Origin of the sequence: Sodalis sp. dw_96 (genome assembly GCF_018449575.1) — a bacterium.
Taxonomy (GTDB): Bacteria; Pseudomonadota; Gammaproteobacteria; order Enterobacterales; family Enterobacteriaceae; genus Acerihabitans.
On the sequence record NZ_JAAVUT010000017.1, the window covers coordinates 1 to 115,343 of the forward strand.

A 115,343-nucleotide genomic window follows, 5' to 3' on the forward strand; every position below is an offset into this window, starting at 1 on the left:
AGCCGCCGCTATGCGCCCGGCCTGCACAGCCTGTGCGCCGCTCAGTGCCGCCTTGGTGCGCTGCAGTGCAGCCAGGCGTGAATTGTCGGTCTTTTCCGCCTGCTGGGCGCTTTCCACCGCGCTGTTGACGGCGCTGCCCACGGCGCCCGAGAGCGCCAGGGTAAAGCCGCTCTTCTTTTGTTCCATGGTCTGATTTTGAACGATGCTGTTTTCAGCGGCGGTGAGGTCGACATCGGCGCCGCTGAGGGTGATACCGTCGCCGGTTATCAATTCACTGCCATGGACGGTTAACCGCCCTCCCGCGATCAATGTGGCGCTTCCCTCGGCGCTGCCCGCCAGGGTGCCCTTTTGCTGGCGGATGGCGGTATCATCGGTGAGTTTCAGGCTTTCCGAACCCACGGTGAAGCCAATACCGCCGCTGCCCATCAGGCCCGAACTCTGTTCCTGCCTGAAGTGGCTTTCATGGTGGGTCTCAAGGGCGGTGGTCAAGGTCAGGTTGTTGCCGGCCGTTAAGGCAATATCTTGGGTGCCGGCGATGCCGCCGCCGGTAACCGTCAGGTCACGGCCTGCGTTAAGGCCAATTTCATCTCCACTTAGCAAGGTGCCAAGGGCCTGTCGGCTATGGACTTCGTCATGGGTTTCCAGGGACATGGACGAAAGCATGCCGCTGCTGCTTTGTTTCATGTGTTCGACAACCGAGGACGCATTCCTGCCCGCCGATAGGGTGATATCCCGCCCCGCATCCAGATCCAGCCGCCGTGCGGCGTCGATATTGGCCGCGGCGGCGCTGACATCCCGTCCCGCCGACAGAGCAAGGCTGCCGCCGCTGGTGATGCGGCTGCCCACGTCCGTCTGCTGGTTCTCCAGGCGATAATTATCCTGGTCCCAATACGCCTTGTCGGTCTTGGCGGTACGCAGCGTATCCAGTTTCAGATCGTTGCCCGCCGTGATTTCGGTTCGCCCGATCTCGCCCCGGTTGGCGATATCAGCGGCGGTGAGGGTGATATTGTTCAGGGCCTTGAGTTCCAGCGCGCCGCCCGGGTTTTGCACATAGATGCCCGCCGTTCGATCCAGCCAGCGGTTGTCCTGGTCGCCGCGCGCCGTGGACTGGATGCGGATATCCTGTCCGGCCAGCAGCGAGAGTCTGTCGCCGCCGAACAGGCGGCCGCCGGTCTGACTGATATCCTCCTTGGCCTGTACCTCGATGTCTTTGGCCGCCATCTGTCCGCTGTGAGTGACGTTTTTCGCAGACACTTTCAGGGTTTCACGGGCGGTGATGCCGCCGCTGTTGTCCAGGTCGCCGCCGATATCCAGCTTTACGTTTTGGCCCGAGAACAGCGCGCCGTCGCCGGACAGATCGTCTTTGCCCACCCTGGCGTAAACCTGGGGCACCAGCACTCGCTGGGTGCTGCCGTCCCCTAAGGTAACATCCTGATTTATCAGCCACACCATATCGGTGGTGAGCAATGCCATCTGGCTGGGACTGAGCATCACCCCCGGCGTCAGGTTAAAGGCCTTGCCGTATTGCATCCCGGCGTTCATCAGCGCTTTAAACTGTTCATTATCGTTGGTGTGGCCGTCAAGATAGCGCTGTCCGGTGAGGTTAAGGACCTGATCCCGCACCAGACGCTGCTCGTAGAATCCGTCTCCGAGGCGTTTATGGGTATAGTTATGATCAAATTTCATTTTTTGCTGCATATAATCCAGGCCGATCCACTGCTTGTACCGGGTATAACGTGGATTGGTTTCCACCAGATAAGGGTTAGCCTGACCGGGGTGCCGGGTAAACAGGCTGCTGACAGGTAACCGGACTTCCGGCGCCATAACGCGCACCACCGACGTCCAGGCGTTACCGGCTTTTATCACCGGAGGCAACGGATGCTCATAAAACTCACCGGCGGACAAATCCAGCGGGCGGAAAAACAGCCGATCCGGCCCCTCCGGCGGGATGGGCGCCTTAAAGGGGGTATGATTCCAACCCTCGGCAAATGACGCTTCGTCATCATGGCGAACGCGGCTGAACGGGCTGGGACGCGTTTCCGGGGAACGGTGATCCTGCCGGGTGTTTGGCTTCCATAACGCGGTTTTTAAGTCGATGGTTTCCTTGATGGGACTAGGGCGATATCTGCTGTCGTCCTTGCCTTGGGATGTTTTGGTGCCTCTACCTCTTTTCTTGCTTTTCTTGGCATACCAGCGCGTTTGCCTGCCAAGATCTTTGGTGATCCGTTCGCCTTGGGTGGATTCGTTGCGCAGATCGCCGATATGGCTGTCTATCGTACCGCCGGCGATCACCTGGCTATCGCGATTGATAAAGGAATCGGCATCAATGGTGAGGGACTCGCCAGCCAGGATCTTCGCCGGATTGCTTTCCCGCACCGCATCTTCGGTGATGTGGCGGGTATAATGGTATTCATAAAAATGATTATTTTGGCTACCGTCGGGCATATAGGCTTCATGAACCCCGTAGGCTTCTTTTTTGCGTCTGACTTTGTCCCAATTGAAACGGGTGGTTTTACCCTTTAACACCGCCTCATGGCGACCCTCTTTGGTGGTGACCTTGGTCAGTATAAGGCCGCCGTTGCTGTTGGTGATTTCACGGGCGGCGATGGTCATATCGCCGTCGGCGTTTATTTCAGCGTCATGGTTAACCAGACTGTCTGCCCGGCCCGTTGCTTTTCCATGGGCATCCAATCCGCCGCCGATGGACATATCGCCGCAGCTGTGAATCAGCGCCTTATCACGGTTATCGATATGGCCGGCGCCGATATCCAGGCGTTCACGGGCAGCGATAACGCCGGCCCGGCCATCTTTGGCGAAATTTTCCAGACGATCGGTTCGCAGGGCGATGCGATCGCCGAAAATTTGTCCGCTACCGGCGTTGGAAAGCGTTCCAGCCTCAAGGCGAAAGGTATCGGCGTCAATCACGCCGCCGTTATCCAGGCCGCTTTGTAATGTGAGCTGCAGCTCATCGGCTTTGAGGGTCGACCCTGCCGCATTGTTAAAGGAATGGGCATTTAGCTGACCGTTACCCATCTCAATCAGACCGTGATTGCTTAGCGTACCGGGCACGGTAAGTTGCAAATCACAGGCCTTGATGCGCGCCGATGCGGTATTGGTCAGAAGGACGGCGTCCAGGATTGATATCCCGCCAGCGGTTAACAGATGATCATTGCGGATACTGCCCGCCGTATTCAGCGTCAGATTGCCGCCGGCATTCACCTCGCCGGTAAGATGGAAATCCTGTTGCAATTTGATAACCAGATCCCCTGACGAGCTGATTAGGCCACCCCCCGTCAGGCGGCGCAGGAGATAGAAACCCTGTTCTTCGGCAATCATCTCTCCGCCTTCATTGTCCACGTCCAGCCGCTGTCCCAAGACATTATCTTTAAGCTCGATTTTATTAGCGGACAGCCGCCCCTGCCGGTTGTCCAGCGTCTGGGCGAGGGTGACGTTGAGCTGTTCCTCGCCTTTGAGCGCGCCATTGTTGTTATCCAACCGCCGGGCGTTGATGTGCAAACGGGGAGCCTGGATGCCCAGTGTGTCCCGACGCGTATTGCTGTTAATCACCTCATCGGCATGGATGGTCAGCGTATTGTCGCTGTAAATCATTCCCGCGTCGTTATCCAGCCGTTCAGCGATCAGCAGGTTAGCCCTGTCTACCACTGAGACGCGGCCATCCCGGTTATCGAGGGCGGCGGATTTCAATATAAGGGTGTTTAAAGACGATAGCGTACCGTGCCGGTTGTCAAAACCGCTGCCGCCGGTGTTGATATCCAAATGCCAATTGCCCTGGATATGACCGCCGTCATTAATAAAGGCTCCGGCCAGGGTCGGATTGGCGTTGATAAGGTGAGTGTCACCCAGGGAAAAGAGATTTCCGCCGCTGTTATCCAGTGCCTTGGTTTTCAAGGTGAGGTCGGCCTCGGCCCGGATCTTGCCTCGAGTGTTGTCCAGCCGCTGAGCGCTGTTGATGACCGCGTTGCCTGAAGCGAGGATTTTGCCGTCATGGTTAATCACTGTGCCGCTACTCAGCGTAACGCCGGCGGCAGATATCTCACCACCGGTATTATCCAGCCGATCCGCACTGGTTATGGCGACGTTGCCCGGAGTAAGAATTTTGCCGTGATCATTAATCAGCTCGACGGTGTTGAGCGTGACGTCGGCGGCACGTATTTCACCCTGGCTGTTGTCCAGCCGTTCGGCGCTGTTTATTACCGCATTGCCGGAGGAGTGAATCTCACCGGCATAATTGTGCAGTGTGCCGATGCCCAGCTGGAGTCCGGCGGCATGTATCTCACCATGGGTATTGTCCAGCCGCTCCGTGCCGTCCAATACCGCAATGCTCAAGGTATGAATTTTACCGGCATGGTTGCCCAGCGTTCCGGCATGTATTTTCAGATTGCCGGTGACGTCTATCTTGCCCTCGGTATTATCCAGTGTTTGGGCTTTTATCTCGCCATCGCCTTTCGTGACTATCCAGCCGTCGGCGGTGTTGTTTAATGTGTCGGCATTGACCTTGACGCTGCCGGGTGCCTGAATCACACCACCCTGGTTGTCCAGCTTTGCGGCGGCCACCGAGGTGCTCCCTTCTGAAAGCACCTTGCCTTTTTTGTTGTCAACGGACCCGGCCATCACCGACGCGTCGCCCGTCGCATGTATCGTGCCGTCCGTGTTGGCCAGGCAGCCGGTGATTACCGTGACGTTGCCGGCGGTCTGTATCATACCGCCGGCATTATCCAGCGTGACGGCAATATCGGGGGATACGACGCCCTGTGGACTGTCGCCATAAACAACGTGGCCATCCTCAAGACCTCCATTGCGCAATCCGGAACCCGAAGGCTGAGGGGATGAGCTATCGGACGGGGATTGAATCGCCAGGAGCAAGTCTTGGGACCCGGTCTGGTGAATGACGCCCTTTTGGTTGCTCAGGGTGGTAGTGGTGAGGGACATCTTTTGAGCGGTGAGGTTGCCGCCGTCATTATTGATCCCCTGAGGGGAATGGATTGTAAGCTGACCGTGCTGGGCATGGACGACGGCACCGGTCAGACGGGTTTCACCCCGCGACGCGCCGATATTTATCCGTGGCGCCGTCGTCTGGCTGCCGGACAAGTCGAGGGCCGTACCCGCTACCGTCAGGGTCCCGCTGGCCCGATTGTCGCCGCCGAGGGTGATGGCGCCGGAGGCGGTCAACAGCAGATGACCCGGCAGTGTTGCATTGCCCTGCTCATCCCGGCCGGCTTCCCAGAGACTGCCTTTCCCGCTTTGCAGGCTGGCCGAGGTGGCGGCAATAGCGCCGCGAGCCGCTATCGTGCCGCCGCTGTTCAACTCTCCGGCCACCTGCAGAACGACATCACCACCGGATGACATGCGCCCCGGATTATGCACGTCGTCCACCACGGTGATACGCAGATCGGCCGCGCTGGAAATAGTGCCGCTATTTTCCAGCCGGCCTTCCATCGTGAGAGAGACTTCACCGACGTTGGCGCCGATATGGCCGGCATTGCGAACTCCCAGCCCGTGTTCATTGCCCACCAACTGTATTTTACGGGTGTACATACCCCCCAGCGCCGCCACATCCAGGGCATAGCGGGAAGGGGCCTCGTTATCCGCCTTCTTGTGGGTGACGTTTCCCCGGCTGTCGGTAACGTTGCGCCCGGTGGTGATGGTTAGGTTGCCGGCATGGACCTCGGCGTTAACCCGCACGGCGCGGGCGATGAGTAAAGCATGATCGGTTTTCAGGTCGGCGTTGCGACCTTCGAACACAATCTCTCCGCGCTCAACGTCGAAACCCTTCAACCTGCCGTCTTCAATTAGCGCCTGGCCGGCGGCCAGGGTGGCGTTATGGGCGTTGATAAAACCGCAGCCGTCGCAGGTGATACCGGCGGGATTGGCGATGATGACGTCCGCGCGGCCGCCGGCTACTTCAATCCAGCCGTTAAGGTGGCTGCCATGGGGGGAATTCACCTCATTGAGAATCACGCTGGCCTCGCCACGGGCCAGGGATGAATTGCCGTCCACCAGAGCGCCAAGCTGCGTTTGTGTATGTTCCCGGCTGTTATTAAGGATCACCCCGGCCGGATCCACATCGAATTGACTGAAGCTATTATGGGAAAGTCCGTGTTCGTTGGGCGTTTGGATATCGATTTGGGGAATGCCGCTGGCGGTTTGGGTGATGTTGGGCTGTTGATGTCCCGGCGCGTGGGGATCGGCCTCGAAGCCGGCCCGGGCGGTGAATGAAATACCCCCCAAAGCCATCAGCAAACAAAAGTGCAGCGTCGCCAGCCGGCAGGGACGGCCCGCCTTCGGCATTGTCCGCCCGGGTTGGCCCCGCTGCCCTGAGCAAACATGACCGGCACCGGCGATATCCGCCACTACCATCAGCATGCCGCGCGCCCTGTTAAAAATAATTCGATAAAGATGTTTATTCATTGCGCCTTCCTGGTTTCCTTGCCGACAAAACGCCGCGTCCATGTAATGAGGGGAATAGCAATTGATGGTTCAGTGCTGCCAATTCAGGTTGAATCCGAAGGCGAGCCCGTCGGTTCCCAGTCCGTCCGGTTTTGACAGGGGGATGCCGGTGAACACATCGTAAGAAAGCCCGAAGGCGGGCCAGGCGCCGCGCAACCCGGTCACGCCGCCCGCCAAGCGCCGGCCGGGGGACTTCAGATCGATTCTTCCGTGCAATTCGCCGTAGTCGATACCCAGGTAGAGTTCCTGGCTCGGCACCGGGGTGCGCCAGGCGATATCGTTGCGCACAAACCAGCCGTTATCGGCGCTGAGGGTGCGTTCGCCGTCAAAACCGCGCACCGTCCAGCGGTTGCCGATGGCGAATTGATCCGGCGGCGTCAGCAGCCTGTGGCTGAGTTGGTGGCTGTATTGCGCCACATAGCGAAAACGTTCGCTCCCCACGAAGAAAGGCGCATTAAGCAGGGCGGACCAGCGGGTGATTTTTGCCAGCGCGGTGCCGGTACCGGTGATTTCTTCATTGGCGGGTGCAGCGCCGAACCAGCGGGTGCCCTGCTGATAGCTCAACCCCGCGTCGAGGGTTGCGGCGCCGATATGGTGGCGATGGGATACCCCCAGTCGCCAGGCGCTGGTGCGCCGTGTTTGGTTCTCCAGCTTATTGTGATTGCTATAATTTCTACTCTTACGCGCCATAACGTCATAGGACAGCGAGGTTTTGTGACCGGCGCCGCGGTGCACCACCCGCTTTGCCTGCGCCGACAGATTGCCGCTGTTACCCTGATAGAGTTTATAGTGCGGGTCGCGAGTGACGATTTCCGTCACGTTCTGCGTATAGTCATAATGGCCGCCGTTAACGCTGAACAGCCAATAGCCGAACGGCACCGAATAGTGGGCGCTGTAGGTTTTGATATTTTTATGCCCGGCGAAACCCAGATCCCGGCCCAGGGTGACATAAAACAAATCGCTGAATGACAACGGATTATCCAAGGCCAGCATCAGGCCGCTTTGGTAGCGTCCGGTGGCCCGGGTGCCCCCGTCGTCCAGCCAGGTTCCCAGGCGGTAGAAGCGCGATTGGCTGCGTTGGATGCGGATATCGCTTTCGCCGGCAAGCTGTCCGGGGATTAGCTCTACGTCGGCCGTTACCGTGGGCAGCCGTTGCAGGTTTTCCAAGCCTTGTTCGATATCCCGCAGATCCAGCAGATCGCCGTTGCGAGTCGGAACGGTGTTGAACAAGGCGGCGTGACCCGGGGAGTCGGCTGTGAAAAGTACCTGGCCGACACGGCCGGGCAGAATCATCAATCTGAGGGTTCCGCTACGCAGATCCTGCTCTGGCGCCAGCACCCGGGTAGTGATCCAGCCATGATCGGTCAGCCGGTTTTGCAGCGCGCCCATTAACTGATTGATCCCTTGAGCGCCGAGACAATGGCCGGGAGCCTGTTCAGTCAAATCCTTGAGCCGTAGCCAGCGCGGCAGCGCTTCAGTGCCTTCCAGGGTGACGCGATGAATCGTTTGACAGGGGAATTCAACGGGAAAGGCCAGCGTCGAACGCCCTGAGGGTGGCGCGGAAAGGCTGATATCCGGTGCCTTCGGCGTTAATTGCCGCTCAAGGGCCTTTTGCTGCGCCTGCTGATGAATATCTTGTCCTCCGCCCAGGGCGGCACAGGCCTGAAAAGAGGAGAGTGTCCATAACAGCACTGGCCATAACAGCACTGGCCATAACAGCACTGGCCATAACAACATTGGCCGTAACAACATTGGCCGTAACAACATCCTGGCCGACAAAAAATAATGGGCAGGCAAGAAATGATAGTGCCGTCCTAGCATAAAAATATCCTTAAATTCCCTGGAAAGATTACCGTCTCTGTTTACCTGAAATTCGGCATGGCGAGAGAAGATAAACACTGCAAGTGGTTTTATGAAAGTTATGAAATATCCAATATTATTTTTTAAAAAATTTTTCCTAATGTTATTTTTTGACCTATGCAATTTCGGCGTCGAGTGAAAAGTTCATAATGACCTATTCCATTGTTAGCCTCTTATATTGATCACAAACTTAACAACGGCTCTATTTATGGCACATCATAATCAATATCATCAGCATACTTATTTATACTTATGGCAATGTTAACGAATGATTAAAGATGAGTTTCACTTTTCAAGCAGGCAATGCTAACAGATACAATTGATAAATTTCATTTATCTTATTGGCAGTTATAAGAGGTGCATGAAGATGCGCTTCATTTATCTTTCTGGCAATATAAACGACGCATGAAGATGAGCCTCATTTATTTCCTTGGCAAGGATAATTGATACGCGCCGATGCGCTTCATTTATCTTCCAAGCGATCACATGGCCATTTGATGATACCTTATCATATTTATTGGTAAATCATTTTCCTTTAACTTAAAGCACCGGAAATAAATAATAAATCCCCTATAAAATTTGCCTTTTACGCTATTTCCCTCATTGAGAAAAATATCATAATAAGTTAATGCCGGCCGGTCAATTTCTATTATTGGGAAAAGGCAGAGAATGGGTGGCGATTGGGCACATCGCCGTCACCGGACCTAAGGTGGGGCGAGCGGATGGTCCGGCCTTATGATTGCGCCAATCCGGCGGCGGACACGTCTTCAGGAAAAGCATTGCGCCAGGCTTCAAATCCGCCGTCAATACTGTAGGCCGCTTTAAAACCCTGTTGCAGCAGATATTGCGCCGCGCCCTTACTGCTGTTGCCGTGATAGCACATGACCATTACCGGGCGATCGGGATCGGTCTGTTGCAAAAATGCTCCCAGAGTATCGTTGGTAAGATGAAACGCACCCGGCGTATGCCCGGCGGCATAGCTTTGCGGGTCCCGGATATCCACCAGTTCGGCTTCGCCCAGTTGCAAACGTTGATGGGCCTGCTCTACGCTTATCGCTTCAAATTGTTCCATAGTACTTCGCCTCGATTGAAGTCATATATTACCCCAAGGGGTTATTCCAGTTTAGCAACCCCTCCGTGGGCGTCTAGCCTTTTTCCATACGGATTCCTTTTAGCTGAAATTCGGTAGCGCCCTTACTTGGGGCCAAAATCTTCGTTGCCAAATGAAACCCACATCCCTTTGGAACCTTTTTCCCCCATTTGAGGCTCGAATCTGTTAGCTCTATCACGCATAAGCTTAAAATTTCAACAGGGACTTGGCATAGATGTTGGTTTTCGATTACAATAATGAGCGAAAACGAAAATAAATGAACCATTTGCGAACATCTGGAGGAAGCGATCGTGGAAACCAAAGATCTGATTGTGATTGGCGGCGGCATCAACGGTGCCGGCATTGCGGCCGATGCGGCAGGTCGCGGCCTGTCCGTGTTGCTGCTGGAGGCAGATGATCTGGCCTGCGCGACCTCATCAGCCAGTTCCAAACTTATTCACGGCGGTTTGCGCTATCTCGAGCATTACGAGTTCCGTTTGGTCAGCGAAGCCTTGGCTGAACGGGAAGTCTTGCTGAAAATGGCGCCCCATATCGCTTTCCCGATGCGTTTTCGCCTGCCCCATCGCCCCCATCTGCGCCCGGCCTGGATGATTCGCATCGGCCTGTTTATGTATGACCATCTGGGTAAACGCACCAGCCTGCCCGCCAGTAAAGGTATTCGCTTTGGCGCGGATTCCGTCTTAAAACCGTCGATTGTGCGCGGTTTTGAATACTCCGACTGCTGGGTGGACGACGCGCGGCTGGTGGTGGCCAATGCCCAGGAAGTGCTGGCCAAGGGGGGTGAAGTGCGCACCCGAACCAAGGTTACCCGGGCCTGGCGTAAAGAGGGTTTGTGGAATGTGGAGGCGCTGGATGCCTTAACCGGCAAAACCCTGACCTGGCAGGCCAAAGGCTTGGTCAACGCCACCGGTCCCTGGGTGAAGGAATTTATTGACGACAGTCTGAAGCTGCCGTCGCAATACGGCATTCGTCTCATCAAGGGCAGCCATATCGTGGTGCCCCGCGTGCATAACGGTCAGCAGGCCTATATTCTGCAAAACGAAGATCACCGCATCGTCTTTGTCATCCCCTGGATGGATGAGTTTTCCATTATCGGCACCACTGATGTGGAATATCACGGCGACCCGAAGGGGGTTACCATCGACGAAAACGAAATCGATTATTTATTAAATGTTTATAATACCCATTTCAAAAAACCGCTAAGCCGCCAGGACATTGTTTGGAGCTATTCCGGTGTTCGGCCTTTGTGCGATGATGAATCCGATTCTCCCCAGGCGGTGACCCGTGATTATACGCTGTCGGTGACCGACGACCATGGCAAGGCCCCGCTGCTGTCGGTGTTCGGCGGCAAGCTCACCACCTATCGTAAGCTGGCTGAGCATGCCTTGGATAAACTGGCGAAGTATTACCCCTCCGCCTCCAAGGCCTGGACCAAAGGTACGGTATTGCCCGGCGGCGAACTTCATGGCGATCGCGACGATTATGCCGCCGGCCTGCGCCGTAAATTCTCTTTTCTGCCGGAAAGCCTGGCGCGCCGTTATAGTCGCACCTATGGTAGCCAAAGCGAGCAGTTGCTGAAAGGGGCCGTCCGGATAGCGGACTTGGGCGAAGACTTCGGTCACGGACTTTATGAAGTGGAGCTGAATTACCTGGTGGCCCATGAATGGGTGGTGACGCTGGATGATGCTATCTGGCGGCGCACCAAGCTGGGCATGTGGCTTGATGACCAACAAAAACAGCATATCAGCGAGTGGCTGGCGCAACACGCCAGGGCTGGACGGTCGTTGTCGCTGGCGTCATAGCGGAAGGGTTGGGAAAATTTTATTATCGATTAAGGCTCCCGGCGACGAATGGCTCCTAGGCCGCTTATCAGGTGAAACTGAATCTTGGGCCTAGGTCCCTGTTGTGGGGACCTTCGGCATAAAAGACGCTTTCCTCGCCCGTGAGGAGGAATGGTTAATTGTGTAACGCAGCGGGAAGCGCCGCTAATCAGTCCGGCGCTAACGCGGCGTTTTGAACGATATGTTCCCATAGCTCTTCCGCCGTACGGGTCATCGGAGCGGCGTGTCGGAACAGGCGAACTTCAACCGGTATCTTCAACGCTATGTCGATAGGCGTTACCAGCATCAGATTGCCTTGCAGCATCTCTCCTAATGCAATGGAGAACGGCAGCCAGGCAACCCCTTCCCCGCTCACCGCCATCGCCAATAGCGTACTGGCTAAATCGGACGTGAATACCGTCCGCATATGCCTGGTCAATTTCACCACCGCGGGTTGCCCGGATAAAATTCTTCCCAGGCCGGATTCGCCGCTATAGGAAAGGAAGGGAATTGCCTTATCTTCCAGACTCCATTTAGGCTTGCCGCTATCCGGATCGGGGGCGCTGACCAACACCATATTATCCGAACCGACTTTTATGCTTTTGTAATCGCCGGATTCCAGCTTAAGGTTCATTTTAGGAAGATGATGGCAAAGCAGGAATTGAGATTGTCCTTGGGTAAATATCCTTTCACAGGCGCGCATGGTATTCGAAACCAGCTGAAAGGTGTTGAGGAGATTGGCAGTTTTACTTCTCTTTATCCAGGAAGGAAAAAAGGCAAAAGATAAAGAATGGGTAGCAGTAAAGATGACTTCCGCATCATTTAGCTCCGAGGTTTCCAGCGTTTTCCTGCGGGCGTTATAAAGCAGGCTGATGAGCGTCGCCGCCTCGTCGCAAAAGACTTCACCGGCTTTTGTCAGCGTGACGCTGCGTCGTGAACGTTGAAACAGCGTTGCGCCGATCCATCCTTCCAACGACTGAATCCGGCGACTGAACGCCGGCTGGGTGATATTTCTGATTGAAGCAGCCTGTGAAAAATTTAATGTCTGCCTCAAGGCTAAACAGTCTTCGAGCCAAATTAACTCTATTTGAATATTCTGATGCATAGAAACCTACGCCACCCTGTTATCAGGATTTTCAATGTAATCTATTATGCCTCCTTATTGCACAAAAAAACGACTATAGCGATTAAATTAATTTCAACGCCAGAGAGATAGTAAACGGCACGGTGATTACGGCTAAAAGCGTGCTTGCCATAATAGCGCATGCCGCTTTTTCAGGATGGACATTCAGTAAGGTAGCCACGGCGGAAATATTACTGGCTAAGGGATTGCAAGCAATCATAATCACCACAATTTTTTCGGGTTGAGAAAGATTGAAGCACAAAGAGAAAATGACAATCACCGCCACTGCGTAAAGAACATGTTTCCACAGCAATGCCAGACCGATAAATTTCCAATCCAAGATCAGCTTTTCATATTTGGCCAGGGACAAGCCGATTATCATCATGCCTAATACACTGTATCCGCCGACAAAGGTATCCATTCCGGATATAACGATCGGAGAAAGGGAAACGTTGAAATGTTTAAACACCAGGGCCAGGGCCGAAGCATAAAGCGTAGGCATCTTCATTACCAGGATCAGGCTGTCGACTATTGAATTTTTTCCACGGGCGGTGAGATAAAATGCCGTGGTGAACTCATAAATATTTGACGCCACTTTCACAAAAACGACGATGGCAATGGCCACGGCGCCATATTCCGTGCCCTTCAACAGGCCGATGGCCAAAGGCAAGACAAAATAACCGACGTTGCCTGCCCCGCCGATCGCGCCGAATAAATTAGCGCGGCTATCTTTCCAGACCAGTTTACCGATCGCGAAAGCGATCAATGCGGCGATACTCGCTCCGATATAAAAAACAAAGGTATACACAACATATCCCACAGTGGCAGGGGATTCGTAGATAAGAATAAAACAGGCCGCTGGCGTAAAGACATAAATTAATAAGCTGGAAATATCTTTGCTATTTATTTTGAATTTTTTACCGACATACCATCCTAACAATGATACGGCAATTAAAAAAGCAACGCGATATAAAACCTCAATGAACATTTTATGCCTCGTAAATCATAGTGTAGGGGGTAATTTAAAATGACGAATAAACAAATATTATGATGAGTTGAACAGATATTCGTTAAAATTTTTTAAACGACTATTATTAATCAAGGAGATCCATTAGACTGTTATTTTCTGTCGTTTTCGGACCTAGTGTCCGTCATTCAGCTTTATTATATCGTTTCATCTGTCTCTCCCGGCATGCCGCTGGTTATAAAGATGCAATAGGTGGCCGTTGTGAAAAATTTCAGATCGGTTGGCGCATGAGATATATACCTATTTTTGATGCGACTCGAACATAATAACCTGGCACAACGAGCAAACATATTTTATGCCAGGTCATTATATTTTAAATTATTCCGCCAGTTCCCGCATGACGCTGATAAGATCCGATTTTCCCTCGAAGCCAATCCCCGGCAGCTCCGGCATAACGATATGGCCTTCTTCCACCCGGACAGAATCAGGGAAACCGCCGTAAGGCTGGAATAAATCGGGATAACTTTCATTGCCCCCCAAGCCCAGACCGGCGGCGATATTGAGGGACATTTGATGACCGCCGTGGGGGACGCAGCGTGACGGAGACCAGCCAAATTCTGCGAGCACCTCCAGCGTACGCAGATATTCCACACAGCCATAAGACAGGGCGCAGTCGAATTGCAGGTAGTCACGATCGGGTCGCATGCCGCCATAACGCAGCAAATTCCTGGCATCCTGATGTGAGAACAGGTTTTCCCCGGTAGCCATCGGGGCGGGATAAAATTCGGCAATGGCCGCCTGTAGCGCATAATCCAGCGGATCGCCGATTTCTTCATACCAGAATAAGGGATATTCACGCAGCATTTTGGCGTAGGCGATACCGGTTTCGAGATTGAATCGACCGTTGGCATCCACCGCCAACCTGGCTTCATCACCTATTTCGGCCAATACCGCATCAATACGCCGGCGATCTTCGTCAATGGAGGCGCCGCCGATTTTCATTTTGACGACGTTATACCCGCGATTAAGATAACTGCGCATTTCCGTGCCCAGGGCGGTTAAATCTTTACCCGGATAATAATATCCCCCGGCCGCGTAGACAAAAACACGGGGATTGGCTTTACGGCCTTTCATTTCGGCAAGCAGCTGGAACAGGGGCTTGCCGGCAATCTTTGCCGTGGCGTCCCATATCGCCATGTCCAGGGTGCCGACGGCAACCGAGCGTTCCCCGTGGCCGCCGGGTTTTTCATTAGTCATCATGATGTCCCAGATACGGGAAGGATCAAGATTATCCCCTGCCTCATTCAATAACTTTGCCGGCTCTGCTTCCAAAATCCGATTGCGAAAACGCTCCCTTATTAAGCCGCCCTGTCCGTAGCGCCCGTTGGAATTAAAGCCATAACCCACCACGCGACGCCCGTCGCGGACGACATCGGTGACAACGGCAACCAGGCTGGTGGTCATTTTACTAAAATCTATGTATGCATTACGAATAGGAGAGGCGATGGGTTTGGTCTTTTCGACAACATCAATGATATGCATTTTATTTCCCTACGATGTTAACCTTGCTGATCTGTTTTCTTATTCCCATTATATTTTTTGAGTGAGTTCTGACTAATGCCCATTACTATTCTTGTGATGCTTACAGCGCATTACAGAAATCTGAATGACTAAACTGTTTTTTAATGGTTGTAATATAAGGTTTTTTAATTTATACGATTTATTTATTAACTCTTTTTTTACTGTGGTTACATTGATTTTAAATAGCTGATTTGTGATGAACATTACACTTTCATTCCGCGAAATTCGCGCTTAACCTTCGCCAGACTATATTCAAGTCAAGAGTAATTACATAAGAGGGGGGATTATATTTATAGTTAACGCGTAATAAATATCATTTTTTATTGCCTGGCAAAGATTTCCGCCGACGAGGATTCCCCCATCGGCGGCTAAATAAGAGTGCGTGACTCTGCTACAACCGTATCGGCTTCACATGCCAGATCTCGTCGGCATATTCCTGAATGGTGCGGTCGGAGGAAAAATACCCCATGCTGGCAATATTCATCACGGCACGACGCGCCCATTCATCCTGATTGCGATAGAGAACATCCACCTTATCCTGGGTATCCACATAACTGCGATAATCCGCCAGCAATTGGTAATGATCGCCGAAATTTACCAGGGTATCGAACAGGTTGCGATAGCGATTGGGTTCGCCGGGACTGAAGGCGCCGGTGGCGATTTGCGTTAACGCCTGGTTCAATTCGGCATCCTGTTCAAAATACTGGCGCGGGTTGTAGCCTTTACGCCGCAGTTCCTCCACCTGTTCGGCGGTATTGCCGAAAATAAAGATATTTTCATCTCCCATGCGTTCGCCCATTTCGATATTGGCGCCGTCCAGCGTGCCGATAGTCAGCGCGCCGTTGAGGGCAAACTTCATATTACTGGTGCCGGAAGCCTCGGTGCCCGCCAGTGAGATCTGTTCCGACAGATCCGCCGCCGGGATGATCAATTGCGCCAGGCTAACCCCATAATTCGGGATAAAAACCACTTTTAGCCGGTTCTTCACCACCGGATCGCTGTTGATCACCGCGGCAACGTCGTTGATCAAATGGATAATATGTTTTGCCATGTAATAGGCCGACGCGGCTTTACCGGCAAAAATATTGACCCGTGGCACCCAATCCAGGTCCGGATCCTGTTTGATGCGGTTGTACCGGGTAATGATGTGCAGCACGTTCAGCAGCTGTCGTTTATATTCGTGAATACGCTTTATTTGCACATCAAACAGGGCCGCCGGATCGGTGACGACGTTCAGTTCCCGCGCCAAATAGATAGCCAAGGCCCGTTTATTGCTCAGCTTGGCTTTTTGGATGTCCTGGATAAAGGCCGGGAAATCGATTTGGCTTTTTATCTCTTCCAGCTGGCTCAAATCGGTGCGCCAGGTCTGGCCGATGTTCTCATCCAGCACCGCCGACAGAGGACGGTTTGCCAGCGCCAGCCAGCGGCGCGGCGTGACGCCGTTGGTTTTATTGCAAAAGCGATCGGGGAAAATACGGGCAAAATCGGCAAACAGGGATTGTACCATCAGGTCCGAGTGCAACGCGGATACGCCGTTCACTTTATGGCTGGCAATCACCGCCAGCCAGGCCATTCTGACCCGTCGGCCATCGTTCTCATCAATAATCGACACCCGCGACAACAGGGCGGAGTCATCGGGTATCTGTTCCTGCACGCCGTTCAGAAAATGGTCGTTGATTTCAAAGATGATTTGCAAATGCCGGGGCAGGATTTTGCCCATCATCTCCACCGGCCAGGTTTCCAGCGCTTCGCTCATCAAGGTGTGGTTGGTATAGGAGAAGACGGAACAGACCACATCCCAGGCCTGTTGCCAGGTGAATTTATGGTCGTCGATTAACAGGCGCATCAATTCCGGGATAGAGAGCACCGGATGGGTATCATTAAGGTGAATGGCGATTTTATCCGCCAGATTATCGAAGGTCTGATGCATCAGCCAGTGGCGATTCAGGATATCCTGCATGGTGGCGGAAACCAAAAAGTATTCCTGGCGCAGGCGCAATTCGCGGCCTGAATAGGTGGAATCGTCCGGATACAACACCCGCGATACGTTTTCGGAAAAGTTTTTATCTTCTACCGCGGCGAAATAATCTCCCTGGTTGAATTTACCCAAGTTGATTTCGTTACTGGCCTGCGCGCCCCACAGCCGCAGCGTATTGGTGGCATCGGTATCAAAGCCGGGGATGATCTGGTCGAAAGCGCACGCCAGGACTTCTTCCGTTTCCACCCAGCGGGTTTTGGCGCCTTCATGCTGGACCCGGCCGCCGAAACGGACTTTAAAACGGGTGGAGTGGCGGGGAAATTCCCACGGGTTGCCGTATTCCAGCCAATAATCCGGCGATTCGGCCTGCTGTCCGTTGACAATGTTTTGTTTGAACATGCCGTATTCGTAACGAATGCCGTAACCCCGTCCCGGCAGCGCCAGGGTGGCCATGGAATCCAGGAAGCAGGCGGCCAGTCGTCCCAACCCGCCGTTGCCCAGCCCCGGATCGTTTTCCTCTTGCAGCAGGTCGTCCAGCTCAAACCCCATATCCTCCAGGGCCGCTTTAGTATCGTCATAAATGCCCATGGCCAGCAGCGCATTGGACAGGGTCCGTCCGAGCAGGAACTCCATCGAGAGGTAATATACCTGGCGCACATCCTGTGACAGCTGGGCGCGATTGGAACGCAGCCAGCGTTCCACCATGCGATCCCGCACCGCCAGTAACGTCGCGTTCAGCCATTCATGTTTATTGGCGACGGAAGGATCTTTGCCGATGGTAAACATAAGCTTATAGGCTATGGAATGTTTCAGCGCTTCAACGCTGAGCGTGGGTGAGGCATAAATAAACGGTGAGTTCATGACATTCATTCCCCATCAGTGAATATCTACAAGCGTTGATACAGAGACTGATAAGCCCGGGCGGCGACATGCCAGCTAAAATCCAGCCCCATTGCCTGTCGCTGAACATAGCGCCAGAGGGCAGGTCTTGACCATAACACAAAAGCCCGGCGGATTGCCCGCTGTAAAGCGGCCGCTGTAGCATCCTCAAACACAAAACCGCTGGCGATGCCGTCGGAGAGATTTTCCAGCGAGCTGTCGGTCACCGTATCCGCCAGCCCGCCGGTGCGCCGCACCAGGGGTAATGTGCCGTATTTAAGGCCGTATAACTGTGTTAACCCGCAGGGTTCGAAGCGGCTGGGAACCATAATCACGTCCGCGCCGCCGATAATGCGATGGGAGAAGGCTTCATGGTAGCCCAGTTGCACCCCCACCTGACTGGGGTATTCCGCCGCCGCCGCGAGAAAGCCCTGTTGCAGGGTGGCGTCGCCGGCCCCCAGCAGCGTGAGCTGGCCGCCTTGATCCAGTAAATCCGGCAGGACTTCCAGCACCAGATCCAGCCCCTTTTGGCTGGTGAGGCGGCTGACCACGGCAAACAGCGGGACCTTTTCATCCACCGTCAGGCCCATGGCGGTTTGCAAATGACGTTTGTTATGGACCTTGGCTTCCAGCACGTCGCGGTTATAGCGGGTGGAGAGCATGGGATCGTGGGTCGGGTTCCAGATAGCGTCGTCGACACCGTTAAGAATACCCGTAAGACGCCCTTGTGATTGCAGGGACATCAGCAGTCCTTCCATGCCGTAGCCGTATGCCGGTTGGGTGATTTCCTTGGCATAGGTGGGGCTGACGGTGGTGACGTGATCGGCAAAAAACAGCCCGGCTTTTAAATAAGAAATCTGGCCGAAAAACTCCATGCCATAGGTTTGGAAATAGCCCTCGGGCAGACCCAGTTCCGGCAGATGGCGCGCGGAGAACAGCCCCTGATAAGCCAGGTTGTGCACCGTGAACACCGATTTTGCCGGCCGGCCTTTGGCCGCCAGATAGGCACAGGTCAATCCGGCGTGCCAATCGTGGGCCTGGACAATATCCGGCTGCCAGGTCCGGTCCAGCCCGGTGGCCATTTCACTTCCCACCCAGCCCAATAGCGCAAAACGCAGGTAGTTATCCATATAGGCATACTGATCCTGGTCGTGATAGGGGCTGCCCGGACGATCGTAGAGACTGGGGACATCGATAAGATAGATGCCGACCCCGTTAAACCGGCCGTACAATAACGTGACGTGATGATTAAACGCATCGAACTCATTAATGATGCGGGTATCCGGAATGCCCTTACGTAAATCCGGAAATGCGGGCAGCAGTACCCGCACATCATCGCCTTCGATAATTTGAGCGGCGGGCAACGCGCCGACCACATCGGCCAGCCCGCCGGTCTTCAGTAAGGGAAAAAGTTCGGAACATACATGTAAAACCTGCATTATCGCTCCCATCTATATCTTGTTATCTTGTTGCTGTTCAATGACCGCCAACGTGCATACCCGTCATCTTTCACATTGCAGCTGTGTTGACGGCAACGCGAAAGCTATGGGGTAAAGGCTTCCCTAACTGAGGCCTGCCAGCATTTTGCGTGTCACCAGTACGATTCCTTCTTCAGAGCGATAGAATCGTCTTTCGTCTTCTTCGGCGTTCTCACCGATCACCATGCCTTCGGGAATGGAACAGGCGCGATCGATAATGCAGCGCCGTAGCCGGCAGGATCGGCCCACATTGACATCCGGCAATACCACCGCTTCATCCAGGGTGCAAAATGAGTTCACCCTGACCCGAGGAAACAGGACGGAATGCATGACATGGGTGCCGGAAAGGATGCAGCCGCCGGACACCAGAGAATTCAGGGTCACGCCGTGATTACCGGCCCGATCCTGAACAAACTTGGCCGGCGGCAGCGGTTCCATATGGGTGCGGATCGGCCATTGCTGGTCGTACATGTCCAGTTCCGGCGTCACCGACGCCAGGTCGAGATTGGCGCGCCAATAGGCGTCGAGGGTACCGACGTCGCGCCAGTAAGGCGGCGCCGAATTATCCTCGGCGGAGGAGACGCAAGAGAGAGTAAAGGGATGTGCCCAGGCTTCTCCGGCGGCGGTGACTTTCGGGAGGATATCCTTGCCGAAATCATGATTGGAGCTGTCGATGAGCATGTCCTCTTCCAGCAGTTGGAACAGATAATCCGCGTCAAAGACATAGATGCCCATGCTGGCCAACGCCTGATCCGGCGAGCCGGGCATGGCCGGCGGATCCGCCGGTTTTTCCACAAAATCCAGCACCCGGTACTCTTCGTCAACCGCCATGACGCCGAAATCCCTGGCTTCCAGACGCTCCACCGGCAAACAAGCCACCGTGCATTTCGCCCCTTTTTCCACATGATCGATAAGCAGGCGGGAGTAGTCCATTTTATAGATATGATCGCCCGCCAGGATGACGATATATTTGGCGCGGTAACGGCGGATGATATCCAGGTTTTGATACACCGCGTCCGCCGTGCCGCGATACCAGTTTTCGGTGGCGAAGCGCTGCTGTGCCGGCAACAGATCGACGAACTCGTTCATTTCCTCATTGAGAAACGACCAGCCGCGCTGGATGTGTTGCACCAGCGTATGGGACTGGTACTGGGTAATCACGCCGATACGGCGAATACCGGAATTCAGGCAGTTGGATAACGCAAAATCTATGATGCGGAATTTTCCGCCAAAATGTACCGCCGGTTTGGCGCGTTTAGCGGTCAGATCCTTCAGACGGGAACCACGTCCGCCCGCCAGAATCAGCGCAACGGATTGAATGGGTAATTGTCTGGCCAACATTACCGGGTCACTACTTTCAAACCTAACCATGGCCGACTCCTTATTATCGTTTTACCAGCACATAAACCGTACGGGCTTCCACGAATAAGTGGTCGGCCGATCCCGGTTGTTCTGGGCGCTCAAATGGTGCAATTAGCGTCCACTTCCCATCAGGTAAGGTCATTTCACAGGCTTTTGTCGTGGCGTTGATCACAAAGAGATAATCTCGGGAGAGCCGGATTTGCATTCGCCGTTCGCCCCCTTCCCACTCTGTCGCGCTCAATGCCTGCCCGTTTATATTCAACCAAAGCACCGTTTGTTCATCGTTCTCTCGCCACCAGCGGTTTTCCGTAAGGGCGGGTATTTTTTGGCGCAGGCGGATCAGGGCGGCGGTAAAGTCCGCCAGTTCGCGATCTCCCTGCCGCCAGTCCAGCCAGGTCAGTTCGTTGTCTTGGCAATAGGCATTGTTATTGCCCTGCTGGCTGTGACCCAGTTCGTCGCCGGCCAACAGCATCGGCGTGCCCTGGGACAATAACAGCGTTGCCAGCAAGGCCCGCTGGCTGTCACGCCGCGCCTGCCGGATCGACGGTTCCGCGTCGGGGCCCTCATGGCCGTGGTTATTACTGTGGTTATCGCCCGCCCCGTCACGGTTGTTTTCACCGTTGGCCTGATTGTGCTTTTCGTTGTAGCTCACCACATCCTGGAGGGTGAAACCGTCGTGGGCGGTGAGCATATTCACCGAGGCGCAGGGGTCGCGCCCTTCGGCGCCGTACAGATCGCTGGAGGCGGCAAAACGCCGGGCAAAGAGCCCCAGCGGCACATCGCCGTGCAGCCAAAACCGGCGCATATCGTCACGAAAATGGTCGTTCCATTCGCCGAACGGCGGCGGGAATCGCCCTACCTGATACCCGCCGGGCCCGATGTCCCAGGGTTCGGCAATCCACTTGCAGCCCGCCAGGTCGGGATGGTTCCGCAACGCGGCAAACAGCGGCGCGTCGCGCACGAAATCCGGCGTGCGTCCGAGCACGGTGCCCAGGTCAAAACGAAAGCCGTCCACATGGCAGGTCCGGCGCCAAAACAGCAGACAATCCAGCATCCAGGCGGTGACCGCCGGGTTGCTCAGTTGCAGGGTATTGCCGCAACCGGTCCAGTTGCGGTAATCACCACCCTCGTCCAGCCAGTAATATTCGGCGTTATCGATTCCGCGCAGGGAGAGGGTCGGCCCGGGCAGGTCCAGCTCCGCGCTATGATTGAACACCACGTCCAAGATCACTTCGATACCGGCCCGGTGCAGCGCCTTTACCATGTCGCGGAATTCATCCAGGGCGGTTTTCCCGTCAAGGCCGGAAGCGTAACCCGGCTCTACCGCATAAGGCGCCAGAACGTTATAGCCCCAATAATTGCGCAGTCCCTGACGCTGCAGGCGCGGTTCATCGGCATGCAGTTGCACCGGCAACAGCTCCACGGCGGTAACGCCAAGGTGTCGCAGATAAGCAACCATCAGCGGGTGCGCCAGGCCGGCATAACTGCCGCGCAACGCCTCCGGGATATCCGGATGCAGTCGGGTCAGGCCCCGTACATGGGCTTCATAAATCACCGTCTTGCCCCATGGCACGGCGGGAAATTCATCGTCCTGCCAGTCGTAATGCTCATCCACCACCAGGCATTTCGGCATTACCGGCGCGCTATCCGCCGCATCTGGCCGTTCCAGACCGCCGTTCAGGGCCGGATGGTCCGGCACCTTGCCCTCCAGCGCACGTGCGCAGGGATCAATGACCAGCTTGGCCGGATTAAAGCGAAGTCCCTTTGCGGGGTCGAACGGGCCGTGAAGACGATAACCGTAACGCTGGCGGGGTTTCACGCCGGCCAGATAGCCGTGCCGGATATCCCCGGTACGTCCGGGCAAATCCACTTGCCTCTCCCGCCCCTGTTCATCAAACAGGCATAACACCACCCGTTCCGCATGGGCGGAATAGAGGCTGAAGTTGACGCCCGTGCCGTTAAATCTTGACCCCAAGGGCGACGCTGCACCGATTGAGATGTGGTGAATGCCATCCTTACCAGCGTCTATGGATACGGCAGGTCCGACGGACATCGCGTTTTTGCCATTCGCATCGGGCGCGATGGGTTCAACGGACATCGCGTTTCCGCCATTCGCATCGGGCACGATGGGTTTAACGGGCATCGTGTTTCCACCGTCACCGACCGCCATGGGCGCGGCGGAGCCTGTGCGCAGCCCGCCTTCACCCTCAAAGCAGGCTTCCGGTAACGCCGGGGAACCGGTGTGCCGTGGAATCATCACGCCTCCCTGGCCAAGAAAATGGTGGCCAGCGGCGGCACGGTCAGCAGCAGGGAGTGCTCCCGGTGATGGCTGGGGACCTGTTCACTGTGAAGCTCGCCGCTGTTGCCCATATTGCTGCCGTTGTAGTACTGGGAGTCGGTATTGAGCACTTCGCGCCAGCGGCCGGCGGTCGGAATGCCGATGCGGTATCCCAGGCGCGGCACCGGGGTAAAATTACTGACGATGATCATTTCATTGCCCTGGCTGTCCCGGCGCAAAAACGCAAATACCGAATTTTCCGCATCGTCCGCCACCAGCCATTCAAAGCCGTCATAGCGGTAATCAAGTTCGTATAACGGTGAATGCTGCCGGTAGCACTGATTCAAATCGCGCACCAGCCGCTGCACGCCGCTGTGCATATTGTCGGCATCGTCCAATAGGTGCCAATCCAGGCTGACATCGTGATTCCATTCTTTCCATTGGGCGAACTCATTGCCCATAAACAGCAGCTTCTTGCCGGGATGTCCCCACATAAAGCCGTAATACGCGCGCAGGTTGGCGAATTTTTGCCACACATCTCCGGGCATGCGGTTGAGTATGGATTGTTTGCCATGCACCACTTCGTCATGGGACAGCGGCAGGACAAAATTTTCGCTGTACGCATAGACCATGCTGAAGGTCATTTGGTGGTGATGGTATTTGCGATGGACCGGATCCAGCTGCATATAACGCAGCGTATCGTTCATCCAGCCCATGTTCCATTTGTAATGGAACCCCAGCCCACCGGAATCCGGCGGGGCGGTGACGCCGGAAAACGAGGTGGATTCTTCCGCCACGGTGATGGCGCCGTCCCGCTGGGTGCCGACGGTATGATTGGTGTAACGCAGGAAGGCGATTGCCTCGAGATTTTCATTGCCGCCGTAGTGATTGGGCACCCATTGGCCCGCCGGCCGGCTGTAATCGCGATATATCATCGACGCCACGGCGTCCACCCGTAGCCCGTCGATACCGTACCGCTCCAGCCAGAACAGGGCATTGCCCGCCAGATAGTTGCGTACCTCGTTGCGGCCGTAATTATAAATCAGCGTATTCCAGTCCTGGTGCAGCCCTTCGCGGGGATCGGCATATTCATATAAAGAGGTGCCGTCAAATTTCGTCAGGCCGAATTCATCGCCGGGAAAATGGCCGGGTACCCAGTCCAACAGCACATTGATGCCGGCCTGGTGCGCGGCGTCGATAAACAGCCGAAAATCTTCCGGCGTGCCGAAACGACGGGTGGGGGCGTAGATACCCAGCGGCTGATAACCCCAACTGCCGTCGAAAGGATGTTCGTTGATGGGCAGCAGTTCGAGATGGGTAAACCCCATGTATTTGACATAATCCACCAGCTGCCGGGCCAATTCCCCGTAGCTGAGCCAGTAGTTGTTTTCGACGTGGCGTCGCCAGGAGCCCAAATGCACTTCATAGATAGAGATGGGCTGATGGCGCTCATTGGCCGCGTTCCTGCCGGGGTCGGCATCGGCGATGGCCGGGATTCCCCGCGTAACCGAGGCGGTTTCCGGGCGCATCTGGGCTTCAAAGGCATAGGGATCCGCCTTCAGGCGGGTCTCGCCATTGCAGTCGATAATTTCATATTTATACAGCTGACCGACGGTCACCGCCGGCAAAAACAATTCCCAGATGCCGTTTTCGCGCCGCTGGCGCATGGGATGCCGCCGCCCGTCCCAAAAATTGAACTGACCCACCACTGAAACACGCTGGGCGTTGGGCGCCCAGACGGCGAAGCGCATGCCCTCAACCTCGTCCAAAACGTCGGGGTGGGCGCCCAGCCGCTCATAAGGTCTTAAATGGGTGCCTTCGGCCAATAGCCAGCTGTCGATATCCTGCAGTAACGGCCCAAAACGGTATGGATCTTCAATAGTATAAGTATGCTCATGCCAGGTGACGGCTAATTGATATCGAAACGGTTTTTTTCGCCGGCTTAATAGCACCGAAAAAAAACCGCGGGCATCTTCACAGTTTAATTCTGTGATTTTACGCCCAGTTTTACTCTCAATTAATGTCACGGCACTGGCGTCAGGTAATAAAGCCCTGATCACCAATCCTTCGCTGGTGATATGCATCCCCAAAAATGAAAAGGGATCCGCATAACGTCCTGAAACCAAAGCTGTGATGACCTCATGGCCCGGAAATCCCGACATGGTATTCTTCCTTAGATTACTCCATGAAATAAAAGAATATTTCCAAAAAATCAGTTCGTATCCTTTAATCACGTATCCCAGCTTCCCCAAAGCGCAGAAATTCTTGCCGAGAGTAGCGGCAAGAAAAACAGGGGGTGGCAACGTGCTCAGAAATCCCTTCAAAGGAGTATTACACCGCGGGTGTAATCATACCCATTCAATAATAAGCATAGACAAAGGTTTAAAGGAAAGATTAATACTCAACAATGAAAATTTAAATCATTTATTAAACTATTGAAAATACATCATTTCAGCGCAAGATTCCTTTTGAAAATCATTGCAATAAGTCGAGATCGATCACAGATAAGGAGAATAACTGTTAAGTTTTATTAATATATTGACGTGGGATAAAGAAAGGTTAACCTGGCAGTCGTTTACCGGTCCCCTGACGGAGGACCGGCGGAGAGTGGAGGAAGATCAGGCCAATAAGCGCAGCATGCGGCGTAATGGTTCAGCCGCGCCCCATAGCAATTGATCCCCCACGGAAAACGCCGCAAGGTACTCCGGACCCATGTTCAGCTTACGTAAACGACCCACCGGCGTTTTCAGCGTGCCGGTCACCGCCGCCGGGCTCAGTTCACGTATCGACAGCTCGCGGTCGTTAGGCACCACATTGACCCAATCGTTGTGGGTTGCCAGCATCTGTTCTATATCCGGCAATCCGACATCCTGTTTAAGCTTGATGGTGAATGCCTGGCTATGGCAGCGCAATGCGCCGATACGCACGCATAAACCATCAATGGGGATGACATGTGCGGTATTCAGGATCTTGTTGGTTTCCGCCTGCCCTTTCCACTCTTCCTTGCTTTGGCCATTAGGCAACTGCTTATCTATCCAGGGAATCAGGCTGCCCGCCAGCGGCACGCCGAAGTTATCCGTCGCCAGGGTACCGCTACGGGTCAGGGCCGTGACTTTACGTTCAATATCCAGAATCGCTGAAGCCGGATCCTGCAACTCTTTGGCTACCTCGTTATGGAGTTGCCCCATTTGTACCAGCAGTTCGCGCATATGGCGGGCACCGGCACCGGAAGCCGCCTGGTAGGTGGCCACCGAAATCCATTCCACCAGATCCTGGGCAAACAGGCCGCCCAGGGACATCAGCATCAGGCTGACGGTGCAGTTGCCGCCGACAAACGTCTTGATTCCGTCGTTCAGGCCCTGTTGGATAACCGCCTGATTCACCGGATCCAGGATGATGATGGCATCATCGTTCATGCGTAGTGAGGACGCCGCATCAATCCAGTACCCTTGCCAGCCGATTTCCTTCAGCTTTGTATAGATTTCGTTGGTATAATCGCCGCCCTGGCAGGTGACGATAATATCCAGCGCGCTGAGCGCGTCCAGATCATAGGCATCCTGCAACACCCCTTGTTGTCCGTTGATGACCGGCGCAGCCTGGCCATGCTGGGAGGTTGAAAAGAATACCGGACGGATGGCGTCAAAATCGCGTTCTTCGCTCATGCGTTGCATGAGTACCGAACCGACCATACCGCGCCAGCCTATAAAACCAACGTTTTTCATGTTAACTGTCCTGCCTTGGAGGGTGACAAAGAGACTTGATGGTGTCTGGCTGCATGGAACTTGCAGGATACACAAAGACCACCTTACAAAAAGTGGTTGAATTGCTGCAAGTGAAATTATTCGATTAGAGGAAATTTTTCAGCAGCGTCGCTAATAATAGCCTCAAGGAGTGGGATTGACGGGTGAGCATCCTCCCCGTCCTGAAGGACAAGGTTTACGACGCGTGGGATAAAGCTGAAATTCGAGGTAATGATGACTGAAATGATCTCGGCTACCGTTTTATTATTTTTAATCATGGACCCATTGGGAAACCTGCCGATTTTTATGTCGGTATTAAAGCATTTGGAACCTAAACGGCGGCGAATAATTGTCATTCGTGAAATGCTGATTGCGCTGCTGCTTATGCTGCTGTTTCTGTTCGCCGGCGAGCGCATTTTATCTTTTCTCAACCTGAGAACGGAAACCGTCTCGATTTCCGGCGGCATTATCATGTTCCTGATTGCGTTAAAAATGATTTTCCCCACCCCGGATAGCGGCGGCAGCGGGCTGCCGGCCGGGGAAGAACCTTTTCTGGTGCCGCTGGCGATTCCGCTGGTGGCCGGTCCCTCTATCCTGGCGACATTGATGCTGTTGTCCCATCAATATCCGCTGCGGATTCCGCACTTGGTGGTGGCGTTATTAATAGCATGGGGCCTGTCGGTAATTATACTGATGCAATCCACGCTGTTTTTGCGCTTGCTGGGTGATAAAGGGGTCAATGCGTTGGAAAGGCTGATGGGCCTGCTGCTGGTGATGCTCTCCACCCAAATGTTCCTGGATGGCGCGCGGGCCTATTTACGCAGCTGAAGCAGACTATCACCGCGGCATGAATCGAGCCTGTTAAAGGGAGACCGTGGCGATGGGGTCGGAGCGGCCATTGTCGGCCGCGGAGCGCCCCATGCCACGGTATGCCCGCTACCACCGATCGTGCAACAAGCTGGTAATAGGGAGCGCTCCCCACATTCCCTGATCCTATTCCCCCGCCGGGAAGTCCGCCCCTTTGGTTACCTCGGCCCAGCCGTCAAAATCCCGCTGCAGCAGCCAGATCTTTTTATAGGCATTCTCCAGAGCGGCGTTGCCCAACAGCAATCGCAGCGGCGGGTTATCTGCCTCCACCGCCTGGACGATAGCTTTCACGGCACGTTTCGGATCCCCCATCTGCTTTCCGCTATAGCCCCGGCTGACCTGCGTCCGCTTATGGGCGGTCTCGGCATAATCGGCAATGGACTGCGGCGCTTCGGCGGCCGACCGCCCGGCCCAATCGGTCCGGAACGGACCGGGCTCGACAAGCAAAACCTTGATACCCAACGGCGCCACCTCCTGCGACAGCGACTCGGAAAGCGCCTCCACCGCGAATTTGCTGGCATGGTAAAAACTCAGCGCCGGAAAGGTGGTAATGCCGCCGATGGAGGAAATATTCACTATCGTACCGCCGCGCTGTTGGCGCAGGGTCGGCAGCACCGCCCGGGTCATGGCGGTCAGGCCCCAGACATTAATATCGAACATCCGGTGCACATCGCCCATCCGGCTCTCTTCAAACGAACCGAAATAACCGATACCGGCGTTATTCACCAATACGTCAATACGGCCGAAATGTTTGTTCGCGGCGCTGACGGCGTCATCAATCTGATCCTGCTGCGTCACGTCCAGCTTCAGCACCAGGGCATGGTCTTCATGGCCGGCGATGATATCCTTAACCTGATCGGGATTACGCGCCGTCACCACGGTAGGGTAGCCCAACGACAGGGTCAGCCCGGCCAGCTCGCGGCCGAACCCGGTGGAACAGCCGGTAATAAACCACACTGGTTTTTGTTGTGTTTGCATTTTCTTTATCCGCTCGTTCGGTGGTAACTACATCAGGGGTAACAATATTGGGGTAACTACAACCACAGAACATCTGGCCCTAAACCGAGGTCGAGTGAACTGCGTTGCTTAGGATGCGGCCTGCACGTACTGACAATGCTTAAGATGCAGACAGCATGCGTAGTCAAAGTTCAGGATGCAGGCTGCACGCGGCGCCAAAGATCGTTAAACGCGATGCTGTCGTAGAAAGCGGTAGCGTTAACGATCTTTTTATCCTTAAAGGTCAGAAACCAGGCATAGGAGTTACGATAGGGCTGGTGGTCCCGGGCCGTTCCGGCCGCGTCGAAATAGACGATAACCGTATCGCCGTCGGCGTAGATGTTATGGACAGTAGGCACCAGATGCCCCAATAACCTGGCGTTAAAGGGTTTCAACAGATTATCCATCACATCCTGACGGCCGTGATAGGTCCTGGAGGCAAGCGAGCGTCCCACCACTGTCCAGGTCATATTATCGGCAAAGAATTCAAATGGACTGCCGGTGCCTTTTTTCCAAGCGTCAAAACCGGACAGCACCATCGCCTTGTTCTGCTCAGCAGTGCTCCGGCTATTCTCTTGTGCCCATACAACCGGCACGGGCGCCAGGGCTAATAAGAGCAAGGCCAACGCAACGCCGACATAACGATTTCTGACCCTAGTGACAGTAAAATGCTTTACGCTCAACATGGCCGTTCTCCTTATAGGTCGTGGAATCCATCATCCTTTGAGATTTATTCCACACACCTCTTTAGTCGGGAAAGTCCGTGGAGGCTGACAGCGCGGCCCAGGCGTTCATCTCCTGTTCAACCAGGGCATTTTTCTTGGCTATCGCCGCCAGGGTATCCGTCCCCAGCGGCAATCTCAGGGGCGGCGTCCCGGCGTTCACCAGTTGGATTATCGCGGTTGCCAGACGGAGAGGATCGCCGGGCTGGTTGTGATTCAGCGTGGCGGCGACCCGGCGCACCGCGCCGGCGGTCTGATCGTAATCGTCGATGATATGATCGGCTTTGGTCAGGGAAGACGCATCGAGAAAATCGGTGCGGAAATAACCCGGTTCCACCACCGTTACATTGATGCCCAACGGTTTGAGTTCGTCATGCAGTGCCTCGGACAGGCCTTCAACGGCAAATTTTGTGGAGCAGTACACGCCAAATCCGGCGGCGGAACGATAACCGCCGATGGAGGAGAAATTGATGATATGTCCGGCGCGCTGCTGGCGCATCTGCGGCAATACCGCCTGAGTCACACTCAACAGGCCGAACACATTGGTGTCATACATGCGCCGCACATCCGACAGGGCCGATTCTTCAATCGCTCCCAGCAGACCGAATCCGGCGTTATTCACCAGCACATCGATCCGCCCGAAGGTGGCTAACGCCGCTTTTACCGCGGCATGCATTTGTTCCGAGTCGGTCACGTCCATTTTTAGCGGCAATAGCCCTGGGGATAGGCCCAAGCGCTCAACGATGGCGTCGGGGTTGCGGGCGGTGGCGACCACCGCGTCGCCTTCCGCCAACGCGGCCTGGGCGATCAGTGCGCCGAACCCGCGTGCCGCACCGGTTATAAACCAGACGTGTTTGAATTCCGAGGAAGTTTTCATGCTGTTTGTCCCGTTTCTGCGAAAGTAAAGAAAGTATAAGGAGTGGTTTGTAATAAACTAGATGACATTTGCTAGACTGATAATCCGCATTTACTTGCGAATCACGGGACGGCCCATGAATGAAATTCGCGCGATAACCACTTTTATCCGTGCCGCTGCGCTGGGTAATTTACGCAAAGCCGCCATCGATCAGGGAATTTCGCCCCAGGCGGCCAGTCAGGCGGTGATGCAATTGGAAAATAGCCTCGGTATCCGCTTGTTCCATCGCACCACGCGCAAATTAAGCCTGACGCAGGAAGGGCAGCGCTTTCTAGACAGCGTGAAACCAGGCATTGAGCTGGTCTCAGGCGCCTATGCCGCCGCGCGACGTTCCACAGAAGTGATTGAGGGGCCATTGAAGGTCAGCGCCCCGAGGGCGCTGGGACTATCGTTGTTTCATGCCTATTTTATGGCGTTTTGCGATGCTTATCCGGAAGTGCAGTTGGATATCCAGCTCGAAGACCGTTTTACCGACCTTGCGGGGGATCGGGCGGATGTGGGATTCCGCGGCGGCGCTTTGCCATCGGAGGGGGCCATCGCGCGTCATTTGCTGCCGATTCAGATGATCGTTTGCGCAGCGCCGTCTTACATTGAACGGTACGGGGCGCCGGCCTCAATAGAAGAGCTTGCCCGGCACTCCTGTACCGGTTACCGCACGGCGAATACCGGAAAAATCGCTCCCTGGGAGTTTCGCGTGAAGGACGAACTGGTGTATCAGGATGTTACCCCCCGCTTTTGCACCAATGATATCGAAGGGGAGGCCCAGGCGGTACTCGACGGGCTGGGTATCGGCCAGTTGGGTAGCTTCACCGCCGCCGAACCTATCCGCAGCGGCAGGCTGATACCGCTCTTGGTTCAGCATGTCACCGATCATGAAGGCATATACATGTATTACGGCCAGCGAACGGAATTGCCGCTGCGGGTACGCACTTTCATCGATTTTATGGTGAAGCATTTGGCGGGCAATCGCCGTTTTTTTCTGGAGCCGGCTGAGTTAAGGGCACTGGCTTCGCCCCGCACGGCTCCTTAAGTGGGCGCGAACATGGGGACGGTATTTTTACAGGCACCTTAAAAACTCATGGATATCATTGGGCGGCCCAATATAGCAATGGCTTTGCGGGTTGAGAAAAAGCCAGAGGTAATTCATGAACAGGTTGTGCTACATATCAAAATATGTGAAGTAAAATTATTTTTCTCAATAAAATTTATGAATTCAATTTAAAACGAATATTAAATATAAATCAACTTGCTGGACAGATCCTTTATTTCAACACATTCGGTCTTCCTTTCTTAAGTGTTGCCTGTAGGATATGGCGGTCAGTCTATTTACTCGACTCCATTGTCCATTACGCTTCAACATTTCATATTCAGCAAAGGGTGAGATATGTACCCAGAATCCATAACACAGCAACCCCATATGCCTCTGTATATATCCAACAGCGAGGACAATACCCAGACCGGTTCGCCTGACAAAATGACGCTACAGCGGCTGAGCGAATGCATAGAAGGAGGTTGTCCAGATTTTGACCAACTCGACGCCGCGCAGAAAGAGGATTATAGCAACGACCTGCTTAAGTTATACTTATCGTCGATACCGGACCCGGCTGCCGAAGTCGAAAGACTACCTATCCCGCTATCGAATAACCTATTGCTTGATATCGAAAATAGCGGTGATGGCATGGTGCTCGCCATCGGGGATCATCTCGCTATCGTTGAAAACGTCAAGATTCAAGAGATTCCGGAAATAATTCGCCAACATATAATTAAAAACGTCGAAATTTTCAGGCACACTGAACTTTATGCCGCCGTCAGTTCAAAAGACAAAATCCATGACGCTAATAAAAATAATAAAAATAATGAAGGACTGATAATCTATATTAATGACAAGATTGAAGAATTGCAAATTCTGACCGATGCCCACCCAGAAATAAAGCAGGACTGCTTTTTGGTAGCGGAATATCTTAGGAGCAAAGCGACAGATCCTGGAAATTTTAAATTACCAGATTCACTTCAACAAATTGCTGAAATGAACTTGCAGATTGATTTCGGCTGCCTTTTCTCTGGAGTGGAAAAAGAGGTTTCAATAGGTAAAATTGCAGCCCAAACATACGCCAGCGTCAAGAGCAAAACCAGCCTCCTAATAAGAGCTGCGGAAAAAGATCTGAGGGAAAACGTCGATTACCTATGTGATTACCTTAAAAACGCTTATCCCCAGGGTTGCATTTTGAAGGTCGGCGGTAGCGTGGGACATTATAGCTACTATGACGTACAAAGAGATATCCTGTTTTCCGGTGGAAAAAACTCCTACGCTATTGGTATGTCCGGCTTGAGTTTGCAAGAATATTTCGCTAGAAAGTTCAACAGCGATAACATTGATTATAAAGTAACGTTGACGCTGACCGATCATGACGCCGAGGAAATGCTGGACGTCGCCGGCATTGTGTCAGAAGAAACGGGCATACCTCGTGAAGAGTTTTTAAAATAAAATTAAGCCCTGGTGGAAGCATCGGGACTTTTTTAACAGCTCGGCATAAAAGCCTAAACGGATAGATATTATTTCGCGAACCGCTGTAGCGATGACGTTAAAGGTGATGAACTACAGCAAAGATCATTATTGAACAAGCTATGAATAATGTAGTAAACAAAATAATTCTGAATAGAAACAATTTATAAATCGATATCCCGGCTTAATGTGTAATGGTGCTTAAATGTAAGTCATATTTCTGGGCAAACGATAATTTCAGTCTTTAGTCTCGCTTTCTTAAGCATTGTATGTAATATAAGGTAGTTATTATATATGTTCTACCTCACTTTCCATTTCGCTTCAACATATCATATTCTGCAAAGGGGAATTTATGCTCCCAGAGTCCATAACCCATAACCCACATACGCCTTTGTGCGCCATCAACAGCGAGAATATCACCCAAAACGATTCGCCCGAAAAAAGACGCTTCAGCTGCTTAAATTAAGCATTAATGGCGGACGTCCACAAAACAGCACCTTTGAACCTATTGAAGCCGATGAAACTATTATTGTCTTTAACACCCTTAGCGCTGAAAAAAAAGAACTTCATTTTCATGATCTGTATACTTTTTACATATTTTTTTTCTTGGAATCGAATGCCGATATGGGAAGTTTGAAGTTCGAGTTATCCAATAATCGAGTTTTGAGTGTCGCTAACATTGGCGACAATTTAGTGCTAAGCATGGCTGGCATAAAAGATACTCTTGTAAAAATCAAGACTAAAGAGATACCCGACATGCTTGAACGTTTCATATTGAAGTATAACGATTTTTTCAAAAAGAGTGATGTTTATACTGTGGTGATGAAATTTGACACTGCAAAAAAACATCGTGAATTCGATATTCTGACAAATGCCCATCCTCTTTTAAAACAGCCATGTTTTTTGTTGGCGGAGTATGTGAAAAGCAAATCTACCGAGCCCCAAAAATTTCGTTCCCCGGCACTTGATGATCTGAGCAAAACCGGCCTCCCGCTCGATATCGGATGCTTTTTCTGTGGCGATAAAAACAACGAAGCATACCTTAGTCTTGGAGATGATATCAAAGTCGAGGAGTACATCAGCAGAAGCAATAAAATCAGCCTAAAAATCAGGGCGCAGAAACAGCTGCTGAATACATATGCCGATGATATATTGAAAATTATCAAGAATGCCTTTCCCATGGGATGTATTTTGAAATTAGGCGATGGCGAGGGGGACCATGGCTACTACGATGTCCAAAAGGATATCCTGTTTTACGGCGGTACAGCTGCCTACGTTGATAACATGTCCGGCATGGGTCTAAAGGATTTTTTTGCCCAAAAATCTAATAGCGGCAATGCCGGCCGGAAGGAAACGCTAATGCTGACAGATCATAGCGCCCTAGAGTTATTGCAGGAGTCTACGCTTGTAGCAGGGGAGTTGGGCATGAAATATGAAAGGTTTACTTAGGGGCATTGATGGCAAAAACACCGCGAATCGCCTCCAATGGGGTGGGTGCAAAAACCGTACAGGCACATTGCCGGAACATTTGAGTCCCGGCCCTGGGGGCCGGGATTTCTGTTAGGCAATGGCCATATTCAACAGCAGGCAGCCTACCAGGCCGCAGACCGAAATAATGGTTTCCAATACCGACCATGACCGGATGGTTTCCATGATGGTCAGGTTGAAATACTCCTTGAACAGCCAGAAGCCCGGATCGTTCACATGGGAGAAGATAACGCTGCCGGAACCCACGGCAATCACCATCAGCTCGGGGCTGGCGCCGGTGGAAGCGATTAGCGGCGCGGCGATACCGCCGGCGGTGATGGCCGCCACGGTGGCGGACCCCAGGGCAATACGCAGGATGGCGGCAATGGACCAGGCCAGCAGCAAGGGCGAAATCGCACTACCGGTCATCAGGCGGGCGATATAGGTACCGACCCCGCTGTCCACCAGCACCTGTTTAAAGGCGCCGCCACCGCCGATGATCAGCAGGATCATGGCAATGATCTTCACCGCGTCGCTGATGCTTCCCATGACCTGATCCACCGTACGGCCACGGTTGATGCCGAAGGTAAAGATGGCAATCAAGACCGAAATCAGGGTCGCCATAATCGGGTCGCCGAGGAAATCGGCATAGGTCCGGATCGGGTGGCCGGCGGGCAGGGACATTTCCGCCACCGCACGCAGGGCCATCAGTACCACCGGTATCAGCGAGGTCCAGACGCTGACGCCAAAGCTCGGCATTTCCGCTTCGGTGAAGATTTTCGGGTTATACAGTCCTTCCGGCACCGGCTTATCGATATCCTTGAGGAACCGGCTGTAAACCGGGCCGGCCAGAATAACCGTGGGCACGGCTAAAATCGCGCCGAACAGCAGGGTCTTGCCCATATCGGCATGAAATATGGTGGCAATCGCCGTCGGCCCGGGATGGGGCGGCAGGAAACCATGGGTGACGGACAGCGCGGCCGCCATGGGCACCCCGACATACAGCAGCGGTATTCGCGCCGTCGCGGCGATACTAAACACCAGCGGAATCATCAAGACGAAACCGATTTCGTAAAACAGCGCGAAACCGACGGTAAAGCCGGTCAATACCACTGCCCATTGAACGTTTTGCTTACCGAATTTTTCAATCAGGGTGGTGGCGATGCGCTGTGCGCCGCCGCAATCCGCCAGTAGCTTACCCAGCATGGCGCCGAAACCAATAATCAGCGCCAGGCTACCCAATGTCCCGCCGACGCCATTTTTGATGGAATCAAGCACCTTGCTCACCGGCATGCCTTCCAGTACGCCGACAAGGAGCGCCACCACGATTAAGGCAACAAATCCATTCAGTTTAAAACGAATCATCAGGAGCAGCAGTAATGCCACACCGATAGCAACGATAAAGAGCGGCATAAAAAATCCTCAATGGCTTCTTTTCCCGGCAAGGGCTTGATTTTCCCCGGCCTTCGAGTAGTTATGCATTCGGGTTAGTGATGCGCAATAAGGGGTAATCCCCAACCAACCGTTTGAGCATAGTAGTATTCTTGATGTTACCGGTATCATGATACCGGTAACATCCTCAGATAAGGAATCCATCCTGGTGACAAAATTAGCGTTTTGGGATGTGGATCATAAATATGACCCTGGTAAATGACGCTGATATGAATAATGGGGAAAGGGAGAAGGAAATGGACAGGTAAATCAAATACTCTCGCCGGCCAGCAATGTAAAGCCAAGATCCACTTTAACCGGATCGACGACTTCACCCCGTAGGCGGGCCAATAATTTTTCGGCGCTCAGGCGGCCCATCTCCTCGCGGGGGGTGAGCACGCTGGCCAATTTAGGTTGCATCACCTGGCCTATATCATGGCCGTGGAAACCCGCCACCGCGATATCCTGCGGAATACGCAGGCCGAGCCGCTGGCATTCAAACACCGCGCCGATGGCCAGGTCGTCATTGGTGCAGATAATGCCGTCAATGGCCGGATATTCCTCGCGAGCCTGGCGCAATAAATCCACCCCGGTGGAGTAGGACGATGATTCAGTTATCATCACGCTATGGACGGGCAGGCCCCGCTCGCGCATCGCCTGTTCGTAACCCCGCTGTTTGATGATGGTGCGTTCATCCAGGCGGGCGCCGAAATAGACAATATGGCGATGGCCGCGATCCAGCATCAGCAAGGTCATCTGCCGCGCCGCTTCGAAATTATCGAACCCCACCGCGATATCCAGACACGGCGAGACGCTGTCCATGATCTCCACCACCGGGATACCGGCCACTTCGATCATTTTCAGAGTACGCGGCGTGTGCGATCGCTCCGCCAGGATCAAGCCGTCGATATTATAGGACATCAGCGAGGTCAGCCGCAGTTCTTCTGTTTCCGGCTGGTAACCGTAGTGGGCCAGCATGGTTTGATAACCGTTGGCATCGGTGACGGCTTCAATGCCGCGCAACACTTCGGCGAAAACCTGGTTGGTCAATGAGGGCAACAGCACGCCGATGGCCCGGCTGGTGGCGTTGGACAGGATGTCCGGCGCCCGGTTGGGAATATAACCCAGTTCATCCAGCGCGCCGGCGATTTTATATTGCAAAGCCTCTGATACCAAAGCCGGGTTACGCAGATAGCGGCTCACCGTCATTTTAGTGACGCCCACTTTATCGGCAACATCTTGAAGACCCGGTCTTTTTTTCTTCATTTCGTGTTATAGCTGCCCCTGTTCAGAATGGGGTGGAGTTTAGCAAAAAAAACCGATGGCGAGTATGTTTATGCATGGCTCTTTCAGCCCGGGCCGGAAGCCTCGTCAAAAAAACAGGCCTCCGGCATAATACCGAAGGCCTGTCCATTGACTGTTCCCTGTCTTGCTTCTTATAGACAAATCCCGCCCCTTACACCGCCGGCAAATCAAATATCAGAATTTCGCTGTCCTGAGCGGCCCGCAGGGTTAAAGCGCTTTCATCCCATATCGCCAGACCGTCACTGGCGCTTGCCTGCTGACCGTTGATGGACAATTGGCCGCGCACCACCTGGATCCAGGTCCTGCGACCGGGTTCCAGCGTCAGCGTTTCCTGCCGATCGGCCCCCAGCGCCCACCGGGTCAGGGTCATATCCTGGAATACCTTTAAAGAGCCATCTCGAGCATCCGGCGACAGCACCAGTTGCCGTCCCTGGGGCGCATCAAAGCGGCGCTGTTCGTAACGCGGCGCCAGGCCGGCTTTTTGCGGCAGGACCCAAATCTGGTACAAATGCAGCGGCATGTCATCTCGGCCATTATATTCCGAATGGCGTACGCCGGTACCGGCGCTCATGATCTGGAACTCACCGGCATGAATTTGTTCCTTATTGCCCATGCTGTCCTGGTGTTCCACGGTCCCTTCCAATACGTAGGTCAGAATCTCCATATCCTTATGGGGATGGGTACCGAATCCCTTCCCCTCCGCGATTCGGTCTTCGTTAATAACCCTTAATGCGGAAAACCCCATGAAATTGGCATCGTAGTAGTCGGAAAATGAAAACGAATGCCAGCTATCCAGCCAACCGTGATTGGCATGACCTCGATCGTTTGCAGCACGTAAATAAATCATGTTCAAGTCTCCTCAATGTTTTTTCCAGTCTATCCCTGCACTGAGAATAAGAAAGGATAAAAAACTCATCGCTTAAGTCAAAAATTTTGAACGTACCGAGCCGACAGCTTCAGAGGTTTTGCCATCGCAATAAAACGCCATGGTGAGTTTCACTTTTTTTTTCAGATACAGAACCGAAATATAAACGTCGCTTTACAATCATATAACTATAATCGATCAATAAACAAAACATGATAGCCAACGCCTATCATAAAATTATATAAGAAAGATTAAACCGATCAAAATGGTAAAGAAGCGCTCCGCCCATCCGATAAGTATGCTGAGTGCAGGAATAAAGTCTTCATTTTTCCACTTTCGGGAAGCTCATTCCCCCATCTGACGTGACGCATAGGGATCGGGGGTAATGAAATGGCAGTAGTTATTTTAGGAGTGAGTTATGAGGCTTGCGAATATAAAAATTGGCCGCAGATTAACGATAGGTTTTACATTATTATTAGTTTTGATTCTACTATCCGGCGTGATATCCATCTTTAATCTTGCTAAATTTAATAAAAATATCATTCATATCGTTTCAGTGGATTACCCGGTCACCGTCAGCGCAAATAATATCGTCGACGAATTTAATCAAATTATAGCAATGCAGCAATATATGCTGCTGGCTAGCGATAACACCGGCGCCAGCCACCAAATCAATCATATAATAGATATTCGAAAACAGATCGGAGAAGAATACGATTCAATGGCCAGTGCCGTCATAGACCCGCCCTCCGTACAGTTACTGAAAGAACTCGTCACCGTCCGCCAGAATTTTATAGCATCCAATAAGCGTTTCGAGGCCGCTATGCTCAGCGGGGATAAGGCGACGGCAACCCGCGAATTTATGGATACATCCTTACCCATTATCGCCGAATACCGTTCGGGAATTAAAAAATTTATCGCCCTTCAAGATAATAAAATGGTCACCTCCGAATTCCGGGTTTCGGAGGATTTCAAATTAATTCGTTTGGTACTGATAATATTAATTCTTGGCAGCCTCGCCATCGGTATTGTGATTGCCTGGCGCATTACCCTGAGTATTACCCAGCCGCTACAACGGGCGGTAAACGTGGCCAGGAGGGTAGCGGAAGGCGACTTAACCGGTTCGGCAGCCAACGCCGCCCATGATGAGACCGGCTTATTGCTGCAGGCGCTGGATGATATGAACACTAACCTGCATCGTATTGTGCAGCGTGTCCGGGACGGAGCGGAGGCGATTGCCGACGCGACGGCCCAGATCGCCATCGGCAACCAGGACCTCTCGTCACGTACCGAGGAACAGGCGGGTTCCATCGAGGAAACCGCCGCGTCATTGGAACAATTGACCTCCACCATCAAAAACACGGCGGCCAATACCGCCGAGGCAACCGAAGTCTCGGCGCGGGCGTCCGGTATCGTGAAACACAATGGCGAACTGATGGGACATGTCACGGACAAAATGCGCAGCATCCGGAAATCATCGGAGCATATGTCGGAAATTATCGGCGTCATCGACAGCATCGCGTTCCAGACCAATATTCTGGCGCTGAATGCCGCGGTTGAAGCCGCTCGCGCCGGAGAAAACGGCCGCGGTTTTGCCGTGGTGGCCAGCGAAGTCAGAGCTTTGGCCCAGCGCAGCGCAACCGCGGCCAAAGAAATCAAAAACCTGATTGATGAATCGGTCAATCAAATTCATGACGGTATGAAACTTGTTGAGGAAGCGGGGATCTCTATGAAAGACATGGTCGCCAACGTGCATAATGTCACGGATATTATAAAAGAAATTGCCCAGGCCAGTAACGAGCAAAGCGACGGCATACACCAAATCAATCTCGCGGTAGGACAGATAGACAGCTCGACGCAACAAAACGCGGCATTGGTTGAAGAGGCTGCCTCGGCGGCGGTTTCACTTCAGGCCCAGGCGGCGTCCCTGACGCAAATAGTGAGTACCTTTAAACTGACGTCGGCATCGTTGAACGACGCCCTTACATTTCATAAGGCAGGTTCGGACCATGCGCCGGTGGGGAAGGACCCGCGGCCAGCCGCGACTGAGCAATCGGAAAAAGCGGACAAAGGGGAAAGCTGGGCTTCTTTCTAAGGCCTGATATCGGCCAAAAAAAAGCCGGCACCCAAGCCGGCTCAAGTATAACTGGAAGCAATGTGAGCAATGTCGTGCTTTCGCGGCTCCCCCTCATAAGAGCGGAAATCCGGAAAGCATGGAGATAATAATCATTATCATTCGCACTTGTAAAGCATTTTTTTTTAACCGAGATACATTTTCCGTAGCAAATGGGATACGGCTTCTTCCTCGTTGGTGCCAATGACTTCCAGCTCGGGCAGCAACTCTTTCAGGCGCTGATGGGAATTGCCCATGATAAAACCTTTGCCGGCCATAGCCAGCATCTCTTTGTCATTCATACCGTCGCCAAAAGAGACACAATCCGCCAACGAATAACCGATGGTCTTAGCGACCTGATTCAGCGCATGGCCCTTGGATACCCCACCGGCCATGACTTCCAGACAAACCGGCAGCGAAAAGCTGACATTGACCCTATCACCCCAGCGCGCGTTGAGCGCCGCTTCCAGCTCGGTTAACCGGTCATGGTCGTCACTGGTGTAATAAACTTTACAGATGCCGTCGGTTGGCAGCATGCCCGGTTCGAACAACTGATAATTGAAATCGGATTCCCGGAAAAAGTCCTGTTGATCGAGACGGTCACGGTTCATATACCAATCATCGCGACGATATACGTTGGTAAGTATTTTCGCGTCATCATGAACCAGGCCGAACAGTTCGCCGGCAATATCGCCGTCCAGATCGTGGGCGAAGATCAGTTCACCGGCGGGATTGTGCACGCGCGCGCCGTTGGAGGTAATCATAAAGGCGCTGATCCCCAGATTATCGCGGATTTGCGACACATCAATATGGTGCCGGCCGGTGGCGAACACAAAATGAATATCCCGGGCGGTGAGCAGCTGCAAGGTTTCTTTGGTATAAGGCTTGAGGGTGTGGTCCCCTGCAAGCAGGGTACCGTCCAAATCGGATGCGACAACTGGATACATAATTCTGGTTAATCCTCTGGCGTTGGCGACGGCAATCACCGCCGGAATAAAATTAATGATGCCGCGCGAAAAAAGCGGTGATGATGTTCAGCGCCTCGGCGCGTAAAAGATCGCTTTCAAACAGTATCTCATGCCGGGCACCCTCGATCCTGACGGGTTTATTTCCCTCGCAGGGGTGACCGGCGTCGGCCATTGCCCGGCAGAAAGCATCATGGCTGCGGTTATCCACGACTTTTTCCTCATCCGCCTGGAGCAGCAGCAACGGCGTGGTAATGGCGGGGGCCTTGGTCAGGATGTCGTTGCCCGCCAGAATGCCCTCTCTAACCCAATGGTAGGTTGGCCCTCCCACCCGCAATTCCGGATCGTCGGCATAAAATCGTAAACTGCGCCGATAGCGTTGCCAGCTATGGGTCAACAAATTGAGCACAAAAGGCATCGGTCGCCACTGGCCGGTACCGATAGCGTAATAATCACGCATGGCGGGATGCCGCTCGGCCCATTCCAGGATCTTCCAGGCCAGCCAGTGCGGCATAGGCAAACGAATACCGAACATCGGTGCAGATAATACCGCGGCATCGCAAGATTCGGGGTGAGCGGCCAGGAACAGGGCTAATATTGCGCCCCCCATGGAGTGCGCCAGGGCGAAACGGCGTTTATAACCGCCGGTATCAACATACTGTTGCCAGAATTGCGCAAAATCCGCCACATAATCATCGAATTGCAGCACATGCCCGCGATGACTATCCGCCAGCAGACGACCGGATCGCCCTTGGCCGCGATGATCGATGACCATCACATCGTAACCGCAATGGTACAAATCATAAGCGATTTCGGGGTATTTAACGTAGCTTTCGATGCGGCCGGTACTGATAACCACCACTTTATTATGCCGGGGGGAGCGCAAACGGACAAAACGAATGGGCATGCCCTGTGCACCGATAAACTCTCCCTCCTCGCGCCGGCGCCAGAAATCCAACAGCGGACCGGTATAAAAAGCGGCAAATTGTTCTTCGCGAGTCAACCAGCTTTGCTTATGTCCTGATACCAACTCTAATACTCCTGGCATGACAGAGGGCAAAAAGGTCACGTTCCGTCGCACCGATGAAACTTAGCGCTGTCAGGGTGGGCATGTGGCTGGCTACCGGGAAATAATCAGGCTGATACCGAAACCGGCGAAAAACACCCCCGCCACGCCGTCAATCCAGCGCGTCATGCGCTGGTAGCCGCGGCGCATGGCAGGCAGGGCGAACACCACCGCCACCAGGGTGAACCAAAACAGGGTTTCGCCGACGATCATGACAAACAAGCCCCAGCGCGCGCTGGCGGCGACGTTATCGCCGACAAACAGCGAGAAGACGCTGCCGAAATAAATCAGCGCCTTGGGATTGGCCAGATTGGTGAACAGGCCGCGTAAAAAGGTATAGCCCTGATGGGGCAGCGGTGCGCCGGATTGCGCCCCCGGATGACGGGCGGAACACAGCAACTGCCAGCCCAGCCAACAAAGATACAGACCGCCGCCCACCGTGATGATGCTGTGCAGCCACTGCATTTTTGACAGCAGCAGATGCAAACCCATCAATGCCAATGCCGCCCAAACCGCCACCCCCAGGCTGATGCCCAGCACACCCAGCATGGCATCATGCCGGGAACGGCTGACCGCGGTTTGGGAGATAAAGAAAAAATCCGGCCCTGGGCTCATCAGCGCAATCAAATGGACCATGGCCACGGTGGCGAACAGTATTAACATTATCGACTCTCCTCTACCCGACATACTTCAAGATGCAGGTGTGTTGGTAATACTCCACCGCCTTCCTGCAACTCGATTTAATTAGGGCAGGCGGTAACTCTATTCCCGGCGCATCAACGCACCGGCAGCGCGTCGTCGTCAACCAGATGATCGCGAATGATCGTCAGGAAAGGCATACCGAAACGATCGAGTTTACGGTGACCGACGCCGTTTACCCGTAACAAATCATTGGCGGTCACCGGCAATTGTTCCGCCATTTCCAGCAGAGTGGCATCGTTGAACACCACATAGGGCGGCACATTGGCCTCATCCGCCAGCGACTTGCGCAGTTTACGCAGCTTGGCGAACAGCTGCCGGTCATAGTTGCCGCCATAGGTTTTCGGCGCGCTGCGGGATTTGAGGTTCGTCACCCGCGGCTCGGCCAGCATCAGCGGCACTTCGCCCCGCAGCACCGGCCGGGCGGATTCGGTTAGCTGCAACGCCGAGTGCTGGGTAATATTCTGGCTAATCAAACCCAGGTGGATCAACTGGCGCAGCACGCTGACCCAATGTTCACTGGTGCGATCGCGGCCGATGCCGTACACCGGCAGCCGATCGTGGGCATATTCCCGTATACGCTGGCTATTAGCCCCGCGCAGCACCTCGACGATATAGCCCATACCGAAACGCTGTCCCACCCGGTAAACGCAGGAGAGGGCCTTGCGGGCCTCTTCCAGCCCGTCATAGCGCTTCGGCGGATCGAGACAGATGTCGCAGTTGCCGCAGGGTTGCTGGCGGCCTTCGCCGAAATAATTCAGCAACACCAGCCGGCGGCAGGTTTGCGCTTCGGCAAAAGCGCCCATGGCGTTGAGCTTATGGCGCTCGATATCCTGCTGTTCGCCAGGGGGTTTTTCCTCGAGGCAACGGCGCAGCCAGGCCATATCCGCCGGATCGTAAAACAAAATGGCTTCCGCCGGCAGACCATCACGGCCGGCGCGGCCGGTTTCCTGGTAATAGGATTCGATATTGCGCGGAATGTCGTAATGCAGCACAAAACGTACATTGGGTTTGTTTATGCCCATGCCGAATGCCACGGTGGCCACGACAATCTGCAGGTCATCCCGCTGAAAAGCTTCCTGCACCTGCCCGCGTCGATCGTTGCTCAGGCCGGCATGATAGGCGTCGGCACTGATGCCCTTGCTTTGCAAACGCGCGCTGATATCTTCCACGCGGGATCGGCTATTGCAATAAATAATGCCGCATTTGCCCCGCTGGCTCTGCACAAAATGCCACAGCTGGTCGAACGGTTTGTATTTTTCCACCAGCGTATAGCGGATATTGGGGCGATCGAAGCTGCTGATCTGGATCAGCGGATTTTGCAAATCCAGCAGGCGGACAATATCCTGCCGGGTGGTATCGTCCGCGGTGGCGGTGAGGGCAATAAACGGCAACCCGGGGAAATGCCGTTTGATTTGCCCCAGGGCACGGTATTCAGGGCGGAAATCATGGCCCCATTGGGAGATGCAATGGGCCTCGTCCACCGCGATCATGGCCGGTTGCCATTGCAGCAGTTGATCGAGCATGTTGTCCATCATCAGACGCTCGGGGGCGATGTAGAGCAATTTGATGCGGCCTTCACGGCAGCCCGCCATGATCTCGTGCTGCTGTTCACGGGTCTGGCTGGAGTTCAGGCAGGCTGCCGCCACACCGTAGGCCAGCAGTTGATCCACCTGATCCTTCATCAGGGAGATCAACGGCGAGACCACCAGCGTCAGTCCCTCCATCACCAGGGCGGGTATCTGATAGCATAAAGACTTGCCGCCGCCGGTGGGCATGACCGCCAGGCAATCCCTGCCGCCTATGACGGCATTAATCAATGCTTGTTGACCCGGCCTGAATTGCTGATAGCCGAAGGTGTCGTGCAACACCTGTTCAGCCAGCGCTTCCCGATCTATCACCAACGCCGTCGACACATCATCCCCAACTTATTCCCTGCAGAACACCGCCATTTTCGGCGCCCGTCATTAAAACCGCGACATTTTACATCATGTCGTTAAGCATGAAACCCACGCCGATTCGGGTTTGGCGGTGATTATAATCAATTAGCGACTCACCGTAACCACTAAAAAGCTGGGTGTAGAAACGTACATGTTTACTGATGGGGTAGCTCCACCCCAGTTGCCCGCTACCGTAACCGCTGTTCCAGTTATAATGGCTCTCCACCGAGAACACACTGGGACCCCAGGCGTAGCCAATCTTCAGACGATAATACCCCATATACTTGGAGATATCCGGATTATCATCCACGCTGCCGAAGTGCACCCAGGGCTTCAGTTCCACCTGCCAGTCGCCGTTTTGCGCCATCAGGCGGGTATAAACACGGTCCCAGCTGCGGGAGGTGGGATCCGACCTGCCGTTGGACTGATGGTTTACGCCCACTTCCACATCCCGCAGGGTCCAGCCGGCAAATTCATTGTCGGTGGCCCAGCCGAGAAACAGCTGCGGCTCGTAATTGGTTTCACGAAACGGTGAAGATTCCTTGGTATTTGAGGCCTGCCACCAGGAGCCCTGGGTATAGGAGGCCGCCAATAACGAGTTGTCGCCGGCAATACCCCGCCAGAGGGGAAATGCCAGGCTCAGCTGGAAAGCTAGCTCGTCTTTGCGGGCATTATCGGACCAGTCATAGCTCTTGATGGAATCTTTATTGATATCGCTGGTATAGGTGTAAATCACATAATTACTTTCATAAGGATAAAGCAAATAGGGATTATCATGATCCTGCAGCAGATTGGCGATAATACTGCCTCTGACCGGTGGTGCATCCTTAACTGTTTGCTGTGTCGCTTCCTGTGCATATACGGCTGTCGATGATCCTGCCAAAAGTACCGCGGCCCCCAAAAGCTTACGCATATTTTTATCTCCTAAGTGCGCAACCTGAAAAAGTATGCAACGCAATTAGTTTACACACAATTAGCTATTCTAATTAAATAAATGCATTTAATTATCACGATCTGTTAAAACATGACATTCTTAACGAAGCCCTTACAGTCTAAATATGCTTTACCCTAAATACTTCGAGTTGCAGGAAGGCGACGACGCAGCGACTCCCCAGGAGCTTACTCAGGTAAGTGACTGGGGTGAGCGAGGAAAGCCAACACACCTGCAACTTTAAGTATGACGGGTATTTTAATTTTCAGCTTTTATGGAAGATGATTGGCCGATGGGTTTCACCTATACTGGCAGGCTTCTATACTGCCATCGGATTCATTGATGAATAAACAATCCACGCGCCGGGGCATGTTATGCGCCCTCGGCGCTTATCTGATTTGGGGGCTGGCGCCGGCCTATTTCAAACAGATCCAACAGGTGCCGGCCATTGAAATCCTGACCCATCGGATTATCTGGTCGGTATTTTTCATGGCGGCATTATTGACCCTTTTCAGTAAATGGGCGCAGGCCAGGGCGGTATTCCGCCAGGGCAGGACGCTGCTGATGCTGGGCCTGACCTCGCTGCTGGTGGGGGGAAACTGGCTGCTGTATATTTGGGCGGTAAACCATCATCATATGCTGGAAGCCAGCCTCGGCTATTTTATCAACCCACTGGTGAATATCCTGCTGGGTATCCTGTTTCTCGGCGAGCGGTTTCGAAAAATGCAATGGCTGGCAGTACTGCTGGCGGCATGCGGCGTACTGATGCAACTTTGGAAATTCGGTTCATTACCACTGATTGCCCTTGGCCTGGCCTTCAGTTTTGCCTTTTACGGCCTGCTGCGAAAAAAATTGGGTATCGATCCGCAAATCGGCATGCTGATTGAAACGTTATGGCTGCTGCCCGCCGGCGCCTGGTACCTGTTTTGGTTCGCAGACAGCCCCACCAGCCACCTGGGGGCCAACAGCCTGTCGCTTAACCTGCTGTTAATCTCGGCCGGGATCATTACCACGGTGCCGCTGCTAATGTTTGCCGATGCCGCCAATAATCTGCGGCTCTCCACCCTGGGGTTTTTCCAGTATCTCGGCCCGACATTGATGTTCCTGCTGGCGGTCTTCTGCTATGGCGAGGTCATGACCCAAGACAAGCTGTTCGCGTTCAGTTTTATCTGGCTGGCGCTGGCGGTATTTATCTTCGACGCCGTGATGTGGCAAAAAAAATCACGTCAAACGCGGCGCGGCATTGCGTGAGATAAAGCGCGCTATCGTCGGGCCAAGCAGCAGGATGGAAAGCAAGCGCAGGCTTTGCATGGCCATCACAAAGCCCATATCGGCATGGCTGCCGGCGGCAATAATGGCGACGGTGTCCAATCCGCCCGGACTGGTGGCGAGATAGGCGGTAAGTAGACTCACCGGCAACAGAAGAGTCAAAATCCAGGCCATGCCGCTGCACAGCAGGATCAATCCGATAATTGACACCACCATCTGCGGCAGGGTTTTTAATGCCTGCGACACAATGGCCGGCGTGAACCGCAGGCCGACGCTCCAGCCGATAAAGGCATAGGCCAGCGCCAATAACCATTGCGGGACCTGCATGGTGAGGGTACCGGTGATATGCAGCGTGGCGCCCACCAGCATCGGAATCAACAGCGCCCCGGCCGGGATATGCAGCTTTCTGCCCAGCCACGCACCGGCGACGGCAATGATAAGCGTCGCGGCGAAATGATAATCCAGCGGAGGAAACCAGATTATCTCAGCCGGGGCGTTATTCTGCGTCCCAAGGCTGATATGGGCCACCATAGCGGCGGCGGCCGCCACAAACAAGACGCGCAGATACTGCATAAACGCCACCAGCCTGACATCCGCGCCGAACTCCCCCGCCATCGCCACCATGGCCGACGCGCCCCCTGGTGAAGACCCCCAGGCGCCGGTGGGACCGGGCAAACTACTGAATCTTACCAGCAGATAACCCGACAGGCCGCTTGCCGCCAGCGTCATCAGGACCACCACCACCACCAGCCACCAATAGGAAACCAGGATCCCCAGAATCGTCGGGGAAAGCACCAGGGCTATCATGCAGCCTATCACCGCCTGACAGCCGATAAACACTTTCGGCGAGATGTGCAGGGTAGATCCGGACAGGGCCATCACCACGCCCACCAGCATGGGCCCGAGCAATAACGCGGCGGGGAGATGATACAGTTGCAGGGCGGACCCCAGCACCAGCGAGAAAAACAGTAATATCAGCCACTGGAGAGGTAACGATAACTTTTTCATTGTTAATTATCTGTAACGCTAAAACAGTATGTTTTAGCATAAACCAGCAACAAGAGAAGTAATTATCGTACAAATTATCTTCGTATCACCTGCAAAAAGGCCTGTTTGCCCTCTTGATTTAAACAGCGAGATAAAAAGTCAGGCACTCGCGCCCGCTATAAAAGGTGCGGGCCGGAGATATGATGCCGGTTAAGTGGCGCAGAATGATCTTTATAACCAGTTTTTGCGCTTAAAGTACAGGTAGGGAGCCAAACCCGCCAAGATCATCAATGCTATCGCGCCGGGATAACCAAACGACCATTTCAGCTCGGGCATAAACTCGAAGTTCATTCCGTAACTGGACGCCACCAGCGTCGGCGGTAAAAAGACTACCGACACCACCGAGAAAATTTTGATGATGCGGTTTTGCTCGATATTGATAAATCCCATCGCCGCCTGCATCAAGAAATTGACTTTTTGAAACAGCGATTCGTTATGGGGCAGCAGGGATTCGATATCCCGCAGGATTTCACGCGCCTGTTCCAGCTGGCCGGAAGGCAAACGCGCCTTGCGCACCAGGAAATTCAACGCCCGCTGGGTATCCATCAGGCACAGTCTAACCTTCCAGCCCACATCTTCCAACTCCGCCAGGGTGGACAGGGCTTCATCGTATTCATCGCCCTGATGTCCTTCCATAATCACCAGGCTCAGCGCTTCCAGATCGCTGTAAATATTCTCGATCTCGTCCGCCAGTTGTTCGATTTTGGTTTCGAACAGATCCAACAGCAGTTCATAGGCATTGCCGTCGGTAAGGGTCTGGCTGCGGGCGCGCATGCGATACAACCGGAACGCCGGCAGCTCGCGTTCGCGCAGGGTGTAGAGTCGGCCATCGCGGATGGTGAACGCTACCGTGGCGTTACCGGCGTGATCCTCGGCGTCTTCATAAAAAAAGAACGAATGGATATGCAGTCCGTCTTCATCTTCGAAAAAACGGGCGGAGGCTTCGATATCTTCCAGTTCAAGGCGGGTCGCCAGGCTTTGTCCCAGCTCATTCTGAACTTTTTCGCGCTCCTCGTTCTCAGGCTCGATCAAATCCACCCAGACGGAACTGGTTAACGTATCGCTTTCATCCAATTCAAGACGGGATAAGCGATTGTGATCCAATGTAAACGCGTTAAGCATACGCCATGGCTTCCTTAGCGGTATCAAGCGGGAAACGCATTAGAAGTTGAAACCGGGGGTGAGAATGTCACCGGCAAGTTTCAGACCATCAAAGATCTGACTCTGAGCGACACATGCATGCGGGTCGCTGACAACCACCAAGGCCATCAGCAAAGGAGGTAGCCTTAGTTGTACCTGATAAACAGATTATCGAGCCAGTATCTACTGGGGGCGTCCAAGGCGTAATCCTCACACAATCATAGTGCGCGCATGTTACGCCGAGATGAAAAAGACTGTCAATACACAAGGACGACACAATGGCTTATTTTTTGCACGATTAGCTGAACAGGGAATGGCTTGTTAGCAGTCTACTTAATGAATTGTTAGCAACGCCCGCCCCGGCCCCGGAGGCGTGGATTTTTTTATACCGGCCGTCAAGACATTGGCTGCATCAAACCGTCTCCAGCCGGGCATAGGCCGCCACCAGCCATTTGATGCCCTGACCCTGGAAAGCTATCTGCAAGCGGCTGTGCTCGCCGCTGCCTTCCAGATTGATAACGGTTCCTTCACCAAATTTGGGATGGCGCACCCGCTGTCCCAGGGTGAAACCACTGTCGTTTTCGCTCAGCGGCGTGCCCATGCGCTGATAGTTTGCCGGCCGTGACACGCTGGCCCGCAGGCGCACCTCTTCCACGCACTCCTGAGGGAGTTCACCCACAAACCGCGATGGCCGGTGAAAAGCCTCTTTGCCGTAAAGGCGGCGGGTTTCGGCATAGGTGAGGGTCAGTTTTTCCATGGCCCGGGTCACCCCCACATAGGCCAGCCGGCGCTCTTCCTCCAGCCGGCCGCCTTCGTCGAGGGACATTTGGCTGGGAAACATGCCTTCTTCCATGCCGACGATAAACACCTGCCGGAACTCCAGGCCCTTGGCCGAATGCAGCGTCATCAGCTGCACCGCGTCCTGGTACGCATCCGCCTGCCCTTCGCCGGCTTCCAGCGCGGCGTGGGACAGGAACGCCTGCAGGGGCATCAAATCTTCGTCCTCATCCTGGTAGCTGTACTGGCGGGTGGCGGTCACCAGTTCTTCCAGGTTTTCGATGCGCGCCTGGCCTTTTTCGCCTTTTTCCTGCTCATACATCATCCACAAGCCGGAATTTTTTATCACCCGATCGGTCTGCACATGCAGGGGGAGATCGGCGGTCTCTTCCGCCAGGGCCTCCACCAGTTCGATAAAGCGCTGCATAGCCGAGGCGGCGCGGCCGGCCAACACCCGCTCATTTAATAACTCGCGGGTGGACTGCCAGAGGGTGAGCTGGCGATCCCGGGCCGCTTGCCTAACCACGTCCAGGGTGCGATCGCCGATACCGCGGGTGGGGGTATTCACCACCCGCTCAAAGGCCGAATCGTCGTTGCGGTTGGCTACCAGGCGCAAATAAGCCAGTGCGTCCTTGATTTCCTGCCGCTCGAAGAACCGCTGGCCGCCATAGATACGATAAGGCATGGCGCTTTGCAGCAACGCTTCTTCCAATACCCGGGATTGGGCGTTGCTGCGGTAGAGAATAGCGCTGTCGTTAAGCGCGCCGCCGCCCTCTTGCCAGGTTTTGATCCGATTGACCACAAAGCGCGCCTCGTCCAGTTCATTAAAGGCGCAGTAAATGGAAATGGGTTCCCCCGCGGCATCCTCGGTCCAGAGGTTTTTACCCAGCCGGCTGCCGTTATGGGCAATCAGGGCATTGGCCGCCGTCAGGATATTACTGGTGGAGCGGTAGTTCTGTTCCAGGCGCACGGTCTGCGCGTTGGGAAAGTCATCGAGGAAACGCTGGATATTCTCAACCTGCGCGCCGCGCCAGCCGTAAATGGACTGATCGTCATCCCCCACGATCATCACATTGCCCTGGTCGCCGGCCAGCAGGCGTATCCAGGCATATTGAATGCGGTTGGTATCCTGGAATTCATCCACCAGGATATTGCGGAACCGATCGCGGTAATGCTGCAGGATATGCGGTTTGTTCAGCCAGAGCTCATGGGCGCGCAGTAATAATTCGGCGAAATCCACCAGCCCGGCGCGGTCGCAGGCTTCCTGGTAGGCCTGGTAAATACGCAGCCAGGTGGCTTCAACGGGATTACCGTAAGTTTCCACATGCTGCGGGCGCAGCCCTTCGTCTTTTTTGCCGCCGATATACCACATGGCCTGTCGGGGCGGCCACTGCTTTTCGTCGATATTCAGCGCGCGGATAATCCGCTTGAGCAGGCGCAGCTGATCTTCGCTGTCGAGAATCTGGAAATCCTGCGGCAGTCCGGCATCCATATGGTGGGCGCGCAGCAAGCGGTGCGCCAGGCCATGGAATGTGCCGATCCACATCCCGCCCTGACCCGTTCCGAGCAGGTGCTCTATACGATGGCGCATCTCCGCCGCCGCTTTATTGGTGAAGGTCACCGCCATAATGGAATAGGGCGAACTGTTTTCCACCGACAGCAGCCAGGCGATACGGTGCACCAATACCCTGGTTTTGCCGCTGCCCGCCCCGGCCAGCACCAACAGGTTGCCGCGCGGTGCGGCGACGGCTTCGCGTTGTTTGTCATTCAGGCCAGCAAGCAGTTCAGTGACGTCCATAAAAAGCCTTCAATTACTAAAGCGGGGTGTCATCCCAACGGTGACAGGGCAAACATACTGGTTATTTATACAGCAAATACGACGATCATAGCAAGGCTGTCAGGGATTCCAACCGCGAAATTTCCATATGCGGCAACAAGCGCGCGTCGGGGGCCTGGAGGAAATTGCCGCCGCGATCGTTGATCCAGCAGGCCTGCATGCCGCATTGTACGGCGCCGGTAATATCCGCCGCCAGATCGTCTCCGACATGGAGGATGCTTTGCGGAGGCAAGCCGAGCTTTTCCGCCGCCAGATGATACATATCGCGAAAGGGTTTGGCACGCCCGTCGGGACCGGCGCGCAGCACAAACGCGAAATAGCCGCCCAGGCCACAGGCCTCCGGCGAAGCATTGCCGTTGGTGATGGCTACCAGCGGCCAGCGCGCGCCAAGGGCGCGCAGCGTCTGATGAGTGATGTCGGGAACATCAATATTACTGCGCCAGTTGGCGAATTCCGCCATGGCGGCATCCGCGCCGACACCGGCCTCGGCGTCGCTCAGCCCTTGGCGGCGCAAGGCCAGTTCCAGCGCGCGCCGGCGCCATTGCGTCACATCGTGATAAATGTCCGGCTCCCGCTGACGCAGTTCAGCCCGGATGCGTCGGTAATAGGCCGCATCCAGGGTTTTCAGGGCCGGATGATAATTTTGCAAGAACAGCAGCGATTCCCGCTCGGTACGAGCGATCACCGGCCGATTATCATAAAGGGTGTCGTCTAAATCAAAGGTTAATGCGCGCAAGGAGCGCAGCGGACGGTAAAAACGCATCAAGACTTCCCTCGTTTGGCCCGGGGATGCGCGGCATCATAAACCTGGGCCAGATGTTGAAAATCAAGGTGGGTGTAGATTTGCGTGGTGGAGAGATTAGCGTGACCCAGCAGCTCCTGCACCGCCCGTAAATTGCCGCTGGATTCCAGCATATGGGTGGCAAAGGAATGGCGCAGCTTATGGGGATGGACGTGGCTTTCTATACCTTGTTTTATCCCCCATTCGGCAAAACGTTTTTGTACATTGCGCATGGAAATGCGTTTACCGGTTTTCGCCACGAATACCGCATTGTCCTCGGGGGCGAAAAAATCCCGCAGCGCCAGCCAATGCCGCAGCCAGGTCACGGCGGATTTGCCCAGCGGCAGCTTGCGCTCTTTGTTGCCCTTCCCCACCACCCTCACTTCACCGGCGTCCAAATCGATATGGCCGCAATCGAGGTTCACCATTTCCGCCAGGCGCAGGCCGTCGCCGTACATGATTTCCAGCATGGCGCGATCGCGCACCGCCAGGGGATCATTGCTGTCAATGTCCAACAGACGATCGACTTCGTCCACGTCCATGTTTTTCGGCAGATGGCGGCCGGCGCGGGGCGTGGAAACGCCTTTGGCCGGATTGGCCTTCAACAGTCCGCGGCCCACCAGGAAATCAAGGAAACTGCGTAACGCCGACAGCCGTAATGCCAGGCTGGCGGCCTGTAGCCCCTGGCGCTTGCTGCGGGTCGCCATCGACCGGACATGGGACACATCCAGCTGCGGCCATTGGGCGACACCCAGGTCATCGGCAATCTCAAGCAGTGCGGTTAACTGATGGGCATAACTGGCCTGAGTCAGCGGACTTAATTGCCGTTCCACCCGCAGATAGCGCAAAAACGCGTCCACCTCGGGCTGTAACGGCGAGTCCCCGGCGGTCATAGGCGAGCGACCCAGCGCACCAGCAAACCGGGCAACAGGGCGGCCAATTGTTGCAGTAAAACGGTCCCCATGCCGGTTTGATAATGCTGGCTGTCGCGGCTGGTGAAAATCACCATGCCGAGGGAGCCGTCTTCACCCATAAGGGTCATGGCCACCGAACCGACCTGTCTGGCCTGAGGCATTAACAGCAACAGCTCCGGGCCATTAAGGGTGCCCAGATAATGATTGCCCTGGCCGAGGCGTTGAATGCGCAAAGGCTCAAACGCGGTTCTGGACAGGCCTAAATGGGTGAAATCCGACGGAGCGCCAATCAGCCATTTATCGGAGAATAATCGCAGATGAGCACCGGATAGGCCGAGGCTGCGCGCCCAACGTTGTAAACGGCTCAGGAAATCCTGCAGGCTTTCGGCGGTAGCCAGGTCGGTTTGCAAATCCAGCAGGCGATTGAACAACTGTTCATTCTCCGTCGCCGCCTCCATCAGCCGGCCGATGTCTTCTTCCAACTGCCGGATATGCTGGCGCTGGCGCGTTATCTGCCACTCCAGCAAGGAAACGCTGCCCCGATTGACATGGGGAATGCGCATTTGCTCAACCTGGAGAGCATTGCGGATAAAAAAGTCCGGATTTTGTACCAGGAATTGCGAAACCGTACTGTCGTCCAGGACCGGCGCCGTCTCGACTTGTTCCCCGATATTCTTCATAAATGAATAAACCCGTCGTAGATATGCACCGCCGGCCCGGTCATAAAGAGCGGGTTGCCCGGTCCTTTCCAACTGATGTCCAATTCACCGCCAAGCAAACCGACCTTCACCTGGGGCGACAGCAGTCCCTGCTGGATCCCCACCGCCACGGCGGCACAGGCGCCGCTGCCGCAGGCCTGGGTTTCACCCACCCCGCGCTCAAACACCCGCAGGCGGATGTTCTGGGGATTGACCACCTGCATAAAACCGATATTCGCCCGTTCGGGGAAACGCTCATGGGTTTCCAGCAGGGGACCGAGGAAAGCCACCGGCGCGGTCTCGGTATCTTCCACCTGAATAACGCAGTGAGGATTACCCATGGATACCACGCCGCACAGGACCGTCTGCTCCGCCACCCGCATAATATAGGTCTTTTCCGCTTTGGTGGCGCGAAAAGGCACGTCCTGCGGCTCGAATTTCGGTTCGCCCATATTGACCCGCACCAAATCGTCGTCGGTGATGGTGATGACCATCCGCTCGGTTTGGGTGCTGACGTGCAATTCCCGTTTATTGGTTAAGCTTTTCATCCTGACGAAACGGGCGAAACAGCGGGCGCCGTTACCGCATTGCGCCACTTCGCTGCCGTCGGCGTTAAAGATACGGTAATGAAAATCCAGTTCGGGATCGTACGGCGGCTCAACCACCAGCAGCTGATCGAACCCCACGCCGCAATGCCGGTCCGCTAAACGACGGATAAGCTCCGGCGAAAAATAGACATTTTGCGTTACGGCATCCACGACCATAAAGTCGTTTCCCAGACCGTGCATTTTGGAAAACTGCATAACGTACTCCGCTGACTTACCCTGTGCGCAGCATAGCGCTTCTCTTGTCAGGATGCGACAGAATCGCGTTTACAGCACACTTTTGGCACTGTTTAGGGCCTTGTACCGCACCATTTACGGCACTTTCACGGCACGTTTACAACGCTCTTACGACATTATTTACCGCACTATCCAAGGTATTCTTTAAGGCACTCTCTAAGGCACGACAGAATCGCCGTTATGCGGCGCGTTGCTGCCGGGATCCGCCGTTTGCACCGGTGATTGGGTAGAGGTACTCGTCGTGGTCAGCTTGTGTGTCTGCGCGGGGTTAGTGGTTTTAGGTGGCGGCGGCATAAAAAGCGGCCCTTTTAACCCGCATCCGTACAATCCCAGTACTAAAAACGCCATTATCAAGGGGCGTAATTGATTTTTCATCCGATTAAATACCTGTCATTCATGCTCTCTAGTCCTCTATCATCGCAGTTGGATCATGAAAAGCAATAGGAATCGATAGGAAGGGCTCCGAGTTCCACCGTTAAACTGACCGTTGATGCTCTCAACTAGGGGTGCGTAGGACAATTGCAACGCTCTACACTGGAGATGCCGAACGATTGTGATGTTCAATGGATATGCAAGAATTAATTGGGGAGGCGACGGGGTAAGGGAAAATAATGCCTAAACCAGTATAATCAGTTCGAGCGCGCCTGCTGCTGCGACGCATCCTGTTCGTAGGTGGCGGCCACCAGATGCGACAGCACGCTGTTGCGGAACGGCACCACCTGGATGCGCCCGTCCAGTTGCACAATTTGATAGAACTGAGGCAGGTTGAAGTTGATGAAGCTTGAGCCGTAGGTAAATCGATCGTGGGACGAGGAATAAAAACGGCTCACGTCCCGTACCAGTTCTTCCTTGCTCCCCTCGCAATGATGGTAAGCCTCGACCCGGTTGGTTTCATCAAGAATATAGATGTTAAAACCCTGCTCGTCCGAACTCTCTTCGAAGAAGAATTGTATGATGCCTTCGCTGGCAAAGCCGTCCACCACCGGCGGCAAATGCACTTTATCGGTTTCCATCTGTATGGACAGCCCGTGCAGCTTGTTATTGGAGATGGCGCCATAAAATTCAATGGCGTTTTCCAGCTTCTGCACCGATACGCTCAGGCGCTCGAAGAACAATCCCCAGGTCTGGCCGGCGACCCGAACCGCCTTGAAACGGGCCGGATCCTGACGGGTGCTGGAGAGTCGCAGTTCAATACATTCGGAAACCAGCTGCTGCACACGGGTACGAATCAAACCGCGCAAATGCTGGCTATAGCAGAACACTTCCACCGTGTCGGGGGGCGAGGCATCCTGATGCATTTTGCCGAGGATGGTTTTCAGCGCTTCCAGCACCGCCTGCTCGCCGCTGAAATGCAGTGTACGCACCTCGTTCCAGGAGTTGCGGTACAGCAGATCGATGCTGCCCACCAGGCATTCCTGCTGCTGGCCGAAGCTGAAGACATCCAGCTTGCGAAAATCGAAATGCACCACCTGATTGCGGAAAACGGCGGTGGGATCGTATTCGAGATTGACGATAATGGCCAGATGGCGGATTTCACAGGGGCTGTACAGCGCCTTGGGCGTCGGCGCGGGCACCCGCAGCGGGAACGTCCGGGAAACATCCGCCACCAGCTCCTGCAACCGGCCGAGATCGCACACATCACTGCCTTTGATATGCAGGCAGGTTTTGGCGGTCAACAGGCCGTTGAACCAGGCCCAGGCCACCAGCTTGTTCAGATAGCGGTTATATTCCAGCGGCTGATGGCTGATGATGGATTCCATCGACGGCGACTGGTTATACAGATACCAGCCAGCCCGATTGGCGCGCCCTTGGGGCACATGGATAAACGTCAGGTGCTGCTCAGACAAATCAGGGGAAATCTGCGGATTGATAAGAGTGACCTTGCCGGGCAGCGCTTCGAATGCCGCATAGAGCTTGCGGGTCAATACGCCGATGTCCTGCGGGCTGGCGCTGACGCTCAGATTGTTCCGCCGGGCGAAACGAATCAAATTGCGATAGCTTTGCATCATGGCGTCAAGCAATTCATTATGTGCTTCCCGCACCTGGCCGATTTTCCAGTTGGCGCGATCGTCGAGCATGCTCAAACGCGCTTCGTCCCAGCCCCACTCCTTGACCTGCTGGCTGAGAATCTCCCGCCGCCAGACCACGCTTGCCGGGGTGGAGGACAATTTCTCACAGACTTTAAGGTAAAAGCAGCGCCGCACCAGATCCAGCCGGGTCATATCGTTAATCTGAGTCAGGTAATGGGTTACCCGTTCCAGCATCATGCAATAGGGATCCAGGCCGAAAGAGACGATCTCGCCATCATGGAGATGCTGTTTAATATTCATCGCCAGCAGCTGGGTGTGGGGATACTCCCAGGAGTAGGCTTCCAGCAGCAGGGTCTTCAGCACCGCTTTATATGGGGAGTCGATGCTTTTATAGAGCTGCCACAGGCTGGCGCCGAAATACTCTTCGGCGGAAAGCGTGCCCAGGCCGCCCAAATCCAGCCATTCGTTGGGGGTCAGCGCGCCGCGGGCATACAACGACATGACATATTCGTCGTAATGATCTTCTTCATCCCCCGGCACCATGTTCCACAAAATACGTTTGCCGGCCATGCGTACCGCGGTGCGGTAGAATTCGTCCAGCAGCAGTATATGCTGGGTGGACCCGCAATCATCATCACCGAGATTGCCGCTTTCATTGTGACGGAAACGGTTCTCGTCAATAAGGAAAAAATTGACTTCCACGCCCTGGGCTGCGGCCCATTTTTCCAGCAGCAGGCATTTGCGTTGCAATTGGGCCCGTTCCACATTGTCGAGCCAGGACTGGTGACAGACCCAGATATCCAAATCTGAATTGGCGTTCTGGCCGATGGAGGAGGTACTGCCCATGGAGTAGACGCCGGTAATCGGGCGCTCGCCGCTCACCGGAACCACCAGCGGAATGGCCGATTTTTGGGTCATATCGGTCAGCCAGGCGGTTTGTTTATCATCAGACGTGTAAAAACAAACGCCGCAGGGTACGTTACCTTCGAGGTAACCCGGAAGCATTGGGTGATGATAATGTAATAAGGTTGGCAGCAGACTGTAGACTTGCTGAAAGGCAGGCCCCATGGCCGCCAATGCCCGATCTACCCGTAGTTGGTTGATCGCGTCCAGTCTCTGTTTCAGTGTCTCGATATAAAAGTACAAGACGTCTCGCCTGGTTATCCCGGTGCCTAAAAAATCCTATTTCCAAATCCGCCGGGATATAATGTTAGAAGAATGCTCGGCCGATAATTGCTGGAAACGTGATCAATTTAACACCTTGCTGTTTGACCGTAAAGGAAGTTAAGCTACTCATTAATTATAACACTTTTCCCTGTTGCTACTTTTAATTCCATGATGTCGGCGGGTTGCCCGACGCTTTCCCCCCCGGATCCCTATACCTTACAGAGCCTTACCATCAATGATAGAATGCAATGATAGGATGGGCGGTGAATGATTGAAACGGTAACGAACACTATGCAAAATAACCTGATAAGGATCGCCACCCGGCAAAGTCCCCTGGCATTGTGGCAAGCACAATACGTGCGGGGGGAATTGCTGCGCCATCACCCGGATCTGCGGGTGGAGCTGGTGCCGATGATAACCCGCGGCGACGTGATGCTGGATACCCCGCTGGCCAAAGTCGGCGGGAAAGGGTTATTTATCAAGGAACTTGAACGGGCGTTATTGGAAGACCGCGCCGATATCGCCGTGCATTCCATGAAAGATGTCACGGTTTCCTTTCCCGACGGGCTGGGGTTGGTGACGATTTGCGAACGTGAAGATCCCCGCGATGCCTTTGTTTCCTCCCGCTATGGCCGCCTGGAGGATTTACCGGCGGGGGCGGTGCTGGGCACTTCGAGCCTGCGCCGGCAGTGCCAGGTGCGGGAACGCCGGCCGGATTTGATCATCCGCGATCTGCGCGGTAACGTGGGCACCCGTCTGGCCAAACTGGATCACGGGGACTACGACGCGGTTATCCTGGCGGTGGCAGGCCTTAAGCGGTTGGGCCTGGAAGAACGCATCCGGTCGCCCCTTGAGCCTGAAGAGTGCCTGCCCGCCGTCGGCCAAGGCGCGGTGGGCATCGAATGCCGCCTCGACGACAGCCGCACCCTCACACTGCTGGCCCCGCTCCATCATCGGGAAACCGCCATTCGGGTCGGCGCCGAGCGGGCCATGAACGCCCGCCTTGAAGGCGGCTGCCAGGTGCCTATCGCCAGTTATGCCGAAATCCGCGGCGACCGGTTGTGGCTGCGGGCCCTGGTGGGCAGTCCGGACGGAAGCCGGGTTATCCGCGCTGAGCGCAGCGCCCCGCTCGCCGAGGGGCAAGCCCTGGGTGAAGCGCTGGCGGAAGAACTGCTGCGCGGGGGCGCCCGGGAAATCCTTGATCAGGTCTACCAGGGAAACCCGCCGCAATGACCATATTGGTGACCCGTCCATCACCGGCCGGCGAACAGTTGGTCAATCGCCTGCGCTCCCGGGGTCAATCCGCCTGGCATTTACCCTTGATTGAATTTTCTCCCGGCGATGAGTTGGCATTATTGCCGTCGCGCCTTGAGGCACTAAAAGCGGGGGATATGCTGTTCGCGGTATCCAAATATGCCATCGATTACGCACACGCTTTGCTGACCCGGCAAGGACTGGCGTGGCCACCGCAGCTCGATTATTTCGCCGTGGGCCGTACCAGCGGATTACTGCTGCATACCCTGAGCGGATTAAACGTTGACTATCCCCGCGACGGCGAAAGCAGCGAGCATCTGCTCGACCTTCCCGCCCTGCAACGGGTAACCGGGCGACAGGCCTTGATTCTGCGCGGTAACGGCGGACGGGAAGTTCTTGAAGAGATCCTGCGTCAACGGGGCGTCGAGGTCGGCTATTGCGAATGCTACCGTCGCAGCCCGGTGAGTTATGACGGTGATGAGCAAAGTCGGCGATGCCGGCAATTGGGTATAAATACTTTGATCATAACCAGCGGCGAAATGTTACAACAATTCTATACTTTAATTCCCGCTTACTATCGTGACTCCTGGCTGCTTGCCTGCCGGCTGATAGTGGTGAGTGAACGAATAGGGGCCTTGGCCCGACAATTAGGCTGGACGGATATCGTCGTGGCTGATGCAGCAGATAATGATGCACTTATGCGCGTGCTGCTCTAAATTTAACATGGGATGGGCCAATATGACGGAACACACTACTCCAACAACGCCGCAGGAAAACGCCGCCGGCGCGGCCGAAACTCCCGGCGCGTCCCGGTCCGGAGCAACGGCACCCCTATTTAGCGAGACGCAACCGGCAACCGGCGGTAACCCCCCCCGTGCGTCCCGTTCCGGCGGCAAACCAACGCTTGGGATCATATTGGCGATACTGGCCATCATCCTCGCCCTGCTGCTGGCCGCCGCGCTCTATTTCTTCAATGTCCGCCAGGGCAAGGCGCAAGCCGCCGCCAGCCAACAGTTGCAATCCCGTCTTAACGCACTGCAACAGGCGCAGCAACAGCAACAGCAGCAATATCAAACCGCATTGCGGCAACAGGACCAGACATTGACCGCGGCCCGGCAGCAGGCGGCGGATCAGGCCAGGCAACTGGGGGAGCTGCGGGAGAAAGTCGCCACCATTTCCGGCTCCGAAGCCAATACCTGGTTATTGGCGCAGGCGGATTTTCTGATAAAACTGGCCGGTCGTAAACTGTGGAGCGATCAGGACGTCGTCACCGCCGGCGCCTTGCTGAAAAGCGCCGACGCCAGTCTGGCGGACATGAACGACCCCAGTCTGATGCCGGTACGGCGCGCGATTACCGAAGATATCGCCGGTTTGTCCGCCGTCAGCCAGATAGATTTCGATGGTATTATTCTGAAAGTGAATCAACTGTCGAATCAGGTGGATAACCTGCGCCTGGCGGACAACGACAGCGATGAAGCGCCGATGGACGGCAACGGTGATAGCAAGCTTTCGGGATCGGTGCGGGAATGGCGGCAAAATCTCAGCAAAAGCTGGCACAACTTTATCAATGATTTCATCACCATCCGCCGCCGGGACACCGGAGCCGAACCTTTGCTGGCGCCCAATCAAGACGTTTACTTGCGTGAAAATATCCGCTCCCGCCTGTTGATAGCCGCCCAGGCAATACCGCGCCACCAGAATGAAGTCTATCAGCAGTCGCTGGAAACCGTGTCCACCTGGGTACGCGCCTATTTTGACACCAATGACGCCGCTACCCGCGCCTTTCTTGGCGAAGTGGACGCCCTGAGCCAGCAAAGCGTGTCCCTGAATGTACCGGACCAGTTGCTCAGCCAGCCGCTTATGGAAAAACTGATGCAGACCCGGGTGCGCAACCTGCTGGCGCAACCCACCGCCGCCGCAAGCCAGGGAGAATAGACCATGCTACAGGTATTCTTGCTGCTTATCCTGCTGATTGCCGGCATTGTTATCGGCCCCATGGTGGCCGGTCATCAGGGTTATGTATTGATCCAGACCGACAATTACAATATTGAAACCAGCGTCACCGGGCTGGTTATCATGCTGATTCTGTCGTTGATCGTCCTGTTTGTTATCGAAGCCATCCTGCGAAGGGTGTTTCGTACAGGCGCGCGCACCCGGCACTGGTTCATCGGTCGTAAAAGCCACAGCGCCCGGGTGCACACCAAAGCGGCGATGATGAAACTGGCCGAAGGGGACTATCGGCAGGTTGAAAAATTGATGACCCGTAACGCAGACCATGCGGATCAGCCGGTGGTCAACTATTTGCTGGCCGCCGAGGCCGCGCAGCAGCGGGGAGACGATATCCGCGCCAACCAGCATCTTGAGCGCGCCATGGAAGCCGCCGACAGCGATCAGCTGCCGGTGGATATCACCCGGGTCCGGCTGCAACTGGCGCGCAATGAAAATCATGCCGCCCGCCACGGCGTCGACCATCTATTGTCCATAGCTCCGCGGCACCCGGAGGTCTTGCGCCTGGCCGAACAGGCGTTTATCCGCACTCATGCCTGGCAGGCCTTGCTGGATATCCTGCCGGCGATGCATAAGGTCCGGGTCTATGAAGAAGGGAAAATAGACGCGCTGGGCTATCAGGCATACACCGGGCTGATGGACCAGATTATGGAGAATGAAGGCAGTGAGGGACTGAACCGCTGGTGGCGCGGCCAGGACCGCAAAACCCGCGGCGATACGCGCCTGCTGGTGGCCCTGGCGGAGCATCTGATTGAATGCAACGACCATGAAACCGCACAGGCCATCATTGTCAAAGGGCTGAAAAATCAAAAAAATGAACAGCTGCTGTTGCTTATCCCCCGGCTAAAAACCGGCGACCCCGAACAGCTGGAAAAGGTGCTGCGCCTGCAAATTAAACAGCAGGGCGCCACGCCGCTGCTTGACAGCACCATGGGACAATTGCTGATGAAGCGTGGTGAATGGCAGGCCGCCGCCGATGCCTTTCGCGCCGCGCTCAAGCAGCGTCCGGACGCCCATGACTACGCCTGGCTGGCGGATGTGCTGGATCGCCTGCATTTACCCGAAGAGTCGGCGCAGATGCGCCGTGACGGTTTGATGATGACCCTGAAATCGCCGTAAGCCGGCAAACGATTAAGCGAACGTCAGGGCTTTAGCAAATCGACGGCCTCAACGAGACGACGAACGGCGTGGCTCAGGTCATCATCGGGATGCTCTGCAAACGGGGATATCTCCTCGTCTGCTGTACCAATCAGCTTGTGCTGCAGCGAGACGGCAAGCTTTCCGTATTGATCGGCGCGAGCCTCTTGCTCCACCGATGTATTCCCTCGGCATAATATTTCCAGAACAGCCGCCGCGCCACACACCCCGCGCAAAGCAACGGCGGCGTCCAGCACCCGATCCAACCGATGGCTTCCCGATCGTCCCTCAAACAACATACGTTCCCTGGCAACTTCGAGCCGCGTGCTGGCGAGCCCGGCTTCCCGTTGGATCTTATCGAGCTCGCCGCTATTCCCGCTTGACTCTCTGAGTACGGCCGCGGCGAACTCCATGTTTGCGGCTACCGCGTCGGACAACGCGGTAGCCAATGCACTGCGTTCATTGACCGGCCATAGCAAAACGCTGGCTGTCGCACCGATACAGGCGCCCAGCAGCTCGTTGACGATTCGCGCATAGATCAAGCCTTCCGCCGGCTTTATGAAATCCGATAACAACATGAACATCGGGGTGAGAAAAACCACGAACAGGCCATAGTTCACCAGGCGAAATGCAATAACAGCCGTGGCCAGCACGACAACGGCCATCGCTTGCTCCCAGGGGGCGGCCAGTTGGGCTATCAGCAGGGCGGCGATCACGCCGCCAATAAGACTTCCGCAGGCGCGTTCCAGAATCCGCAGCCAGGTGTTGGCCGCCATGGGTTGCGTAACCAGTAGCGCGGCAATGACGCCCCACTGCGGAAGCGCGATGTTGAACCCTACGCCGACTATGTAGGCTATCGATGCGGCGATGGCGACCCTCAGGGCGTTGCGCCATGCATGCGGGTCGATTTTGAGGTATGCCCGTACAGGCTCATGCGTTACGTCGTCCGTGGCGGTCGCCTGCCTTTCCCGGCAAAAACGCCCGATGGCGGTGAGCGCGAACGCCACGGCGCGCGCGGGAGCGTCGTCGCGTGTGCCGATCGTGTCGGACAAGATTGCCGCTTCCTGTATGACATGGGTGTAGTCCACCTCCACCGCGTCCAGTCTGTCGGCGAACGAGCCGAGAAGATGCGCAACAGCGGGCAGCAGTGGCCGCTGCTCGAAGGCGTCCATCGGCGCGGATACCAGACGTCGATGACGTCCGAGCGAGATGAGGGCGGAAAAGGTACGGCTTGCGGCATCGACGCCGTGGTTGAGGAAGGCGGATTGCGGACCTGCATAAGCCGCGGCCTGTCTTGCCCGCTCGATGGAGGTACGCACCCCCCGCCGGTGGAACGTATCGAATCTGACCCAGGCCCGGGAATCATCTGGGACGCGATCGAGTTTTATCAATGAGGACGCCATGTCTTTAAGGCGGCTCATGAGTATCACTAGTCTGCGCTGGGCGAGATGCCGAGGGGAGGTTCGCCATAAAAACACGCATAAGAGAATGGTCCATGCCGATCCCGCCAGGAACCACCCGCCCATTTCAAGCGCACCCGTTGGTCCGTGAGGAGAAGAGATACCGATGACCACGGCAATGGAAGCGATCAATCCCCCCTGGGCTGGCATGGGGCCGAGTGCCGGCCCATATGATCGCATCAGACCGCACACGAAGACCAGCAAAAACAGGCTCACACAGGCCGCGAACGGCCCCCAGCTGGCGCCATAGGCCGCCAGTGGCATCACGATAAAACCCAGGACGCTAAAGCTCGCCATGGTTTTTAGCCGGGCATGGGACGATCCGAACGGGTCGCACAGACAGTTCCAAAAGGCGGCTACCGCGCCGTACGCGATCATGGGGTTACCGAACACGACCGCGATACAAAGCATGACCGCCATCGCTGTTGACGCTCTTGCGCCCTCCTCCATTCCCAGTTGTTCCGGGGCGATGGCGAAGATGTGTCCATCCGCCCATACTGCCCGGCGGCTGATCCAGGATAAAACGAGGGTAGTTAAGCGCATTGGTCCCAACCATTCCAGAGCGAATGTTCGGCATCCCTCGGGTGTCATTCAAGACCGCACGAGGCATGAGGGAAAACGGCTGAATCAGCATAACCGCTTATTCGACAAAACTTTAGCGACACCCCTGATGATAGTCAATCTCAGTCGTTGCCGCGCCTCACTGGGTCGATCGACGCCGATGTTGGCCCGGCCCCTTACATGCTCGTTGCGCGCACTGCCACCTACTCTATTACTTAATTTAATTTGAATTACTGAGGCGTAATCTGAGGTTCTTGAGTGCGGGGAACATCGTGAAATAAAAAAAACACTTGCCATCAAGACAAGTGCATAAGGTCGGATCAAAGACAACAGGGGGTGCCTCACTCAACGGTTTGTCCGGGATGTCTGATGAAAATTCATCAAGAGGATGGACAATAGGCACCTTAATTTGGCTCTGCATCATTCCCGGGTTTATGAGGCGTAAACGCGAACATAAGGGTTGGAATGAGCATCTACATCCTGGCTGTTGCAGATCTTATGCCACCTTGGCGGCATGACCAATAAAAATAGGAAAGCAAAGGCGTCGAAAGAGAATTTATTGATTAATTATCTATAAATATCAATTAATTAAATATAAGTTTATCTAGAGGCCTTCAAACCGCCGCCCGGCCCTTAGGCCTGAAACCATTATACTCATAACCCCTAACTGTCACCGAATAACGACAGCATCCTGGCCACCCAGCCTATAGCTTTTGCTTTCATGATGTTAGATGTCGCCATTGAGTGACATTCTGTTAAATTTCTTAACTGCCTTAAGGTAAAGTGTGCCCTTTATGAAGATTTAAGGATTCGCTCTTTTCAAGGTGACCAACGTATACGCCATTTATTGCCTATTCGCTCCATATGATTTAGGTTACCGCAGCGGCCGGCGGATGGTATTCTGCATCCGGCCAACCTGAAAACTCCCTATTTATGTCATGTTTGTTTACCCGTCATACTTCAAGTTGCAGGAGTGTTGGCTTTCCTCGCTCACCCAAGTCACTTACTCGTGTAAGCTCCTGGGGATTCGCTGCGTCGCCGCCTTCCTGCAACTCGAATTATTTAGGGTATATACTTGACTGCTTCTAAGGAAATGTGATGAATTTCAAACTCAAACATGCCGTATTGGTGACGACCCTCGCATTGATAAGCCGGACCGCCCTGGCGGACACAACGGCACAGGCGCCCTTCACACCGGCGCAGCAGGAAGCCATCGGCAAAATTGCCGCCGACTATCTGATGGCGCACCCTGAAATATTGGTTCAGGTCAGTCAGAAGCTGCAGGCGCAACAGGCCCAGGAGCAGGCGAGCGCCTTGACCGAGGGCGTATTGAATAACCAGGCCGCGTTACTCGCAGATAAAGACACCCCCGCGGCGGGTCCGGCGGACGCCAAGGTAGCGGTGGTGGAATTCTTTGATTATCAATGCGTTTATTGCAATCAGATGGCGCCCATCATGGAATCCGTCATGCAGGCCAACGACAAGGTAAAATTTGTCTTCAAGGAATGGCCGATTTTCGGCGGTCGCTGGCAGCCTTCCATCACCGCCGCAGAGACGGGTCTGAGCGTGTGGAAAGAGCAAGGCGCCAAGGGGTATATTGCTTATCACAACGGGATTTATAAAACCGGCCACAACGAAGGCAAGTTGACGGATGAGGATATCTCCGGCGTGCTTAAACAAATCCATTTTACACAACCGTCGGCGGCGGAATTACATAAAAATGTCGCCACGCTGGGCCATATCAACGAGCTGGCGCAGCAAATCGGCTTTAGCGGCACCCCCGGTTTCGTGATTATGCCCACTGCCGGCGCCACGAAGGAAAATATCACCGTTTTTGCCGGCGCGGTTGATCAGGAGGCGCTACAAGCCGCCATTGATAAAGCCGCCGGCCATTAACAGCGTCAAGCGTAGCGAAGATTTTCGTGAACCACGGGTGTCCCTCGGCTTGTCCGAGAGATTGTCCCCTCGTCAAGAGGCTTTACAACCTGTAGCCCTGGCGGCGTAGGGCTGGAGATGGCATAGGGGGAGAAATTTCTACCCGGCATGAGCCGCCATGCTGGGATTAGCCGACCCGAAATCAACCTGCTCAGGCCTGGATGGTTTTTAAAAACTGTTCACCCAACCCTTCGACGCCTAAGCGCATGGTTTGACCCGCCCGAAGAAATACGGCTTGTGGTTTTTGCCCCATGCCCACGCCCGGAGGCGTCCCGGTGGCGATGATATCGCCGGATTGCAAGCTCATGAACCGGCTAAGATAACTGATGATGTGCCTGACGCCGAAAATCATCGTATTGGTATTGCCGTTCTGGTAACGCTTGCCGTCAACCTCCAGCCATAAATTCAACGCCTGGGGATCGGGGATTTCATCCGCCGTCACCAGCCAGGGACCAATGGGACCGAAGGTATCGCAACCCTTGCCCTTATCCCAGGTGCCGCCCCGCTCGATTTGCCATTCGCGTTCGGAGATATCGTTTACCACACAATAACCGGCCACATGATCCAAGGCATCCCGCTCGCTGATATAGCGCCCCCCTTGGCCAATCACTACCCCCAGTTCCACTTCCCAGTCAGTTTTCACCGATTGCCGAGGAATTTGCACCTCATCGTTCGGCCCGATGATCGCGCTAGTCCATTTATTAAATACAATAGGCTCACCGGGGATCGCCGCGCCGGTTTCAGCGGCATGGTCCGCATAATTGAGGCCGATGCAGATAAATTTGCCCACGTCGCCGATGCAAGGCCCCAGCCGTGGCTCGCCGCCCACCAGCGGCAACTGTTGGATATCCAGTCCACGGAGCATATCCAGGGAGGCCGGCAATAACGCGGTACAGCTCACATCTGGAATAACCTTATCGAGACTGCGGATTCGGCCCTGATTATCCAGTATGCCGGGACGCTCTTCGCCGGGTAAACCATAACGCAATAATTTCATTCATTGCTCCCCAATCTTGCCATCGTTTTTAATATCGTTCATGCCATGTTCTTGCTAAAAGCAACGATCAAAAGTGTACGATCGCATACTCGTCGGCGACTAACGCTTTTTATCAAAAACGATAAGTCATACAATTATTGATGGCTAATGAACGCAGGCAAGAGCGGCAAGCTGAAGGATTGTTTCAATTATTTAGCCTAACGACGCCTTGACCCTTATTGAATGGGGTCGCTGAGGCCTAACACCAATCTTTTGGCAAAACAACGATCAATGCTTTCCGGGATCAATTCAGTGCTTCAAGACCCGATGATTTGATTAATGCATTGACTTTTTCGACTTTAATATTTTCTAAAGAGGCATAAGGGTATAATTTACCCGCAAAATAGGCATGATGTACATAATATGTCTCAATAGTGCTAATCTCGCGTCTCTGGGACGCCTCGCTTACCGGCTCTACATTTACAGTGCCATTAATTTTATGTATAACTTCTCGTGGGTAGGTTTTTTCGAGTATTTGTCCATCTAATGAGCCGCCGATCATTAAAAATTTAGCCACAAGGGCCTCCAATATCAGTCATATAGACTTAATGCTCATTTAAATTAGTGGCTTGCCTCTTTAGGCAATGGAACAAAATCAATAAGCCGAACAATTACTTTTTATCAAACAAAACTGTGTTAAATTATTTCACAATTTATGAACTATTGAATATAATTTTTGTTATCAATGCCAGAAGCTAAAATATTCCAGTAGCCAGGGTTAATACTCCAAAAATTGGCTTAAGATTTTTACTGGTAAGTTTATTTTTAATCAAATAGCGATTTGATAAGACGGGAAATAATGAAAATCGCGCACAGATCGCCTCAACACCCTTTTTAATCCGCGCTGAGCGAGCCGATCGCTTGACTAGGAATTTTTACAGAGGCAATGGTTTTGGAACCGATCTTTTAATTAACTCATCGGTTTCAAGGGCAGATAAGGTTTTTCCCGAAAATGCCACCGCATACCGCTGTCCGTCAGCACTGATATGAACGACCGTATCATAACTCCTGGCAGACGGGACTGACTTCCTCTTTTTGCTTTGAGCCATGCCCATCAGGGTCATTTTTGGCGTCACTAAAATACGCCCGATCTTGAATTCATCCCGATAAATGGATGTTTTTCCATCGTTTTCAATTAACAGAAAATCAACTTCCATTTTTCACCTCTCATCAACTCATATGCCTTGTAAAGAGCACATGCTATAACTGGCTCTTTTTAAACATACTAATAAAAATTATGGCCTCAGGGAAAAATTCCCTACATAAATTTTCAGCACAGTACAACATGCGGCGGCTGAATGATACATGTAAGCGTTTTTTTACTAACACTCAACATGGTATTTTACCCTTCAAAAAACCATCTTTTTTTTATACAAGCATGCCGCCTGCGATTATTCGAGGCTATTGCTTATATGGCAGTTTTGCTGTCCATAAATAATCACTTAACAATCCATGGTGAAAAAATTTATTTTCACCACGCTTTTAGCTGAACGATGTTAATTTCTACCTGAAAACGTCATATTTTTTATATTTATGATATGTAAGGTTAATGATTTTCAGTTAAAAGCGCCTTACTGTCAGCCTACACTGTTTCCCCCAACATACCAGTTATCCTTGTGGGATATGATGATAAAATGCGTAGAATCTCTAAACAAGTATAGAGCAAATTTTGGTTTCGTCTTTTGGGCAGTGCGGCGATTGAGGTTTATCGCCAGGTTTGTGAAAGCAGAATATCGGCAACATACCAGTCAATAGCGGGAGAGTTATAACGAGAACGCGGAGAACAACATAGACAAAAAACAGTAAGTTTTTTATAACTTACTGTTTTTCATGATATTTCACAGCTCAAACCGAACATCGCCAGACTGAGCCTTTGGGGAATTTGGTCGGCGAGAGAGGATTCGAACCTCCGACCCACTGGTCCCAAACCAGTTGCGCTACCAAGCTGCGCTACTCGCCGATATCTTGCATTTTACAAAATTTTCGGACGCGGCATACCGCAAACCACTGTGTTTATAACCGCCGTTTCAGCGGAGAAGTTGCACAAGGAAAGACAAAAGATACCGGCGATCAATCTAACAAGGTTGTGGTGCGAAGAGAGGGACTTGAACCCTCACGTCCGTAAGGACACTAACACCTGAAGCTAGCGCGTCTACCAATTCCGCCACCTTCGCATGCCCACTGATTCTGGGGTGACTGATGGGACTCGAACCCACGACAACTGGAATCACAATCCAGGGCTCTACCAACTGAGCTACAATCACCATTACCGACTACCGCAACGCGGTGAAGCAACTGCTACAGCACTTGCGCACTAAACTAAAAATGGTGCGCCCGACAGGATTCGAACCTGAGACCTCTGCCTCCGGAGGGCAGCGCTCTATCCAGCTGAGCTACGGGCGCTTAGCGCCGTTGCGGGTGGGGATAGTACGGAATCGCGGGCTGACTGTCTAGTGCTTTTTCATACTTTTGATGTGTTTGATGACGCTTTGCTCATTTCCTGCCCGTTAAAGGCGCCCGCTGACATAATAGCCCACAAAACGCAAAAGTTTAAACTGCCGGCAAATGCGGCCTGGCTGGCTGACCAGGCGATAGAGCCATTCCAGGCCCATGTTCCGCCAGATGAGAGGGGCGCGCTTGACGTGGCCGGTAAAAACGTCATAAGTGCCGCCTACGCCCATGTATAACGCATTCGGGTAATAGCGCAGGCACTCCCCCATGATTTTTTCCTGTCGGGGCGATCCCATCGCCACGGTGACAATGGCCGCACCGCTCTCCCGTATTCGGCTGAAGAGGGCGGGTTTTTCATCTTCAGTGAAATAACCGTCCCGGCAACCGACAATCGCGACGTTCCAACTGGCGCGTAATTTTGCCGCGGTTTGCTCCAGAACCGCCGGCTTGCCGCCGATAAGAAATACCGGCGTACCCTCCTGACCCGCCCGCGCCATAATCCCTTCCCATAAATCCGCGCCGGCGACGCGGGAAACCCGGGCGGAGGCGTATTTGCGGCGGATGGATCGTACGATGCTGATGCCGTCGGCATATTTGATTTCCGCTTCATTAAGCAACGCAAACAAGGCGGGGTCCCGTTCCGCCTTAAGTACTTTCTCGGCGTTCATCGCCACCAGACAGCCGGTTTTAACCTGATGCCCGTCAAACAGGTAATCCACGCAGTGTTGCTGATCGCGAAAGCCCCAGATAGCCAAACCGCGAATCCGATACCGGGATACCCCGTCAATGTTATCCATGTTTTTTATCCTTGCAGAGGGATGATTATAATGCCTCTGTCGTTCCGCGCGGCTGCCGGGGCCGGATCAGGCCCGCGCGATCAAGCAACCAAAAAAGCAATTTAGCCAATACCAGGCAAAAGCCATATACCAAACAAAAAAACACCACACGGGAAACGAACGCATCGACGCCTTCCCGGGCCAGTACAATGATATTAAATACCGCGCCAAAACAGAATGCCTGCAATACCGCTGAACGGTAGCGATCTGACGCCGCTTTGCCTCGTTCATAAAGGGTATCGAACCCTTTCAGGATCAGCCCCACCACGATAGCGCCGAGAGGGATGAACAGCACGCCGCCCATTACCAGTAAAGATCCGATAAGGGTCGGGGAGATCGCCAGACCCGAATGGTTATTCAATACATTCCAGGTGAAATAATTGGCGGTATTTAATACCAGGTTAGGCCGTTCCGGCCATACCCAGCCGGGGATGAAAACATAAAAGTCCCGCACGATCGGCGCCAGTCCCTGAAAAACGATCTTATCGTAATTCTGCAGCAGCAGCGCCAGATTTTCCCAGGGAGAGAAGGTGTCTCGCGTCAAATATAAAAACGTGTAAAAGGCTTCATCCCCTTTGACATCCAATCCATAACGTTTCAACGCCAGCCAGAACATGCCCGCCACCGCCATCACCCCCGCGCCCCCCAGCATCCACAGGCTTATCCAGCCGCGCTGAACACCGATAAACAGGAACAGGGCAAAGGCGATAATGATATTGGCCCGCGTCCCCCCCACCACCATATAGGTGAGGATGCCGAAGGCAACGGTGCTGGTCAGGAACAGCAGCCAGTTGCGGCGATGGGGATTGAGAAAATAGAGCACCAGCATCGCCGGGATAAAGAAATAAAAAAATCGCTTGAGCGCGACATCGGATACATCCCGGGAAAAAATCTGGCTATAGGATTGCAGGCGAAACAGCAGGAAACCGTTGTGCACAAAAAAAATGCCCACGGTCCCGATGGCGATGAGGGCCAATAACATCCAGATGAGATGGGTCTCCACCCGGTTAAATGTCAATAACCCGCGGGAGCGGGTCGGCGAAGGGGCGAACCAGCGCGTTTTATAGCTGACATAATAAATCCCGTAAAAGGCGGTGGCCGCCAGCAAGGCCTCCATCAAGTACTCCGCCGGCACCACCTGGACGTTATAGCGAAAGGCCAGCACACAGGTCAGCGGGAATCCGAGATAAAAGGTCAGCAGGAAAAGTATCGAGAAAAAAACGTTGAAGTTAAATCTGATACGCCTGAATTCCCGATAGGTCAGCGTCAGGACAAACAGCAGTCCCGGCAGATACACCGCCAGCAATCCGCCAAACTGCCCCAGAGTCATAAGGTGGCCCCCGCCGCCGTCGCCAGCGCCTGCCGCCAGCCCTGCATATAGTTGGGATAGAAAAACGCGATGCGGCTTTTATCCACGGCGGCCAGTTGCCGCTGAGCTTCACCCACCACCGCCGTATCCAGCACATCGCCATGGAACAATACCGGCACCTGCTGCTCCGTTAAATCCCGCCAGAACGGGTTTTGCCGGCTCAGCACAAAGGGCACGCCGAACTGAATCAACAGGCAAAGCGTACCGATGCCCTGTTGCCGGTTAAACAGAAAATAGCCCAAATCGCACTGCCGCAGCAAGGCAAGATAATCCTTAAAGGCTATCGGTTCAGTCAATAGCTTAAGTTGTTCCGGGGGGAAATATTTTTCACCTTCGGCCCGAATCCGGGCGATATAGTCGTCATTATTGGCCGGATAACCCAGGGGGATAATGAGCCGTACACGGGCGCCGAACTGCCGGTGGATGGATTGCAGCCCCTCCAGATGCCGGTTGGAGCTGTCGCCGGAGTTGCCCAGCAGGATAGTCAGGTTTTTACCCGCCGGCAGCGGCGGTCTTGCATAAGACAGGTCGGGATCCATGCGGGTCGGGAAATAGAGCGGCGCGCAAGGCACCTTGTGGTGACGCTGCCGGTAAACCGAAAGGTCGCCCAAGGTAGCGAACACATGGCCGAGGCGGCCCTGGGCACGGCGGCGCAGCAGGTAAAACAGGCGATGCTTCCATTGAACGGACTCTTCATAGAGATCCGCCCCCCAGATATGCCAGCTGACCTTGGCCGGGGGGACCCGGCCGGTGAGCAGCGCCAGCCAAATGCCGGCATTGAATTGGCCGTGCAGAAAAAAACGCGCTTTGGGATCGGCGGCGGCGCGCTTGATGACCCCCCGCGCCAACGCCGGTTTATCGGCATAGCTCTCGATATTCAACCCATTGAAACCCGAATAAAGGGCGGAATCACCGGCCACCACCATAAAATGCCGTACCTGTTCAGCCGGCAATACTCCGGCCAGGCGGTCTTTAAAGAATTTTAAGACCGTTACATTATGATGGGGTATATCTGCACCCAGAACATGGATCAGCAAAGTCATTTTTTCCTGGAATAGAGAATAAACACGCCGCCGCAAAGTAAAAAATAGACGATATAGGTTGCCATATAGGCTTGGGTCGCGCCAAGGGCCCCATTAAGGGGGATCAGCCAATGGGAAAAGCCGGTTAACAATATAAACTGGCTCAATTCCGTCAGGAGATAAAAACGCAGGGAGGCTTTGGCAATCACTAGATAACCAAATACGTAAGCGCCCACTTTCAATACATCGCCAATCAATTGCCAGGCAAAGAGATCGCGCATCGCGTCGAACTGTGCCGACAGCAGCAAACGGATGGCGATATCGCGCAATAGCCACAGCACCAGGCTGACGCCGGCCACCGCCGGCAGCACAAACGATAAAGCGCGGCCGATCTCTTTGCTGATATCGCGCTTGTCGGTTAGGCGCGCCAGCGTCGGCAGCAGATAGACCGTAAAAGAGGCGGTGATAAATTGCAGGTAGGCGTCGGAAATGCTGCTGACGCCTTGCCAGATACCCACCTCCGCCCAGCTGTATTGCCGCGCAAGCAGATTTCGCATCAGGATATAGGCCACCGGCAGGGTAAAGGACGTCATCAGCGCCATCAGGGTAAATTTGCCGAGCTCGGTGGCCAAGGCCCGATCCCATGCCGGACGTAAATCCCCCAGACGAATACGCCGCCGCCGGACGACAATCAAGGCCGCCGGCAGCAGGGTGGCGGCCGGCACCAGCGCCAGACCGGCCAAAGCGCCCTGATAGCCACCCAGGAAATAACTCAGGAAGTAAGCGCCCGCTCCCAGTACACTGCCGCAGCCGACGGCCAGGGCGTTTCCCGCCGCGTCGCGAAACCCTTTCAGGATGGCCAGCATCAGGTTGGCATAAGCGATACCGAGCTGAATAAACGCCACGGCGTAAATCACATACCGGTATTGGTCATGACCGAACAGAGCGCGGCTGATGGGCCCGGCCGCCACCAGGAATACCAGCGCCAGCAGGGTGGAGAATCCCAGCACCAGGGTGGTACCGGTGCCCAGCACCCTGCGCAGCTGTTCCGGCTGGTGCCGGTACTGCGCCACATACTTGGTGATGCCGTTAAAAATACCGGCACCGGACAATACCCCCAGCACAGTCACCAATTGCCGGAAATTACCCGCCTGGCCGACGCCGCCGGGCCCGAAGGATACCGCCAGCAGTTTTACCACCAGCAGGCCGGCGCCGATCTTTACCAGCGTCGATCCGGCTGTCCATAATGACGCTCCGGCCAGCGACATATCAGGCGAAATATCCGTTTATGGCGTCGATAACCTGGGATTGGACATCGTCGGTGAGATTGTAAAACAGCGGTAATCTCACCAGTCGGCGGCTTTCGCGGCCGGTAAAGCGCTCTTCACCGTGGAAGCGGCCAAAGCGTTTGCCGGCCGGGCTGTCATGGAGGGGAATATAATGGAATACCGTCAGGATATCCGCCGCTTTCATATGGCTGATAAACGCCGCACGATCCTGGATATCCCGCAATTTCAGGTAAAACATATGGCCGTTTTGCCCGCAGCCCGGCGCGATGAAGGGGAGTTCGATGCGGCCCCGCTCAGCCAGGGGCAACAGCGCCTCCCGGTAACGGCGCCACAGGCTCAGGCGGCGTTGATTGATCTCTTCCGCCGCCTGCAGCTGCCCCCAGAGATAGGCGGCCTGGATATCCGCCATCAGATAGCTTGAGCCGATATCGCGCCAGGTGTATTTGTCCACCTGTCCGCGAAAGAACTGGCTGCGGTCAGTGCCTTTTTCCCGAATGATTTCCGCCCGTTCAATCAATGCCGGGTCGTTTATCAGGGTAGCGCCGCCCTCGCCCCCCGCCGTGTAGTTTTTGGTTTCATGGAAACTGAAACAGCCGATATGGCCAATGGTGCCCAGAGCCTTGCCTTTATAGGTGGACATCACCCCCTGGGCGGCATCTTCCACCACAAACAACCGGTATTTTTTCGCCAGCGCCATGATAGGGTCCATTTCGCAGGCTACACCGGCATAGTGAACCGGCACGATAACGCGGGTTTTATCTGTGATGGCCGCTTCGATCAGCGTTTCATCCATATTCAGGGTATCCGGGCGGATATCCACGAACACGATGGAGGCGCCGCGTAGCACAAAGGCGTTGGCGGTGGAGACAAAGGTGTAGCTGGGCATGATCACTTCATCGCCGGGGCGGATATCCAGCAAGATAGCCGCCATTTCCAGCGACGCGGTGCAGGAGGGGGTCAGCAGTACCTTGGCGCTGCCGAAACGCTGTTCCAGCCACTGCTGGCAGCGCTGGGTAAAACCGCCGTCACCGCAAAGTTTGCCGCTGCCCATTGCCGAACGGATAAAATCTATTTCAGTTCCCACTATCGGTGGCGCGTTAAACGGAATCATGTGTTCACCTGTATAACCAATAAGCGGCGCTATCAATGGTCGCGCCGCATGCGATATAAAGCCGTAACGCGGCGATATTGCCGGTCTGGGTAGCCACCCGCAGGCGTTTTTTTTGATGCTCGCGACACCAGGCCAGGGCCGAGTTAAACAACAGGCGGCCGATGCCCCGGCCGCCAAAGGCCGGTTCCACCGACAGCAGCCCGATACGTACCTCGTCATCAGAGATATCCCGCAGGGTCACCATGCCGATAATGGCCCCCGGCGGGCCAGCCACCAGGCAGCGGTGATCAAAACGCCCCAGCACGGCGTTCTCGGCCCACAGGGCGTAAAAACGACTGCTGTCCGGGCCGGAATACCAGGGCTCACGAAACCGGCTCAAGACAAACGCCGTTGACGCCATGGAGCGCAACGCCGGAATATCCGCCGCATCTGCAAGACGGATTGCTGCCGTGGCCACCGTTTTGTCCGGAGCGATGCTCGTCGTTTCAGTTCCGGCCGTCACGACAGCGGCCCGGTGATTCGACCGCGCGGCGTAACCGGAACCGTCCGTGTGTTTTGACTTTGCCCGGGAGCCGGAATCGGCCTCGAATTGAACGTTTTTGCCCTTGGCGGCTTTGGCGGTCGGTGTTATTTCAACGCTGAGGTCGGTTTCACCCTCAACAAGACGAAAGCCCAGCGCCGCCAATGCATCAAGCTGTCGCGGGCAATGGGCCGCCACTTTGGCCTGGACGATTTTGTAGGCATCCAGCGCGGCGGACGTCAACGCCGGCGCCGCCGGGTTAAAGACCAGTTTGCCGCCGGAGAAACCGAAAAAATCGCTTTCCCAGCGCAGCGGCTCAATATTGGCGTGGACGGGCATGGAGTAAATCCACCAGATATTGGCCGTAGCCGGTTTTAGACAATGCTTGGGCCGCCCGGCGCACGCCGTCGTCGTCCAGCCAACCGTTACGCCAGCCGATCTCCTCCAGGCAGGCGATTTTAAACCCCTGGCGTTTTTCCACCGTCTGCACAAACATGCTGGCCTCGATCAGACTGTCATGGGTGCCGGTATCCAGCCAGGCAAAGCCCCGGCCGAGGAGCTGCACCTGTAGTTGGTCGCGCTCCAGGTACATTTGGTTGATAGAGGTAATCTCCAATTCACCGCGAGATGAAGGGGTAACCTGTTTGGCGAATTCAACCACCTGGGCATCATAAAAATAGAGACCGGTCACCGCCCAATTGGATTTGGCCCGCACCGGCTTCTCTTCCAATGACAGCGCCCGAAAATTATCATCAAATTCAACCACGCCGAAGCGTTCGGGATCCATTACCTGATATCCGAAAATGGTCGCGCCCTGGGTGCGCGCCGCCACCTGCCTTAATTTCGGACTGAACCCCTGGCCGAAGTAGATATTATCCCCCAGCACCAAACAACAGGGTTCGCCGCCGATAAAGGTTTCGCCAATCAGAAAGGCCTGCGCCAATCCATCGGGGCTGGGCTGGCCGGCATAGCTGAGGCGAATGCCGAACTCGTCGCCGTTACCCAGCAATCGCCGATAGGAAGGCAGATCATCGGGGGTGGTGATGATCAGGATGTCTCTGATACCCGCCAGCATCAGCACCGACAAGGGATAATAGATCATCGGCTTGTCGTAAATGGGCAACAGCTGTTTGGACACGCCGCGGGTAATGGGATGAAGGCGAGTGCCGGAGCCGCCCGCCAGAACTATGCCTTTCATAGGCTCTCCTGCCGTCGTTTCATGAAAAACAGCCGTGACCGGACACCGGCCGGCCATGCCGCAGACGAGCCTAGCGTGCCAGTCCCAGACGCTCGCCGGAATAGGTGCCGTCCTGCACTCTACGCCACCAGGCCGGATGGGAAAGATACCATTGCACGGTTTTGCGCAAACCGCTGTCGAATGTCTCCTGCGGGTGCCAACCCAATTCACGTTCGATTTTTCCGGCGTCAATGGCGTAACGCCGATCGTGCCCGGGCCGGTCGGCCACAAACTGAATTAAATCACGGAAATGCGCCACGCCGGCAGGCTTGGCAACCGCGCACTCTTCCAATATCTCGCAGATCGACGCCACAACATCGATATTTTTACGTTGGTTGTGGCCGCCGATATTGTAGGTATCGCCAATCTTCCCAACCTGCGCCACCCGGTACAAGGCCTGTGCGTGATCCTCCACGTACAGCCAATCCCGAATCTGTCCGCCGTCGCCATACACCGGCAACGGTTTTCCCGCCAGGGCATTCAATATTACCAGCGGAATCAGCTTTTCCGGAAACTGATAGGGGCCGTAATTATTGGAACAATTGGTGATAAGCGTGGGCAAACCATAGGTTCGCAGCCAGGCGCGCACCAAATGATCGCCGGCGGCTTTAGAGGCGGAATAGGGACTGCTGGGGGCATAAGGGCTAATTTCGCTAAACAGGCCTTTAGATGAGCCAAGATCCCCATATACCTCATCGGTGGAAATATGATGCAAGCGAAAAGCCGACTGTTTTACCCGGTCCAGCGACCGCCAATAACGCAGTGCCGCCTCCAGCAGGATATAGGTACCGTCGATATTGGTGCGGATAAACTCTGCCGGCCCGTCGATGGAGCGATCCACATGGCTTTCCGCCGCCAGATGCATGATAAGGTCGGGCCGGTAGGCCTGCAAAAGCCGATCCACCGCCGGGCCGTCACAAATATCCAGCCGTTGGAAATGATAGCGTTCGTCCCCAGATACCGATGCCAATGAGTCCAGGTTACCGGCGTAGGTCAGTTTGTCCGCCACCAGCACATCGTCCGGGGTCGAGGAAATGATATACCTCACAAGCGCAGAGCCGATAAACCCCGCGCCGCCGGTGACCAGTATCCGCTTCACCGCCAGACCCCCCGGGTATCCACCACCCACTTTTGCCGTATTGCCGAGGGCGGCAGCGCGTTGAACTGACGGTGATCCACCAACATCACCAGCACATCCGCCCGGCTGAGCGCCTCGTCCAGCGCGGTGAGAGTGACCTCTCCGGCCAGCGCCTGCGGCAGTTGCCCGACGTTGGGCTCAACCACCAGGGTGGTTCCTTGATGCCAGGAACCTATCCGGTGGGCAATGGACACCGCCGGACTTTCGCGCAAATCATCGATATCCGGTTTGAACGCCAAGCCGAAACAGGCGATGATCACGTCGCCGGCACGTTTATTAGTCTCAAACAGGCACTCCGCCACCGCCGACTTTACCTGTTCCACCACCCAGTCCGGCTTATCGTCATTTACCATACGCGCGGTCCGGATCAAACGCGCCTGCTGCGGATTCTGCGCGACGATAAACCAGGGATCCACCGCAATGCAGTGACCGCCCACGCCGGGGCCGGGTTGCAGGATATTCACCCGCGGATGGCGGTTGGCCAGACGAATCAGTTCCCAAACATTGATTCGCTGCTCGGCGCAAATCAACGACAGCTCGTTGGCGAAGGCGATATTCACATCCCGGAAGCTGTTTTCGGTGAGCTTGCACATCTCGGCGGTACGTGAGTTAGTGATGACACATTCACCCTCCAGGAAGAGTCGGTAAAGCTCGCAGGCGCGGGCGGAACAGCGCGAGGTCATGCCGCCGATCACCCGATCGTTTTTAATCAGTTCGGCCACGATTTTGCCCGGTAACACCCGCTCCGGGCAATAGGCGATATTGATATCCGCCTGTTCCCCCGCCGTCTGGGGAAAATGCAGATCGGGACGGGCCTGTGCCAGCCATAGCGCCATCTGTTCGGTGGTACCCACCGGCGAGGTGGATTCAAGGATAATCAGATCCCCCGGTTTTAATACCGGCGCAAGGGAGAGGGCCGCCGCCCGGACATAGGTCAGGTCCGGCTCATGGCCGTCTTTGAACGGCGTCGGTACCGCGATCAAAAAAGCATCCGCCGCCATGGGACGGTTCACCGCCCGCAGATAACCTTCTTCAACGGCGCGTTTCACCAGTTGATCCAGGTCCGGCTCGATAATATGAATTTCGCCGCGATTGATGGTATCGACGGCCCGTTGATTGACATCCACGCCCACCACTTTTTTTTGGCGCGAGGCGAACGCCGCGGCGGTAGGCAGGCCGATGTAACCCAGCCCGATCACGGAAATTGTGTCAAAACTCATACTTGCACCTGATGATTTTTTAAGGCTTCGATTATTCGCCGGCATGCCTGTCCGTCACCGTAGGGATTATGGGCCCGGCTCATGGCTTGGTATTCATCGACGTCATTAAGCAATTTTGATACCGCCGCCTGTATCCTGGCGGGATCGGTGCCCACCAGCAGGACCGTTCCCGCCGCCACCGCCTCGGGACGCTCGGTGGTTTCCCGCATCACCAGCACCGGTTTACCCAGGGAAGGCGCCTCCTCCTGAATACCGCCGGAGTCGGTGAGAATCATATACGCTCGGTCCATGAGGTAGACAAACGGCAGATAATCTTGGGGATCGATGAGTTTGATATTGGCTATGCCGCTTAAAATACGGTTAACCGGTTCGCTGACATTGGGGTTCAAATGCACCGGATACACCACCTGCACTTCGGGATGGTTGCAGGCAATATGGGCCAACGCGCTGCAAATTCGTTCAAAACCGTCGCCAAAACTCTCCCGGCGATGACCGGTAACCAAGATCAGTTTTTTTTGCCCATCGAGAAAATCGTAGCGCTGCTCAAGAGCGGTGCGCAAAGCGGCGTCATTCATGATGCGGTCGCGCACCCAAAACAGCGCGTCGATTACGGTGTTGCCGGTGATGAAAATCCTGTCCGCCGCCAGACCCTCCCGCAAAAGATTTTGCCGGGCGTTTTCGGTGGGGGAAAAATGATACATGGCCAGATGGCCGGTTAATTTACGATTGGCTTCTTCCGGCCAGGGCGAGTAAAGATTACCGGTGCGTAACCCCGCTTCCACATGGCCGACCGGAATATGCTGATAAAATGCCGCCAGGCTGGTGGCCAGGGTGGTGGTGGTGTCGCCGTGCACCAGAACCACATCGGGTTGAAACGATGCCAATACCGGTTTCATGCCAATCAGGATCCGGCTGGTAATTTCCGTCAGCCCCTGGGAGGGCTGCATGATATCCAGATCGTAATCGGGAACGATGTCGAAAAGACGCAAAACCTGATCCAGCATTTCCCTGTGCTGGGCCGTGACACAAATTCTTGACTCGAAGGCCGGATCATTGGCCAGGGCCAAGGAAAGCGGCGCCATTTTAATGGCTTCCGGCCTGGTGCCGAAGACACTCAACACTTTCACAGCAATTCCCTTCCGTCTCGTGTAAGCCACCGGGATGGCTTGTATAAGTTCTGCCGCGTAGCGGGCTACAGCAACATCATCGACGGCGGCTTAACGCTATCCCTGCGCCCACCAGCACACCCATGGCACCCCAGAGAATGAGCAGGAAAACCCGGCGAGGTCTGTCGCGTTTTACCGGTTCCTCAGGCGTTCTTAAATAACGATATGTCTGGAATTTATTCTGCAATGTCGGTCCTACATTCAGCGTAGCCAACATTGCGCGATTCTGATCGTATTCCACATCATAATTGGGGCCGGCGACCTGTAATGCCGAGAGCCTGGCTTGCAGCTCCGGTTGCCCTAACAGGTACAGTGCGGACTGCGGTAATGGCGCTGCCGACGCATCGGTTTGACTATGGCTTATCCCCTGCTGCTTCGCAATCTCCAAGGCCTGCCGAAGCGCATTCACATCCCGTTCAAACATGGCCTGCGCCACCGCCTCCTGACGCTTGACCTGAGCCTTCAGGGAGAGGGTTCGAGCCGTCCATGCGCCGGTGACATCTTCGTTCAAAAACCCGTCCGCGCGCTGGTTGGCATAAGCGACATAAGCACGCAACAGCGTATTGGCATCCGCCGCCGTCTCGGCTGTCAAGGTCACCTGATCCGGCAGCTTTTTAGCATCGTCGCGGGGGCTAAACTGGATGTCATTGATCATTTCATCCAGCAGCAGCGCGTCGGTACGGGGATTTCCCTCTTTACGCGCATTGTAATAAGCGCTTTGTAAGTAGAAATCACGCCGGGTATCATAGGAGGAGAGCTGGCGGATAAACTCCTGGTAGGCCTCATCCCCGATAGACGACATATCCGACGTCGGCAAGGTAGAGTTTTTCACATCAAGGTTACGTAAAAATTGCTGTTGTGAGAAATAGCTGCCCAACATATTCACCGTCGGCCGATCGGTGATGGTGGTCGCGGTCCATTCCTGCTTGACTAAAAAAGAGTAGATCAAGGCGCAAGCGGCAAAAACCGCCGCCATGGCGAAAATCCAGCGTTTGCCGCGCCATAGTCTGAGAACAAGGCCGTGAATATCCAGTTCGTTATCCAGTTGTGGATCCTGTGAGGAAGCATGTTTATCTGGTGTCATTTCCGTTCCGAAGTGCGGCCAGCCGTTAATTTTTTATCGCCGAACCGTCGTTTGGTCCGCTTCACGAAGCGCGCTACCCGCCAGGCGCATTTGAGCAAATAGCCATACAGTAAAAAGACCAATATGAATAAAATCAGCATCACGGATTCAGGCCAGGCCAGCCAACGCTCTCCCACGACGCCGAAAGCAGCCAGCAAAGCTGCCGTAACGGTAATGATAACGAAGGCTTGGCGGGAACTAAAGCCCGCACGCATGATGAGATGATGGATGTGTTGCCGGTCGGGGGAAAACGGACTCATACCCTTGCGCATCCGGCGGTACATTATGGCTATCATGTCCATTAGCGGAACGGCGATGATCCACAAGGCGGTAACCGGGTGCATCGGATGGCCGTCGCCCTGGGTGCTTTGCAAAATGATCCAGATGATGCTGAAACCAATCATGGTGCTGCCGGCATCGCCCATAAATACTTTGTAATGCCGGCCGAATACGCCGAGGTTAAGCAGGATATAGGGCAAAATGGCGGCGATCATGGCGAAACACCACATCCCCAGGGCAGGGTTATTATCCAGCCACATGAGTATGCCTATGGCTCCCAGGGATACACAGGATAACCCCCCCAGCAGACCGTCGATACCGTCCATCATGTTAAAGGCGTTGATGGAGGCCCAGACAGCAAACAGGGTAACCAGATAACCAAAGGGTCCGAGCAACATTTCCCAGGGGCCAAAGATTAATCCCAGGCTACTGATGTAGAGACCGCCGAAAACCATCATGGCGATAGCCACTAGCGCCTGAATGCCGGCGCGGGAGATAACGCTGATATCGTATTTATCATCAAGGGCCCCGGTAACAACCAGAATTCCCGCGCATAATAAATAGAGACCGATGTGGGGTACAGCGTGATCGGTGTAAATAAAAGTAAAGCAGATACCGGCATAAATGGAAATACCCCCCACCAGCGGGATCTGCCCTTGATGTCGTTTGCGGTAATTGGGTCGATCTACCAGACCTATCTTTTTGGCAATCTTGCGCAGAAAAAACAAAAAAACCATTGAGAACAGAAAAATGGCAATAAAATCAGTACTCATATTGAGTAGGTTCACAATAGAAAGCTCTCTGCATCCATCGGGCTGTTTGGGACGCTACTGTGGTGTACGCCTCACACTCTTTGCCTCAATTGCCACCAAAGTCCGTGACACTGAAATTTTTTTCTTTGATCTTTTTCATCGTACCCGACTCCGTCAGGTCTGTTGAAGCAAAAGACCGCTTGCCGTTACCCTTATAGCTACAACTTGAAATCTTTTGGGTAGGAAGGGTATGACAAGCAAGATGCGACTATCCTAGCATCACAAACAAAAAACGCCACGTTTAGACGTGGCGTTACCCGAGTTTTTGTTGTTTAAGAGCGTTTCATCATGTCGAAGAATTCGTCATTGGTTTTGGTCATGGCCAATTTGTTCATCAGGAATTCCATGGCATCGGTCTCACCCATCGGATGAATGATTTTACGCAGGATCCACATTTTCTGCAGTTCCTCCTGCGTGGTAAGCAACTCTTCTTTACGGGTACCGGAACGGTTGTAATCAATGGCGGGGAATACACGTTTTTCGGCAATTTTGCGCGAAAGGTGCAGTTCCATATTACCGGTACCTTTAAACTCTTCGTAAATCACTTCGTCCATCTTCGAGCCGGTGTCGATAAGCGCCGTCGCGATAATGGTCAGGCTACCGCCTTCCTCCATATTACGCGCCGCGCCGAAGAAACGTTTCGGACGATGCAGGGCGTTGGCGTCCACGCCGCCGGTCAATACTTTACCAGACGCGGGTACCACTGTGTTGTAGGCGCGGGCCAGGCGGGTAATGGAATCCAGCAGGATGATAACGTCTTTTTTATGTTCTACCAGACGCTTGGCTTTTTCGATAACCATCTCGGCCACTTGCACATGGCGGGAAGCCGGTTCATCGAAGGTTGAGGCAATGACTTCGCCTTTCACCAGACGCTGCATTTCGGTCACTTCTTCCGGCCGTTCGTCAATCAGCAGCACCATCAGCACGCAATCGGGATGGTTATAGGCGATGCTCTGCGCAATATTTTGCAGCAGCATGGTTTTACCGGCTTTCGGCGGAGCCACAATCAGTCCACGCTGTCCGCGACCGATGGGGGCGGCTAAATCCAGCACCCTGGCGGTAAGATCTTCGGTGGAACCGTTACCGCGTTCCATGCGCAAACGGGAATTGGCATGCAGCGGCGTCAGGTTTTCGAACAGGATTTTGTTACGAGCATTTTCCGGCTTGTCGTAATTGACTTCGTTGACTTTTAACAGTGCAAAGTAACGCTCGCCCTCTTTAGGCGGCCGTATCTTGCCGGAAATGGTATCCCCTGTGCGCAGGTTGAAGCGGCGGATTTGGCTCGGGGAAACATAGATATCGTCGGGACCGGCCAGATAGGAGCTGTCACCGGAACGGAGAAAACCGAATCCATCCTGCAATATTTCCAAAACGCCATCGCCAAAGATATCCTCACCACTTTTAGCATGCTGCTTTAAAATGGCGAAGATGATGTCCTGTTTGCGCATGCGGGCCAGATTTTCCAGCCCCATATTTTCGCCGAGAGTAATTAGCTCAGAAACCGGCGTATTTTTTAATTCGGTAAGGTTCATAATGGTGGGTTCTTAAACTCGGGGTATTTCTCGAACTATTCTTGTGGATGGTATGGCAGCGTAAAATCGTGCCTGTCTAACGGCATTTAATCCCAGTACATCCCGTTTGGGCTGATGAACAGCAAATCATGCAAAATGAATACAAGAAGACTGAAGATTGAGAGCGCCTAAAAACGGATCAATTCAAATCCAGATTGCCTGAACACCTTGCTTGATCACGCCAATGCTGTTCTATAACGGGACTCGGGCAAAGAGTAAAGCTCAGATTCAAACTACGGGTAAGATCTAAATGCAGTGGACATAAACTTAGCATGGTTCTTGACGGGCGTCTAGCGGTCAATACGAGAAATCATAACGAACACCAGGGCCCGGCAGGAAATCGCCTTGTGGGCGATTACAAATTTTTATTGAGGAATTCTTTCAGTTGGCCTTTGGACAGCGCACCGACCTTGGTTGCCACCACTTCGCCATCCTTGAACAGCAAAAGCGTCGGAATGCCCCGGATGCCGTATTTAGGCGCCGTTGCCGGGTTTTCATCGATGTTCAGCTTGGCGATGGTCAACTTACCTTCGAATTCATCAGCGACTTCGAGGAGTATGGGCGCTATCATCTTACAAGGACCGCACCACTCCGCCCAGAAATCCACCAGGAACAATCCCTTTGCCTGCAACACGTCCTTGTCGAAGCTGTCGTCACTTAAGTGAATAATTTTATCGCTCATGTTCTACTCCACAGGATTATCATTACCCGGCTGATTTAAGGGTTACTGACGCCGGGTTGACTTTATTTCACTGGATACGCTTTCGTAATTCAATAGTTAACTGTTATTCTACCACACTATGAGCAAAACACACTTAACCGAAAAGAAGTTTTCCGACTTCGCCCTGCACCCGCTGATTACTGAATCCCTTGTAAAGCAAGGGTTTAGTTATTGCACGCCTATTCAGGCGCTGACACTGCCCATCACCCTCGACGGGAAAGATGTGGCGGGCCAGGCGCAAACCGGAACCGGAAAGACGCTGGCCTTCCTCGCTGCCACGTTTCATCATTTACTGACACATCCCGCGGATGAGCAGCGCCAAATCAACCAGCCGCGAGCGCTTATCATGGCGCCGACCCGCGAGCTGGCGGTGCAAATCCATTCGGACGCTGAACCCTTAGCCCAGGCAACCGGCCTGAAAATGGGTCTGGCTTACGGTGGCGACGGTTACGACAAACAGCTTAAAGTCCTCGAATCCGGGGTCGATATTCTGGTGGGCACTACCGGCCGTCTCATCGATTATACCAAGCAAAACTATATTAATATGGGTGCCATTCAGGTAGTGGTGCTCGACGAAGCCGATCGCATGTTCGATTTAGGGTTCATCAAAGATATCCGCTGGTTGTTCCGGCGTATGCCCGCCGTTGAACAACGCCTGAATATGCTGTTTTCAGCCACCTTATCCTATCGGGTACGTGAGCTGGCGTTTGAACACATGAACAACGCCGAATATGTTGAAGTGGAGCCGCTGCAGAAAACCGGCTATCGGATTCAGGAAGAGCTGTTTTATCCGTCCAACGAAGAAAAGATGCGTCTTCTGCAAACCCTGATTGAGGAAGAGTGGCCGGATCGCTGCATTATTTTCGCCAATACCAAGCATCGCTGCGAGGATATCTGGGGGCATTTGGCCGCCGACGGACATCGTGTGGGTTTGCTCACCGGCGACGTTTCGCAAAAAAGGCGCTTGCGCATTCTGGAAGATTTTACCCAGGGCGCGCTGGATATCCTGGTGGCCACCGATGTTGCCGCCCGCGGCCTGCATATCCCGTTGGTCACCCATGTGTTCAATTACGATCTGCCCGATGATTGCGAAGACTATGTCCATCGTATCGGCCGGACCGGACGCGCCGGGGAAAGCGGCAGTTCCATCAGCCTGGCCTGTGAAGAATATGCATTGAACCTTACGGCGATCGAAAGCTATATTGGCCATCAGATCCCCGTCAGTAAATACAATAGCGATGCGCTATTGAGTGAGCTTCCCGCGCCGAAACGACTCACGCGCGCTCGGCCTGGTACCGGCCCGCGTCGTCATTCCGTATCCCGTCGCAGCGGAGCGCCGCGTTATAACCGCAAACGTCCGGGCTGATAAAGATGCTGAGCTGCACCTCCCTTTACGCCGCCATTGACTTAGGCTCTAACAGTTTCCATATGTTAGTGGTTCGTGAGGTGGGCGGCACCATCCAGACGCTGGCGCGCATCAAACGTAAAGTGCGCCTGGCTGCCGGATTGGATGACGGCAATCAGCTATCCCATGAGGCCATGCAGCGCGGCTGGCAGTGCCTGAAACTCTTTGCCGAACATTTGCAGGACATTCCGCCGACCCATATCCGCGTGGTGGCCACCGCCACGCTGCGCCTTGCCGTCAATGCCGACGCTTTCCTGGTCCCCGCCGGAGAAATCCTGGGCTGCCCGGTCCAGGTTATCAGCGGCGAAGAGGAAGCACGGCTGATTTATCAAGGGGTGGCCCATACCACCGGCGGTTCGGACGAACGCCTGGTGGTGGATATCGGCGGCGGCAGCACCGAGCTTATCGTGGGGCGCGGCGCTCAGGCACTGGAGCTGTTCAGCCTGGAAATGGGCTGCGTCACCTGGCTCGAACGCTGGTTTAACGATCGCAGTCTGACCAAGGAGAATTTCGAACAGGCTGAACGTGCGGCGCGGGAGATGATTCGTCCCGTGGTATCCAGTCTGTTGGCCTCGGGCTGGCAGATTTGCGTCGGCGCGTCCGGCACCGTGCAGGCGCTGCAGGAGATTATGGTGGCTCAGGGCATGGACGAGAACATCACTCTGAGTAAGCTGCTACAGCTCAAACAGCGGGCCATCCAGTGCGGCAAGCTGGAAGAACTGGAAATCGAGGGTTTGACGCTGGAGCGGGCGCTGGTTTTCCCCAGCGGACTGTCGATACTGCTGGCGATTTTCCATGAGCTGGGCATTAAAACCATGACCCTGGCCGGAGGCGCGCTGCGGGAAGGCATCATGTATGGCATGCTGAATATCTCGGTCTGCGAGGATATCCGCGAACGGACGCTGGAAAACATGCAGCACCGCTATCAGCTGGATATCGAACAGGCGCAGCGGGTGAGCCGGCTGGCGGACAATTTCGCCCATCAGGTGGCTAAAGCGTGGCAGTTGGACTCCCGATGTTTCACTTTGCTGCACTGCGCGACCATGATTCATGAAATTGGCCTGAGTATCGATATCAAAAATGCCCCGCAACATGCCGCCTACCTGACCCGGCATACCGATTTACCCGGTTTTACCCCTGCCCAGCAGAAGCTCATCGCTACGCTGTTGCAAAATCAAAGCCAACAGATTGACGTTGCCCAGTTGAACCAGCAAAACAGCCTGCCGCCCCGGATGGCGCAGCGCCTGTGCCGGCTGATGCGCCTGGCGATCATCTTCGCCAGCCGCCGTCGCGACGACACAGTGCCGGAAGTAAAACTGCGGGCGCTGGACGATACCCTGCATGTGCTGTTGCCCCATGGCTGGCTGAATCAGCATCCCCTGCGTGGGGAATACCTGGAACAGGAGAGCCAATGGCAAAGCTACGTCCATTGGCCGCTGTTGCTGGAAGAAATTCATTAATTAAACGTCTATCACCCTGCCCCTCCTTATCGACACCGAGTACGTTTGTCAGCAGTCTGAATCGAGCTAATACGCCTAGCGGTAGAGGGCTATTGAGGGCTTTGCCCTTTGGCTTTGGCCAGCTGCGCCCTGATATTGGCCAAATGACTTTGCCCTTTGACCATGCGGTCTTCCGGGCTGACAATTTTCCGGCTGCTTTCCCAGGCCAGATCGTCCTGGGGCAATTCCAATAAAAACCGGCTGGGTTCGGGCTTAATGGTTTCACCGTACTGGCGCCGCTCGCGGCACAGGGTGAAAGTCAGCTCCTTCTGCGCCCGGGTGATGCCGACGTAGGCCAGCCGGCGCTCCTCTTCGATATTGTTCTCGTCGATGCTGCTTTGGTGCGGCAGAAGGCCCTCTTCCATGCCAACCAGAAAGACGTAGGGGAACTCCAGCCCTTTCGAGGCGTGCAGGGTCATCAATTGCACCTGATCAAGCTCTTCGTCGTTGTCCCCCCGTTCCATCATTTCCCGCAGGGTAAAGCGGGTCACCACCTGATCCAGCGTCATAGGCTCGTTTAAATCCGACCCTTCCAGCATATCGGTCATCCAGGCAAACAATTGATCGACATTTTTCATCCGCATCTCGGCGGCTTTCGGGCTGGGAGAGGTCTCATACAGCCAGCTTTCATATTCTATGCCGCGGATGAGATCCCTCACCGCCGGCACCGGCCCGCTTTCCGCCTGCCGGGCGATATGGGCCATCCAGCCGGTGAACTGTTGCAGTGACTCCAGACCACGACCGGTGAGGGTCTGGCTTAGCCCAACATCAAAACTCGCTGAGTACAGGCTTTTCTGTCGGGTGGCCGCCCACTCTCCCAGCTTTTGCAGCGTCGCCGAACCGATTTCACGGCGCGGCGTATTCACCACCCGCAAAAAGGCGCTGTCATCGTCAGGGTTAGTGAGTACTCGCAAATAAGACAGCAGGTCCTTGATTTCCGGTCGGGCAAAAAACGATGTACCGCCGGAAATACGATAGGGAATGCGGTTTTGCATCAGCATTTTTTCAAACAGCCGGGACTGGTGGTTACCGCGATACAGAATGGCATAATCGCCGTAGCGGGTTTTATGGATAAAGTGATGGGCTATCAGTTCACCCACCACCCGTTCCGCCTCGTGATCTTCGTTATTGGCGGTGACGACTTTAAGCGCCTCGCCATAACCCAGGCTGGAAAACAGGCGTTTTTCATAAAGATGGGGGTTATTGGCAATCAGGATATTGGCTGCTTTAAGGATGCGCTCGGTGGAACGGTAATTTTGCTCCAGCTTGATCACCTGCAACGCCGGAAAATCCTGCTGCAACAGCGCCAGATTTTGCGGCCGGGCGCCGCGCCAGGAGTAGATAGACTGGTCATCATCCCCCACCACGGTAAAGCGGGCGCGGCTGCCCACCAGCATCTTCACCAGTTCATACTGGCTGGTATTGGTATCCTGGTATTCATCCACCAGCAGATAGCGCAGCCGGTTCTGCCAGCGTTCACGGGCCTCGGCATCCCGTTGCAACAACAGCGTGGGCCTAAGGATCAAATCATCAAAATCCAGCACATTGCATGACCTGAGATGGGCGTCATACAGGCCGTAACAGTGGGCGAACAGCTTATCCCGTTCGGTACGGGCCAAGCCGTCGGCCTGCTCCGGGCCCAGCAGATCGTTTTTCCAGTTGCCGATGGCCGACGCCAGTTGCTTTAACAGATCTTTATCGCCCTCCAGCCACTGCTCGGTCAGGTCTTTCAGCAGCGCCTGCTGGTCGTACTCATCAAATAGGGAGAATTTCGCCTTCATCCCCAGCGCTTTATATTCTTTTTTGATGATCTCCAAGCCCAGTGTATGGAAGGTGGCGATGGTCAACCCTCGCGCTTCCTGCCGTCCCAAGGTTTGCGCCACGCGCTCTTTCATTTCCCGCGCGGCTTTATTGGTAAAGGTCACCGCGGCGATATGGCGCGCCTGATAACCGCACTGGCGTATCAGATGGGCGATTTTATTGGTGATGACCCGCGTCTTGCCCGATCCGGCGCCCGCCAGCACCAGGCACGGCCCGGTAACAAATTCAACGGCATGTTGCTGACTGGGATTCAAACGCATGATGCTTCCCGGATTCAAGGGGCTGAAAGAGTCGGAGGAAGATTGTAGCAGAAAGCGCGGGGGAGATTGAGGGCTTAACGAAGATGATGCCACAGAGGATCTTCACAAAATCATGGTCGGCGAACACCTAAGTCCATCACGAAGTAAATGCTGATATAACAAATACCATGAAACATCGATATAATGCCTCATGGTATATTAGGCTAAATTGAAGCTACTGCATTCAACATATGTCATGAAATAGTAACTATTTGTTGTTTACCCAGCTTGGACCGAATTGTGGTTTAATCATAAACTTTCTCCCTTCGTTGATAATTATTACATTTTTCTTGATAACAACATTTATCCCGTCTTTCTATTCTTAATATAATAGAGGCATGATAAAGCAGAAATTATTGTACTTGTTATGATGATAATTATCATAATTCTTAATGGTATAAAAAATTCTTGTGTGGCAGAATTATAATTCTCAATAAATATATCAGATATGAAAATTAAAAAAATGATGCAAAAAAAGTTAACATAATTGATAATAATATTTTGTTCAGTTATTTTACTAACATACAATGTCGTCAATGATATGGAAGTTACTAAAAAACTATATTCATTATAATAGCCTTTTTTAATCGAGGCATAGTGAATATATCAATTCAATCTTTTACTGTCAATCAACGCTCGGGGATTTTTTATTGAAAATATTTGAGATAAAGCAAATAATTTTTATGTAAAATGAATAAAGAGACATTTATCTTGCTATATCCCTAGGCGCGAGCTGATGAACTATTTTATAAAAGCCATATGTTTATGGGCAGTAGGGAAGGGAATACTGCATAGAGCTGGACTTCCAACCATGGTTATTTAAAATCCTTGTCAGAACAGTTGTAAAGCTCCTTCTGGATTGATTAAATCACGCGCCACCCACAATCTAATCAGAGCCCCGGTACAGACCTTATAAAGGCTTCTCCCGGGGTTTCGCTTTCAGGGGTTGCGACGGATTATATCCTGTCTGTTTTTCGCTCTCCAAAAATTTCGCCGGAATTGGATAACCATTTTATTAATAGATCTGTGACAAGGCCGCCAGAAGGATTCAGAAAAAGTTATACACCATAATTATCTGTTGTTGACTACTTGAGAAAGAATCGCTCCGCTCACCCCTCCCCATGCGCCCGCGCATACGCCTCCAATTCCTGCCCCTACCAGCCCTGAGACCCCGGAAATATTCTTCGAGAGGTAAAGGCCTGCCTTCCCACCAATGAACATGCCGGTAGCCGACCCTAGCGTTGTGCATGCGATTAACGAAGCCAGGCGCGCCTCCGGCGAAGCAATCAACCACGCCTCCAATACCGTCATTCCAAGCGTGGCCGTACCGGCTGCCAGCATAGCGGCGACGGCCGTCAGGCTTACGTTATCGTCATACTGTTTATATTTAATGGATGTTTTTGGGCAGTTCCTGGCATTATTTAATGCCGTGGATAATTTTGATGTAGAATTATTATTGAGTGAACTAATTTCCGTAGTAGATTCGGTGCACGATAATGTTGATTCAGTGCCTGTGACCTTCATTAGATTACCTCTGAATGATATTTATTTAAGCTTAGGAAAATTATCGTAATCTGTAAAATCAGATAATAGAGCTTCGCCGGGATTTCGTTTTATCGTCAAATCTGTCCTGGCAATATTAGGAACTGTTAAGGAACCATTTAGTACCAGGGTGGCACTCTACAACCTCATTCTTTTGCTGTAAGCCATGGATGGGCAAGTGAGATCGGTCGGGCTGTCGAGTCCGACCTTTTTTTTTGGTCCATGGGCTTCATTACAATTATTTGACAAGATACGGCGAAATATACCTGCTGATCGCCTATCCCAAAAATGAAAAAGATAGCCTGACGAACAGCGAAAAGCCCAATGTAATCCGTTGCTGAACTGAACGTGATTGAAAGTGAAGGGTGAGCGAAATTCACGACATAAAAAAAGACGCGAGTGCGTCATATGCCGCCACTAAGGTTACGTATTCGGGAGACCAATCCCGACGCCTGATATTCAGGCGCGAAGGTGCGATACAAAGGAGGGTCACGAACGGCAAGAATTTTCGTTATGAGTCTTCCTCTCTTCAAGTGACGTCGCAAAATAGTATGCTATATTGTTCTTTATAATACTTAATGCGTCATAGAGTATACAAAATGAGAGTATTCCGCGTCGAGCAGGCCCTGAAGAAACTGGGCCGCGATATACAGGATGCGCGTAAACGCCGGCGCATAAGCACCTCGCTGATGGCGGAGCGTATCGGTATCACCCGCGCCACGCTCAGCAGGCTGGAGGCCGGCGATCCGAAAGTGTCCATGGGAAGTTATGCCATAGCATTGTATGTGCTGGGTAAACTGGATGAACTGGAAAAAATCATCGACAGGACGCGTGATCCCCTTGGGCTGGATTTGATGGATGAACAGTTACCCGTTCGCATTCGTACCGGGAGACAAGGATGAAGTCTATTAACGTCGTCATTCACTGGCAGGGCAACGAGCGCATGGTGGGCCAACTGGACGTGTACGCATCCAGAGGAACGGAACGTTTTCAGTTCGCTTATACAGCGGACTGGGCTAGGGACGGATTTGCCATTGATCCGGCATTGGAGCTCATTCCCCGGATCCCGTATATCGATAATAAACTGTGGGGGGCATTCCAGGATATTTCCCCGGACAGATGGGGTCGGTTGGTCCAGACCAGGGTGCAAAACCGCCATCTTTCCGAAAGCGATTTTCTCCTTGGCGTCAGCGATCATATGAGAATGGGGGCGTTGCGCCTCAGCGATATCAATCTGCCAGACGTTTTTCTAGCGGATAACCATGATGTGCCGAAACTGATGAATTTACGGGAACTGGAAGCTGCCGTTCACCGCTTTGAAGCCGGTCAGGAAAGTCCAGCCGATCTGGCAATGATCGCGCAACCCGGGTCATCTCTTGGGGGTGCACACCCCAAAGCCTCGGTGGAAGACGAAAATAAGCTGTGGCTGGCGAAGTTTCAGAGTAATACCGACACAGAACGGGTATCACTTTGGGAAGCCACCATGCTGGGTCTCGCAAAAAATGCCGGTATTCGAACGGCCCATTACCGGGTTCTGAATGGCGGCGGCGACAGACCTGTGCTCCTGGTAGAGCGGTTTGATCGAGCGGACGGTAAGCGTATCCCCTTTATTTCTGCCATGACGTTACTGGAGCGTAACGAAAACAGTAAAGAAGGCGCCAGTTATATTGATATTGCCGATGCCCTCACCCATTATTCACCACAGCCCGCAGCAGACAAGCTGGAACTGTTCAGCCGCATGATTTTTAACGCGATGACCGGCAATATCGACGATCACTTGCGTAATCATGGCTTTTTACGCGAGCCGCGGGGTTGGCGGCTCGCCCCCGCTTACGATATCAACCCGACGACGGAACATTATGCCCGCCGGAATCATAACCTGTCATTTGATAGCGACCGTTCCAGGCCTTCCCTTGATACCTGTTTGGAGCTGGCGGAATTCTTCGGTGCGGGAAAGGCTGAAATCAATACAGCGTTGGCCAAGATTGCTTGCGCACTATCAGACTGGCGCAGCGTAGCGAAACGCAATGGTCTCAGTGGCGAAGAGATTAAACAAATGGAGCGGTCATTTGAGCATGATGACACTGAGAAATTATTGCGCTATTTACCTTTGCAGTGATACGACCGAACGTCCCAGACGCTTTTGAATGCAGCCCTTTTAGCCAATCTCAGTGGATTAACGTACTGTTCAAAGGGCCAGCGCGATATCTGTAATCTTGAACCGTCCTGGAAACAGTTTTTTAGTTACGGCGTCAAAAATTGTATTATATGTTATTCTTTATAGCAGGTACTGCATCATAAGTTATACATTAAAAAATTCTCCTTCCTAAGTTCCTAAGTTCTGAATATTCGAATTGCCATTATCGGTAACACGTTAAGGATGCTCATGTTATAGAATTTATAATCGCCTGCAATTCGGCATCTCAATACAGCCAGGTACCATGGCGTATCCCTGATCATGCCGAAGTCACCCAAGGAAACGCTTGAACCCAATCGCCTTGTGTTTAAAGGGATCACCAGTTAGTGGTCACCTGCTAGGCCATCTATGCAGTGGGTCGATGGGCTTTATCGCCCTGCGCAGAGCAAACAAAGCATTACTCAACGGCCGCAGACGCTGCCTGATTTCACATTCACACCTGACGAGAAACCTAATGACGACCTTAAATGAAAGATTGGCATGGCGCTATGCAACCAAGAAGTACGATGCGACGAAAACTGTCCCCGCGGAAAAGCTCGAACGAATCATCGAAGCTGTGCGACTGGCGCCTACCTCAAGCGGGCTTCAACCCTTTGAGCTGTTTGTCGTGAGCAATGCGGATGTTCGCGCAAAAATTCGGACCGTGGCGTGGGACCAGGCGCAAATTACCGACTGTTCGCACCTGCTGATATTTGCCGCATGGGACGACATCACTCCAGATCGCGTTAATATGATGTTCGACCTGACCAACGACGTCAGAGGTTTAAAAAACGAGGGTTGGGAAAATTATCGCCAGCAGTTATTGGGTATCGTTGCCGCTCGGGGAACGGAAGCTAACTATCAGGCCGCCGCTCGGCAAGCATATATCGGCCTGGGCGCTGCCTTGATTGCCGCGGCGTTCGAAGAGGTCGACGCGACGCCGATGGAAGGATTCGACCCGGAGGCGGTGGATGAAATCCTGGATTTGAAATCGAAGAACCTGCGTAGCGTGGTTATTCTGCCGCTGGGTTACCGGGCGACCGAAGGTGACTGGCTGGTGAACTTGAAAAAAGTCCGGCGCAGCCGCGATAGTTTTATCACGGAAATAAAATGAACCGGACATTCCTGAACTTTTGGGCATTGAGGTTCGTCGGCTGTCAGCTCGTATAGGCTTTCTCGCTGTGCAATACATGCCGGCGAACATGTATTTGTGCAAGACGATGACAATAGGACGTTACGCCTTATTGAAGTTTTTTTGACAGTCTAATTGTTTGAATGAAAACCAAACCGTCCGCGCCGGCAATGGCGCGGAACTAAACTTAGTTTGCTACCGCAATGCGCTTCATGTCTTTCATATAGCCGCGCAGGGTGGCTCCGATAACCTCAATGGGATGCTGACGGATAGCCTCGTTCACATCACGCAGCTGCGCGTTATCGACTTCAGCGGCGGCGGCCGGCTTGCCCAGATCCCCCGGCTGCAGGCTGGACATGAATTTCTCTTTCAGCAGCGGAATGGCGGCGTTGGCGAACAGGTAGTTACCGTATTCAGCAGTATCGGAAATCACCACGTTCATCTCATACAGGCGCTTGCGGGCAACGGTATTGGCAATCAGCGGCAGCTCGTGCAGGGATTCGTAATAGGCCGATTCGGCGATGATGCCAGAACGGGTCATGGTTTCGAAAGCCAGTTCGACGCCGGCTTTCGCCATGGCGATCATCAGCACGCCGTTATCGAAATATTCCTGTTCGCTGATTTTACCTTCATATACCGGGGCGTTTTCAAACGCCGTGGCGCCGGTTTCTTCGCGCCAGGTCAGCAATTTGATGTCGTCATTGGCCCAGTCGGCCATCATGCCGCTGGAGAACGCGCCGCTGATGATGTCGTCCATATGTTTTTCAAACAGCGGCTTCATCAAGGCTTTCAGCTGTTCGGACAATGCGAACGCGCGAAGTTTGGCGCTGTTGGACAGGCGATCCAGCATTAAAGTGATACCGCCCTGCTTCAGCGCTTCGGTGGTGGTTTCCCAGCCGAATTGCACCAGCTTGCCGGCATAGGCCGGATCGGCGCCTTCGGCCACCAGCTTGTCGTAACAGAGCAGTGAACCCACCTGCAACATGCCGCACAGAATGGTCTGTTCACCCATCAGATCCGATTTCACTTCGGCGACAAACGAGGACTCCAGCACCCCTGCGCGATGTCCGCCGGTGGCGGCGGCCCAGGCTTTGGCCAATGCCATGCCTTCACCCTGGGGGTCATTTTCCGGGTGGACCGCGATCAGGGTCGGCACGCCGAAGCCGCGTTTGTATTCTTCACGCACCTCGGTGCCCGGACATTTTGGCGCCACCATGATGACGGTAATATCTTTACGGATCTGTTCGCCCACTTCGACGATATTGAAGCCATGGGAATACCCCAGCGCCGCGCCTTTTTTCATCAGCGGCTGCACCGCTTTCACCACATAGGAGTGCTGTTTGTCCGGCGTCAGGTTCACGACCAGATCCGCCTGGGGAATCAGCTCTTCGTAGTTTCCGACCTTAAAACCGTTTTCCGTGGCTTTACGCCATGAGGGACGTTTCTCGTCAATGGCGGCCTGGCGCAGGGCATAGGAGATATCCAGACCGGAATCACGCATATTCAGGCCTTGGTTAAGGCCCTGCGCGCCGCAGCCGACGATCACCACTTTCTTGCCTTTCAGATAACCCGCTTCATCCGCAAATTCATCGCGGCCCATAAAGCGACATTTACCCAACTGCTCCAATTGCTGGCGCAGGTTTAAGCTGTTGAAATAATTGGCCATCTTGCTACTCCGTCTCTATGACATCTATAGGGTATGAATTCCCGGCAACGGCCCGCCAAATTCAATTGGTGTGTTCCAGCCGGTTTAAAGGATCGTGGGCCCGGCTGGGGCGTTGTGCGGGATCGATATGGTGCTTACTATAAAGCATGCATCACGTTGCTGAAATTGATATATTAACAATCTCATGTTGCAGATTGTGCAATAACAACGGAGCGACGCTGATATGGATCTCAGGGATCTGAAATTATTTCTTCATCTGGCGGAAAGTCGCCATTTTGGCCGCACCGCCAAAGCGACCCATGTCAGCCCTTCCACGCTGTCTCGGCAGATTCAACGGTTGGAGGAGGACGTAGGCCGCACCCTGTTTTTACGTGATAATCGTACTGTGCAGCTTACCGATGCCGGCGAGCAATTAAAAATCTTCGCCCAGCAGACGCTGCTGCAATATCAACAGTTATCACACCGCCTGGGCCAGCATGGTCCTTCGCTGAGCGGGGAATTACGCCTGTTTTGTTCGGTAACCGCGGCTTATAGCCATCTGCCACCGATCCTTGATCGTTTCCGCGCCGAGCATCCACTGGTGGAGATTAAACTCACCACCGGTGACCCCGCCGATGCGGTGGAAAAAGTTCAGTCCAACGATGTGGATTTGGGCATCGCCGGTCATCCGGAAATCCTGCCCGCCAGCATTGACTTCGCCCCCATCGGCCAGATCCCGATGATCCTTATCGCCCCGGCGCTGCCCTGCCCGGTGCGAACCCAGGTGCTGGCACAAACCCCCGATTGGTCCCAAACGCCGTTTATTCTACCGGAACACGGTCCGGCGCGCCGTCGCATCGATCACTGGTTTCGCAGCAACCATATCTCAAACCCGCAGATTTACGCCACCGTGGCCGGACATGAAGCCATTGTTTCCATGGTGGCGCTGGGTTGCGGTATCGCATTGATTCCATCGGTGGTGGTGGACAATAGCCCCGAGCCGGTGCGTAACCGTGTGCAGGTCATTGAACATGGCACGCCGGTGGCGCCGCTGGAGCTAGGTGTCTGCGTACAAATCAAAAGATTGCAGGAACCGCTTATCGATGCGTTCTGGCAATGCCTGGACCGGTCATTCATATAGATGGTTGAAGTCACGTTATAAATGTAAACGTATTATCTTCGACGTTTATAACGGAGACACTTAATGACAAATTTCTGCTCAAGCCTATCGACTAAAACAGTAACCATATCCTATTCCGACCCCGTGGATTTACGCTACTCCATATGGGAAATATGGCAAAACGAAGCGATACCGGGAATGGGAGAAAAAAGATCCATCGCAGTACAACTCATGATTGAATGCGAGCGTAATAATAGCAAGGAGCTAAACCTTAGCGGCCTTGGCTTGACCAGCCTCCCGTCTGTACTGCCCAAAGGACTCAGAGCATTAGATATACACAATAATCAACTCAGCGAAATAACGCCGGTTTTGGCGCCTACCCTTATCACACTTGATGCCAGTGAAAACCAGCTTACAATCCTTCCGAATATGGGGTTTCTATTAGAATTAACATCACTCAATGTTAGTCATAACCGTCTCCTTGTACTGTCTGGTGATTTACCCCCTGCACTGGAAATACTTTTCGTTAATAACAACCTATTGGAAGAAATACCTATTCTGCCTTTATTTCTCATTAAATTTGTTGCTCACAATAACAATTTGATCCATTTTCATGGTGAATTGCCACCTACTTTGCAATTATTGGACGTAAGAAATAATAGTAGACTGACCCGGCTTCCGACAGAAATGCAACGGTGGATAGTTGAATTTTTTGCCAGTGGCTCTCAACCTAAATATATATCTTGTGGATCACCTTTTGACTTGAAGAAGTTTGGTGCAGACGTCAACCTCTTAATATCTATTTTTGGTCAATCCCGCTGACTATTCGGGCCTGCCGCGCCGGCCCGAATAGTTAAGGTCAAACGAAGCTCAATCCCGCTCCCCCGGGCCTTGCAAAAAAAACCGGAACGCCGGGTTTTGGGTTTCGTCGTGACACTCGTAACCCAGCGCCGACAAGTGTTTGTCAAATTCCGGCTCCCGTTCGGACAGTTCAAATCCCGCCATGACCCGGCCGTAATCGGTACCGTGGCTGCGATAATGAAACAGGGAAATATTCCAATGGGTGCCCAGGGTTTGCAGGAATTTCAACAGCGCCCCCGGCGATTCGGGGAACTCGAAACTGTACAGGCGTTCGCGCAGGGGTTTGGACGGACGGCCCCCCACCATATAACGCACGTGCAGTTTAGCCATTTCGTCATCGGACAGATCGACCACCTGATAACCGTCGGCGGTGAGTTCGGCCAAGATCTCATCCCTTTCCGCATGACCGCGGGTCAGGCGAATACCGACAAAAATACAGGCATTGTCCGCATCAGCATAACGGTAGTTGAATTCGGTCACCGCCCGGCCGCCCAATAGCTGGCAAAACTTCAGAAAGCTGCCCTTCTGCTCCGGAATGGTGACCGCCATCAGGGCTTCCCGCTGTTCTCCCAGTTCGCAACGCTCCGAGACATACCGCAGCCCGTGAAAATTCACATTTGCGCCGGACAGGATATGGGCCAGTCGCTCACCCCGGATATTATGCTGCTGGATATACTTTTTCATACCCGCCAGCGCCAGCGCCCCCGCCGGTTCCGCGATGGCGCGGACATCTTCGAAAATATCTTTTACCGCGGCGCAAATAGCGTCACTGTCCACTGTCACCACATCGTCCAGGTATGCACGGCACAAACGAAAGGTTTCGTCACCGATACGCCGTACGGCCACCCCTTCGGCAAACCCGCCTACCCGAGGCAAATCCACCGGTTCGCCGGCATCCAGCGCCGCCTTGAGGCAGGCGGACTCCTCCGCCTCAACGCCGATGACCTGGATTTGCGGCATCAGGTGCTTGATCAGCACCGCGACGCCGGCGGCCAAACCGCCGCCTCCCACCGGCACGAAAATACGATCCAGATGGGCATCCTGTTGTAACAGCTCCATGGCCAGCGTGCCCTGCCCGGCGATCACCGCCGGATGGTCGAATGGCGGCACAAAGGTATAATTGAATTCCCGGGAGAGTTCGATGGCCTTGGCTTTGGCTTCGTCGAAATTGGCGCCGTAAAGCAAGGCCTCGCCGCCGAAGCTGCGCACCGCGTCTACTTTGATATCCGCCGTCGCCACCGGCATGACGATCAGGGATTTAATGCCCAATTTGGTGGCCGACAGCGCCACACCCTGGGCATGGTTGCCCGCCGAGGCGGTCACCACCCCGTGGGCTTTCTGCTCTTCGGACAGGCCGGATATCATGGCGTAAGCGCCGCGCAGCTTGAAGCTGTGCACCGATTGCCGGTCTTCGCGTTTTACCAACACGGTATTGTCGAGGCGCGCCGACAGCTTATCCATATGTTGCAATGGCGTGACCTGGGCCACTTCATACACCGGCGAACGCAGCGTGGCGCGAAGATATTCCGCGGCGCACGGCGCGGCGGGAAGCGGTTGTGAATCTGACATGGCCTTAGCCCCCCAGCTTGCTTTTATCGCGCACCGCGCCTTTATCGGCGCTGGTGGCGAGCAAGGCATAGGCACGCAGGGCAAACGAAACCTGACGCTCGCGGGCATGAGGGCTCCAGGCGGCGTCGCCGCGCGCCAGCTCGGTTTCGCGCCGTGCGGCCAGTTCGCTGTCCGCCACGTCCAGGGCGATACTGCGCTCATGGATATTGATGGCGATGATATCGCCGTCATTTACCAGGCCAATCAGCCCGCCGCTGGCGGCTTCAGGGGAAACATGGCCGATGGAGAGGCCGGAGGTGCCGCCGGAAAAACGGCCGTCGGTAATCAGCGCGCACTGCTTGCCCAGGCCCATGGATTTCAGGAAGGTGGTGGGATACAGCATTTCCTGCATACCCGGGCCGCCTTTAGGCCCTTCGTAACGAATGACCACCACATCCCCCGCCACCACTTTACCGCCGAGAATGGCCTCCGAAGCCTCTTCCTGACTCTCATAGACCTTCGCAGGCCCGCGGAATATCAAGCTGTTCTTGTCCACACCGGCGGTTTTCACGATGCAACCGTCTTCGGCAATATTGCCGTAAAGCACCGCCAGCCCGCCGTCCTGGCTGTAGGCGGATTCACGGGAACGGATACAGCCGTCCTTGCGATCGGTATCCAGGGACGGCCAGCGACAGTCCTGCGAGAACGCCTGGGTAGTGCGAATCCCGGCCGGACCGGCGGAGAACATGCTTTTCACCGCCGGATCGTCGGTGACCATCACGTCGTATTGCCGCAGGGTTTCCGGTAATGTCAGGCCAAGCACATTGCCCACCTCGCGGTTGAGCAGTCCGGCCCGGTCCAGCTCTCCCAGAATACCCAGCACGCCGCCGGCGCGGTGAACGTCTTCCATATGGTATTTCTGTGTGCTCGGCGCCACTTTGCACAGATGCGGTACTTTGCGGGACAGGCGATCGATATCCGCCATGGTGAAGTCCACTTCCCCTTCCTGTGCCGCCGCCAGCAAATGCAACACGGTATTGGTGGAACCGCCCATGGCGATATCCAGCGTCATGGCATTTTCAAATGCGGCCTTGCAAGCGATGCTGCGCGGCAATACGCTTTCATCGTCCTGGTCATAATAGCGTTTGGCCAGGCCGACAATCCGCGTGCCGGCATTGAGGAACAGCTGCTTGCGATCGGCATGGGTGGCCAGCAGAGAACCGTTGCCCGGCTGGGAGAGCCCAAGGGCTTCCGTCAGGCAGTTCATGGAGTTGGCGGTAAACATACCGGAACAGGAACCGCAGGTGGGGCAGGCGGAACGCTCAATCTGGTTGCTGTCTTCATCGGACACGTTCGGGTTGGCCCCCTGCATCATGGCGTCAATCAGATCCAGCTTGATGATTTTGTCGGATAACTTGGTTTTGCCGGCTTCCATCGGTCCGCCGGAGACAAAAATCGCGGGTATATTGAGACGCAGCGCCGCCATCAGCATCCCCGGGGTGATTTTATCGCAGTTGGAGATACACACCATGGCATCGGCGCAGTGGGCGTTGACCATGTATTCCACCGAATCGGCGATAAGCTCGCGGGAAGGCAGGGAGTACAGCATGCCGCCGTGGCCCATGGCGATGCCGTCATCCACGGCAATGGTATTGAATTCTTTCGCCACGCCGCCGGAAGCCTCGATTTGCTCGGCGACCAATTTACCCAAATCGCGCAGGTGTACATGACCCGGCACAAATTGGGTAAAGGAGTTCACCACCGCGATAATCGGCTTGCCGAAATCATCATCGGTCATTCCGGTGGCGCGCCATAAGGCACGGGCGCCGGCCATATTGCGGCCATGGGTTGTGGTCGCGGAACGTAACTTAGGCATGCTCAATACTCCAGTTAATCTTTTTTGTCAGGCGGCCGATACCCTTCATCTTTCACGTTGCAGCTGTGTTGGCTGCGCCCGCTCATCCCAGTCACTTAGTTATCTAAGCTCCTGGGGTTCACAAGCTTGCCGCCTTGCTGCAACGTGAAAGCTATTGGGTATACGCCGCCCACACTCATCGTCTGTTTTTAGCTATTGACCGGATCCAGCCAGCCCCATCTGTCTTCGGTTTTGCCGGTAAACAAGCCGAAGAACGCCTGTTGCAATTGTTTGGTCAACGGACCGCAGCGGCCGATGCCCACCTGAATACCGTCGACGCTGCGCACCGGGGTAATTTCGGCGGCGGTGCCGGACATAAAGACTTCATCGGCCAGGTAGAGGGATTCACGGGACAGCACCTGTTCGCGAACCTCGATGCCGAGCTGCTTAGCCAGTTTGATAATGGCGTCGCGGGTGATGCCGGGCAAGGCTGAGGAGGTAAAGGGCGGCGTAAACAGGATACCCTCTTTCACTTCAAACAGGTTTTCGCCGGCACCTTCGGAAACATAACCGTGCACGTCCAGCGCAATCCCTTCCTGGTAGCCATGGCGACGAGCCTCGCTGCCCACCAGCATTGATGAAAGATAGTTACCGCCGGCTTTGGCCGCCGTCGGTATGGTATTGGCCGCCACGCGATTCCAGGAAGAGACCATGGCGTCGATACCCTGATCCAATGCGTCCTCGCCCAGGTACGCTCCCCAGGGGAAGGCGGCGATTATAACATCCGTGGTGTAATCTGGCGGCGGGTTGACGCCCATGCCTACGTCGCCCACGAATATCAGCGGACGGATATAGGCGCTCGTCAGTTTGTTCTTAATCAGCACCGCGCGGGTTGCCGCCATCAATTCGTCCACGCTCTGGCTTACCGGCATGCGATAAATCTTGGCGGAATCGCGCAGGCGCTGCATATGTTCACGATGACGGAAAACCACCGGCCCTTTATGGGAATCATAGCAACGCACACCTTCGAAGACTGATGATCCATAATGCAGCGCATGGGACATCACATGGACCTTGGCATCCGCCCACGGAACCATTTCGCCATTGAACCAGATAAAATCAGCTTTCTTCGTCGTCATTTTCTTTTCCTTACTCGTGCCTTAGGCGCGTATTTGTTGTGATGCCAATTGCAGGATCTCGACACAGGCGACATCCATAAGTTTACTTAATTGTGAAGACAGTAAATCGACCGAGCGTTGGCTTGCAACGGTCAACTGAATATTTATATTCTCGGAATTGCTTTGCGGCGCCATATTCATCGCGCAAACGCGGAATCCGCGATGGCGAACCACCCTCAGCACCCGTTCCAATAATTCAGGACGGGAGCGGGCGTCGATGGAAAGCTGATGCTGCATCATGATAATTTCTCCAACATGGTTTCATTGCCGGCGCCAGGGGGCACCAGGGGCCAGACGTTATCGTTTTCGTCGATGGAAACATGCAGCAGGTACGGACCCTGGTGGGTGAACATGGTCTCAAGGGCGGCATCAATCTGGTCTTTGCGGGTAATGCGTTGGCCGGAGATATCAAAAGCGCTGGCCAGTACGAGGAAATCGGGATTATCGGAGAGGATGGTTTCGCTGTAACGTGCATCGAAAAACAATTGTTGCCACTGTCGAACCATGCCTAATCGCTGGTTATCCATTAAAACAATTTTTACCGGCAGCCGTTTTCGCTTGATGGTGGTTAATTCTTGAACATTCATCATAAAGGAACCGTCTCCGGACACGCAGACCACCGTATCCTGCGGACGGGCCACCTGTGCGCCCACCGCCGCCGGAATACCAAAGCCCATGCTGCCCAGGCCACTGGAGGTGATGAAGTTTTCCGGCCGGTTAAAACGCATGTGCTGCGCCGTCCACATTTGATGCTGGCCGACATCGGTGGTGACCACGGTATTTTCCGGCGCCCGCAGGGACAGCTTATGCAACAGGGCCGGCGCGTAAATCGCTTGGCCGGGGTGATCGTAGCGCCACCGGTATTCCGCTTTAAGCGCCTGGGTCTCGATACGCCAGTCGTTAATGGACAGGGGCTGCGCCAGGGCCGGCAGCATACGGTTTAAATCGCCCTGTAACGCCACGTGCGGCTGCCGGAGTTTGCCCAGCTCCGCCGGGTCGATATCCAGATGAATCACTTTGGCATGGGGCGCGAAGGCATTAAGCCTACCGGTAACCCGATCGTCGAAGCGCGCACCCACCGCCATCAGCAGATCGCAGGATTGCACCGCCAGATTGGCCGCCTGATTGCCGTGCATGCCCAGCATGCCCAGATAACAGACATCGTCGGGATCGGGTGCCCCGAGACCTTTCAGCGTCGCGACGTTCGGCATGCCGGTTTGGGCGATAAATTCACGTAACGCCGGGACCGCGCGGGCCATACCGACGCCGCCGCCGATATACAGCATCGGTTTTTTCGCCTGGCTTAATAACTCCCGAGCCGCCGCCACGTCGCCCTGCACCACGCCCGCCTGATCGTCGAGGCTTATCAAATGCGGATTGAGATCGCCTACGGCCAACTGTATATCTTTAGGAATATCGATAAGGACCGGGCCGGGCCGGCCGCCGGCGGCGATGGCGAAAGCTTCGGTCATGATGGACGGCAGTTCATCCAAAGACTCCACTAAGAAGCTATGCTTGGTACAGGCTAAAGAGAGCCCCAGCACGTCGATCTCCTGGAAGGCATCAGTGCCAATCAGAGCCGAACCGACCTGGCCGGTGATGGCCACCAGCGGAACAGAGTCCAGCAGGGCATCCGCCAGACCGGTAATAAGGTTGGTGGCGCCGGGACCGGAGGTGGCGATACAGACGCCGACTTTGCCGGTTGCCCGCGCGTAGCCAATCGCCGCCATGGCAGCACCCTGTTCATGCCGGCAAAGCAAGTGTTCCACCCCGCCGTCATAGAGCGCATCGTATACCGGCATGATGGCGCCGCCGGGATAACCGAACACCATGTCCACACCTTGTGCGCGCAACGCCTGTACCACCCACTGAGCCCCGTTCATAGTCACTTCCCCGCCCGCTGGTGGCAGGAACAGGATTTTCTGCCGTTAATCATAATCTGTTCCTTATACTTTTTTCGTTTAAGCTGCCAAAAAATAAAGTGCAAAAAAAAACCCCGTCCTTTCGGTGCGGGGGTTTTCTTGAGAGTTAAGCTTGTTTGCTAAGCTATTCGTCGTCCAAGTGCAGCCCCGCACGGTGGGATAATAATCACCACCACGCTAATCACGACTAGGCTAATCACTTGGGCTAGGACTTTCATAAATAGGTTTTCATTTTATTTCACGTCGAATGAATGTCTACAGAGTTATCACAGTAGTGACGCCGGTGACAACTCTTTTTTATGACCGCCGCCGCGAAGAGCGGGACCGAAAGCAAATAAATATAAACATATTCAATAATTTGTTTATGCATGAATTTTTTTCATTTTCATCCTTCGATTGCCGGGAATACCCACTCCGCCATCCCTTTGCCAAGACCCTGTGAAACATCCCGCATATCACATGCCATAGACTCTACGCAGGAAAATGATTTCCCCATCGGCGTCGCAAGACGGTTTTTTTGCCGCAATGTTGCACAGCGCAGTCAGGCAGAATGAAGAAAAACAGCATGGAGGCAGTTATGTCACTGGCATTTGTTTATACCCGAGCTTCAATCGGAATCCAGGCCCCGCTCATCACGGTGGAGGCCCATATCAGCAAAGGCCTGCCCGGATTTACTCTGGTGGGGTTGCCCGACGCCACCGTCAAGGGCGCGCGGGATAGGGTGCGCAGCGCATTATTAAATAATGGCTTCGATTTCCCCGCCCGGCGCATTACCGTCAGTCTGGCGCCGGCGGATCTGCCCAAGGAGGGCGGACGTTACGATTTGCCCATTGCCATGGCCATTCTGGCGGCGTCAAAACAGATCCCCCGCGAGGCGCTGGACGGGTTTGAGTTTCTCGGCGAACTGGCGTTGTCCGGTGAAATCCGGCCGGTACAAGGCGCCATCCCCGCCGCGTTGGAAGCGTCTCGCGCTCAACGGCAGCTTATCCTATCGAGCCACAACGGCGCCGAGGCCGGCCTGGTGCCCGATAGCCGGGCAAGAATTGCCGAAAGGCTGCCGGAGGTCTGCCGTTTTATCCAGGGCGTGGGGGAACTGACCGCGGTGGCCTATCATGCCGACCCGCCGGAAGAGTATGAAGGGGCGGATCTGCGGGACATTATCGGCCAGCAGCAAGCTAAGCGTTCGTTGGAAATTGCCGCCGCCGGCGGCCATAACCTGCTGCTGATGGGGCCGCCGGGCACCGGCAAAACCATGCTGGCCAGCAGGCTGCCCGGCTTATTGCCGCCCCTCGACGATAACGAGGCCATCGAAGCCGCCGCCATCGCCAGTCTGGTCAGCGTCGATAACGCCCGCAGGCACTGGCGCCGACGTCCCTTCCGCTCCCCACATCACAGCGCCACCCTGGCGGCATTGGTGGGGGGTGGCACCCTGCCGCGACCCGGTGAAGTCTCCCTGGCCCATAACGGAGTGCTGTTCCTGGATGAATTACCGGAATTTCAGCGTCGGGTGTTGGATGCGTTGCGCGAGCCGCTGGAAGCCGGCGAGATCAATATCTCCCGCGCGCAGGCCAAGGTACGCTTCCCGGCGCGCTTCCAACTGATTGGGGCGATGAATCCCAGCCCCTCCGGTGATTATCAGGGCATCCACAGCCGAAGCGGCCCTCAGCAGACCTTGCGCTACCTGAATCGTTTATCCGGCCCGTTCCTCGACCGTTTCGATATGTCCATTGAAGTGCCGTTATTGCCTCCCGGCATGTTGCGCTCGCCAGGGCCGGGGGGTGAAGAGAGCGCGACGGTACGGGAACGGGTGCGGATAGCCAGGGATATCCAACTGCGACGCTGTCAGAAAATCAATGCGCACATGAATAATCGGGAGGTGGGCGTGTATTGCCGACTGGGGGAAGAAGACGCGGTTTTTTTGGAAAGCGTGATGGAAAAACTGGGACTTTCCGCTCGCGCCTGGCACCGAACGCTGAAGGTCGCCCGCACGCTGGCTGACATGGCCGGCGCCCCAGAGATACAACGCTGCCATTTGGCGGAAGCCGTCAGCTATCGTAGTATCGACCGCTTACTGCGACAACTTTGGCTGCAAATGGAATAACATGGGACGAAAGCCCCATGAAAGGATTAATCTTCGCTATCGGTATAATCTTCCACGACATCCATCTGCGGTTTTCCGCCGGACAATGTGTGGAAACGTTTGGGGCGACGAATATGTTCTATGTACTTGAACCACACTTTTTCATGTTCCGTTGAGGGTTCTTGTTCACCGTGACATACCGAAACAAATTGTTTCTCTTCGTCGGTCACTGGCTCACGTTTACCACTGTCCAGATCGTTGTAGGCATGGCCGCAACGCTCCAGTAATTGAGCTTCCCGTATGGTGAAATGGCCATGTCGTGAAAACCCGCGAGGGTAGTTTTTGTTATCGAAATAACGATTGGTAGTAGAAAAGCTGTCCGCCATCTTAAGCGCTCCCCATCCTTTCATAAGCCGTACTGTTTATGGCGCGGAGTATTAGATAGGCTTGACTTTCTGTAAAACAAAACATTTAAATCGTCACGATAAAAATTTTTTGGAGATGGGCGTGGACACGGAATTACTGAAAACCTTTTTGGAAGTTAGCAGGACCAGACACTTTGGTCGCGCGGCCGAAGCGCTTTACCTGACGCAGTCCGCGGTGAGCTTTCGTATCCGCCAATTGGAAATACAATTGGGCGTCAGTTTATTCACCCGGCACCGCAATAATATCCGGTTAACGCCCGCCGGAGAGAGCCTGCTGCCCTACGCGGAGAACCTGATGTCCACCTGGCAATTGGCCAAACAGGAAGTGACGCGCTCCCTCCAGCATAACCTGTTGTCTATCGGCGCCACGGCGTCGCTTTGGGAGGCCTGGCTGGGACAATGGCTGCAATTACTCTATCAGCAACGCCCCACCCTACAGGTAGAGGCCCGCATCGCCTTACGCCACGCGCTGATAAATCAACTACATGAACGGCAGTTGGATCTCTTGATAACCACCGAAGCGCCCAAAATGGAAGAGCTGACCTGCCAACTGCTGGGGAATTTTTCGTTATCGCTGTTTGCCGCCTCCAGCGAGCCGGTGGAGGAAGAACGACCCTATATCCGGTTGGAATGGGGCGCGGATTTTCACACCTATGAAAGCCGGCTGCTGGTGCACAACCCGAATCCGATCATGAATACCACCTCGGCGCATTTGGCTCGTAATTTACTGCCCATCACCCAGGCATGCGTTTTTTTACCCAGTCACTGGGCGGAAAGTTTTCCCGAACTGGTTGTTATCGCCGATATGCCGCCGCTGCTCCGCCCCCTCTATGCGGTTTGGTTACAAAATAGCGATCAGCGCGTGCTCATTCGCCAGCTTTTGAAAACTCCTGTTATTTAACGCGTCTTAACGCGTCCATATCCGCATAAAAACGATTAGTCGACCCTGACTACCCCTTCAGGTTAAAAGTGCGTTAAAAGCTGTTTCAGGGGGGTTAACGAGACCCCGATCACAATCCTGGTCTATCACGTTTTAACGCTTCGATTCCCGATGGTGCGGGGAATACTGGTGACCTTGGCATTCTGCTTGTTCTCCCACAGCGAATTCAGCAGGCGCTGAAGGGCGATAAAAGTGAACAGCAATATACCGATGACGATTTTGGTCCACCAGGAGCTCAAGGTGCCGTCAAAGTTGATATAGGTCTGGATCAACCCCTGTATAAGCACCCCGAACAAAGTACCGAACACCGTGCCGATACCTCCGCTAAGCAGAGTGCCGCCGATAACCACCGAGGCGATGGCATCCAGCTCCACGCCCATGCCCGCCAGCGCATAACCGGCGGAGGTGTAAATCGAAAAGACGATACCCGCAAGCGTGGCCAGCCCGGTTGACAGCATATAAATACGAATGGTGGTGCTGCGCGTGGAGACCCCCATCAGATTGGCGGCGGTGGCGTTGCCGCCGATGGCGTAGACCTGGCTACCGAACCGGGTATAGCGGGCAAGAATCATACCGAACACGATCACCAGCAGCATCAGTACCCCCATGGCGCTCAGGCGCCCACCCCCCGGGATCTGCCAGGCCAGGTTGGAGAGAGTGTCATAGATGGGATGATTGATCGGCAGGGACTCTTCCGAAACCAGGTAACTGGCGCCGCGCAGGAAGAACATACCGGCCAGGGTGATGATAAAGGCCGGAATCTTCAGGGTATCCACCAGCCAGCCCATAAACGCACCGAATCCGCAACCCATCACCAGCACCAGGGGAAAAGCCAGCAGCGGCGACAAGTGATAATCGCCGATGACCCGCGCCAGAAAAACGCCGGTAAACGCGATAACCGATCCCACCGACAGGTCGATACCTCCGGAGAGAATCACAAATGTCATGCCCACCGCAATAATGCCGAGAAAGGCATTATCCGTCAGGATATTACAGATGACCCTGCTGGATGCGAAGCCACGGAACTGGGTCAAGCAGAACAGATAGCCGAGAATAAAGACCGAGATGGTGATCACCAGGGGAAGATTACGTTTAAACATGGCGGCGGCGCCTCCTGAGAAAAGCGATGAAACTGGATGACTGCATCACCAACACACAGAGCACGACGATAGCCTTCACCACCTGGTTAAGCTCCGGTTGAAAGCCGGAAAGCAGGATTCCGGTATTCATTCCTTGAATAATCAACGCGCCCAACAGCGACAGGAATAGATTGAAACGACCGCCCATCAGCGAGCCGCCGCCGATAACCACCGCCAAAATGGCATCCAGCTCCAACCACAAACCGGCATTGTTGGCGTCGGCGCCACGAATATCGGCAGCGACGATAAGCCCGGCGACGGAGGCGCATATTCCGCTCAAAATGTAAGTCGACATCACGATGACCCGGGTTTTAACGCCGGCATTCTTGGCGGCGCGGATATTGATTCCCACCGCCTCGATAAACAGCCCCAGCGCTGTTTTACGCGTGAGCAGCCATACCAGCACCAGGGTGAACAGAGTAATAAAAACCGGTACGGGGAAATACAGGAGGGAACCGCTGCCAATCCAGCCCAGGGAAGGATTGTCGAAGGTGACGATTTGCCCCGCGGTAATCAGTTGGGCGACGCCGCGCCCCGCCACCATCAGAATCAGGGTGGCGACAAAAGGCTGTATTTTCAACAGCGCCACCAGCGTACCGTTCCACAATCCGGATAGCACGCCGACGCCCAGGGTGCATAAAATAACCATAGGCAGGCTGTAGCCATCTACCGTCAGCGTGGCGGCCACCGCGCCGGCTATAGCCATTACCGCCCCCACCGACAAATCGATGCCGCCGGTGGCGATAACCAGCGTCATGCCAATGGACAGCAAGGCCACCGGCGCGCAGCGGTTCAAAATATCAATCAGGCTGCCGAACAGCCGGCCGTCTTGCATATGTATCGAGAAAAAGTTGTTGGCGACAATACCGTCGGCGATTAAGACAACGATCAGCGCAGCCAGCTGCGGCATGCCGCTCGGCCACCGTTTGGCGGTAACCGTTTTAGTCAAGGAAGGCGTTGAACCGGACATAACTTCTCGCTCCTTAGGCGGCAATGGCATTCATGATGGCGGTAACGGACAAATCTTCCAGGGGTATGGTGGTAATGTGTTTCCTGTCACGCAGAATAATCACCCTATCGGCGTACCCCACCAATTCCTCCAGTTCCGAGGAGATAACCAGCAGAGCAAGGCCATCGGCGCACAGGGTTTCAATCAAGCGGATGATTTCGGCATGGGCGCCGACGTCAATGCCCCTGGTGGGTTCATCGAGGATCAGGAACTGTGGTTTGGTCAACAACCAGCGGGACAACAGCACTTTTTGTTGATTCCCGCCTGAGAGGAACTCCACGGGTTGTTCGGGACTGGGTGTCCGGATACCCAATTGCCGGATAAAACGCTCGGCGATATTGTTTTGCTCTTTACGTGAAATCGGGCGCAGCCAACCGCGCTGAACCTGGAGGGCAAGGATGATGTTTTCCCGCACCGATGCGGCGGCGATGATACCGTCGGTTTTCCGGTCCTCGGGGCAAAAACCCAGACCCAGCCGCGAGGCCTGGTTGGGGGAGCGTATGACCTTTTTCTTACCTTTGATAAGGGCGGTGCCTGAATCCGCCGCACGGATGCCGAAAATCACCTCTGCGGTTTCCGTCCGTCCCGAGCCCAGCAAACCGGCAAGACCGACGATTTCACCAGGCCGCACCGCTAAATCGAAGGGCATGATGGTGTTCTTTTTACCATAACCTTCAAACGCCACCACCGGTTTGTCGTTGAGCAACGTGCGACCGGCCCGCTGCAAGGCATGCTCATCCAATTCGCGTCCCAGCATCATTTTCACCAGTTCGATATGCGGAAGCTCGCCAGTTTCACGGGTACCGACAAATTCGCCGTTGCGCAATACCGTAATCCGGTCTGAAATCTTGTAAACCTGATCGAGAAAATGCGTCACGAAGATAAGGCTGATTCCCCGATCGCGCAGCTGGCGCATGATGGTGAATAGCATCTCCACCTCGTTGGCATCCAGACTGGCGGTGGGTTCATCCAGTATCAACACCTTGGCGGAAAGGTCCACCGCGCGGCAAATCGCCACAATTTGCTGCATGGCGACGGAAAAATGGCCTAACGGCTCGGTCACATCCAGAGCGAAGCCATAGCCGGCCAGAATGTCCCGCGCCCGCAGGTTGATTTCCTTGCGATCGATAAAACCGAACCGCCGAGGCTCGCGGCCGATAAACAAATTATCGGCAACCGACAAATTAGGCAGCAGATTGATCTCTTGATAGACGGTGCCGATACCCAATAATTGCGCATGAGCGGTATTTTTGGGATGAATGTCCTGACCGTCTAGATTGATGGAACCGCTATCACGTTGATAGACGCCGGTTAATGCTTTGATTAATGTCGATTTCCCCGCGCCATTTTCCCCCAACAGCGCCATAATCTCACCCCGTCGCAGGCTTAACGAAACGTCATTAAGCGCCTTGACGCCGGGAAAACTTTTGCTCAGGCCTGTGATGCTGAGTAACACGTCGTCATGCTTTTCGCTGATGCTCACGGAATATGCTCCTGAAAACGTAGCCGGAAGAACCGCCTTATCATTACATCTAAGGACCCGGATTTTGACAAACCGTGTCGCGACCCGCCAGGCAGGATGCAGAAGAATAAACCGCCGCCGCTGGCCACACTTTGGCCAGCGGCATTTGCAACAACACAGATCATTGTGTTGCTACCGCATCTTAGACCTTAGCGCAGGGCCCATGACGCGGGATGCTTTATACCCGTCATACTTCAAGTTGCAGGTACGTTGGCTTTCCTGCAACTCGACGTATTTTAGGTATACTTCGAATATTCAATCTGCCTTCTGTCCCAGTGGCGGATTTTTATTATTTTGGCTATAAAACACCGTCTATTTATTAGTATCCCATACCGCTTTTCTTGGCTAACTGTGCCTGGGCATCGGCAGGTAAATATAATCTGCTTTCTGTTTTGATAATTTTAGGTGGTTTCGTTCCATCCTTTAAATATTTATTAAGAGCATCGAAGGCCGGGCCAGCCATATTAGGCGTCAATTCAACATTGGCATTGGCTTCTCCCGCCAACATCGCCTTATAGATATCCGGAACGCCGTCGATTGAACCGGTAAGGATATCTTTACCCGGTCTCAACCCTGCTTCCTTGATTGCCTGAATTGCGCCTATTGCCATATCATCGTTATGGGCGAAAACCATGCAAATATTTTTACCATTATTTTCCGCTTTAATAAAACTTTCCATGACGACTTTGCCATTGGTGCGAGTAAAGTCACCGGATTGCGAGCGAATTATTTTTATTGCCGGCGCTTTTGCTATGGCTTCCGCAAAACCTTTCTTGCGATCGATCGCCACGCTGGCACCTACCGTGCCTTGAAGTTCCACTACGTTACAAGGCTTGCCGTTCATGGTCTTCACCAGCCAGTCACCAATCAGCCGGCCTTCAAGGACGTTATCGGCGGTTACAACGGACAGATATAATGAGTTATCTTTTACCACAATGGCGCGGTCAAGCAGGAACACCGGAATTTTAGCGCTTTTAGCTTCCTGTAAAACGGGTTCCCAGCCGGTTTGTACCACCGGCGCGATAAATATGGCGTCTACGCCCTGGGCAATGAATGAACGGACCGCTTTAATTTGGTTTTCCTGTTTTTGCTGTCCATCGGCAATTTTTAACGTTATACCACGCTTCTGTGCTTCACTTTTTGCTACCGTGGTTTCCGCCGCACGCCAGCCCGATTCGGAGCCGACCTGAGAAAACCCCACCGTCAGCGGCGCGGCGAGTGCCATTGCAGACATCGCGACAGAAATGGCAGATCCTAAAAGTAAACGCTTCCACATAGTCATCGTCCTCTTATAATCATAAAATTTTCGGGTATCATTCGAATGCTAGCAATAATAAAACTAAACAAGAAAAGGGTTTTTTATATCGGAGCACATCACACTTTTGACAAATAGGAACAGAGATTTATCACAACTTATTCATTTAAATCTGTACCTTATGGATTAAATTGGTCCGGCGCCTCTGCTTAAGGAAAATTAAATGCTTCAAAATTAAGTAAATATCATCTTAACATTTCGCTCATTAACCTGTAACACGCGTAGAGACATGCATCAATCTGCTATATTTTTTTTCCCGAAAACTCAGTGGTTTTTCACATTTATTGCACAAGCATAGGGATTTTCAAAACATGCTTTTCTCGATAGTTTGAATTAGCTTAGTAAAATCGATTTGAAAATATGGACTGAATTGCTTTTATTATCCCGAATCCTACTTTTACTACAAGGTTCGGCATCAGGCCTGATCGGCAACGGGTCACCCTACTGCGGCGGCAGCTTCCGGGGAAGCATTTCGTTATAGATCTTGAAAGTCTTGTCGACGGCTTAATGTTATAAGCCTTGGTGATGGCTGGTGGAGGCCAAACCCGCCCTTAAATGAAAATCGAGTGAAGAGTCTGGGACCCACAGATTTTTGCAACTCATTAAGCTCCTCGTCTAAATTGTTATTTTTATCAATGATTTTTTTTGCTATTAAGCCATCTATTCAGAAGCAGCATTGATTATAAAATCATATAATTCCAATGCTTTTGAAGGTACTTTCTTCCTTAATCGGAAAAGGAAATTTTCTCTTTAAATTAGGCAATTGACGGCATTATATTTAACTCCTATTTTATGAAAGTGAACTACTGAATTCATCTCCATGGAATCATTATATTTAAAAATTACACCTTATGTTTAAAGATTAGTAGTTGACTATTTGCTGTTTTTATATTTTCGCTGAGCGCTGATCATTGGCGTCCGTTGCGGGTGAATTTTAGAAAATTCATTAATATCATCATACATTCATTATTGTGTTAACTTAACCTAATGTGGATACCGCTATGACAAATTCTACTATTTCATGTTACAATCAACCGTTTGATGACAGGCCAGCACCGCCCACCAATGGGTTGGCTTCCAATATTACTCCTACATCAGCACTGATTAGTTGGACACCTGGTATCGGGGGCACGCCTGTTGCATACTACGAGATATGGCAAGCCATCAGCCCCGGCTATGTGGCTGGAACATCTGATGGAAACACACCCTGGTTTGGTTTGGAAAATTTGGCCCCAGGCTCTGTTAATTTTTACCTTATTACGGCCTTCGGCATTAATGGACAAGCCAGTAATCCTCTTAATATCTTTTTTATTACTCCACAGCTTTTTTATACGCAGCCATATTATCCGCCACGCCCGAGGTATTGCCCGCCCCCACAAAACTGTTATCCTCCGCACCCGAATTGTGGACCTTATAAAAATTCAGGCTGGTAAACCACCTTATATTCAGTGCCGCCCGTAAATGGGCGGCAGCTTCTATCGATTATTTTTTAATAAAAGACTAACCATTTATTATCGTATAGGTACAATTAAGCCACTCCCTGATAGCAAAATTGCATTATCCGATAGGGGATGCATTACATTTAACGTATCGAGTAGGAGGCGGTCTCACAACCGCCGTCCTCTCACACCACCGTACGTACGGTTCCGTATACGGCGATTCATTTACAACTCTGGAACTGCCTGTGCAACTCCAGTAGCGATAACAGACCGGCACGATCAA

At 54.0% G+C, this 115,343-nt stretch carries 85 protein-coding genes, 4 tRNA genes and 1 pseudogene (1 of these 90 running past the window's edge); 23 read left to right on the top strand and 67 right to left on the bottom strand.

Features of this window, described 5'->3' with window-relative positions; all coding sequences use genetic code 11:
* The 3 genes from HB631_RS20130 to glpE all read right to left on the bottom strand — a co-directional run.
* Positions 1-6,429 (bottom strand): filamentous hemagglutinin N-terminal domain-containing protein (locus HB631_RS20130; protein WP_213992971.1); only part of this gene is annotated, 6,429 nt, incomplete at its 3' end.
* A 69-nt stretch (positions 6,430-6,498) separates the two neighbouring features.
* Complete coding sequence (locus HB631_RS20135; RefSeq protein WP_255557155.1) at positions 6,499-8,205, bottom strand: ShlB/FhaC/HecB family hemolysin secretion/activation protein; 1,707 nt, start codon at positions 8,203-8,205, stop codon at positions 6,499-6,501.
* A gap of 856 nt (positions 8,206-9,061) precedes the next feature.
* On the bottom strand, positions 9,062-9,400 hold the full coding sequence (gene glpE / locus HB631_RS20140; RefSeq protein WP_213992972.1) for a thiosulfate sulfurtransferase GlpE: 339 nt from the start codon (positions 9,398-9,400) through the stop codon (positions 9,062-9,064).
* A gap of 329 nt (positions 9,401-9,729) precedes the next feature.
* Between glpE and glpD the strand changes: the two genes are divergently transcribed.
* Positions 9,730-11,241, top strand: a complete 1,512-nt coding sequence (gene glpD, locus HB631_RS20145; protein ID WP_213992973.1) for a glycerol-3-phosphate dehydrogenase — start codon at positions 9,730-9,732, stop codon at positions 11,239-11,241.
* Between the two features lie 187 nt (positions 11,242-11,428).
* Here the strand turns inward: glpD and HB631_RS20150 are convergent, their stop codons facing one another.
* The 9 genes from HB631_RS20150 to asd form a co-directional block, all read right to left on the bottom strand.
* Positions 11,429-12,364: a LysR family transcriptional regulator gene (locus HB631_RS20150; RefSeq protein ID WP_255557156.1), complete on the bottom strand. Its 936-nt coding sequence runs from the start codon at positions 12,362-12,364 to the stop codon at positions 11,429-11,431.
* An 82-nt stretch (positions 12,365-12,446) separates the two neighbouring features.
* The gene (locus tag HB631_RS20155; protein ID WP_213992975.1) at positions 12,447-13,190 is read right to left on the bottom strand and encodes a hypothetical protein; all 744 of its coding nucleotides are present in this window, start codon (positions 13,188-13,190) and stop codon (positions 12,447-12,449) included.
* A gap of 537 nt (positions 13,191-13,727) precedes the next feature.
* Positions 13,728-14,891, bottom strand: coding sequence for a mandelate racemase/muconate lactonizing enzyme family protein (locus HB631_RS20160; RefSeq protein ID WP_213992976.1), 1,164 nt, complete (start codon positions 14,889-14,891; stop codon positions 13,728-13,730).
* 430 nt (positions 14,892-15,321) lie between these two features.
* Complete coding sequence (gene glgP, locus HB631_RS20165) at positions 15,322-17,769, bottom strand: glycogen phosphorylase (protein WP_213992977.1); 2,448 nt, start codon at positions 17,767-17,769, stop codon at positions 15,322-15,324.
* 26 nt (positions 17,770-17,795) lie between these two features.
* On the bottom strand, positions 17,796-19,226 hold the full coding sequence (gene glgA / locus HB631_RS20170; protein ID WP_213992978.1) for a glycogen synthase GlgA: 1,431 nt from the start codon (positions 19,224-19,226) through the stop codon (positions 17,796-17,798).
* Between the two features lie 123 nt (positions 19,227-19,349).
* Positions 19,350-20,636, bottom strand: a complete 1,287-nt coding sequence (glgC, locus tag HB631_RS20175; RefSeq protein ID WP_213992979.1) for a glucose-1-phosphate adenylyltransferase — start codon at positions 20,634-20,636, stop codon at positions 19,350-19,352.
* A 13-nt stretch (positions 20,637-20,649) separates the two neighbouring features.
* On the bottom strand, positions 20,650-22,884 hold the full coding sequence (gene glgX, locus HB631_RS20180; protein ID WP_345945727.1) for a glycogen debranching protein GlgX: 2,235 nt from the start codon (positions 22,882-22,884) through the stop codon (positions 20,650-20,652).
* Complete coding sequence (gene glgB / locus HB631_RS20185) at positions 22,884-25,067, bottom strand: 1,4-alpha-glucan branching protein GlgB (protein WP_213992980.1); 2,184 nt, start codon at positions 25,065-25,067, stop codon at positions 22,884-22,886. Before glgB ends, glgX begins: the two co-directional genes overlap by 1 nt.
* Before the next feature lie 456 nt (positions 25,068-25,523).
* Positions 25,524-26,627 carry an aspartate-semialdehyde dehydrogenase gene (gene asd, locus HB631_RS20190; protein WP_213992981.1) on the bottom strand — a complete coding sequence of 368 codons (1,104 nt, stop codon included), beginning with the start codon at positions 26,625-26,627 and terminating at the stop codon, positions 25,524-25,526.
* Positions 26,628-26,879: 252 nt separating this feature from the next.
* On the opposite strand from asd, the gene HB631_RS20195 reads away from it, so the two are divergent.
* Entirely contained in the window at positions 26,880-27,473 is a 594-nt protein-coding gene (locus HB631_RS20195) for a YhgN family NAAT transporter (RefSeq protein WP_213993049.1), read from the top strand.
* A 165-nt stretch (positions 27,474-27,638) separates the two neighbouring features.
* On the opposite strand, the gene HB631_RS20200 is transcribed toward HB631_RS20195, so the two are convergent.
* The 3 genes from HB631_RS20200 to HB631_RS20210 form a co-directional block, all read right to left on the bottom strand.
* Positions 27,639-28,490, bottom strand: a complete 852-nt coding sequence (locus HB631_RS20200) for an oxidoreductase (RefSeq protein ID WP_213992982.1) — start codon at positions 28,488-28,490, stop codon at positions 27,639-27,641.
* Between the two features lie 170 nt (positions 28,491-28,660).
* A complete protein-coding gene (locus tag HB631_RS20205; RefSeq protein ID WP_213992983.1) occupies positions 28,661-29,194 on the bottom strand; it encodes a nuclear transport factor 2 family protein in 534 nt (177 codons plus the stop codon).
* Positions 29,195-29,255: 61 nt separating this feature from the next.
* On the bottom strand, positions 29,256-30,107 hold the full coding sequence (locus HB631_RS20210) for an oxidoreductase (RefSeq protein ID WP_213992984.1): 852 nt from the start codon (positions 30,105-30,107) through the stop codon (positions 29,256-29,258).
* 115 nt (positions 30,108-30,222) lie between these two features.
* Here HB631_RS20210 and HB631_RS20215 point away from each other — a divergent pair, with 115 nt between their 5' ends.
* From HB631_RS20215 to HB631_RS20225, 3 genes are all read left to right on the top strand, one after another.
* Positions 30,223-31,176 (top strand): LysR family transcriptional regulator, encoded by a 954-nt coding sequence (locus tag HB631_RS20215; RefSeq protein WP_213992985.1) that lies wholly within the window; start codon positions 30,223-30,225, stop codon positions 31,174-31,176.
* A gap of 354 nt (positions 31,177-31,530) precedes the next feature.
* Positions 31,531-32,631: a hypothetical protein gene (locus HB631_RS20220; RefSeq protein WP_213992986.1), complete on the top strand. Its 1,101-nt coding sequence runs from the start codon at positions 31,531-31,533 to the stop codon at positions 32,629-32,631.
* Positions 32,632-33,042: 411 nt separating this feature from the next.
* Entirely contained in the window at positions 33,043-34,098 is a 1,056-nt protein-coding gene (locus HB631_RS20225) for a hypothetical protein (protein ID WP_213992987.1), read from the top strand.
* Positions 34,099-34,209: 111 nt separating this feature from the next.
* Here HB631_RS20225 and gntT read toward each other — a convergent pair whose 3' ends face one another.
* The 3 genes from gntT to HB631_RS20240 form a co-directional block, all read right to left on the bottom strand.
* On the bottom strand, positions 34,210-35,529 hold the full coding sequence (gene gntT, locus HB631_RS20230; protein ID WP_213992988.1) for a gluconate transporter: 1,320 nt from the start codon (positions 35,527-35,529) through the stop codon (positions 34,210-34,212).
* Positions 35,530-35,817: 288 nt separating this feature from the next.
* Complete coding sequence (gntR, locus tag HB631_RS20235; RefSeq protein WP_213992989.1) at positions 35,818-36,813, bottom strand: gluconate operon transcriptional repressor GntR; 996 nt, start codon at positions 36,811-36,813, stop codon at positions 35,818-35,820.
* Positions 36,814-37,003: 190 nt separating this feature from the next.
* Positions 37,004-37,699 (bottom strand): pirin family protein, encoded by a 696-nt coding sequence (locus HB631_RS20240; RefSeq protein WP_213992990.1) that lies wholly within the window; start codon positions 37,697-37,699, stop codon positions 37,004-37,006.
* 436 nt (positions 37,700-38,135) lie between these two features.
* Between HB631_RS20240 and HB631_RS20245 the strand changes: the two genes are divergently transcribed.
* Positions 38,136-39,812: a methyl-accepting chemotaxis protein gene (locus tag HB631_RS20245; RefSeq protein WP_213992991.1), complete on the top strand. Its 1,677-nt coding sequence runs from the start codon at positions 38,136-38,138 to the stop codon at positions 39,810-39,812.
* A 164-nt stretch (positions 39,813-39,976) separates the two neighbouring features.
* Here the strand turns inward: HB631_RS20245 and yigL are convergent, their stop codons facing one another.
* The 5 genes from yigL to pldA all read right to left on the bottom strand — a co-directional run bounded on the left by yigL (position 39,977) and on the right by pldA (position 45,413).
* Entirely contained in the window at positions 39,977-40,777 is an 801-nt protein-coding gene (yigL, locus tag HB631_RS20250; RefSeq protein WP_213992992.1) for a sugar/pyridoxal phosphate phosphatase YigL, read from the bottom strand.
* A gap of 52 nt (positions 40,778-40,829) precedes the next feature.
* On the bottom strand, positions 40,830-41,825 hold the full coding sequence (pldB, locus tag HB631_RS20255; RefSeq protein ID WP_255557158.1) for a lysophospholipase L2: 996 nt from the start codon (positions 41,823-41,825) through the stop codon (positions 40,830-40,832).
* Positions 41,826-41,915: 90 nt separating this feature from the next.
* Complete coding sequence (gene rhtC / locus HB631_RS20260; RefSeq protein WP_213992994.1) at positions 41,916-42,524, bottom strand: threonine export protein RhtC; 609 nt, start codon at positions 42,522-42,524, stop codon at positions 41,916-41,918.
* A gap of 113 nt (positions 42,525-42,637) precedes the next feature.
* On the bottom strand, positions 42,638-44,476 hold the full coding sequence (gene recQ / locus HB631_RS20265; RefSeq protein ID WP_213992995.1) for an ATP-dependent DNA helicase RecQ: 1,839 nt from the start codon (positions 44,474-44,476) through the stop codon (positions 42,638-42,640).
* 67 nt (positions 44,477-44,543) lie between these two features.
* Complete coding sequence (gene pldA / locus HB631_RS20270) at positions 44,544-45,413, bottom strand: phospholipase A (RefSeq protein ID WP_213992996.1); 870 nt, start codon at positions 45,411-45,413, stop codon at positions 44,544-44,546.
* Positions 45,414-45,773: 360 nt separating this feature from the next.
* On the opposite strand from pldA, the gene rarD reads away from it, so the two are divergent.
* Positions 45,774-46,682: an EamA family transporter RarD gene (rarD, locus tag HB631_RS20275; RefSeq protein WP_213992997.1), complete on the top strand. Its 909-nt coding sequence runs from the start codon at positions 45,774-45,776 to the stop codon at positions 46,680-46,682.
* Here the strand turns inward: rarD and HB631_RS20280 are convergent.
* The 8 genes from HB631_RS20280 to HB631_RS20315 all read right to left on the bottom strand — a co-directional run bounded on the left by HB631_RS20280 (position 46,653) and on the right by HB631_RS20315 (position 57,912).
* On the bottom strand, positions 46,653-47,708 hold the full coding sequence (locus tag HB631_RS20280; protein WP_213992998.1) for an AbrB family transcriptional regulator: 1,056 nt from the start codon (positions 47,706-47,708) through the stop codon (positions 46,653-46,655). The two genes, rarD and HB631_RS20280, sit on opposite strands and share 30 nt — an antisense overlap.
* A 210-nt stretch (positions 47,709-47,918) precedes the next feature.
* Positions 47,919-48,869: a magnesium/cobalt transporter CorA gene (corA, locus tag HB631_RS20285; RefSeq protein WP_213992999.1), complete on the bottom strand. Its 951-nt coding sequence runs from the start codon at positions 48,867-48,869 to the stop codon at positions 47,919-47,921.
* A 430-nt stretch (positions 48,870-49,299) separates the two neighbouring features.
* Positions 49,300-51,462: a DNA helicase II gene (uvrD, locus tag HB631_RS20290; protein ID WP_213993000.1), complete on the bottom strand. Its 2,163-nt coding sequence runs from the start codon at positions 51,460-51,462 to the stop codon at positions 49,300-49,302.
* An 85-nt stretch (positions 51,463-51,547) separates the two neighbouring features.
* Positions 51,548-52,264 carry a 5-amino-6-(5-phospho-D-ribitylamino)uracil phosphatase YigB gene (gene yigB / locus HB631_RS20295; RefSeq protein WP_213993001.1) on the bottom strand — a complete coding sequence of 239 codons (717 nt, stop codon included), beginning with the start codon at positions 52,262-52,264 and terminating at the stop codon, positions 51,548-51,550.
* Complete coding sequence (xerC, locus tag HB631_RS20300) at positions 52,264-53,175, bottom strand: tyrosine recombinase XerC (RefSeq protein WP_213993002.1); 912 nt, start codon at positions 53,173-53,175, stop codon at positions 52,264-52,266. The genes yigB and xerC overlap by 1 nt, the downstream gene beginning before the upstream one ends.
* Positions 53,172-53,876, bottom strand: a complete 705-nt coding sequence (locus tag HB631_RS20305; RefSeq protein ID WP_213993003.1) for a DUF484 domain-containing protein — start codon at positions 53,874-53,876, stop codon at positions 53,172-53,174. Before HB631_RS20305 ends, xerC begins: the two co-directional genes overlap by 4 nt.
* Positions 53,873-54,697, bottom strand: coding sequence for a diaminopimelate epimerase (gene dapF, locus HB631_RS20310; protein ID WP_213993004.1), 825 nt, complete (start codon positions 54,695-54,697; stop codon positions 53,873-53,875). The genes HB631_RS20305 and dapF overlap by 4 nt, the downstream gene beginning before the upstream one ends.
* Positions 54,698-55,365: 668 nt before the next feature.
* Positions 55,366-57,912, bottom strand: a complete 2,547-nt coding sequence (locus HB631_RS20315; protein WP_213993005.1) for a class I adenylate cyclase — start codon at positions 57,910-57,912, stop codon at positions 55,366-55,368.
* A 312-nt stretch (positions 57,913-58,224) separates the two neighbouring features.
* Here HB631_RS20315 and hemC point away from each other — a divergent pair, with 312 nt between their 5' ends.
* From hemC to hemY, 4 genes are read left to right on the top strand one after another with little or no spacing between them, the layout of a single operon-like run.
* Entirely contained in the window at positions 58,225-59,166 is a 942-nt protein-coding gene (gene hemC / locus HB631_RS20320; RefSeq protein WP_213993050.1) for a hydroxymethylbilane synthase, read from the top strand.
* Positions 59,163-59,903 carry a uroporphyrinogen-III synthase gene (gene hemD, locus HB631_RS20325; RefSeq protein ID WP_213993006.1) on the top strand — a complete coding sequence of 247 codons (741 nt, stop codon included), beginning with the start codon at positions 59,163-59,165 and terminating at the stop codon, positions 59,901-59,903. Before hemC ends, hemD begins: the two co-directional genes overlap by 4 nt.
* A 22-nt stretch (positions 59,904-59,925) precedes the next feature.
* A complete protein-coding gene (hemX, locus tag HB631_RS20330) occupies positions 59,926-61,122 on the top strand; it encodes a uroporphyrinogen-III C-methyltransferase (RefSeq protein ID WP_213993007.1) in 1,197 nt (398 codons plus the stop codon).
* Between the two features lie 3 nt (positions 61,123-61,125).
* On the top strand, positions 61,126-62,313 hold the full coding sequence (hemY, locus tag HB631_RS20335; RefSeq protein ID WP_213993008.1) for a protoheme IX biogenesis protein HemY: 1,188 nt from the start codon (positions 61,126-61,128) through the stop codon (positions 62,311-62,313).
* A 23-nt stretch (positions 62,314-62,336) separates the two neighbouring features.
* Here the strand turns inward: hemY and HB631_RS20340 are convergent, their stop codons facing one another.
* On the bottom strand, positions 62,337-64,334 hold the full coding sequence (locus HB631_RS20340) for an FUSC family protein (RefSeq protein ID WP_213993009.1): 1,998 nt from the start codon (positions 64,332-64,334) through the stop codon (positions 62,337-62,339).
* A 1,116-nt stretch (positions 64,335-65,450) separates the two neighbouring features.
* On the opposite strand from HB631_RS20340, the gene HB631_RS20345 reads away from it, so the two are divergent.
* A complete protein-coding gene (locus tag HB631_RS20345) occupies positions 65,451-66,248 on the top strand; it encodes a DsbA family protein (RefSeq protein WP_213993010.1) in 798 nt (265 codons plus the stop codon).
* Positions 66,249-66,438: 190 nt separating this feature from the next.
* Here the strand turns inward: HB631_RS20345 and HB631_RS20350 are convergent, their stop codons facing one another.
* The 21 genes and pseudogenes from HB631_RS20350 to trxA form a co-directional block, all read right to left on the bottom strand.
* Positions 66,439-67,284 (bottom strand): fumarylacetoacetate hydrolase family protein, encoded by an 846-nt coding sequence (locus HB631_RS20350; protein WP_213993011.1) that lies wholly within the window; start codon positions 67,282-67,284, stop codon positions 66,439-66,441.
* A 283-nt stretch (positions 67,285-67,567) separates the two neighbouring features.
* Positions 67,568-67,840 carry a hypothetical protein gene (locus tag HB631_RS20355; protein ID WP_213993012.1) on the bottom strand — a complete coding sequence of 91 codons (273 nt, stop codon included), beginning with the start codon at positions 67,838-67,840 and terminating at the stop codon, positions 67,568-67,570.
* 358 nt (positions 67,841-68,198) lie between these two features.
* Positions 68,199-68,480, bottom strand: a complete 282-nt coding sequence (locus HB631_RS20360; RefSeq protein ID WP_213993013.1) for a hypothetical protein — start codon at positions 68,478-68,480, stop codon at positions 68,199-68,201.
* Between the two features lie 726 nt (positions 68,481-69,206).
* Positions 69,207-69,283 (bottom strand) — tRNA-Pro (locus HB631_RS20365).
* A 127-nt stretch (positions 69,284-69,410) separates the two neighbouring features.
* Positions 69,411-69,497: transfer RNA gene (locus HB631_RS20370), tRNA-Leu, on the bottom strand.
* A 14-nt stretch (positions 69,498-69,511) separates the two neighbouring features.
* Positions 69,512-69,587, bottom strand: a tRNA-His gene (locus HB631_RS20375).
* Between the two features lie 62 nt (positions 69,588-69,649).
* Positions 69,650-69,726 (bottom strand) — tRNA-Arg (locus tag HB631_RS20380).
* A gap of 104 nt (positions 69,727-69,830) precedes the next feature.
* A complete protein-coding gene (gene wecG / locus HB631_RS20385) occupies positions 69,831-70,571 on the bottom strand; it encodes a lipopolysaccharide N-acetylmannosaminouronosyltransferase (RefSeq protein ID WP_213993014.1) in 741 nt (246 codons plus the stop codon).
* Between the two features lie 61 nt (positions 70,572-70,632).
* Positions 70,633-71,940: pseudogene (wzyE, locus tag HB631_RS20390) on the bottom strand (ECA oligosaccharide polymerase); the annotation flags it as partial.
* Positions 71,937-73,022 (bottom strand): TDP-N-acetylfucosamine:lipid II N-acetylfucosaminyltransferase, encoded by a 1,086-nt coding sequence (locus HB631_RS20395; RefSeq protein ID WP_213993016.1) that lies wholly within the window; start codon positions 73,020-73,022, stop codon positions 71,937-71,939. The pseudogene wzyE and the gene HB631_RS20395, both read right to left, overlap by 4 nt.
* Positions 73,019-74,269: a lipid III flippase WzxE gene (gene wzxE, locus HB631_RS20400; RefSeq protein ID WP_213993017.1), complete on the bottom strand. Its 1,251-nt coding sequence runs from the start codon at positions 74,267-74,269 to the stop codon at positions 73,019-73,021. The genes HB631_RS20395 and wzxE overlap by 4 nt, the downstream gene beginning before the upstream one ends.
* Position 74,270: 1 nt before the next feature.
* A complete protein-coding gene (rffA, locus tag HB631_RS20405) occupies positions 74,271-75,401 on the bottom strand; it encodes a dTDP-4-amino-4,6-dideoxygalactose transaminase (protein WP_213993018.1) in 1,131 nt (376 codons plus the stop codon).
* Between the two features lie 4 nt (positions 75,402-75,405).
* Positions 75,406-76,260, bottom strand: coding sequence for a dTDP-4-amino-4,6-dideoxy-D-galactose acyltransferase (gene wecD, locus HB631_RS20410; protein ID WP_255557169.1), 855 nt, complete (start codon positions 76,258-76,260; stop codon positions 75,406-75,408).
* Positions 76,238-77,119 carry a glucose-1-phosphate thymidylyltransferase RfbA gene (gene rfbA / locus HB631_RS20415; RefSeq protein WP_213993019.1) on the bottom strand — a complete coding sequence of 294 codons (882 nt, stop codon included), beginning with the start codon at positions 77,117-77,119 and terminating at the stop codon, positions 76,238-76,240. The genes wecD and rfbA overlap by 23 nt, the downstream gene beginning before the upstream one ends.
* A gap of 70 nt (positions 77,120-77,189) precedes the next feature.
* Positions 77,190-78,257, bottom strand: a complete 1,068-nt coding sequence (gene rfbB / locus HB631_RS20420; protein ID WP_213993020.1) for a dTDP-glucose 4,6-dehydratase — start codon at positions 78,255-78,257, stop codon at positions 77,190-77,192.
* On the bottom strand, positions 78,254-79,516 hold the full coding sequence (wecC, locus tag HB631_RS20425; RefSeq protein ID WP_213993021.1) for a UDP-N-acetyl-D-mannosamine dehydrogenase: 1,263 nt from the start codon (positions 79,514-79,516) through the stop codon (positions 78,254-78,256). The genes rfbB and wecC overlap by 4 nt, the downstream gene beginning before the upstream one ends.
* Entirely contained in the window at positions 79,513-80,643 is a 1,131-nt protein-coding gene (gene wecB / locus HB631_RS20430; protein ID WP_213993022.1) for a UDP-N-acetylglucosamine 2-epimerase (non-hydrolyzing), read from the bottom strand. The genes wecC and wecB overlap by 4 nt, the downstream gene beginning before the upstream one ends.
* A gap of 76 nt (positions 80,644-80,719) precedes the next feature.
* Complete coding sequence (gene wzzE, locus HB631_RS20435; RefSeq protein WP_213993023.1) at positions 80,720-81,766, bottom strand: ECA polysaccharide chain length modulation protein; 1,047 nt, start codon at positions 81,764-81,766, stop codon at positions 80,720-80,722.
* Positions 81,763-82,872 carry a UDP-N-acetylglucosamine--undecaprenyl-phosphate N-acetylglucosaminephosphotransferase gene (wecA, locus tag HB631_RS20440; protein WP_213993024.1) on the bottom strand — a complete coding sequence of 370 codons (1,110 nt, stop codon included), beginning with the start codon at positions 82,870-82,872 and terminating at the stop codon, positions 81,763-81,765. The genes wzzE and wecA overlap by 4 nt, the downstream gene beginning before the upstream one ends.
* Positions 82,873-83,168: 296 nt before the next feature.
* On the bottom strand, positions 83,169-84,428 hold the full coding sequence (gene rho, locus HB631_RS20445) for a transcription termination factor Rho (protein WP_162367083.1): 1,260 nt from the start codon (positions 84,426-84,428) through the stop codon (positions 83,169-83,171).
* A gap of 394 nt (positions 84,429-84,822) precedes the next feature.
* Positions 84,823-85,149, bottom strand: a complete 327-nt coding sequence (gene trxA, locus HB631_RS20450) for a thioredoxin TrxA (RefSeq protein ID WP_132923830.1) — start codon at positions 85,147-85,149, stop codon at positions 84,823-84,825.
* A 118-nt stretch (positions 85,150-85,267) separates the two neighbouring features.
* Between trxA and rhlB the strand changes: the two genes are divergently transcribed.
* Together rhlB and gppA are read left to right on the top strand one after the other, a co-directional pair.
* Positions 85,268-86,554, top strand: coding sequence for an ATP-dependent RNA helicase RhlB (rhlB, locus tag HB631_RS20455; RefSeq protein WP_213993025.1), 1,287 nt, complete (start codon positions 85,268-85,270; stop codon positions 86,552-86,554).
* A gap of 5 nt (positions 86,555-86,559) precedes the next feature.
* Positions 86,560-88,053: a guanosine-5'-triphosphate,3'-diphosphate diphosphatase gene (gene gppA / locus HB631_RS20460; protein ID WP_213993026.1), complete on the top strand. Its 1,494-nt coding sequence runs from the start codon at positions 86,560-86,562 to the stop codon at positions 88,051-88,053.
* A gap of 89 nt (positions 88,054-88,142) precedes the next feature.
* Here gppA and rep read toward each other — a convergent pair whose 3' ends face one another.
* Positions 88,143-90,173, bottom strand: a complete 2,031-nt coding sequence (gene rep / locus HB631_RS20465; RefSeq protein WP_213993027.1) for a DNA helicase Rep — start codon at positions 90,171-90,173, stop codon at positions 88,143-88,145.
* A gap of 1,252 nt (positions 90,174-91,425) precedes the next feature.
* On the opposite strand from rep, the gene HB631_RS20470 reads away from it, so the two are divergent.
* The 4 genes from HB631_RS20470 (at position 91,426) to HB631_RS20485 (ending at position 95,044) form a co-directional block, all read left to right on the top strand.
* Positions 91,426-91,785, top strand: a complete 360-nt coding sequence (locus HB631_RS20470; protein WP_213993028.1) for a hypothetical protein — start codon at positions 91,426-91,428, stop codon at positions 91,783-91,785.
* 568 nt (positions 91,786-92,353) lie between these two features.
* On the top strand, positions 92,354-92,656 hold the full coding sequence (locus tag HB631_RS20475; RefSeq protein WP_213993029.1) for a helix-turn-helix transcriptional regulator: 303 nt from the start codon (positions 92,354-92,356) through the stop codon (positions 92,654-92,656).
* Positions 92,653-93,873, top strand: coding sequence for a type II toxin-antitoxin system HipA family toxin (locus HB631_RS20480; RefSeq protein WP_213993030.1), 1,221 nt, complete (start codon positions 92,653-92,655; stop codon positions 93,871-93,873). Before HB631_RS20475 ends, HB631_RS20480 begins: the two co-directional genes overlap by 4 nt.
* Before the next feature lie 532 nt (positions 93,874-94,405).
* Complete coding sequence (locus tag HB631_RS20485; RefSeq protein ID WP_213993031.1) at positions 94,406-95,044, top strand: nitroreductase family protein; 639 nt, start codon at positions 94,406-94,408, stop codon at positions 95,042-95,044.
* Positions 95,045-95,249: 205 nt separating this feature from the next.
* Here HB631_RS20485 and ilvC read toward each other — a convergent pair whose 3' ends face one another.
* The gene (gene ilvC, locus HB631_RS20490; protein ID WP_213993032.1) at positions 95,250-96,728 is read right to left on the bottom strand and encodes a ketol-acid reductoisomerase; all 1,479 of its coding nucleotides are present in this window, start codon (positions 96,726-96,728) and stop codon (positions 95,250-95,252) included.
* A 223-nt stretch (positions 96,729-96,951) separates the two neighbouring features.
* Between ilvC and ilvY the strand changes: the two genes are divergently transcribed.
* Positions 96,952-97,848 (top strand): HTH-type transcriptional activator IlvY, encoded by an 897-nt coding sequence (gene ilvY / locus HB631_RS20495; protein ID WP_213993033.1) that lies wholly within the window; start codon positions 96,952-96,954, stop codon positions 97,846-97,848.
* 63 nt (positions 97,849-97,911) lie between these two features.
* Positions 97,912-98,649 carry a leucine-rich repeat domain-containing protein gene (locus tag HB631_RS20500; RefSeq protein WP_213993034.1) on the top strand — a complete coding sequence of 246 codons (738 nt, stop codon included), beginning with the start codon at positions 97,912-97,914 and terminating at the stop codon, positions 98,647-98,649.
* Between the two features lie 48 nt (positions 98,650-98,697).
* Here HB631_RS20500 and ilvA read toward each other — a convergent pair whose 3' ends face one another.
* From ilvA to ilvL, 6 genes are all read right to left on the bottom strand, one after another.
* Positions 98,698-100,257: a threonine ammonia-lyase, biosynthetic gene (ilvA, locus tag HB631_RS20505; RefSeq protein WP_213993035.1), complete on the bottom strand. Its 1,560-nt coding sequence runs from the start codon at positions 100,255-100,257 to the stop codon at positions 98,698-98,700.
* A 4-nt stretch (positions 100,258-100,261) separates the two neighbouring features.
* Positions 100,262-102,112, bottom strand: coding sequence for a dihydroxy-acid dehydratase (ilvD, locus tag HB631_RS20510; RefSeq protein WP_213993036.1), 1,851 nt, complete (start codon positions 102,110-102,112; stop codon positions 100,262-100,264).
* A 188-nt stretch (positions 102,113-102,300) separates the two neighbouring features.
* Positions 102,301-103,230: a branched-chain amino acid transaminase gene (locus HB631_RS20515; protein ID WP_213993037.1), complete on the bottom strand. Its 930-nt coding sequence runs from the start codon at positions 103,228-103,230 to the stop codon at positions 102,301-102,303.
* Between the two features lie 21 nt (positions 103,231-103,251).
* Complete coding sequence (gene ilvM, locus HB631_RS20520) at positions 103,252-103,509, bottom strand: acetolactate synthase 2 small subunit (RefSeq protein ID WP_213993038.1); 258 nt, start codon at positions 103,507-103,509, stop codon at positions 103,252-103,254.
* A complete protein-coding gene (ilvG, locus tag HB631_RS20525; RefSeq protein WP_213993039.1) occupies positions 103,506-105,152 on the bottom strand; it encodes an acetolactate synthase 2 catalytic subunit in 1,647 nt (548 codons plus the stop codon). Before ilvG ends, ilvM begins: the two co-directional genes overlap by 4 nt.
* A 158-nt stretch (positions 105,153-105,310) precedes the next feature.
* Positions 105,311-105,409 (bottom strand): ilv operon leader peptide, encoded by a 99-nt coding sequence (ilvL, locus tag HB631_RS20530; protein ID WP_132923845.1) that lies wholly within the window; start codon positions 105,407-105,409, stop codon positions 105,311-105,313.
* Positions 105,410-105,768: 359 nt separating this feature from the next.
* Here ilvL and HB631_RS20535 point away from each other — a divergent pair, with 359 nt between their 5' ends.
* On the top strand, positions 105,769-107,292 hold the full coding sequence (locus HB631_RS20535) for a YifB family Mg chelatase-like AAA ATPase (protein ID WP_213993040.1): 1,524 nt from the start codon (positions 105,769-105,771) through the stop codon (positions 107,290-107,292).
* 26 nt (positions 107,293-107,318) lie between these two features.
* Here the strand turns inward: HB631_RS20535 and HB631_RS20540 are convergent, their stop codons facing one another.
* A complete protein-coding gene (locus HB631_RS20540) occupies positions 107,319-107,657 on the bottom strand; it encodes a DUF413 domain-containing protein (RefSeq protein ID WP_213993041.1) in 339 nt (112 codons plus the stop codon).
* Between the two features lie 121 nt (positions 107,658-107,778).
* On the opposite strand from HB631_RS20540, the gene hdfR reads away from it, so the two are divergent.
* Positions 107,779-108,597 carry an HTH-type transcriptional regulator HdfR gene (hdfR, locus tag HB631_RS20545; RefSeq protein ID WP_213993042.1) on the top strand — a complete coding sequence of 273 codons (819 nt, stop codon included), beginning with the start codon at positions 107,779-107,781 and terminating at the stop codon, positions 108,595-108,597.
* 125 nt (positions 108,598-108,722) lie between these two features.
* Here the strand turns inward: hdfR and yjfF are convergent, their stop codons facing one another.
* The 4 genes from yjfF to ytfQ all read right to left on the bottom strand — a co-directional run bounded on the left by yjfF (position 108,723) and on the right by ytfQ (position 113,582).
* Positions 108,723-109,736 (bottom strand): galactofuranose ABC transporter, permease protein YjfF, encoded by a 1,014-nt coding sequence (gene yjfF / locus HB631_RS20550; RefSeq protein ID WP_213993043.1) that lies wholly within the window; start codon positions 109,734-109,736, stop codon positions 108,723-108,725.
* Complete coding sequence (gene ytfT / locus HB631_RS20555; protein WP_213993044.1) at positions 109,729-110,745, bottom strand: galactofuranose ABC transporter, ATP-binding protein YtfT; 1,017 nt, start codon at positions 110,743-110,745, stop codon at positions 109,729-109,731. Before ytfT ends, yjfF begins: the two co-directional genes overlap by 8 nt.
* A 13-nt stretch (positions 110,746-110,758) precedes the next feature.
* Positions 110,759-112,261: a galactofuranose ABC transporter, ATP-binding protein YtfR gene (ytfR, locus tag HB631_RS20560; RefSeq protein ID WP_213993052.1), complete on the bottom strand. Its 1,503-nt coding sequence runs from the start codon at positions 112,259-112,261 to the stop codon at positions 110,759-110,761.
* A gap of 364 nt (positions 112,262-112,625) precedes the next feature.
* Entirely contained in the window at positions 112,626-113,582 is a 957-nt protein-coding gene (gene ytfQ, locus HB631_RS20565) for a galactofuranose ABC transporter, galactofuranose-binding protein YtfQ (protein ID WP_213993045.1), read from the bottom strand.
* A 1,040-nt stretch (positions 113,583-114,622) separates the two neighbouring features.
* Between ytfQ and HB631_RS20570 the strand changes: the two genes are divergently transcribed.
* Complete coding sequence (locus HB631_RS20570) at positions 114,623-115,054, top strand: fibronectin type III domain-containing protein (protein WP_213993046.1); 432 nt, start codon at positions 114,623-114,625, stop codon at positions 115,052-115,054.
* Between the two features lie 227 nt (positions 115,055-115,281).
* Here the strand turns inward: HB631_RS20570 and HB631_RS20575 are convergent, their stop codons facing one another.
* On the bottom strand, positions 115,282-115,343 hold the 3' end of the coding sequence (locus HB631_RS20575) for a group II intron maturase-specific domain-containing protein (RefSeq protein WP_255557172.1). 613 nt of this gene lie beyond the right edge of the window; the window shows 62 of its 675 coding nt (coding positions 614-675); the start codon falls outside the window, past its right edge; its stop codon occupies positions 115,282-115,284.

Excerpts from the sequence above, each read along its gene's own strand:
- wzxE (WP_213993017.1), bottom strand. The coding sequence starts at position 74,269 with ATGTCGCTGGCCGGAGCGTCATTATGGACAGCCGGATCGACGCTGGTA.
- rffA (WP_213993018.1), bottom strand. The coding sequence starts at position 75,401 with ATGATTCCGTTTAACGCGCCACCGATAGTGGGAACTGAAATAGATTTT.
- hemY (WP_213993008.1), top strand. The coding sequence starts at position 61,126 with ATGCTACAGGTATTCTTGCTGCTTATCCTGCTGATTGCCGGCATTGTT.
- ytfQ (WP_213993045.1), bottom strand. The coding sequence starts at position 113,582 with ATGTGGAAGCGTTTACTTTTAGGATCTGCCATTTCTGTCGCGATGTCT.
- HB631_RS20240 (WP_213992990.1), bottom strand. The coding sequence starts at position 37,699 with ATGATTTATTTACGTGCTGCAAACGATCGAGGTCATGCCAATCACGGT.
- HB631_RS20195 (WP_213993049.1), top strand. The coding sequence starts at position 26,880 with ATGACTGAAATGATCTCGGCTACCGTTTTATTATTTTTAATCATGGAC.
- wecC (WP_213993021.1), bottom strand. The coding sequence starts at position 79,516 with ATGAGTTTTGACACAATTTCCGTGATCGGGCTGGGTTACATCGGCCTG.
- HB631_RS20360 (WP_213993013.1), bottom strand. The coding sequence starts at position 68,480 with ATGGAAGTTGATTTTCTGTTAATTGAAAACGATGGAAAAACATCCATT.
- wzzE (WP_213993023.1), bottom strand. The coding sequence starts at position 81,766 with ATGACACCAGATAAACATGCTTCCTCACAGGATCCACAACTGGATAAC.
- glgB (WP_213992980.1), bottom strand. The coding sequence starts at position 25,067 with ATGTCGGGATTTCCGGGCCATGAGGTCATCACAGCTTTGGTTTCAGGA.
- gppA (WP_213993026.1), top strand. The coding sequence starts at position 86,560 with ATGCTGAGCTGCACCTCCCTTTACGCCGCCATTGACTTAGGCTCTAAC.
- rhtC (WP_213992994.1), bottom strand. The coding sequence starts at position 42,524 with ATGTTAATACTGTTCGCCACCGTGGCCATGGTCCATTTGATTGCGCTG.
- hemC (WP_213993050.1), top strand. The coding sequence starts at position 58,225 with ATGCAAAATAACCTGATAAGGATCGCCACCCGGCAAAGTCCCCTGGCA.
- HB631_RS20215 (WP_213992985.1), top strand. The coding sequence starts at position 30,223 with ATGAATGAAATTCGCGCGATAACCACTTTTATCCGTGCCGCTGCGCTG.
- gntR (WP_213992989.1), bottom strand. The coding sequence starts at position 36,813 with ATGAAGAAAAAAAGACCGGGTCTTCAAGATGTTGCCGATAAAGTGGGC.
- glgA (WP_213992978.1), bottom strand. The coding sequence starts at position 19,226 with ATGCAGGTTTTACATGTATGTTCCGAACTTTTTCCCTTACTGAAGACC.
- HB631_RS20395 (WP_213993016.1), bottom strand. The coding sequence starts at position 73,022 with ATGACTTTGCTGATCCATGTTCTGGGTGCAGATATACCCCATCATAAT.
- HB631_RS20350 (WP_213993011.1), bottom strand. The coding sequence starts at position 67,284 with ATGAAATTATTGCGTTATGGTTTACCCGGCGAAGAGCGTCCCGGCATA.
- rhlB (WP_213993025.1), top strand. The coding sequence starts at position 85,268 with ATGAGCAAAACACACTTAACCGAAAAGAAGTTTTCCGACTTCGCCCTG.
- HB631_RS20160 (WP_213992976.1), bottom strand. The coding sequence starts at position 14,891 with ATGCATATCATTGATGTTGTCGAAAAGACCAAACCCATCGCCTCTCCT.
- yjfF (WP_213993043.1), bottom strand. The coding sequence starts at position 109,736 with ATGTTTAAACGTAATCTTCCCCTGGTGATCACCATCTCGGTCTTTATT.
- ytfT (WP_213993044.1), bottom strand. The coding sequence starts at position 110,745 with ATGTCCGGTTCAACGCCTTCCTTGACTAAAACGGTTACCGCCAAACGG.
- rho (WP_162367083.1), bottom strand. The coding sequence starts at position 84,428 with ATGAACCTTACCGAATTAAAAAATACGCCGGTTTCTGAGCTAATTACT.
- HB631_RS20200 (WP_213992982.1), bottom strand. The coding sequence starts at position 28,490 with ATGCAAACACAACAAAAACCAGTGTGGTTTATTACCGGCTGTTCCACC.
- corA (WP_213992999.1), bottom strand. The coding sequence starts at position 48,869 with ATGCTTAACGCGTTTACATTGGATCACAATCGCTTATCCCGTCTTGAA.
- HB631_RS20535 (WP_213993040.1), top strand. The coding sequence starts at position 105,769 with ATGTCACTGGCATTTGTTTATACCCGAGCTTCAATCGGAATCCAGGCC.
- HB631_RS20540 (WP_213993041.1), bottom strand. The coding sequence starts at position 107,657 with ATGGCGGACAGCTTTTCTACTACCAATCGTTATTTCGATAACAAAAAC.
- HB631_RS20485 (WP_213993031.1), top strand. The coding sequence starts at position 94,406 with ATGACGACCTTAAATGAAAGATTGGCATGGCGCTATGCAACCAAGAAG.
- ilvD (WP_213993036.1), bottom strand. The coding sequence starts at position 102,112 with ATGCCTAAGTTACGTTCCGCGACCACAACCCATGGCCGCAATATGGCC.
- hemX (WP_213993007.1), top strand. The coding sequence starts at position 59,926 with ATGACGGAACACACTACTCCAACAACGCCGCAGGAAAACGCCGCCGGC.
- pldA (WP_213992996.1), bottom strand. The coding sequence starts at position 45,413 with ATGCGTAAGCTTTTGGGGGCCGCGGTACTTTTGGCAGGATCATCGACA.
- HB631_RS20340 (WP_213993009.1), bottom strand. The coding sequence starts at position 64,334 with ATGCGCTTAACTACCCTCGTTTTATCCTGGATCAGCCGCCGGGCAGTA.
- glgC (WP_213992979.1), bottom strand. The coding sequence starts at position 20,636 with ATGGTTAGGTTTGAAAGTAGTGACCCGGTAATGTTGGCCAGACAATTA.
- HB631_RS20570 (WP_213993046.1), top strand. The coding sequence starts at position 114,623 with ATGACAAATTCTACTATTTCATGTTACAATCAACCGTTTGATGACAGG.
- rep (WP_213993027.1), bottom strand. The coding sequence starts at position 90,173 with ATGCGTTTGAATCCCAGTCAGCAACATGCCGTTGAATTTGTTACCGGG.
- trxA (WP_132923830.1), bottom strand. The coding sequence starts at position 85,149 with ATGAGCGATAAAATTATTCACTTAAGTGACGACAGCTTCGACAAGGAC.
- glpE (WP_213992972.1), bottom strand. The coding sequence starts at position 9,400 with ATGGAACAATTTGAAGCGATAAGCGTAGAGCAGGCCCATCAACGTTTG.
- HB631_RS20210 (WP_213992984.1), bottom strand. The coding sequence starts at position 30,107 with ATGAAAACTTCCTCGGAATTCAAACACGTCTGGTTTATAACCGGTGCG.
- hemD (WP_213993006.1), top strand. The coding sequence starts at position 59,163 with ATGACCATATTGGTGACCCGTCCATCACCGGCCGGCGAACAGTTGGTC.
- asd (WP_213992981.1), bottom strand. The coding sequence starts at position 26,627 with ATGAAAAACGTTGGTTTTATAGGCTGGCGCGGTATGGTCGGTTCGGTA.
- gntT (WP_213992988.1), bottom strand. The coding sequence starts at position 35,529 with ATGCCGCTCTTTATCGTTGCTATCGGTGTGGCATTACTGCTGCTCCTG.
- yigB (WP_213993001.1), bottom strand. The coding sequence starts at position 52,264 with ATGCGTTTTTACCGTCCGCTGCGCTCCTTGCGCGCATTAACCTTTGAT.
- rfbA (WP_213993019.1), bottom strand. The coding sequence starts at position 77,119 with ATGAAAGGCATAGTTCTGGCGGGCGGCTCCGGCACTCGCCTTCATCCC.
- HB631_RS20220 (WP_213992986.1), top strand. The coding sequence starts at position 31,531 with ATGTACCCAGAATCCATAACACAGCAACCCCATATGCCTCTGTATATA.
- yigL (WP_213992992.1), bottom strand. The coding sequence starts at position 40,777 with ATGTATCCAGTTGTCGCATCCGATTTGGACGGTACCCTGCTTGCAGGG.
- HB631_RS20280 (WP_213992998.1), bottom strand. The coding sequence starts at position 47,708 with ATGAAAAAGTTATCGTTACCTCTCCAGTGGCTGATATTACTGTTTTTC.
- ilvC (WP_213993032.1), bottom strand. The coding sequence starts at position 96,728 with ATGGCCAATTATTTCAACAGCTTAAACCTGCGCCAGCAATTGGAGCAG.
- glgX (WP_345945727.1), bottom strand. The coding sequence starts at position 22,884 with ATGATTCCACGGCACACCGGTTCCCCGGCGTTACCGGAAGCCTGCTTT.
- HB631_RS20150 (WP_255557156.1), bottom strand. The coding sequence starts at position 12,364 with ATGCATCAGAATATTCAAATAGAGTTAATTTGGCTCGAAGACTGTTTA.
- HB631_RS20515 (WP_213993037.1), bottom strand. The coding sequence starts at position 103,230 with ATGACGACGAAGAAAGCTGATTTTATCTGGTTCAATGGCGAAATGGTT.
- ilvG (WP_213993039.1), bottom strand. The coding sequence starts at position 105,152 with ATGAACGGGGCTCAGTGGGTGGTACAGGCGTTGCGCGCACAAGGTGTG.
- wecD (WP_255557169.1), bottom strand. The coding sequence starts at position 76,260 with ATGCCCGTCCACGCCAATATTGAGCCGCTGCGCTGGGAAAGCGATTTT.
- HB631_RS20500 (WP_213993034.1), top strand. The coding sequence starts at position 97,912 with ATGACAAATTTCTGCTCAAGCCTATCGACTAAAACAGTAACCATATCC.
- glgP (WP_213992977.1), bottom strand. The coding sequence starts at position 17,769 with ATGAACTCACCGTTTATTTATGCCTCACCCACGCTCAGCGTTGAAGCG.
- ilvA (WP_213993035.1), bottom strand. The coding sequence starts at position 100,257 with ATGTCAGATTCACAACCGCTTCCCGCCGCGCCGTGCGCCGCGGAATAT.
- wecG (WP_213993014.1), bottom strand. The coding sequence starts at position 70,571 with ATGGATAACATTGACGGGGTATCCCGGTATCGGATTCGCGGTTTGGCT.
- HB631_RS20135 (WP_255557155.1), bottom strand. The coding sequence starts at position 8,205 with ATGTTGTTATGGCCAGTGCTGTTATGGCCAGTGCTGTTATGGCCAGTG.
- rarD (WP_213992997.1), top strand. The coding sequence starts at position 45,774 with ATGAATAAACAATCCACGCGCCGGGGCATGTTATGCGCCCTCGGCGCT.
- ilvY (WP_213993033.1), top strand. The coding sequence starts at position 96,952 with ATGGATCTCAGGGATCTGAAATTATTTCTTCATCTGGCGGAAAGTCGC.
- HB631_RS20470 (WP_213993028.1), top strand. The coding sequence starts at position 91,426 with ATGAACATGCCGGTAGCCGACCCTAGCGTTGTGCATGCGATTAACGAA.
- dapF (WP_213993004.1), bottom strand. The coding sequence starts at position 54,697 with ATGCAGTTTTCCAAAATGCACGGTCTGGGAAACGACTTTATGGTCGTG.
- HB631_RS20205 (WP_213992983.1), bottom strand. The coding sequence starts at position 29,194 with ATGTTGAGCGTAAAGCATTTTACTGTCACTAGGGTCAGAAATCGTTAT.
- ilvL (WP_132923845.1), bottom strand. The coding sequence starts at position 105,409 with ATGAAAGTCCTAGCCCAAGTGATTAGCCTAGTCGTGATTAGCGTGGTG.
- HB631_RS20245 (WP_213992991.1), top strand. The coding sequence starts at position 38,136 with ATGAGGCTTGCGAATATAAAAATTGGCCGCAGATTAACGATAGGTTTT.
- uvrD (WP_213993000.1), bottom strand. The coding sequence starts at position 51,462 with ATGGACGTCACTGAACTGCTTGCTGGCCTGAATGACAAACAACGCGAA.
- HB631_RS20305 (WP_213993003.1), bottom strand. The coding sequence starts at position 53,876 with ATGAAGAATATCGGGGAACAAGTCGAGACGGCGCCGGTCCTGGACGAC.
- HB631_RS20345 (WP_213993010.1), top strand. The coding sequence starts at position 65,451 with ATGAATTTCAAACTCAAACATGCCGTATTGGTGACGACCCTCGCATTG.
- xerC (WP_213993002.1), bottom strand. The coding sequence starts at position 53,175 with ATGACCGCCGGGGACTCGCCGTTACAGCCCGAGGTGGACGCGTTTTTG.
- ilvM (WP_213993038.1), bottom strand. The coding sequence starts at position 103,509 with ATGATGCAGCATCAGCTTTCCATCGACGCCCGCTCCCGTCCTGAATTA.
- HB631_RS20475 (WP_213993029.1), top strand. The coding sequence starts at position 92,354 with ATGAGAGTATTCCGCGTCGAGCAGGCCCTGAAGAAACTGGGCCGCGAT.
- HB631_RS20480 (WP_213993030.1), top strand. The coding sequence starts at position 92,653 with ATGAAGTCTATTAACGTCGTCATTCACTGGCAGGGCAACGAGCGCATG.